This is a genomic window from Collinsella aerofaciens (assembly GCF_028207065.1).
Taxonomy (GTDB): domain Bacteria; phylum Actinomycetota; class Coriobacteriia; order Coriobacteriales; family Coriobacteriaceae; genus Collinsella; species Collinsella aerofaciens_AR.
On record NZ_JAQLFP010000006.1, the window covers coordinates 1 to 81710 of the forward strand.

66 protein-coding genes and 2 tRNA genes are annotated in these 81710 nt (G+C 60.6%); 49 read left to right on the forward strand and 19 right to left on the reverse strand.

The genetic code is table 11. The annotated features are described in order from the left end of the window. Positions 1 to 85 precede the first annotated feature (85 nt). The 6 genes from PMX72_RS02840 to PMX72_RS02865 all read right to left on the reverse strand — a co-directional run bounded on the left by PMX72_RS02840 (position 86) and on the right by PMX72_RS02865 (position 4696). Positions 86 to 928: a Cof-type HAD-IIB family hydrolase gene (locus PMX72_RS02840; protein WP_117773361.1), complete on the reverse strand. Its 843-nt coding sequence runs from the start codon at positions 926 to 928 to the stop codon at positions 86 to 88. 87 nt (positions 929 to 1015) lie between these two features. Further along, positions 1016 to 2434 (reverse strand): citrate synthase, encoded by a 1419-nt coding sequence (locus PMX72_RS02845; protein ID WP_271729000.1) that lies wholly within the window; start codon positions 2432 to 2434, stop codon positions 1016 to 1018. A gap of 77 nt (positions 2435 to 2511) precedes the next feature. Beyond that, positions 2512 to 2799, reverse strand: a complete 288-nt coding sequence (locus tag PMX72_RS02850) for an ACT domain-containing protein (protein WP_006235289.1) — start codon at positions 2797 to 2799, stop codon at positions 2512 to 2514. Between the two features lie 397 nt (positions 2800 to 3196). Beyond that, positions 3197 to 3904 (reverse strand): site-specific integrase, encoded by a 708-nt coding sequence (locus PMX72_RS02855; RefSeq protein WP_271729002.1) that lies wholly within the window; start codon positions 3902 to 3904, stop codon positions 3197 to 3199. An 18-nt stretch (positions 3905 to 3922) separates the two neighbouring features. After that, complete coding sequence (locus PMX72_RS02860) at positions 3923 to 4174, reverse strand: helix-turn-helix domain-containing protein (RefSeq protein WP_006235292.1); 252 nt, start codon at positions 4172 to 4174, stop codon at positions 3923 to 3925. A gap of 9 nt (positions 4175 to 4183) precedes the next feature. Next, complete coding sequence (locus PMX72_RS02865) at positions 4184 to 4696, reverse strand: DUF2975 domain-containing protein (RefSeq protein WP_006235293.1); 513 nt, start codon at positions 4694 to 4696, stop codon at positions 4184 to 4186. A gap of 552 nt (positions 4697 to 5248) precedes the next feature. Here PMX72_RS02865 and PMX72_RS02870 point away from each other — a divergent pair. The 20 genes from PMX72_RS02870 to PMX72_RS02965 all read left to right on the forward strand — a co-directional run bounded on the left by PMX72_RS02870 (position 5249) and on the right by PMX72_RS02965 (position 30065). Next, positions 5249 to 7471, forward strand: a complete 2223-nt coding sequence (locus tag PMX72_RS02870) for a hypothetical protein (RefSeq protein WP_118270221.1) — start codon at positions 5249 to 5251, stop codon at positions 7469 to 7471. Between the two features lie 5 nt (positions 7472 to 7476). Then, complete coding sequence (locus tag PMX72_RS02875) at positions 7477 to 8217, forward strand: ABC transporter ATP-binding protein (protein ID WP_117769450.1); 741 nt, start codon at positions 7477 to 7479, stop codon at positions 8215 to 8217. A gap of 279 nt (positions 8218 to 8496) precedes the next feature. Beyond that, positions 8497 to 10185 (forward strand): ABC transporter ATP-binding protein, encoded by a 1689-nt coding sequence (locus tag PMX72_RS02880; RefSeq protein WP_271728999.1) that lies wholly within the window; start codon positions 8497 to 8499, stop codon positions 10183 to 10185. Between the two features lies 1 nt (position 10186). Continuing rightward, positions 10187 to 10531, forward strand: coding sequence for a hypothetical protein (locus PMX72_RS02885; protein ID WP_006235302.1), 345 nt, complete (start codon positions 10187 to 10189; stop codon positions 10529 to 10531). Positions 10532 to 10898: 367 nt separating this feature from the next. Continuing rightward, positions 10899 to 11324, forward strand: coding sequence for a 50S ribosomal protein L31 (gene rpmE, locus PMX72_RS02890; protein WP_006235303.1), 426 nt, complete (start codon positions 10899 to 10901; stop codon positions 11322 to 11324). Positions 11325 to 11665: 341 nt separating this feature from the next. Continuing rightward, a complete protein-coding gene (gene secA, locus PMX72_RS02895; protein ID WP_089572242.1) occupies positions 11666 to 14473 on the forward strand; it encodes a preprotein translocase subunit SecA in 2808 nt (935 codons plus the stop codon). Next, a complete protein-coding gene (gene prfB / locus PMX72_RS02900) occupies positions 14473 to 15621 on the forward strand; it encodes a peptide chain release factor 2 (RefSeq protein ID WP_118206011.1) in 1149 nt (382 codons plus the stop codon). Before secA ends, prfB begins: the two co-directional genes overlap by 1 nt. A 167-nt stretch (positions 15622 to 15788) precedes the next feature. Continuing rightward, complete coding sequence (locus tag PMX72_RS02905) at positions 15789 to 16679, forward strand: YitT family protein (protein ID WP_035137417.1); 891 nt, start codon at positions 15789 to 15791, stop codon at positions 16677 to 16679. Positions 16680 to 16886: 207 nt separating this feature from the next. Next, positions 16887 to 17717: a transketolase gene (locus PMX72_RS02910; protein ID WP_195405094.1), complete on the forward strand. Its 831-nt coding sequence runs from the start codon at positions 16887 to 16889 to the stop codon at positions 17715 to 17717. A gap of 1 nt (position 17718) precedes the next feature. Further along, positions 17719 to 18660, forward strand: a complete 942-nt coding sequence (locus tag PMX72_RS02915) for a transketolase family protein (protein ID WP_117843070.1) — start codon at positions 17719 to 17721, stop codon at positions 18658 to 18660. Positions 18661 to 19111: 451 nt separating this feature from the next. Beyond that, positions 19112 to 20332 (forward strand): cell division ATP-binding protein FtsE, encoded by a 1221-nt coding sequence (gene ftsE / locus PMX72_RS02920; RefSeq protein WP_118384605.1) that lies wholly within the window; start codon positions 19112 to 19114, stop codon positions 20330 to 20332. Continuing rightward, entirely contained in the window at positions 20319 to 21239 is a 921-nt protein-coding gene (gene ftsX / locus PMX72_RS02925) for a permease-like cell division protein FtsX (RefSeq protein WP_271728998.1), read from the forward strand. The genes ftsE and ftsX overlap by 14 nt, the downstream gene beginning before the upstream one ends. 123 nt (positions 21240 to 21362) lie before the next feature. Beyond that, on the forward strand, positions 21363 to 23498 hold the full coding sequence (locus PMX72_RS02930; protein ID WP_271728997.1) for a ribonuclease R family protein: 2136 nt from the start codon (positions 21363 to 21365) through the stop codon (positions 23496 to 23498). Between the two features lie 174 nt (positions 23499 to 23672). Then, positions 23673 to 24278, forward strand: coding sequence for a recombinase family protein (locus tag PMX72_RS02935; RefSeq protein WP_271728996.1), 606 nt, complete (start codon positions 23673 to 23675; stop codon positions 24276 to 24278). Positions 24279 to 24398: 120 nt separating this feature from the next. Continuing rightward, complete coding sequence (locus tag PMX72_RS02940) at positions 24399 to 24965, forward strand: VanZ family protein (protein ID WP_271729001.1); 567 nt, start codon at positions 24399 to 24401, stop codon at positions 24963 to 24965. Between the two features lie 204 nt (positions 24966 to 25169). Next, positions 25170 to 26021 (forward strand): MurR/RpiR family transcriptional regulator, encoded by an 852-nt coding sequence (locus PMX72_RS02945; RefSeq protein WP_117655743.1) that lies wholly within the window; start codon positions 25170 to 25172, stop codon positions 26019 to 26021. 10 nt (positions 26022 to 26031) lie between these two features. Next, positions 26032 to 26955, forward strand: coding sequence for an N-acetylmuramic acid 6-phosphate etherase (gene murQ, locus PMX72_RS02950; protein ID WP_271728995.1), 924 nt, complete (start codon positions 26032 to 26034; stop codon positions 26953 to 26955). A gap of 57 nt (positions 26956 to 27012) precedes the next feature. Further along, complete coding sequence (locus PMX72_RS02955; protein ID WP_271728994.1) at positions 27013 to 28443, forward strand: PTS transporter subunit EIIC; 1431 nt, start codon at positions 27013 to 27015, stop codon at positions 28441 to 28443. 117 nt (positions 28444 to 28560) lie between these two features. Further along, positions 28561 to 29613 carry a MupG family TIM beta-alpha barrel fold protein gene (locus PMX72_RS02960; protein WP_271728993.1) on the forward strand — a complete coding sequence of 351 codons (1053 nt, stop codon included), beginning with the start codon at positions 28561 to 28563 and terminating at the stop codon, positions 29611 to 29613. A gap of 92 nt (positions 29614 to 29705) precedes the next feature. After that, the gene (locus PMX72_RS02965; protein ID WP_118270211.1) at positions 29706 to 30065 is read left to right on the forward strand and encodes an arsenate reductase family protein; all 360 of its coding nucleotides are present in this window, start codon (positions 29706 to 29708) and stop codon (positions 30063 to 30065) included. A 72-nt stretch (positions 30066 to 30137) separates the two neighbouring features. Here the strand turns inward: PMX72_RS02965 and PMX72_RS02970 are convergent, their stop codons facing one another. After that, complete coding sequence (locus PMX72_RS02970; RefSeq protein WP_117564211.1) at positions 30138 to 30548, reverse strand: hypothetical protein; 411 nt, start codon at positions 30546 to 30548, stop codon at positions 30138 to 30140. Between the two features lie 266 nt (positions 30549 to 30814). Here PMX72_RS02970 and PMX72_RS02975 point away from each other — a divergent pair. The 6 genes from PMX72_RS02975 (at position 30815) to PMX72_RS03000 (ending at position 33402) form a co-directional block, all read left to right on the forward strand. Then, positions 30815 to 30888: transfer RNA gene (locus PMX72_RS02975), tRNA-Gln, on the forward strand. 17 nt (positions 30889 to 30905) lie between these two features. Continuing rightward, positions 30906 to 30982 (forward strand) — tRNA-Glu (locus tag PMX72_RS02980). A gap of 97 nt (positions 30983 to 31079) precedes the next feature. Continuing rightward, complete coding sequence (locus PMX72_RS02985; RefSeq protein ID WP_117564212.1) at positions 31080 to 31997, forward strand: tetratricopeptide repeat protein; 918 nt, start codon at positions 31080 to 31082, stop codon at positions 31995 to 31997. Beyond that, positions 31987 to 32457: an SsrA-binding protein SmpB gene (gene smpB / locus PMX72_RS02990; RefSeq protein WP_006235325.1), complete on the forward strand. Its 471-nt coding sequence runs from the start codon at positions 31987 to 31989 to the stop codon at positions 32455 to 32457. Before PMX72_RS02985 ends, smpB begins: the two co-directional genes overlap by 11 nt. Positions 32458 to 32665: 208 nt before the next feature. Further along, a complete protein-coding gene (locus PMX72_RS02995; protein WP_055251877.1) occupies positions 32666 to 33169 on the forward strand; it encodes a flavin reductase family protein in 504 nt (167 codons plus the stop codon). 89 nt (positions 33170 to 33258) lie between these two features. Beyond that, entirely contained in the window at positions 33259 to 33402 is a 144-nt protein-coding gene (locus tag PMX72_RS03000; RefSeq protein WP_055251878.1) for a rubredoxin-like domain-containing protein, read from the forward strand. 307 nt (positions 33403 to 33709) lie between these two features. Here PMX72_RS03000 and PMX72_RS03005 read toward each other — a convergent pair whose 3' ends face one another. Next, positions 33710 to 34966: an Nramp family divalent metal transporter gene (locus tag PMX72_RS03005; protein ID WP_271728991.1), complete on the reverse strand. Its 1257-nt coding sequence runs from the start codon at positions 34964 to 34966 to the stop codon at positions 33710 to 33712. A gap of 202 nt (positions 34967 to 35168) precedes the next feature. On the opposite strand from PMX72_RS03005, the gene gltB reads away from it, so the two are divergent. The 5 genes from gltB to PMX72_RS03030 all read left to right on the forward strand — a co-directional run bounded on the left by gltB (position 35169) and on the right by PMX72_RS03030 (position 45430). After that, complete coding sequence (gene gltB, locus PMX72_RS03010; RefSeq protein ID WP_271728990.1) at positions 35169 to 39866, forward strand: glutamate synthase large subunit; 4698 nt, start codon at positions 35169 to 35171, stop codon at positions 39864 to 39866. A gap of 5 nt (positions 39867 to 39871) precedes the next feature. Beyond that, positions 39872 to 41353, forward strand: a complete 1482-nt coding sequence (locus tag PMX72_RS03015) for a glutamate synthase subunit beta (RefSeq protein WP_271728989.1) — start codon at positions 39872 to 39874, stop codon at positions 41351 to 41353. A 353-nt stretch (positions 41354 to 41706) separates the two neighbouring features. Beyond that, positions 41707 to 42414, forward strand: coding sequence for a hypothetical protein (locus PMX72_RS03020; protein WP_271728988.1), 708 nt, complete (start codon positions 41707 to 41709; stop codon positions 42412 to 42414). A gap of 272 nt (positions 42415 to 42686) precedes the next feature. After that, positions 42687 to 43763 carry a hypothetical protein gene (locus PMX72_RS03025; RefSeq protein ID WP_271728987.1) on the forward strand — a complete coding sequence of 359 codons (1077 nt, stop codon included), beginning with the start codon at positions 42687 to 42689 and terminating at the stop codon, positions 43761 to 43763. 296 nt (positions 43764 to 44059) lie between these two features. Next, positions 44060 to 45430 carry an amidohydrolase family protein gene (locus PMX72_RS03030; protein WP_271728986.1) on the forward strand — a complete coding sequence of 457 codons (1371 nt, stop codon included), beginning with the start codon at positions 44060 to 44062 and terminating at the stop codon, positions 45428 to 45430. A gap of 90 nt (positions 45431 to 45520) precedes the next feature. On the opposite strand, the gene PMX72_RS03035 is transcribed toward PMX72_RS03030, so the two are convergent. The 6 genes from PMX72_RS03035 to PMX72_RS03060 form a co-directional block, all read right to left on the reverse strand. Next, complete coding sequence (locus PMX72_RS03035; protein ID WP_118206024.1) at positions 45521 to 45994, reverse strand: hypothetical protein; 474 nt, start codon at positions 45992 to 45994, stop codon at positions 45521 to 45523. Positions 45995 to 46106: 112 nt separating this feature from the next. Next, on the reverse strand, positions 46107 to 46379 hold the full coding sequence (locus tag PMX72_RS03040; protein ID WP_117583949.1) for a metal-sensing transcriptional repressor: 273 nt from the start codon (positions 46377 to 46379) through the stop codon (positions 46107 to 46109). A gap of 48 nt (positions 46380 to 46427) precedes the next feature. After that, positions 46428 to 46649 carry a heavy-metal-associated domain-containing protein gene (locus tag PMX72_RS03045; protein ID WP_006235338.1) on the reverse strand — a complete coding sequence of 74 codons (222 nt, stop codon included), beginning with the start codon at positions 46647 to 46649 and terminating at the stop codon, positions 46428 to 46430. A gap of 147 nt (positions 46650 to 46796) precedes the next feature. Continuing rightward, positions 46797 to 49136 carry a heavy metal translocating P-type ATPase gene (locus PMX72_RS03050; protein WP_271728985.1) on the reverse strand — a complete coding sequence of 780 codons (2340 nt, stop codon included), beginning with the start codon at positions 49134 to 49136 and terminating at the stop codon, positions 46797 to 46799. Between the two features lie 331 nt (positions 49137 to 49467). After that, complete coding sequence (locus PMX72_RS03055; RefSeq protein ID WP_271728984.1) at positions 49468 to 51552, reverse strand: protein kinase domain-containing protein; 2085 nt, start codon at positions 51550 to 51552, stop codon at positions 49468 to 49470. Between the two features lie 171 nt (positions 51553 to 51723). Continuing rightward, the gene (locus PMX72_RS03060) at positions 51724 to 52686 is read right to left on the reverse strand and encodes an FHA domain-containing protein (RefSeq protein WP_271728983.1); all 963 of its coding nucleotides are present in this window, start codon (positions 52684 to 52686) and stop codon (positions 51724 to 51726) included. Positions 52687 to 53192: 506 nt separating this feature from the next. On the opposite strand from PMX72_RS03060, the gene PMX72_RS03065 reads away from it, so the two are divergent. The 12 genes from PMX72_RS03065 to PMX72_RS03120 all read left to right on the forward strand — a co-directional run bounded on the left by PMX72_RS03065 (position 53193) and on the right by PMX72_RS03120 (position 69405). After that, a complete protein-coding gene (locus PMX72_RS03065) occupies positions 53193 to 55442 on the forward strand; it encodes a DEAD/DEAH box helicase (protein WP_271728982.1) in 2250 nt (749 codons plus the stop codon). A 621-nt stretch (positions 55443 to 56063) separates the two neighbouring features. Next, a complete protein-coding gene (locus PMX72_RS03070; RefSeq protein ID WP_117786968.1) occupies positions 56064 to 56825 on the forward strand; it encodes a ferredoxin family protein in 762 nt (253 codons plus the stop codon). A gap of 343 nt (positions 56826 to 57168) precedes the next feature. Further along, entirely contained in the window at positions 57169 to 57681 is a 513-nt protein-coding gene (locus PMX72_RS03075) for a PTS sugar transporter subunit IIA (protein WP_158549283.1), read from the forward strand. Positions 57682 to 57699: 18 nt separating this feature from the next. Continuing rightward, on the forward strand, positions 57700 to 58554 hold the full coding sequence (locus PMX72_RS03080; RefSeq protein ID WP_117862088.1) for a PRD domain-containing protein: 855 nt from the start codon (positions 57700 to 57702) through the stop codon (positions 58552 to 58554). A gap of 99 nt (positions 58555 to 58653) precedes the next feature. Beyond that, complete coding sequence (locus PMX72_RS03085) at positions 58654 to 60270, forward strand: PTS transporter subunit EIIC (protein ID WP_271728980.1); 1617 nt, start codon at positions 58654 to 58656, stop codon at positions 60268 to 60270. Positions 60271 to 60273: 3 nt separating this feature from the next. Next, positions 60274 to 61656, forward strand: coding sequence for a 6-phospho-alpha-glucosidase (locus PMX72_RS03090; protein ID WP_271728979.1), 1383 nt, complete (start codon positions 60274 to 60276; stop codon positions 61654 to 61656). A gap of 257 nt (positions 61657 to 61913) precedes the next feature. After that, entirely contained in the window at positions 61914 to 63746 is a 1833-nt protein-coding gene (locus PMX72_RS03095; protein WP_271728978.1) for an NAD(P)-binding protein, read from the forward strand. Further along, positions 63740 to 65551 (forward strand): NADH-dependent [FeFe] hydrogenase, group A6, encoded by a 1812-nt coding sequence (locus tag PMX72_RS03100; RefSeq protein ID WP_271728977.1) that lies wholly within the window; start codon positions 63740 to 63742, stop codon positions 65549 to 65551. Before PMX72_RS03095 ends, PMX72_RS03100 begins: the two co-directional genes overlap by 7 nt. Positions 65552 to 65553: 2 nt before the next feature. Beyond that, on the forward strand, positions 65554 to 66597 hold the full coding sequence (locus PMX72_RS03105) for an ABC transporter substrate-binding protein (protein ID WP_271728976.1): 1044 nt from the start codon (positions 65554 to 65556) through the stop codon (positions 66595 to 66597). A 3-nt stretch (positions 66598 to 66600) separates the two neighbouring features. Continuing rightward, on the forward strand, positions 66601 to 67977 hold the full coding sequence (locus PMX72_RS03110) for an ATP-binding cassette domain-containing protein (protein WP_271728975.1): 1377 nt from the start codon (positions 66601 to 66603) through the stop codon (positions 67975 to 67977). Positions 67978 to 68192: 215 nt separating this feature from the next. Further along, positions 68193 to 68396, forward strand: coding sequence for a type II toxin-antitoxin system RelB/DinJ family antitoxin (locus PMX72_RS03115; protein ID WP_117637355.1), 204 nt, complete (start codon positions 68193 to 68195; stop codon positions 68394 to 68396). An 88-nt stretch (positions 68397 to 68484) separates the two neighbouring features. Continuing rightward, a complete protein-coding gene (locus PMX72_RS03120) occupies positions 68485 to 69405 on the forward strand; it encodes a CPBP family intramembrane glutamic endopeptidase (protein WP_271728974.1) in 921 nt (306 codons plus the stop codon). Here the strand turns inward: PMX72_RS03120 and PMX72_RS03125 are convergent. Continuing rightward, the gene (locus PMX72_RS03125; RefSeq protein WP_271728973.1) at positions 69402 to 71537 is read right to left on the reverse strand and encodes a YgiQ family radical SAM protein; all 2136 of its coding nucleotides are present in this window, start codon (positions 71535 to 71537) and stop codon (positions 69402 to 69404) included. The genes PMX72_RS03120 and PMX72_RS03125 overlap by 4 nt on opposite strands. A gap of 253 nt (positions 71538 to 71790) precedes the next feature. Between PMX72_RS03125 and PMX72_RS03130 the strand changes: the two genes are divergently transcribed. After that, the gene (locus tag PMX72_RS03130; RefSeq protein ID WP_117862013.1) at positions 71791 to 72507 is read left to right on the forward strand and encodes a YoaK family protein; all 717 of its coding nucleotides are present in this window, start codon (positions 71791 to 71793) and stop codon (positions 72505 to 72507) included. Between the two features lie 121 nt (positions 72508 to 72628). Here PMX72_RS03130 and PMX72_RS03135 read toward each other — a convergent pair whose 3' ends face one another. Beyond that, positions 72629 to 73165 carry an LURP-one-related/scramblase family protein gene (locus tag PMX72_RS03135; RefSeq protein WP_117639794.1) on the reverse strand — a complete coding sequence of 179 codons (537 nt, stop codon included), beginning with the start codon at positions 73163 to 73165 and terminating at the stop codon, positions 72629 to 72631. A gap of 415 nt (positions 73166 to 73580) precedes the next feature. On the opposite strand from PMX72_RS03135, the gene fucO reads away from it, so the two are divergent. The 3 genes from fucO (at position 73581) to PMX72_RS03150 (ending at position 77553) form a co-directional block, all read left to right on the forward strand. Further along, positions 73581 to 74747, forward strand: coding sequence for a lactaldehyde reductase (gene fucO / locus PMX72_RS03140; protein WP_022094861.1), 1167 nt, complete (start codon positions 73581 to 73583; stop codon positions 74745 to 74747). A 274-nt stretch (positions 74748 to 75021) separates the two neighbouring features. Then, positions 75022 to 76041, forward strand: coding sequence for a M42 family metallopeptidase (locus PMX72_RS03145; protein ID WP_271728972.1), 1020 nt, complete (start codon positions 75022 to 75024; stop codon positions 76039 to 76041). 138 nt (positions 76042 to 76179) lie between these two features. Then, positions 76180 to 77553: a hypothetical protein gene (locus tag PMX72_RS03150; protein WP_271728971.1), complete on the forward strand. Its 1374-nt coding sequence runs from the start codon at positions 76180 to 76182 to the stop codon at positions 77551 to 77553. A gap of 8 nt (positions 77554 to 77561) precedes the next feature. On the opposite strand, the gene mnmA is transcribed toward PMX72_RS03150, so the two are convergent. Then, positions 77562 to 78662, reverse strand: coding sequence for a tRNA 2-thiouridine(34) synthase MnmA (gene mnmA, locus PMX72_RS03155; protein WP_271728970.1), 1101 nt, complete (start codon positions 78660 to 78662; stop codon positions 77562 to 77564). A gap of 181 nt (positions 78663 to 78843) precedes the next feature. Further along, on the reverse strand, positions 78844 to 79782 hold the full coding sequence (gene cysK / locus PMX72_RS03160) for a cysteine synthase A (protein ID WP_271728969.1): 939 nt from the start codon (positions 79780 to 79782) through the stop codon (positions 78844 to 78846). Positions 79783 to 80035: 253 nt separating this feature from the next. On the opposite strand from cysK, the gene PMX72_RS03165 reads away from it, so the two are divergent. After that, positions 80036 to 80464 (forward strand): RrF2 family transcriptional regulator, encoded by a 429-nt coding sequence (locus PMX72_RS03165; RefSeq protein WP_055250949.1) that lies wholly within the window; start codon positions 80036 to 80038, stop codon positions 80462 to 80464. 136 nt (positions 80465 to 80600) lie between these two features. Here the strand turns inward: PMX72_RS03165 and PMX72_RS03170 are convergent, their stop codons facing one another. Continuing rightward, on the reverse strand, positions 80601 to 80966 hold the full coding sequence (locus PMX72_RS03170; RefSeq protein ID WP_118079521.1) for a phage holin family protein: 366 nt from the start codon (positions 80964 to 80966) through the stop codon (positions 80601 to 80603). Positions 80967 to 81289: 323 nt separating this feature from the next. Between PMX72_RS03170 and PMX72_RS03175 the strand changes: the two genes are divergently transcribed. After that, positions 81290 to 81589, forward strand: a complete 300-nt coding sequence (locus tag PMX72_RS03175; RefSeq protein WP_022094855.1) for a YerC/YecD family TrpR-related protein — start codon at positions 81290 to 81292, stop codon at positions 81587 to 81589. The last annotated feature ends 121 nt before the right edge of the window (positions 81590 to 81710 follow it).

The following is an 81710-nucleotide window of genomic DNA, read 5'->3' on the forward strand; positions in this document are numbered from 1 at the left end:
GGACGGGGCTATTTTAGCTACCCCACACAAGCGGGCAGCTAAAATAGCCCCGTCCCAAATTAGCTGCCCTGCCGGGTTGCTGCTGCTAGGCGAGGGCAGCCATGATGGTGCGGGCGACGCCGTCGTGGTCGTTGTCGAACTCGGTGATGGCGTCGGCGGCGTCGCGGTCCTCGGGCTCGGCGTTGATCATGGCCATGCCGTGGCCCGCTGCCTGCAGCATGGGGATGTCGTTGATGTTGTCGCCGAACGCCCAGGCGTCGACGAGACGCTCGCCCAGGTGCTCGCATAGCCACGTGAGGGCCGTTCCCTTGGTGGCGCCCTCACCCATGACCTCGATATTCATGGCGTAAGAACGCGTGACCTCAATGCCTCCGAGCGTGTCGAGCTCAGCCGCGATGGCGTCGCGATCGGCCGGGTCGTGCCAGTACATGGCGATGCGTTCGAGCGTCTCGACCCCGTCGATCTTACTGTCGATATCCATGTCGATCGGTGTTCGTGTGCGCTTGAGCGAAGCCGCGATGTGGGGGTCACCGCCGCAGAACTCATCCAGGCGCCCGTAAAGCGAGCGGGGGAGGAAGCACTGCCCATCCGCGAAGATATCGAAGGTCACATCGTGGCCGGCGGCGATGCGATGGACGCGATGGGCAATGCCGCGATCGAGCGGACGGCTCAAAATGCGCGTGGCGCGCGAGGCATCGTTGGGCACATCGTCGTCGAGCTGCCAGACGCTGGCGCCATTGGCGCAGACCGCGTAGTGCACGGCAGGATGGGCGAGGATGGGCTCAAAGACGCCCGACAGCGGACGCCCCGTGCACGGTACAAACTCAATGCTGCGACGTGCGAGCTCGTCGAGCATCGCCCAGGTGGCGTCGCCCATCTGCTTGTCGCTCGTCAACAGTGTTCCATCCATATCGGAAAAAACAATCATTCGATGCAGCCCTTTCTACTGGCATAAAAAGCGTGGCCGAGGGCGGTGATGCCCTGGCCACGCTCGAGTTCTATAACGGTCCGCGTCCTAGCGGTCGGCGATCGGCTTGTACTCCAGCGGCTCGATCACCGGACGATAGGCCGGGCGAATAATACGGTGCGCGCAGAAGAGCTCTTCCATGCGGTGTGCCGACCAGCCGGCCATGCGGGCGACGGCGAATAACGGCGTAAAAAGCGTCTCGGGCACGCCGAGCATCTTGTAGATAAAGCCTGTGTACAGGTCGATGTTGGCGCAGATGGGCTTGGTCATGCCGTGGTCGCGCATGACCTGGGGTGCCAGGCGCTCGATGCGCTCGATGAGTGCGAACTCTTCGCCCAAGTCCTTCTTGGCTGCCAGCGAGCGCGCGTAACGACGGCAGACCTCGGCGCGCGGGTCGCTGAGCGTATAGACGGCGTGGCCCATGCCGTAGATGAGGCCCATGCCGTCGAAGGCCTGCTTGTCGAGGATCTTGCCCAGGTAGGCCGCGACTTCGTCCTCGTCCTCCCAGTTGGAGACATGCGCGCGGATGTCCTCGTGCATAGACACGACCTTGGCATTGGCACCACCGTGGCGCGGGCCCTTGAGCGAGCCGATAGCCGCGGCGTAGGCGGAATACGGGTCGGTGGCCGAAGACGACAGCACGCGGCAAGCGAAGGTGGAGTTGTTGCCGCCGCCGTGCTCGGCATGCAGCATGAGCATAACGTCGAGCAGCATCGCCTCATCGCGGGTGAACGCCATGCCGCCGCGCAGGACCTGTAGGATGGTCTCGGCGGTGGAGAGACCGGGCGTAGGGTGCGGCACGTGAACCTCGGAGCCGCGAAGCTTGGCGACCGAGGCCATGTGTGCGAAGGCGGCGATGCGCGGGAGACGTGCGAGCATGGAAATGGCGACGTCGATTTCGTGCTCGGGCGTGATCACGTCTGGTTCGGCATCGAAGGCGTAGAGCAGCAGTACGGCGCGCTGGAGCACGTTCATGATGCTCGACGATACCGTGGTCATAGGGAACTCTTTAACGTACTCGTCGCTCAGATGTCTAAAGGCGCCCAGGCGCTCGCAAAAGCCGTCGAGCTCTTCCTTGTTGGGCAGCGAACCCGTGATAAGCAGATAGGCGACTTCCTCGTAGCCATAGCGATTCTCGGCCTGGGCATTGTTGACCAGATCCTCGATGCTGTAGCCGCGAAGCGTGAGCTTGCCCTGATCGGGCACGACCTTTCCGTCGACCTTGTTGTAGCCGTGCACATCCGAGATACGAGTGAGACCCGCGACCACGCCCGAGCCGTCGGCATTGCGTAGGCCGCGCTTGACATTGTGCTCGACAAACAGGCCCTCGTCATAAGGGTCGGTCGGCAGGCCGTGGTAGAGGCTTTCGCTCTCAGACGAAATCTGGCGGCTTGCTTCGTAATCCAGAACCAGTCGGCTCAAGTGGTCATCGAAGCGGTAATAGATTTTCTTGGCGTCGTAGGCCATGCGCGCTCCTCTCCGGGCCGCATCGGGGTGGCCTGCATGGGCATGCGCGTGTCAGGCTATCCCCAGCGGCCTGCTCGCTACAGGCGGTACATAAAGTTAAAGACGTCCTCGCGCTGGATGGACACGTTGACGCCCGAAAGCTCGCCGGCCTCGGCCAGGGCCTTCTGCAGCTCAGCGAAGTCGAGCTTGGACTCGGCGGTATCGGCCAGCATGGTCATGGTGAAGATGTCCTCGATAATGGACTGCGTGATGTCGCGGATGTCGACGTTGGCCTCGCCCAGGACACGGGTGACGCCGGCGACGATGCCGGGGCGGTTCTTGCCAAGGACGGTGATGACGATACGGGAGGACGAGATCTCGGCCATGGGAAACCCTTTCGCGTGGTTGCGGCGCGCGCGGGGCGCTCCGCTACGGTACAGTGTTCATCATTGTACCTGTCTGGCGCCAAAAGAGGTGCGCTCGCTGCGGCGTTACATGCCTGCAACATGAGCGTAAGGGGGAAGGCCGCACGGGGAAGAGCCGTCTGGCGCGTGTCCGGCTCGTGTTGGGTTGATTTCCGATCTCAGCCGAACACATTGAGCGGACAGGCCGTTCCCGCAGTCAGCCGAACGCCTCCGACGGCTGATTTCGAACTGGAAGCGGAGGGCATCCCCGCCCTTCGGTAGGGGATACCGCTCCGCGGCGCATGCCGCGGGCGGCGCCCCTATCGGACCACCGTGACCTCAGTTGGGATGGGCCCAGCACTGCCGCGTACTCGGTGAGCTAGAGCCAACTGTTCGTCTCCACGTCGCGTATGGCGATATTTCGGTCGTCCGGCTCGGTGATGCCGTAGCCGAACGCCTGGAGCGTCTCGATGGACTCCTGGATCCTCTGTTGGAACATGGGACCCGGATCGACCCTCGGCCCGAGGTGCCCGCGCCAAAGGCACGGCGTGGCGCGCAGCATGTTATGGATTTTGGAGATGGGCTCGATGTCGGCGTAGACGTTGAGCGTCGCCATGGCGTCCTTGTGGCCGAGGATCGATTGGAGCGCCTTGATATCGCCGCCTTGGCGGATCCACTGCGTTGCGAACGTGTGGCGAAGGCCGTGGAACGTGATCAGCTCGTCGTTGGTGCCCATGAGGCCGTTGGTCTCCGAGAACGTCTTGAACGCCCTGCGGATATAGCTTGTCGTCGCGAAGGTCGCGCCCGGCTCCGACAGGATGTAGCAGTCCCCGATCTCGACCGCCCCGGTAAGGCCGCGCAAGCGCAGCTTTCCGCAGTCGATCTCGTGGGTCTCCTTCAGGAAGGGGAGTAGGCCGACCGGGTCGATGGGGATACCCCTAGCGTCATGGGTCTTGGTGTCCTTGATGAACGAACCCATTCCCTTCGCGTACGCCACCGAGTGTCTGATCGAGATCAGGCCCGTCTCGAAATCCACATCGCACCACCGAAGGCCGCAGACCTCGCCGATTCGCATCCCCGTGTGCAGGGCGAGTACGACCGCCCTCTAATCCTCGGCGGACCAATCGAGTCCGAACTCCTTTCGGGCATCCTCTTCGCTCATGACTTCGAGAAGGTCTCCGGGTTGGCAACGAAGGGCGAGGCATAGCTGCTCGAGTGTGTTGAAGCGAATGCCGCGAATATGCCCTTTTTTAATACGGGACAGGTTCACGGGCGTGGTTCCAATCCTTTCGGCAAGTTCGTTCGAGGAAATCTTTCGCTCGGCCATGATCTTGTCGAGGCGAACAATTACGGGCATGGCGTTTCCTTACGCAATCTCGTCGGAGTCGAGGTACAGCTCTCGGGCGTACAAGAAGAGCTGGGAAAGCATGAACAGGACGATGCCGAGAACCAGAGAGGTCCAATCGAATGATGAAGCGATCTCTTGGGCGCCGACGGCCCCCTCGCCGCCAAACATCGAAACGGAGGTTTTGAGTGAGCCGGCGTAGAGGCTGGTGGCAGCTTGAACAACGAAGAGAATGCCGAGCACCTTCAAGCATGTCGCAGACCCTTTCTTGAAGGGGTCTCCGCTCTTGATCGTCCACACGAGAACGGCGCTGAGGATGGTCGTAGCGATACCGATGACGGCAGGGACCAATGTCGAGATCGCAAGGGCTGGATACGCGGGGGAGTCTGCAATTACAGGGTTGTCGAGCACTTCGATTGCTGGCTTTAAGGAGAACGCCACTTGTGCGATGGCGGTGGCGCAAAGGGTCGCAGAGGCTATCGCACATGCGATGCGGAAGGAATGAAGCCGGGGAGTACGATTGTCGGAACTCATAATAACCTCCGAGGAATTTAAAAGACTCAGGTTACTTTTTAACAGTTTATGTTAAATTGACTTTGCCGGCAAGTAATCACAGCATGCTGCAACCGAAACCCCTCTAGATTGGAGAGGATTATGTTCAGTACTGTTAAGTCGTGTAAGCTCTTGGTTTTCCTCGGCCTCGCTCTTTGTCTGTTGCTGCCGGGAGCCCCCGCTTTTGCGGATACCCCGATGCCTCCTTCCCAGGAGAGCAGCCAGTGTGCCCTCGTTGAGCCCCTCGGGTATACGGACGACGTCGTCGATACCTACTGGAGCTACAGCTGTCCTCGCGGCGTAAGCGGGCACAGCATCTCGATGTTCAACATCTCTTACAAGACGATCTCCTACCGAAATGGCTATCGCCGATCCGCGCATCATAGGGAATCCCGCCTCGCTGCAATGTGCTCCTGTGGTGTTCTTGGCACAACTGATAAATGGCAATTTGTCTATAGCACCTACTAGATGCGAGGAAGGGCCGAGCATTTTGTTCGGCCCCTCTGTTCCGACTGGATGAGGTTAAGGTTGGCGATGAATATGCTCAAAATCTCGAAGGCGATCTTTAGGTCGCTTCTCTCCTCCAGGTCGCTCTGTGTTGTCGTTGTTGCGTTGATGGTTCTTTGTGCTCTGCCCGTCTTCAGGAGCGCGGCTGGCATCGACGGACGGGTCGAATACCTCGAGTCGGGAATAACCCGTGTTGAGCAGGAATTGTCAGCATCCTATGCGGATGCGCTTGTGAATGCGGGGGAGGACGATGTCTATACCTCTTCATCAAGCATGCCCGCGCTTCTGTACCCTCTTGCCGCGGGACGTCTTATCTTGGCACCGCTCTCTCCCCTACTTCCGTTTCTGCAGATATCGGATGGAGAGTACACCTATTATGACGGATCGAAGGAGTACTTGCTATGGGTCGCAACGGCCGTTGCCGTCTCGTTCCTTGCCGCGCGTCTTAACAAACGTGAAAAGCTCATCATCCAGGCACCGATGGGCGAGCTGGGTAGACTTGTTGCATCGAGCGTATGGGCGAGTGTTTTTGCAATGCTTGCCGTCCTCGCCATCAATCTTCCAGGGATAATCGCCGCGCTTGTGAAGAATGGCCCGGGCTCGCCGTTCTATCCGATAGGCTACATTCAATATGCGACTCCGGTTATCAAACCGGCTTGGCTGGTGTTCGCGCAGACGGCCATCTTGCAATTCTTGGTGGCAGCGTTCATCTCGCTTGTCGTTCACCTTGCCGTGAAGATTGCCAATAACCCTACGCTTGGAATCGTGTTCGTATGTGCCCTGATGGGGGTGACGATGGTTCCCGGGTATTACGGAAGATCCATCGCTTTACGTGAGTTCGCCCTGTTGAATCCCCTTACGTATGCGAACACTGAGTTGACCGTCGGCGCCTATAGCCCGTACCCGACAACGCAGATAGTGAATCTGCCTGGACTTTGCTTCGAGCGTGGCGCGATTGCCCTCGTATGCGCAATCGGGATCGAGGTGCTGGCAATTAGCCTGCTTTGCGTTGCTGGAAAGAGCGGCTGCGCGCGCCCGATATCCCCGATTTGTCTTGAGAGAGGTTCCTTCGCTGCATCGAGAACGGCAACTCGTTCGAGCGCTTGTGCCTCCGCCGTTGCATACGTAAGAACGATGGGGAAACTGCTCCTGCGTTCTCCTACCCTCGCCGTATGCGCGATTGCAATGTCGGCGACGATGCTGGCCCCGGCTCTGGTCGAGATGTTTCCTGACGCTGATAACGTTTCCGCTGTTCGGTATAGGGATGGGGAGCTCCGTTCAATAGATCGGTATCTAGAGCAGAACGCTGCGAATATGGACGTCGAGGGCAAAGCGGCCCTGGAAGACATGCGGGATGCTCTTTCGGGTTTCGTGTACGCGCCTATGCCTGCGGAGGGGTTTCGAAGCCTTGCGACGTACGAGCGCGCTCGAGGTGAGCTGGGCGCGGCAGATGCGACTCTCCTGCAATCGATCGGAATCGAGCCGGAGACTCCTTCTCGTGCGGAGGCGCGCGCCCTTCTGCTTGAGTCGATCGCGAGCTTGCCGGACCCCAAGGTTTACGAGTTAAGTACGAAGATGCCCCCATTAATCCTCCTTTCGTATCTCCAGGCAGCGCTTCCCTCCTTATTTTTGCTGTTGCCCGTGGTTGTCACATCGCTCGCGTGCACCCACCTGCAGTGTCGTTCCCTTCTGGTTCTCCAGATCCCCGCAACAGCGCATGTGCGTTTTCTGACGGCTGTTGCGCTGGCTCTCCTGCTTGGCTTGGTGCTGCTTTTGGTGTCGATGGTTCCCGCTGTCGTTGTGTCCGTGATTAAGAACGGTGCGGGTGGATCGGAGTATCCCGTCGCTCTCATTCGGGCGGGAGCTTCGACAACGTCCATGGTGGGGGAGGCGGTGTTGTGCAGTATTCCGTTGCTGGTCATGGCATACGGCGTGATTTCCGTCGTCGCTGCGTTGACAGCAGCGATTAGCCGCAACCCCGTTGTCACCGGAATGGTTTGCGCGGTTCTCTTGGTGTTGGGTTCGTTGAGCGCTCATGTTGAAAGCGTGGGCATGGGCGTCGCGCTGCTGGCTCCATTCGCCTCGTTTGATCCCGCTTCCCAGGTGGGGACGATTGGGTTCCTTGGGCGAGGGACGAACGCGATGCCTTTTGGAGAGGTCGTCGGCGCATCGGGCGCTCTGCTGGTGGTCTTGGGCGCCGTATCTCCGTTGATGGTGCGCCTGAGTGTTCCAAAGATCGAAAGGGGATGATCTCGATGATTGACCTTCAAACGCTGACGATCTCTTATGGAAAGAAGGTGCTCGTAGATTCGGTGAACGCTGAGTTTGCCCCGGGTACGGTCTACGGTCTCGTCGCTCCGAACGGGCATGGAAAGACGACGTTGCTGCGTGCGATGGCAGGTTTGCCGGGTCCTCGCGTGGACGGGAGCATCGTTCTGGATGAGGTGCAGGGTACGGGTGCGAGAGAGGTCCGTTCTATGATCTTCTATGCACCTGGTGAGGGGACGCTGCTGTATCCCGGATTGCGTGCGGAAGATCACCTCAAGATGGTTTGCGATATGTGGCCGCATGCTCGCGATATCGAAGAGATAGTGGAACAAACGCAGATAGGCGAGTTCGCGAAGATGAGAATCCGCACTCTGAGCCAGGGCATGAAGCAGCAGCTTACCCTGGCGATTGCGTATGCGACGGGCGCGCGGTACCTTCTATTAGATGAGCCCATGAACGCGCTCGACCCCAGCAGGGTGGACTTGCATTCCGAGATTCTCAGGAAGCTGGCCGATTCTGGTACGTGCATCATCATGTCATCCCACATCTTGGATTCGGTCGATAGGCTGTGCGATGAGATTCTGTTTTTGAAGGATGGGAGGCTCATTAGAAGCATTCCGCAAGATGATGCTGCGCCGAAGTCTCCTGGATCCCATTTCGCAAAGCCTGCCGGACGCGCCGAGGGTGCGCTAAGCACGTATCGGCGACTCTACGAAAAGGGCGGGTAGAAATGCAAGTTAAAAATCTATGTGGCCAATGTGATACCGTTGAACCCGCATATCGATACCGCTCAGCCATTCGCCTCGCCCCCGTCGCACGTATCTTCATCCGGTCTGTTACTTTTAATCTAACAATTCTTTGAGGAACGTAGGTGCTTCTAAATGTACTGTCGACTTCTTCTCAAACTAATCCTAAGAGACAAGGCCGTATGGATTTGTACGCTCGTTCTCGCTGCAGCCTTTTCCGTCCCCATTGCGTTCAATTCACCCATCTACGGCCCCTTCTTTATGAAGCAGGGCATGCAGGGCTTTGTCGACGCATTCAATACGCGCGCGCCCCAGGCCAGCGGCACAGACCTATCTCCAGAGCAGCAAAATGACGCGGAGCTTGCAAGATACGCGAACGCCGCCCTCGCCGCTCAAACCGACGCCGCCTTTCTCGATTCTGCCGAGAGCTACTACGCGCTCATGGGCGAAGGCTTCCAATCCGGGTCCATCGTGGGAGACCAAGAGACCAATGACGCAGCGCTCGCATATTGCCGCGCTCTGAGCAGCTCCGGCATCGCGGATATCCCGGCCTCCGCAAACGACCTGCCGTTCCTCTCCTTCCTGCCCTACGCCATTGCCCAGGCGCCGTCCTTCCTTCCCTTCATCCCCTTCCTTCTCTCGTCGATACTCGTGCTCGGCGCCACAAGGCCCGGGACCCTGGCGGCAAAGGCGCCCGTGCCCAAATTCCGGCGCCTTATCCAAACCGTGTTTTCGATAATTGGCGCGGGGACCGCGATGCTCCTCGCCGGCCTTGCGCCCGGGAGTATTTACGCCTTGGCCCTAAACGGCTTCGGGCAGATCGGGTACCCGATCGCCTTCTTCCATAACGGCGCGCTCACTACCACGACCGCGGGAGACGTCTTCACGACCATACTTCTCGCGCTGCTCGCGGGTGGAACCTTGATATCCGTTTGTTCCGTCGTCCTATCGACCGCAACGAGGCGCGTCTTCGCGGGCCCCCTTACCTCCGCGTTGCTTGTCGCGGCCCCGGCATTCCCGTTATTGTCCGATTCGGCACTGGGGCATAATGCCGCGCTCGGGCTCCTGCCGCTGCCCGTATTCTCGCCTATCGAGGCAACGGGTTACGTAGGATGCTTCCCGACAGAATTCATTGGCTCCGGTTCGGGCGGCGCATCGATGCTTGCCGTGGCCCTGGCATACGTCGCGGTCTTTTTTACGGTCGGCGCCGTTGCGACACGTTCCCCCAAACAGCCTGGACCCGCGAAAAAGCACCATGGGCTCGAGCTCCTGGACGCGAGCGTGGGATACGGAAGCACGACGATACTTTCAATCGGGTCGCTTTTCCTGAGCCCAGGAACGGCGGCGGGCCTCGTTGCTCCCAACGGCTCGGGGAAAACCACCCTTCTTGAAGCGCTGTCGGGCCAATTTCCCACCCGCATCCGCTCGGGAAGCCTGGCGGCAGACGGAATCTGCCAACGTCGATCAGCCGAATTTGCAGAACTCGTCTACCTGAGCTCTTCGGGCAGCGCGGATCTCTATCCCACGCTATCGGCCATCGAGCACCTTGCTTTCGTTAGGGAGGCGTGGAAATCGGCCGCCGACATCGACTCGCTCTGCGACTCCCTCGGAATCTCCCCATATCTCGACAAGCCGACCAGTAAACTCTCGACAGGAATGAAGCAGCAGGTAAAGCTTGCCATGGCGATATCGACCGATTGCCCGTACCTCATCCTCGATGAACCGCTGAACGGCCTCGATCCGGGAAAGCGGAAAACCTCCTGCGACGCGATGCGCAGCGAGGTGGCGCGGGGACGAAGCGTGCTCATTTCAAGCCATCTGCTCGACGACCTGGCAGACCTCACCAACTCGTTCTACTTCATCGAGGCCGGCACGCTCGTGGAAAAGATCAAGTCGTCCTCGCAGACGCTCAAGCAGGAATACCTCGATACATACGAGCGAGGTGAATGACATGAAACTATTTGAACAGCTGAAGTCCAATGCGTCGCGCATGGCTGTCTACGCCATCCTCGTGGCAACGGCTTTATGCGGAATCGCGGCACCCGTCTATGCGCTCAACGGGGAGAAAGGCGATGTCGAACCCGCGTACATGGCTTCGACGGTTAAGGACCGGTACAAAGCCTTCTCTGGAGACACGTTTTACGTAGCAGAGTACGACACGACCTACCGTCAGCTTCGCTACAACAAGGGCTACGACTATCTAGGCGCAGAGGCAATCAGCTATACGTCGGGTTGGTACCGCTCCAACTATGGACACATAACCCAGTTCAAGTGTAACTACCGTGTGTACAACTAAAGCAACCGGCCGGGACGAGGGGTGACGCAAAAGCGTCGCCCCTCGTTTTTAACCATGTCAACTGAACCTAGTTCAGTTTGGTTGATTTCCGATCTCAGCCGAACACATTGAGCGGAAAGGCCGTTCCCGCAGTCAGTCGAACGTCCCCGGGGCCCTTCTCAGGCCCCGGGGACGGCATTTTCCCAGTTGAAGGAACGGTGGAGATGTGTTTCGATGGGTCAGATTCGTGTCGTTCCGAAAAGACCGTGAACCTTTTGTGGGACGCTCGGCGCCGTGGTACCATAGCCGAGTTTGTTGTCTTGGTCGGAAACCAAGACGCCTTATGCGCTGATCGGTAACCAGCGCCTGACTAATAAGGAGTCCTACCATGAAGCAGGGTATCCATCCCCAGTATGTCGAGTGCACGGTGACGTGCTCCTGCGGCAACACCTTCAAGACGCACGCTACCGTGTCCGAGATGAAGGTCGAGCTTTGCAACGAGTGCCACCCGTTCTACACCGGCCAGCAGAAGTTCGTCGACACCGGTGGACGCGTCCAGCGCTTCGCCGACAAGTTCGGTGGCGCCGCTGCCGCCCAGCTCAAGAAGGCCGAGGAGGCCAAGGCTGCCAAGGCCGCCAAGGCTGCTGAGGCCGAGGCCGCTCGTAAGGCCGCCGCTGAGGCTAAGGCTGCCGAGAAGGCCAAGCGTGCTGCTAAGTTTGCCGAGGAGGCTGCCAAGCAGGCCGCCGAGGCTCCTGCAGAGGCTCCCGTCGAGGAGGCCGCTGCCGAGGCCGAGACCACCGAGGCTGCTGAGTAAATAGCTCGCCGCGGAATCACTCGCATTCATGGCATGAGGGCCGTGCATCCATTTGGGTGCGCGGCCCTTTTCTTTTTATTGGTGCAAGCTAACCTGTCCCCATTGCACCAGATTGGTGCGAAGGGGACAGGTTAGTTTGCACCAAATGACAGAGAGGCGGCGTTTGCCCAGATAAAACCTGCCAAAATAAACCAGTCCCTTTTTGGCAGGTTGGTCGTAGTTATTACGTGGCGGTCGAGGTCGACCGTATGGGCCGCGCCTTGTTTGGCTAAAGTACAATTATCTGTGTTTAACTCGCCCGCAGCTGCACGGCGTGGGCGATGGCCAAAAAGGAAAACCACATGGGATTCATGTCAAAGCTGCTGTCCTTTGGATCCGATAAGGACCTTAAGCGCTACTACAAGATCGTCGACCAGATCAACGGTCTTGAGCCCCAGTTTGAGAAGATGACCGAGGAGGAACTCCGCGGCCAGACCGATAAGTTCCGCGAGCGTTACGCCAACGGCGAGTCGCTCGACGACATGCTCCCCGAGGCCTTTGCTACCGTGCGTGAGGCTTCCAAGCGCACCATGGGTATGCGCCACTTTGACGTGCAGCTCATTGGCGCCATGGCACTGCACGAGGGCCACATCGCCGAGATGAAGACCGGCGAAGGTAAGACCCTCGTCTCCACGTTGGCCGGCTATCTCAACGCTATTGCCGGCAAGGGCGTGCACGTCGTTACTGTCAACGATTACCTTGCCAAGCGCGACTCCGAGTGGATGGGCCGCATCTATAAGTACCTGGGCATGACCGTCGGTCTGCTCCAGAACAACATGCCGCTCGAGCTCAAGCGCCCGGCCTACCAGGCCGACGTCACCTACGGCACCAACTCCGAGTTCGGCTTTGATTACCTGCGCGACAACATGGTTACCCGTCCCGAGCAGCGCGTGCAGCGCGGCCACAACTACGCCATCGTCGACGAGGTTGACTCCATCCTGATCGATGAGGCCCGCACCCCGCTGATCATCTCGGGCGCTGGCACCAAGTCCGCCAGTACCTACAAGGACTTCGCGCGTGCCGTGCGTGGCCTTGAGCGCGGCGAGGACGTGTCGCACGACATGCTCACCGCCACCGAGGACGTCGAGCCCACGGGCGACTATGTCATGGACGAGGCCAAGCACACCATCGCCGCCACCGAGCGCGGTCTTAAGAAGATCGAGCGCCGCCTGGGTATCGATGACATCTATGCCGATCTCTCCGGCCAGCTGGTTAACCACCTGCAGCAGGCGCTGAAGGCCCAGTACATGTTCCACCGCGATAAGCAGTACGTGGTCACCAACGGCGAGGTCAAGATCGTCGACGAGTTCACCGGCCGCATTATGGAAGGCCGCCGCTATTCTGAGGGCCTGCACCAGGCCATCGAGGCCAAAGAGGGCGTGCTCGTACGCGAGGAGAACCAGACGCTGGCCACTATCACCTTGCAGAACTACTTCCGTCTGTATGACAAGCTCTCCGGCATGACCGGTACGGCACTCACCGAGGATGCCGAGTTCCGCGAGATCTACAAGCTGCCCGTCGAGGTCATCCCGTCCAACAAACCCGTTCAGCGTGTTGACCACGAGGACCTGGTGTACCGTACCATTCAGGCCAAGTACAACGCCGTCGCCGACGATGTCGAGCAGCGTCACGCCAAGGGCCAGCCGGTCCTGGTGGGCACCGTCTCCATCGAGAGCTCCGAGAAGCTGTCCGCCGCCCTAACCAAGCGCGGCATCGCACACGAGGTCCTCAACGCCAAGCACCATGAGCGCGAGGCTCATATCGTTGCCCAGGCCGGACGCTACGGCGCCGTGACCATCGCCACCAACATGGCCGGTCGTGGTACCGACATCCTGCTGGGCGGCAACCCCGACGAGTTGGTGCGCGAGCGCCTGGAGTACGAGGGCCTGACCATGGAGGACGTGACGCCCGAGCAGCTCGAGCAGTTTAACGCCGAGGCCAAGGAGACCTGCAAGGCCGAGCGCGAGCGCGTGCTTGCCGCCGGTGGCCTGACCGTTATCGGCACCGAGCGCCACGAGTCCCGCCGTATCGACAACCAGCTGCGCGGCCGCTCCGGCCGTCAGGGCGATCCGGGCGAGACCCAGTTCTACCTGTCGCTCGAGGACGACCTCATGCGCCTGTTCGGCGGCGACAAGATGGACCGCGTCTCCAAGATGATGGTCACGGCCGACATGGGCGACGACATGCCCATCCAGCACAAGATCATCTCCAAGGCCGTCGAGAGCGCCCAGCACAAGGTCGAGAGCATCAACTTCTCCATGCGCAAGAGCGTCCTTGAGTACGACGACGTCATGAACAAGCAGCGCCAGGTCATCTACGCTGAGCGCAATAAGATTCTGGACGGCAAGGACCTGACCGACCACATCACCGAGGTCATGCACGACACCGTGTACCGCTGCGTGCAGGAGTTCTGCACCAAGGACAGTCACGATGGCGAGCGCGACCTGGAGGGCCTGCGCAAGTGGGTTGTGGAACTCACCGGCCACATCGATACGCCGAAGTTCCCCGACGAGGATTATGAGGCTCTGGCTGCCGATGTCCTGGCTTACGTAGAGAAGTGCTACAACATGAAGGCCGAGCGCTTGGGCGAGGACCTGATGCGCGAGCTCAACACCCAGGTCATGTTGCGCGTCATCGATACCCGCTGGATGAACTACCTGCAGGAGATGGACTATCTCAAGACCGGCATCGGCCTGCGCGGCTTTGGCCAGCGCGACCCGCTGGTCGAGTACAAGACCGAGGCCTACGGCGCGTTCCAGATACTCGTCGATACCATGTATGAGGATTACCTGCGCACGGTTCTGCGCATCGAGATCAAGGCTGCCCCGCGTGCCGTGGAGCACAAGGAGGAGCCCGCGCTCGAGGGCGCGCGCTTCTCCGGTCCTGCCGAGGTCGATGGTGATAACGGCGACTCGGTGCTGCGCAAGCAGGCGCAGGTGCAGGCCCGCACGGCTGTCCAGGGTGGTCCGGCTGCCGTCAACAACGGTGGCAAGGTGACCACTTATCGCAAGTCCGAGAGCGACGATCCGTACGTCAACGTGGGCCGCAACGACCCGTGCCCCTGCGGTAGCGGCAAGAAGTTTAAGTACTGCCACGGCAGGAATCGTTAATGGCTGAGGCTTTAGAGATAACGCCCGCCGAGCTGGACGCGTTCGCGGACCGGCTCGGCGAGGTCGAGTCGTATCTCCACCTGGACGAGAAGCGTACCCGTGTGACCGAGCTCGAGGCCAAAAGTGTTGCCCCTGGCTTTTGGGATGACGCCGACGCCGCCCGTGCCACCATGGAGGAGATCGCGCGTACCAAGGAAGATATCGCTGCCGTGGACACCGCGCGCGGCGAGCTTTCCGATGCCCGCGCTGCGCTGGAGCTTGCCGAGGAGATGGGGGATGACCCCGACGCCGTCGCCCTTCGCGAGGAGGCTACAGCCACGGCTGAGCGCCTGGCCCGTGCCATCGATGAGCTTGAGCTTTCGAGCTGGTTTACCGGTGAGTTCGATCACGGCGATGCCATTGTGACCATCAAGCCCGGACAGGGTGGTCTGGAGGCCCAGGACTGGACCTTCATGCTCTTTAAGATGTACATGAAGTACTGCCAGCGTCGCGGCTGGAAGGTCACCATCAACGACTGTCCCGCAGCCGAGGTCATCGGCATCGACCGCGCGACCTTTACCGTCGAGGGCAAGGACGCATTTGGCATGCTGCGCGCCGAGGCCGGCGTCCACCGCTTGGTTCGCATCAGCCCCACCGACGACAAGAAGCGCCGCCAGACCACGTTTGCCGGCGTCGAGGTCATCCCCGTGCTACCCGATGATATCGACATCGAGATCAGTCCCGATGACATCCGCGTGGACGTGTACCACGCGAGCGGCCCGGGCGGCCAGGGCGTTAACACCACCGACTCCGCCGTGCGCGTGACGCATTTCCCCAGCGGCATTGTGGTCACCTGCCAAAACGAGCGCAGCCAGATCCAGAACAAGGCCGCGTGCATGCAGATCCTCAAGGCTCGCCTGTACGAGATTGAGCTCGAGAAGCGTGCCGAGGCGCTCGATGAGATTCGCGGACCCAAGACCACGATTGGTTTTGGCAACCAGATTCGCAGCTACGTGCTCTACCCGTACCAGATGGTCAAGGATCTGCGCTCGGGCGTGGAGACCAGCAATGTCGAGGCCGTTCTTGACGATGGCGACCTGGACCCGTTTGTTATTGGCTACCATCGCTGGGCCACTGGCAACGCTGATGCGGAGACCCCGTCTGCTTAAACCGCCCGGTTTATGTGGAAATGGATTAAAACCCTCCCAGCAGGGTGGTTTTGTATCCAGAGCAAACCCTGCGCAGGGGTGGTTTTTGTCCGGCGAATCGGTAGAATCGAATACAGCAAGAAGTTCGAAGCGCATCCGTTTGGGTGCGCTTTTTTGAGGGAGGCAGCATGGCATATCGTCTGGACATCAAGCGCATTCTTTCGATGAACTTCTTTCACGACCTGCCCCAGATTATGTTGGGGTGCGCTCTGGCCGCTATTGCGACCGACCTGTTTTTGATCCCCAACGGCCTTGCTGCCGGTGGCGTTACGGGCCTTGCCACCATTATCCAGGCGGTCGGTGCATCGCGCGGCCTATCGCTTCCCGTTGGTATTCAGACGATCGTGATGAACGCCTTGCTGTTGTTGGTCGTTATGCGCGAGGGCGGCATGTTCTACGTGGTGCAGACCGCGACGGGCTTTGTGCTGCTGGGCTTTTTTACCGATCTGTTCGCCCCGTTTGTAGCACCTCTGGCGGATGCGGACCTGATGCTTCCTGCCATGTGGGGCGGCATTATTACGGGCATCGGTTACGGCATGGTGTTGCGCGCCGGCGCCAACACCGGCGGCTCGGACACGATTGGCCAAATCATCTCGCGTAACACCTCGCTGCCGGTGGGCTCGACCGTCATGGCGATCGATGTTGCCGTATGCGCGCTGTCGGCTCCGGTCTTTTCAATCGAAAACGCTCTATATGCAGGCCTTTCGATGGTCATTAGCGGCTACGTGATCGATGCCGTGGTCGATGGTGGCAACAAGCGCCGTATGGTACTCATCATCTCGGACAAGTTCCCTGATATTGCTGCCGATATCATGTATGGCCTGGGTCGTGGTTGTACCAAGTTTAAGGCGACTGGCATGTATTCGGGTGCCGAGAAGCCGGTGATTATGGTCATCGTGAGCCGTCGAGAGCTCAATACCCTCAAGACGATCGTGCGCGAGCGCGATCCTCACGCCATTGTGACGGTCGCTGACGTTACGGAAGCCTTCGGCGAGGGATTCAAGGACATTAGCGCGTAGGGGCGACCGCGTTCCATCCAAAAGACGTTCACATTGATAAACCGTTTCATCAGCGGTTCTGCCTGCTAAATTGTTCAAATAATGATAAAAACTCTGGTAAAGCCATCAGTTTCCAGCATAATGAATGACGTACGTGCATTGCGGCTGTGTTGGGATTACCTTCGGTGCCGTGCGCATTTTGTCTAATGAGGATGAAAGGAAGGCACAATGAGCGACGAAGAGCTCAAAAAGGTTGCCAACGAGGTAAGGAAGGGCATCGTCACCGGCGTGCACGCTGCCAAGTCCGGCCATCCGGGCGGTTCGCTCGGCGCTGCCGACATCATGACCTATCTGTACTTTGAGGAAATGAACGTCGACCCGGCCGACCCCCGCAAGGCCGACCGCGATCGCTTCGTGCTTTCCAAGGGTCACTGCGCACCTGGCCTGTACGCCGTGCTTGCCGAGCGCGGGTTCTTCCCCAAGGAGGATCTCAAGACGCTGCGCCACATCGGCAGCCATCTGCAAGGTCACCCCAACATGAACGACACCCCGGGCGTTGACATGTCCACCGGTTCGCTCGGCCAGGGCATCTCCGCCGCCGTGGGCATGGCCGTTGCCGCCAAGCACTGGGGCGACGACTATCGCACCTACGCCCTGCTGGGCGACGGCGAGAGCGAGGAGGGCCAGGTTTGGGAGGCCGCCATGTTTGCCGGCAACCAGCAGCTTGACAACCTCTGCGTGATCGTCGACCACAACGGCCTGCAGATCGACGGCCCCGTCGAGGAAGTCAACGACCCCATGCCGCTCGCCGACAAGTTCCGCGCCTTCAAGTTCCACGTGGTGGAGCTTGCCGACGGCAACGATTTCGATCAGATCCGCGCCGCCTTTGCCGAGGCCCGCGCCACCAAGGGTCAGCCGACCGCCATTATCGCCGAGACCACCAAGGGCAAGGGCGTTTCCTTTATGGAGAACCAGGTAGGTTGGCACGGCAAGGCCCCCAACGATGAACAGTTTGAGCAGGCCATGGCAGAGCTCACGGCCGCCGGAGAGGAGCTCTAGGATGGCAGACGTCAAGAAAATCGCCACGCGCGTAAGCTACGGCGAGGCCCTCGTCGAGCTCGCCAACGAGCACGATGACTTTGTGGTCCTCGACGCCGACCTGGCCGCCGCCACGCAGACCGGCAAGTTTAAGGCCGCCTGCCCCGACCGCTTCTTCGATGTGGGCATTGCCGAGAGCAACCTGATGGGTGTTGCCGCCGGTATCGCAACCACCGGTCGCGTTGCCTTTGCGAGCACCTTTGCCATGTTCGCCGCCGGCCGCGCCTTTGAGCAGGTCCGTAACTCCATCGGCTATCCGCACCTTAACGTCAAGATCGGTGCCACGCACGCCGGTATCTCGGTAGGCGAGGATGGCGCCACGCACCAGTGCTGCGAGGATATCGCCCTCATGCGCGTTATCCCCGGCATGACCGTGATTGTTCCCGCCGATGACGTCGAGGCCCGCGCCGTGACGCGCGCCGCCTACGAGTGCGACGGCCCCGTGTACATGCGCTTTGCCCGTCTGGCCTCGCCGGTCATCAACGACCCCGAGACCTACAAGTTCGAGGTGGGCAAGGGCATCGTCATGCGCGAGGGCGCCGACGTCACCATCATCGCTTGCGGCCTGATGGTCGGCGAGGCTCTCGAGGCCGCTGAGCAGCTTGCTGCCGAGGGCATCGATGCCGAGGTCATCAACATGCACACCATCAAGCCCATCGATGCCGACCTGATCGTCAAGAGCGCCACCAAGACCGGCCACGTCGTGACCGTCGAGGAGCACTCCGTGATCGGTGGCCTGGGCAGCGCCGTTGCCGATGTTCTGTGCGAGCAGTGCCCGACGCCGCTCAAGAAGATTGGCGTCAACGACACCTTCGGCGAGTCCGGCCCGGGTGCCGAGCTCCTGCACAAGTACGGCCTGGACGCCGCCAACATCGTGGCGACCACCAAGGAGTTCTTGGCATAAGGCAAGACGAGGTAAAGTATCGTCTCAACAACCACATCCAAGCCAGAACAGGGGCATCCCCAAAGAGGGCGCCCCTGTTTTTGTTGAATTTAAATTAGAGTCCTGCCAAGCAAAGTTCCCATGGGGAAACGGGCCCATCCCAACAAAGTGCAATTCAGACCCTTCCAACTTTGTATGCGCAGCATCTCAAGTTGGTGCGTCGGCCCCATAGTAGCCGCAGGCCGGGCGCAGGGTTACCTCCCAAATCTTTCCGCAGCGCAGGCCGGCGTTTGTCCGCAGCTCCGCAGGAGCAGGACAAATGCCGGCCATGCGCGAGGACGATTTGGGAGGTAACCCTGCGCCCGGCCGGTGGGATCCCAAAGCCCGCCATGCTTCTTATGTGCAGCAAAGCTAATGCTGCTAAAATGTAAAGCGCTCATGTAGTTTAAACGCACGACGATAAGGAGCACCAGTGGGTAACCACTTCCGTACCTCCGGTGCGGGCGATGAAGCCCCCAAGACGCAGCCGAGCGTCGCGGGCAGTCGTTTCGCCACTCCGGATTCAGAGGATCAGCTGTTTAGCCCGATCCCCGCACAGCCGGCAGATCAGGCACAGCCGGCGGCAGATCCCTTTGCCTACAATCCCAACAACGATGTTGCGCTTTCCGGCACGGCTGGCTTTGAGCCCGTTCAGACGGTGACCGCCCGCGTGGCTCAGCCTCAGATGAGCGCCGCCACGCCGCAGCCTACCATGGCCGGCATCCCCGACCCCTTGGCCCCTGCGGCTCCCGCGCCGCAGCCCGCGCAGTCCGGTCTTTTTGCCGGCATTCCCGACCCCACGCAGCCTGCGGCTCCCGTGGTCGAGCGCGATCAGGCCGCCGAGGTTGCAAGCCTCGACAGCGCGCTCAACAACCCCGACTTCACGTCGGTGTTTGCGCCCATCGACCCGCAGGCCAGCCGCAAAAAGATGGCCAAGCAGGCCGGTGTCGAGCCCGTCATCCTTATGGAGCACGTCACCAAGATCTATCCGGCGCAGCCCAACAAGCCCGCACTCGACGACATCAACATCGAGATCTATCCGGGCGAGTTCGTCTTTTTGGTCGGTCACTCCGGCTCGGGTAAGACCACGCTGCTGTCGACGCTCAACCGCGACGTCAAGCCCACAAGCGGTCGCATTTTGGTCGCCGGCCAGGATCTCATGAAGATCAAGAACCGCAAGGTTCCGTTCCTGCGTCGTCAGATTGGCGCCGTGTTCCAGGACTTTAAGCTCCTGCCGCAAAAGACCGCCTACGAAAACGTGGCGTTTGCCCTGCAGTGCATCGGCAAGCCCAAGGGCGTCATTCGCAGCCAGGTGCCGGAGGTGCTGCGTCTGGTCGGTCTGGCCGATCAGATGGACTCGCTGCCCGACCAGCTTTCCGGTGGCGAGCAGCAGCGCGTCGCCGTCGCCCGCGCTATGGTCAACCGTCCGCCGCTGCTGATCTGCGACGAGCCCACGGGTAACCTCGACCCGGCGATCTCGCTGGGCATCATGAAGCTGCTTGAGCGTATTAACCGCACCGGCACCACCGTGATCGTCGCCACGCACGACCGCGAGATGGTCGATAGCATGCACCGTCGCGTGATCGCCCTCGAGGGCGGCCACGTTATCCGCGACCAGGAGAGGGGAGGTTACGGCAACTATGGCACCAACTAACGTGGGCTACTCCTTCAAAGAGGCAATCAGTCACTTCTTCCGTAACTGGACTACCTCGCTCGGCGCCGTCATCACGATCTTCCTTTCGCTGTTTATCATCGGCCTGTTCATCATGGGCTCCGCGATGCTGAACTCCGTGATCGGCACCGTCGAGGATCAGGTCGTCATCAACGCCTTTATTAGCGATGACGCCGACCAGGCAGATGTTCAGGCCTTTGAGGCCGAGCTCAAGACGTGGAGCAACGTCAAGTCCGTGACGTACAAGGATAAGGACGACGCGCTGGCCGAGTACACGAGCAAGATGTCGGGTAACGCCGACGCTACCATGAGCGCGCTCGACGGTCAGAACCCGCTGCCGGCTTCGTATGCCATCGAGATGGACGATCCGTCCATGGTCGAGAGCACGGCCCAGAAGCTCAAGAAGAACGCCGATTTTCAGAAGATCGCGGACGACGGCGACGTTAACGCGAGCGTTCTGTACGGCCAGGAGGAAGTGAGCCGCCTGTTCCAGGTGACGAACTACATCCGTATCGCCGCTGTAGTGCTCGTCGGTCTGCTGACCTTTATCGCGTTCATTTTCATTAACAACACGATTCGCCTGTCCATTACGGCGCGTCGTCGTGAGATCGCGATCATGCGTCTGGTGGGCGCAAGCAACGGCTTCATTCGCGGGCCGTTCATTACCGAGGGCGTGCTGCAGGCCATTTTGGGCTCGTTGCTTTCCATCGGCGTGCTGGAGCTGCTGCGTAACTTGATGGTTCCGCGTTTGCAGGAGAGCATCGGCTGGATGTCGTTTGCGCTGCCGATGCAGTACTACCTGGTGACCTATGCCGCGCTGATTTTGGTCGGCGTCATTATCGGTCTCTTTGGTTCCGCCATCGCCATGCGCCGCTATCTGCGCGTGTAGGCGTGCTTGGAATTCGTTCCTTCAACGGGTCGTCTCTTTTGGGGGCGGCCCGTTTTTTGTCCCCTAGGGATCATTTGGGTAGACTCTTGGGGTGTAAGCGGCCATCGATAGTAAGGAGGCGCCATGGGGCGCAATAACAAGCATAAGCGTGGAGCTCGCAATAAGCGCGGGCCGGTGCGCAGCGAGCGTCGCCCGAGTCTGACCGGACGCGTGCAGCTCCATGAGCATAGCGCCTACGTTGTAACCGAAAACGGCGACTACAAGGTCATGGGCCGCGGCAAGCGCGAGATTATGGACGGCGATACCGTTGCCGTAAGTATTAAGAACAGCCCGCATGGCGAGCGACGCGCCGTAATCGAGGGCGTCGTCGAGCGTGCGGCCATTAGTGTGGTGGGCACGTACCAGACCGCCGGCCCGCTCGGGGTGATCGAGCCGCTTGATTCTCGCCTTAAGGCCGATTTCTTTATTCTGCCGGAGGACACCTCGGCGGAGCGCTTGGGTGTTCATCCGGGCGATGCGGTCGTCGCGCGCATTCTGACATATCCGACGCGTCTGGAATCGGGCACCGTGACGATCGAGCGCCGTATTGGCGGCGATGATGCGCCCGATTTGGGCGTTCAGTATGTGATGGCGCGCTATGGCTATACCGATACGTATCCCGAGGCCGCGCTAGCCGAGGCCGAGGCACTTTCGCTCGATGTGGCCTCGGCGCTCAAGGACCCGCTCCGCCGCGACCTGCGCGACCGCTTTGTCATTACGATTGACCCGGTCGACGCGCGCGACTTTGACGACGCCATTTCGCTGGAGCGCACGCCCGAGGGTGGCTACAAGCTGGGTGTCCATATTGCCGACGTTTCGCACTATGTCGCCTGGGACGGACATATCGATCTGGAAGCTCGCCATCGCACGACGTCGGTGTATCTTGCCGATCGCGTGCTGCCCATGTTGCCCGAGCGCCTGTCGAACGATTTGTGCTCGCTGCGTCCCGACGAGGACCGCTTGGCGTTTACCGTCGACATTGAGCTCGACGCGCAGGGTCGCGTGCGCCATTACGATCCCTATCCCAGCGTGATCCGCTCGCGCGTGCGCATGGACTACGACGGCGCCGAGGCGCTGCTGGTACGTGCCGGTGCGGTGGAGTATTCGGTGCTGGAGGGCGCCGCCGAGGATGTTGCCGCGGTTGAAGCCTCGCGCGAGGAAGCGCTCGAGCGCGGGCTTGCGTGCGAGAAAACCGCCCGCGGCTATAACGTCGACTTGGGGGATTTCCTCGTAGCTGCCAACGAGCTCGCCGAGCTTCGCCGTCGTATTCGTCGCGCGCGCGGTTCGGTCGACTTTGATACGGCCGAGATCCGTGCGCTGTTGGATGGGGACGGTGTGCCCGTGCAGATCGTGGCCCGTGAGCGCTCGTGTGCCACGTCGCTGATTGAGGAAGCCATGCTGCTGGCCAACGAGTGCGTGGCGGAGTGGCTAGCCGACCGCGATATCGAGGCCTGCTATCGCGTGCACGACGATCCCAGCCCCGACAGCCTGCACGGTGCCGCCGTGGCGCTGGCACAGCTGGGTATCATCGATGACCGTCGCGCGGCAGGCATTGCTCTGGGAAGCCCCGACGAGCTGCAGGCGGCGGTTGATGCCGCAGCCGGTACGGCCAACGCGCCGCTCGTCAACACGTTGCTACTGCGCAGTATGCAGCGCGCACTGTACAAGCCGCGCAACGAGGGTCACTTTGCACTTGCCGCGCCGTGCTATTGCCACTTTACGAGTCCCATTCGCCGCTATCCCGACCTGGTGGTGCATCGCGTACTCAAGCTGCAGCTGGCATATGAGCAGCTGGGCGGCAAGGACGCCTTGGTGCGTACGCCGCGGCTGATCGGTAAGGGTCGCGAGTCCCTGCCGCGCATCCTGCCGCAAATCTGCCGCGCGTGCAGCGATGCCGAGCGTGCGGCCGACGCCGCCAGCCATGCGACGCAAAAGATCAAGATCGCCCAGTATTACGAGGATCGCCTGGGTGAGCGCTACGCCGGAACGATTTCGTGGGTCAGCAGCATGGGCCTCTTTGTGCGCCTTGATCTGACACAGGTTGAGGGTTTGGTTTCGATCAAGAGTCTGGGCAACGAGTGGTTTGAGTTTGATGAGGACGCGCTCACGCTCACGGGTGCCGACACGGGGACTCGCTACGAGCTGGGGCAGCGCGTGATCATCGAGGTCTCGCGCGTCAACACCACGCGCGGGCACTTGGATTTCAGGCTTATTCATTAGCCGGAATCTGGTGATTCATAGAGAACGGGGCGGTCTTTTGGGGCCGCCTTTTTTGTGCCGGCTCAGTCGTCTTTCCGCTCGCGCGCTTGCGTCTTCCGCCTGCTATAGGGGAGATAAAACCTACCAAAATAAACCTGTCCCTTTTTGGGAGGTTTACGAGAGAGCGGGGATGAGATGACAACGGTGTACGGGTATGCGCGGGTGAGCTCGCGTGATCAAAATCTGAATCGGCAGCTGGATGCGCTGGGCGCCTATGGCGTGGAACCGGCGAATATATTTGCCGACCATGCGAGTGGCAAGGACTTCGATCGACCGCGGTATCGCGAGCTGCTGTGCGCGTTGGATTCCGGTGATGTGCTGGTGGTACTTTCCATTGATCGGCTGGGCCGTAACTACAGCGAGATCCTCGAGGAATGGCGGTGCATAACCAAAGAGCTCGGCGCCGCCATCGTGGTGCTGGACATGCCATTGCTCGACACGCGTGCCAGAGACTGTGGTGGGTCGGACGTGACGAGTGCGTTGATTGCCGATATTGTTTTGCAGCTGCTGAGCTATGTGGCGCAGGTGGAGCGCGAGAACATTCACCGGCGCCAAGCCGAGGGCATTGCGGCGGCGCGAGCGCGCGGCGTGCGCTTTGGCCGGCCCCGCAAGCCCTGTCCCCCGCAATTCGAGCTGGTGCGCGATACCTACGAGGCGGGTGATATCACGCGGAGTCAGGCGGCAAAACGGCTAGGCGTGTGCGTGGGGACGTTCGATCGCTGGATGCGCGAGATGGAGTAGGGGCGCCACGGTCCTTTGGCGCCCCGATTCGAACATTTTGGATTTCGCTGCGGCGACAACTGCATTTGGGGGTACACTCGCTGCTGCTCAAAAAATGACGGAGGTTAGCCCTTGGCGCGTGTGAAGCACATAGTCGGATGGATTTCGGTTGTCCTGCTGGTCGTGACGCTGGCAAGTATTTGGATGCTGACGGAGCAAAACGTGGAGCAGACGTCGTCGCTCAGCGAGTCCACTGCGCGCGCGGTGGAAGGACGGGCCGCGGACGTGCGACCCGACGCCGCTCAGGAGTCCCAGGCAGGGGATGCCGTCGAGGGCGCGGATTCAACGACTGCCACCGTTCATCCCGACCCGCTTGCGCCCGTTCGGCTGTGGATGGGCGCCAACATTCGTCGCGTCGCACATACCGTTGAGTTCTTCTTTGTAGGACTGTTTGCTTCGACGACAGTGGCATGCCTGGGCGAATGCCTGCCATGCGCGCGATTCCGGTACGCACTCGCTGCGCTCTTTTGCGCCGTCTGCTCTGTCGGCGACCAAGTGCACAAGATCTTTGTTCCTGGTCGTCATTTCGACATGATCGACCTGGGCTTCGATGCCGCGGGCTATGTCACCGCCATGCTGTTGGTATTGCTGGTCTCCGCATGGGTGCACCACGCGACGCGCCCCATCGGCGCCCATGCGAGGCACTAGCCGGTAACAAACCCGTTTCTGATAATGCGACCTTGTTGAATTGTTTTGTGTCGCGCGTATTTCCGAGCGGTCGGATTTGAGGGGCGAGCGGTAGAACGCTCGCCCTTTGTGCGCCACGATGCGGCACAATGTACCGTAAAAGCTATTTGTATCCGGTACGAATCGTTCGTTGGTCTTTAATTCTTCTCAACGGAGGTGTTTGAGATGGCAAACGGATTGCTTTTGCGGCTTCGCGAGCGTGAGCTCAGCGCGAGCCCGGCGGAACGCAATGTCATCGCATATGTAAGCGCTCATCCGCACGAGGTGGTCGGGCTGTCCGTCCGCGGTCTTGCCGATGCCACGTTCTCCTCGCCCTCGAGCATTTTGCGCTTTTGCAAGCGCTTGGGTTTTGCGGGCTACAAGGAGTTCCAGCGCGAACTGATTGCCGAGCTGGCGCTCTTGGGTGACAAGAAAGACGTTGCCCTCGAGGACATCTCCATGGATGACAGCGTCGAACGTATCGTGGGGAAGGTGATGAAAAGCAACGTGCGCACGATCGAAGCGACGGCGCGAACGCTCGATTACACCGTCTTGGAGCGATGTGCGGCCTATCTTAAGCGGGCACGTGCGGTCAATCTGTTCGGTATCGGTGCCTCTCGTTTGGTCGCGCACGATCTGGCGCAAAAGCTCATGCGTGTCGACAAGGAGTGCCATCTGTACGACGACTGGCATGATCAGCTCTTGTGTGCCAAGAACATGCATGAGGGCGATATGGCAATCGCCTTTAGCTACTCGGGCTTGACGCAAGAGGTGCTGGACTGCACCGCCGAGGCTCAACGTCACAACTGTCCCGTTGTGGCCGTTACCAAAGTAGATGGATCATCCAAGCTTGCCACCGTGGCCGATGCCGTGCTCGGCGTCGCTGCGAGTGAACCCTTGGTCCGCAGCGGTGCCATGGCTTCGCGTATGGCCCAGCTTATGGTTGTCGATGCCCTGTACGCTGCTTACGTTGCCAGCGACTACGAACGGGCGACGCATGTCATTAAGCAAAACTACATCGAGAAACAGGAAAGATGAGGTGAATGAAATGCTCGATTTAACAAAATTCACGACCGAACAGCGTAATCAAAGTTCAATGGACCTCGATACGATGACATCGCTGCAAATCGTCACGACGATGAATGATGAGGATCTTCGTGCCGTCCAGTCGGTCACGAAGGTGTTGCCTCAGGTTGCCACAGCAATCGACTGGGCTGCTGAGGCACTCGAGCGCGGCGGGCGCGTCTTTTACATGGGCGCAGGCACCAGCGGTCGTCTGGGCGTACTCGACGCTTCGGAGTGTCCGCCCACGTTTGGCGTGTCACCCGATCTGATTGTCGGGCTCATTGCCGGAGGCGAGACGGCGTTTATCAAGGCTGTCGAAGGTGCCGAAGACAGCGAGGAACTTGGCGCGAGCGACCTGCGGGAGCGTGGACTCTCGGACAAGGATCTTGTCGTTGGCCTGGCGGCAAGCGGCCGTACTCCCTATGTGGTGGGCGGCCTTGTGTACGCCAAGGCAACTGGGTGCAAGACCATTGCAATTGCCTGCAACCAAGGGTCGAAGATCGGGGAGAGCGCAGATCTTGCCATTGAACCCGTGTCCGGTCCCGAGGTGCTGACCGGCTCAACGAGGCTCAAGGCGGGAACGGTTCAAAAGCTCATTCTCAACATGATTTCGACCGGTGCCATGGTCAAGATCGGCAAGGTATACCAAAACCTGATGGTCGATGTGCAGCAGACGAACGAGAAGTTGGTGGTGCGCGGCCAGAACATCGTGATGGAGGCGACCGGCTGCACGCGCGAGCGCGCTATTCAGGCGCTTGCAGATGCCGGCGGCCACGTAAAAACCGCTATTGTCTCGGTACTGCTGGACTGCGATGTCGAGCAGGCTGCGGTAGCTCTTGAGCGAGCGCGAGGCCATGTCCGTGCTGCGGTGAGTGGCCATGAGAAGAGCAATGCCGATGCCCAATAGGTGCGCGGCGTGAGCTGATATGACATCCAAACGAGATACCCAATACAAGGAGGAGTTATGACGAACAAAGAGCTGGCTCAAAAGCTGCTGGACCTTTTGGGCGGTAAAGACAACGTGCTCGCAAACGCGGCGTGCATGACGCGCCTGCGCATGACCGTCAAAGACACGGGCAGCGTCGACACGGAGGGTATTAAGGCACTCGACGGCGTGATGGGCTTGGTCGAGGACGACACGATGCAGATCGTGCTGGGGCCGGGCAAGGTGAATAAGGTGCTCGAGGAGTTCTCCAAGCTCACCGGCCTTGCGAAAGGCGTTGCCGACGAGAGCGTGGTTGACGCTGCGGCCACAAACAAGGCCGCGCAGAAGGCAAAGTACGAGTCCAAGCCGGTTCAGGCCTTCCTCAAGAAGATTTCCAATGTCTTCGTCGCCCTGCTTCCCGGCATCATTGCGGCTGGCCTCATCAACGGTATCTGCAACGTCATTAACGTCTCGACGGCAGGCGCGCTTGCAGGCGAGTGGTGGTACCAGGGCATTCGTTCCATGGGCTGGGCCCTGTTTGCCTATCTGCCCATCTTGGTGGGCTATAACGCGGCACGTGAGTTTGGCGGCTCCGCTGCGCTGGGCGGCATCGCCGGCATGATGTGTATCGCCAACAGTGCCATGCCCCTGCTTGCGCCTGGCGCGGCTGATCCTGCCACTGCCATTCTGCTGCCGCTCACCAATGCGCAGTACAACCCCGCAGCGGGCGGCATGATCGCGGCTCTTATCGCTGGCGCATTTTTTGCCTGGATGGAGCGTCAGATTCGCAAGGTTATGCCCAACGCACTCGACACGTTCTTGTCCCCGCTGCTGGTGCTCATCATCGGCGCCTTTGCTCTGATGCTCGTCATCCAGCCGGTTGGCGCATGGCTGACGACGGCGATCTTTAGCGTCCTTACCTTTATCTTCGAGAAGCTGGGCGTCCTGGGCGGCTATATCCTGTCGGCAGGCTTCTTGCCGCTGGTTTCCGTCGGCCTGCATCAGGCGCTCACGCCGATCCACGCTATGCTCAACGATCCCGACGGTGCTACCAAGGGCATCAATTACCTGCTTCCCATCCTTATGATGGCTGGCGGCGGCCAGGTCGGTGCCGGTCTGGCGCTGTACTTTAAGACCAAGAACGCCAAGCTCAAGAAGTACGTCGCAGAGTCCATTCCCGTTGGAATCCTCGGTGTGGGCGAGCCTCTGATGTATGCCGTTACGCTGCCGCTCGTTCGTCCGTTTGTGACGGCCTGCCTGGGTGCCGGATTTGGCGGCGCGCTCGCGGCGCTGCTTCACATCGGCACGGTTTCTCAGGGCGTTTCCGGTCTGTTTGGCCTGCTGATCGTCGTTCCAGGCCAGCAGCTCGGCTACGTTGCCGCTATGCTGCTTGCCTATGCCGCCGGCTTTGTCCTGACGTGGTTCTTTGGCGTCGACGAGCAGAAGATCAACGAGTTCTTTGGCGAATAGTTTGATATCGCGAGCCGTGTTGCTCAGGGCTCGCAGCGCGCGGCAGATTTCTTGATGCTATGGTTGTGCCGGCGGGGCTAACTGCTCCGCCGGCCTTTTTTAAAGGAGCGTTGTAGCGTGAAAACGGGTATTTCGATTTATCTTTCCAGCCCTCTGCAGGATATTGAGCGGACGATTGAGCGTGGTGCCGCGGCGGGTGCGCGCTACGCGTTCACCTCACTGCATATTCCCGAGGATGGGGGAGCGGCGTATGCCGATAAGGTCCGTCATGTGCTGTCGCTGCTCTCCGCCCGCGGCATTGCGCTCACTGCCGATGTGGGGCCTCGCACGTGTGATTTGCTCGGGCTTGAGCGCATCGAGGACCTGCGCGATCTGGGGTTGGAATACCTTCGTTTGGACTATGGCTTTAGCGCCCAGCGGGTCGCGGAGCTGTCCGGTGTATTTCGCATTGTGGTCAATGCATCGACGGTGAGTTCTGTTGAAATCGCATCGTGGCGTGAGGCCGGTGCCGATGTGACTCGTTTTGCCGCCTGCCACAATTTTTACCCCAAGCCTTATACCGGTTTAGCTCTGGAGGACATTGCTCGGGTGAATCTTCGTCTTGCGGCGCTTGGATTCGAAATCATGGCTTTTGTGCCGGGTGATGCCAACGTTCGCGGGCCGGTATTCGAGGGACTGCCGACGGTCGAGGCGCAGCGCGGTCGCGCGTCAAAGGTTGCTCTCAATATGCTTGAGCTTGCACATGGCGCCGATTGCGACATTGTGTTGGTCGGCGACCCCGATCTTTCCGATGCGGGCTGGACGCAGTTTGCTCATGTTTCCGCCGGATACGTGGACCTGCAATGCGAGCTTGAGCCCGGTTATGCCTATGTACGTGGGCAGATTCATCACGACCGACCCGATTCGAGCACCCTCATCTTTAGGTCTCAGGAGTCGCGTACGACGCTTAAGCCGGATTCCGTGCCGATGGATGCCGGTGCCGGCCTGCCGCGAAAGGCGGGGTCGATCGCTGTGAGCAATAGCGGCTATGGGCGCTACGAAGGCGAGCTTGAGATTGCGCGGGTCGATCTTCCCGGTGACGAGCGCATGAACGTTGCGGGTCATATCACGCCCGAGGCAATGGAGCTGCTGCCGTTCATCAAACGCGGATTCGGGGTACGGTTCGTTTAGCGTGTGACCCGTGGGCTACAATTGGCCCATCATGCGAAGGCGCCTCGTGTGGCGTGTGCCTGCGTTGGCCGATCTATATTCGGAGGATTTCCATGACCGTACTGTTTGTTGAATATCCCAAGTGCTCGACCTGTAAGAAGGCCAAGGCATGGCTGGACGAACACGGGGTAGAGTATATCGACCGCGATATCGTTTTGGACAATCCCGCGGCTGATGAGCTTGCGACCTGGATTGCTCGTTCGGGACTGCCGGTGCGGCGCTTCTTTAATTCGTCGGGCATGAAATATCGAGAGCTGGGCCTGAAGGCACGTCTAGATGCGGGCATGACGGATCGGGAGTGCTACGAGCTGCTGGCGACCGACGGCATGCTGGTCAAGCGCCCACTGCTGGTGGGCGACGACTTTGCGATTCCCGGCTTTAGGGAATCGGCTTGGGTCGAGGCGTTGCTGTAGCGGCTGCGGAAAGTGCGACCCGTTTTGAGTGCTCAGGGTGGGACGTGTTTTCCATCGGCGGGCTCGCTCGGCTCAATCCTCGAGCTGTGCCCATTCGTGCGGATCGTAGACCTTTACGTGCTTGTTGGGCTTGCCGCTCCAGTACTCCTCGTCCATAAAGGGCAGATATGCCTGAACACCGGGGCAGATAAAGGGAATCCGCTGCTGTTGCAGTCGCTCGCGCTGTCGCTGCTCCAGGTGCGCCTCGGATATGACAGTCGGCATACCGGACAGCTCGACGAGGCTTGCCTGGATTCGCTTAAGGTCGGGGAGTCCCGCGTGCCATGACATCCGCATGATCAAAAAGGATGCACGGCGGTATTTTGCCTGCATCACCGTGATGGCGGGGCGCAGAGTGGGATGGATTTTGTCCCGTTCGGGCCAAAGGTCAGCAGTGATCTCGAGGCCCAGGGTCTCCCATAGGTAATCAAGCTCTTCGTCCATGGCGCCTCGATATCTACGTGATCATTGATACTTCGATTGTGTTGCCTGGTGCTATCGTTTTCGCGGTAGAATCTGCCAACGGTTGACGGCTACCGCTCGCGGCGTTTTGCCCTTCGTGTGCAGCGGTCGACTTCACAGGTCCTTCACGTGTTGGCCGTATTTGACTGAATTTCAAAAAAGTCAAAATTGGGGCTTGCGTCACGGCCGGACTTCCCGTATATTTCTTTCTTGCGCAAAGGCACAGCCGAGCGCAGCGATGCAGTCATTGGGATGTCGTCTAATGGCAGGACAGCGGATTCTGGTTCCGTCAATGGGGGTTCGACTCCCTCCATCCCAGCCATTGCATTTGCTACATATGGCCCGTTCGTCTAGCGGTTTAGGACGCCGCCCTCTCAAGGCGGAGATCACCAGTTCGAATCTGGTACGGGCTACCAAAATTGAACGCCCGGGCCTCGTAAGAGACCCGGGTTTTGTGTATTGACCGATATTTAAGGCGCGCGTTGAGTCTGCCGCCCGGACCGAGGAGTTGTCATGGACCTGCCTATCAGCTTGGAAGACATCACGTATGCCGAGAACTATCTGGCGCAGGGCGACCTGGCTACGGCGACGCCGCTGCTTGAGCGTCTGGTGGAGCTCGCCGAGGAGTATATCGACGCTGAGTGCAAGACGGAGGAGAAGCGCCAGTACTTTAGCTTCGACAGCAAGTTTGAGCGCCTGGCCTATCGCCGCGTGGAGAAGGATCCGCGCGAGCTGGTGCAGGTCGAGGTTCCCTTTGACCGCCTGTACTCCGACATGGCGTTTGCCTACATTCGCCAGCAGGATTATGTGAGTGCTCGGAATGCCCTGATGCAGGCCGTGCGTTGGGATCCCATGAACTGCAACTATCGCTTGGACTTGGCCGAGCTGTTCCGCGCGCTCGAGGACAAGCAGGAGTGGGCATCGCTCTCGTTCTCGGTGCTGGAGCGCGCGAGCGACGGTAAGTGCGCCGCACGTGCCTACACCAACTTGGGTCAGTACTTCTTGGAGCCCGAGACCGAGAACATTTCGGCAGCCGTGGGCTGCGCGCGTCTGGCGCTGCGCCTGGCGCCCAATGATGCGCATACGACGCGCCTGCTCAACAAGATCCATACCACCTATCCGGATGCCGCGGACGAGAGTGACGACCATGTGATGGGTGAGCTCGCCCTGCAGGGCGTGCCGACCTCGCCTTCGGCCGAGATCGCCATCTGCCTGATCATGTGCGCGACCGATGCTGCAAGCGACGGCGACAAGCAGGAGGCTACGCGTCTGACGGTCCGTGCCCGCGACCTGGTGGGCGAGGAGGCATGCGCGGCGATTATCAAGCTGGTGCGCGAGAGCGATGCCGAGCTTAATGCCGAGCGCAGGGCAAAGCGCGAGGCTGCGGGCTCAAACGCCGATGGCGCCAAGGAGGCCGGCGATGCCCAGTAAGCGCGAGCGCAAGCTCATTTCCAAGAATCGCTCGGCACATCACGAGTACTTTATCGATGAGACGTTTGAGTGCGGTATTGAGCTGAGCGGCACCGAGGTCAAGTCGATTCGCGAGCGCGCCTGCCAGATCACCGATACCTTTGCATTGATTCGTGGCGGTGAGTGCTGGCTCGTCGGCCTGCATATCCACCCTTATAGCCATGGTGGCGTGTGGAATCGCGATCCCGACCGTCGGCGCCGTCTGCTGCTGCACCGCAAGGAGATCGACTTTCTTGACGGCAAACTTCGCAACCGTGGTTATGCGCTGGTTCCGTTGGAGCTCTACTTTAATACCGACGGTCGCGTAAAACTGCTGCTGGGCCTAGGCCGCGGCAAGAAGCTTTACGACAAGCGCGAGGATATGGCCAAGCGCGATGTCCAGCGCGAGATCGACCGCGCCCTCAAGGAGCGCAATCGCTAGGCGTTCTGTATAAGTTGCGGTGGAATACGGACTGTTTTGCCTGTTTGAGGGGCTATTCAGTCCTTATTTCACCGCAACTGCGGGCGTCTCATCTTGCTTATACTGTTTTGACACATATGTCTCAAAGGTGGTGTCCGTTGTGGGCGCCGCCTTTTTTGTGGGTACATACATCCATGAGGTTCCAACCCGGGTTAGGGGAGTGATTGTTATGGACAAAACTGCGTTCTTTACCATGCCGAGCGGTCTGTACGTGGTGAGCGCCGCGGCAGACGGGCTGCGCGCCGGCTGCGTCATCAACACTGCGGTGCAGGTGACGTCCATGCCGCCGCGCATTTCGGTTGCCGTGAACAAGGACAACGTCACCTCGGGCGTCATCGCTTCGGCCAAAGCGTTCGCGCTGACCGTGATCGATCAGACCGCCGATATGCTCTACATCGGTAACTTTGGGTTCCGCACTAGCAGCGATTATGACAAGTTTGCCAAATACGAGACCCGCGAGACGGCTCTGGGCATGCCCTATGTGCCCGAGCACGCGGCGGCCCTGTTTAGCTGCCATTTGATCGACACTGTGGATGTTGGCACGCATCTACTGTTTATCGGCGAGGTCGAGGATGCCGAGCGCTTGAGTGACGAGACGCCGCTCACCTACGATTACTACCATAAGGTCCTGAAGGGCAAGACGCCTCCGAAGGCGTCCTCGTATCAAGGCTAGAAATGTTTTAAAAATACTTGCATTATATTATTGAGAATCTATACTGATAAATGAAGTACATCACCAGTCGCGTTTGAGAGGAGAACATCATGGCTGAGGAGAAGAAGACGTATAAGTTCGTGTGCGTCGTTTGCGGTTACGAGGTTGAGGTCGATACGCCCGAGCTGCCCGAGGATTATGTGTGCCCGGTGTGCGGCGTCGGTCCCGATCAGTTTGAGCTCGTCGAGGAGTAGCTCGCAGACACACGGCGAAAGCCGAACATAGCTCTGTCCAAGGGCCTCGGTCGAATTCTCGGCCGGGGTCCTTTTCCTCCGCCCCCAAGGGATCACGGTTGCTGTTGACCGATCCTGTCTGTTGTGAGTCCGACCGACCTTTTGTCTCAATCTGTAACATCTAACGGTGGAAATTGGGCCCACTTGTTACATATCGAGACAAACCAAAACCGTCCGGCAGAAGATCTCAATCTGTAACATCTAGACATCGAAAGCGGGTCTAGATGTTACAGATCGAGACGTTTGCCTGAGTAGGTGCCCCGCCCCATTACATCCCTGTCAACAACACGACATCGAGAATCGTCACGACGACACCGATCCCTGCGAGCAACGCGTTGAGCGGGCGCGAATTGGCGTATTTGCCCATGACGCGGGGTGAACTGGTGAGCCGTATGAGCACAAAGACCGTAATCGGCAGTTGAAGCGACAGCAGTGCCTGACTCCAGATGAGACCTTCAAAAGGATTTGAGACGACCAGGCATGCCGTCACTGCGCCGACGAAACAGGCCGCCACCCCGATCGAGGAATGTCGGTCGTGGATGTCGTATTCCTCGTCGAACATGCCCGCAGTGATGGTGCCTGCCGCCATGCCCGCCGTCACGCTACTCGAGAGACCCGCGAACAGCAGCGCTACCGCAAAGATGGTCGAGCTCGCCGGGCCCAAGATGGGGGAGAGCGTGGCCGCTGCGACGGCGAGGTCGTCTACGACAATGCCGTGCGCAAAGAAGGTCGTTGCGGCCAGGATGACCATGGCCGAGTTGATTGCCCAGCCCACGCCCATCGAAAAGAGCGTGTCGAAGAGCTCATAGCGCAGACGTTCTTCGATAACCTGCTCGCCTTGGCCTTCGAAGTGCATGGATTGGATGACCTCGGAGTGCAGAAAAAGGTTGTGTGGCATAACGACCGCACCCAGAACGCTCACGATAATCGCGGCAGAGCCAGTGGGCATACTAGGCGTGATCCAGCTTGCGGCGGCTTGCGGCCAGTCGACCTTGACTAGTGCAAGCTCGGCCAAAAACGAGAGTCCTACCACGCCTACGAAGGCGATGATCCAGCGTTCGGCATGCTTGTAGGAGTTCGTCATGAGCATCGCCATCGATACTGCCGCCACGATGACGCAGCCCGCGCGCACGGGCAGCCCAAAGAGCATTTGAAGGGCAATCGCGCCACCCAGGACTTCGGCCATGGCGGTGGCGACAGTCGCGAGATAGGCGCTGCCGAGCACCGCGCGTCCCACGATGCGGGGGAGAAAGCGGGTCGTGGCCTCGGCAAGGCAGGCACCCGTGGCGATACCCAGGTGCGCCGCGTTGTGCTGCAGCGCAATGAGCATAATCGTGGACAGCGTGACGATCCACAACAGCGCGTAGCCAAACTGCGAGCCCGCGGCCATGTTGGAGGCCCAGTTGCCCGGGTCGATAAAGCCGACGGTCACGAGCAGCCCGGGGCCGATATGCCGCGCAATGTCTAGGCCTCCGTGACCACCGGTGCGTCGGGAGCCAAAGTGTTGTTTGAGATGGTTGAGCATGGTCGATTCCTGTGTATGGGCGACGTGCCGTTTGCTTGACGCCGCAAAGGATACCCGTTTTAGACTTTAAAGTTAACCACGACTAAAAAAATAATTGCGTGCGTTACGCGATTGTTTCGAAACGGGCGGGAAACACAGCGGGCCGGCGATGCTCCTAGTATGCCTATTCAACTGACTGACTAATATCTAGGGGAGGATCGCGATGCAGGCAGATTCCGCTCAGCAGCAGGGCCTTTATCGCCCCGAATTCGACCACGATGCATGTGGCATCGGCGCGCTTGCCGATATCAACGGTGAGCGCCATCACCAGATTCTGGACGACGCGCTGTCCATTCTGGTCAACTTGGAGCACCGCGGCGGCACGGGACTCGAGAAGAACACCGGCGACGGCGCTGGCATCCTGTTCCAGGTTCCGCATCACTTTTTCCGTAAAGAGGCCCAAAAGTGCGGCCAGATTCTGCCGGCAGAGGGCGACTATGGCGTGGCCATGCTGTTCTTCCCGCAGGACGACAAGGGCGTAGAGGATGCCCGTCGCGTGTTTGAGGAGGGCTGCGCCGAGGCCGGCGTGCCGCTGCTCTTTTGGCGCGAGGTGCCCGTCGACCCGCACGACCTGGGTGAGACGGCCCGTGCCTGCATGCCTACTATCCTGCAGGCCTTCCTGGGCCGCCCCGACGACACGCCGGCAGGTGACGCCTTCGAGCGCCGTCTGTACGTGTGCCGCCGCACCATCGAGAAAAAGGCCGACACCGAGTTCGCCCTGCGCGACAAGATCTTCTACGTGTGCTCCATGAGCTCGCGCACTATCGTGTACAAGGGCATGCTGGTCGCCACACAGATGCGCCGCTTCTTCATCGATCTCAACGACGCCGCCGTCAAGACGGCCGTGGCGCTCGTCCACTCGCGTTACTCCACCAACACCACGCCTAGCTGGGAGCGTGCGCACCCCAACCGCTTTATTATCCATAACGGCGAGATCAACACCCTCAAGGGTAACGTCAACTGGATTCGCGCCCGCGAACCCAACCTGTACAGCCCCGTGTTACAGCACGATCTTGAGCGCGTGATGCCCATCATCAACCGCGAGGGTTCCGACTCCGCGATTCTGGACAATGTGCTCGAGTTCCTGGTCATGAACGGTCGCCCGCTCACGCGCGCCGCGTCCATGTTGCTGCCCGAGCCGTGGGACCATAACGACAGCCTGAGCGAGGAGCGCCGCGCCTACGACGCTTACCAGTCCATGCTCATGGAGCCATGGGATGGCCCGGCGGCCATCGCCTTTACCGACGGTCGCACCCTGGGCGCTGCCCTCGACCGTAACGGCCTGCGTCCGGCTCGCTACTACGTGACGCGCGACGGTCGCTTTATGCTGGCAAGCGAGGTGGGCACCATCGAGGTGAGCCCCGAGAACATCCTGACGAGCGGCTGTCTGGGGCCGGGCCAGATGCTCGAGGTCGACTTTGCCCGCGGGCGCGTCATCTACAACGATGAGTTGCGCGCCCGCTATGCCAAGGAAACGCCCTACCGTGATTGGATTGCCGAGGAGACGCTGACCGTTGACGCGCTCGATGAGCCCGTTGCGGCAACGCCCGCCGAGGACGCCGAGGTGCCCGCTGCCGTGCGCATGGCCAAGCTCGGCTACCACTGGGATGACGTCGACGAGGTTGTGCGTCCCATGGCCCAGCAGGGTAAGGCGCCGCTCGCCTCGATGGGCATCGATGCGCCGCTGGCCTGCCTGTCCAAGAAGACGCGTTCGTTCTTTGACTACTTCTATCAGTTGTTCGCCCAGGTCACAAACCCGCCCATCGACGCCCTTCGCGAGCATATGGTCACCTCGACCACGCTCTACCTGGGCAACCACGGCAACCTGCTCGAGGACTCCCGTACGGCCTGCCAGCTGGTGCGCCTGGAGCGCCCACTGCTGAGCGAGGAGGAGTTTGACCGCATCTGCGCCATCGACCGCGTGGGCTTTAAGACCCGCCGTTTCCGTGCCGTCTACCGCCGCGATGCCGGCGAGGGCGCGCTGCAGGCTGCGCTCAAGCAGCTTGCAGAGGACGTTGAGGCTGCGGTCCGCGATGGCGTGAACATTGTGGTGTTGAGCGATCGTGCCGCTGCGGGTGAGGTGCCCGTGCCGTCGCTGCTCGCCGTGGGCTGCGTGCACAACCACCTGATCCGCGCCGGCGTGCGTACCTTTGCCGACATCGTGGTGGAGTGCGGCGACGCCGTGTCCCCGCACGACTTTGCGGCGCTGGTGGGCTACTCCGCGAGCGGTATCTATCCGTACAACGCACATGCGTGCATCCGCGATCTGGCGGCACGCGGCGACCTGGACGTGACGGCCGGGCAGGGCATCGACAACTACAACAAGGCTGCGACCGCCGGCATCGTTTCCATCATGTCCAAGATGGGCATCTCCACGGTGCAGAGCTACCATTCGGCGCAGATCTTCGAGGCCGTGGGCTTTACGCCGGAGTTCGTCAACGCGTACTTCGCCGGCACGGTGAGCCGTGTGGGCGGTATGGGTGTCGAGGACGTTGAGCGCGAGCAAAACGAGCGCTACGACGCCGCGCTCGCTATCCTTAAGAGCCCGGCTCCTGATCAGTTGCCCACGCTGGGTCTGACCAAGTGGCGCCCGCTCGGCGGCGAGGATCACCTCATCGATCCGCAGACTGTCTACCTGCTGCAGACCGCCTGCCGTGAGGACAGCTACGACACCTTTAAGGAGTACAGCGCCCGCCTGCACCGCACCGGCCGTGCCGTGCGCCTGCGCGACTTGCTCGACTTTAATGCCAGCGGCCGCACGCCGGTTTCGCTCGACGAGGTGGAGCCCGCGCTCAACATCGTCCGCCGCTTTAACACCGGCGCCATGTCGTATGGCTCCATCAGCAAAGAGGCGCATGAGTGCATGGCCATCGCCATGAACCGCCTGCATGGACGCTCCAACTCGGGCGAGGGCGGCGAGGACCCGCATCGCGAGACCCCGCTGGCCAACGGTGATCCCAAGAACTCCGCCATCAAGCAGGTGGCAAGTGCGCGCTTTGGCGTGACGAGCCGCTATCTTTGCAGCGCCTTCGAGATTCAGATCAAGATGGCCCAGGGCGCCAAGCCCGGCGAGGGCGGCCACCTGCCCGGCAAGAAGGTCTATCCCTGGATCGCCGAGGTCCGTCAGTCCACGCCCGGCATTGGCCTGATCTCGCCTCCGCCGCACCACGACATCTACTCCATCGAGGACCTGGCAGAGCTGATCTTTGACCTTAAGAACGCCAACCCCGGCGCGCGCGTGTCGGTCAAGCTGGTCAGCGAGGCCGGCGTCGGCACCATCGCCACCGGTGTGGCCAAGGGTGCTGCCGACAAGATCTTGATCAGCGGCCACAATGGCGGCTCGGGTGCCGCGGCGCGCGACTCCATCTGGCATGCGGGTCTGCCGCTGGAGCTTGGTCTTGCCGAGGCCCAGCAGACGCTGCTGCAAAACGGTCTGCGCTCACGCGTGGTGCTCGAGGCCGACGGCAAGCTCATGGACGGCACCGATGTTGCCGTCGCCTGCTTGCTGGGCGCCGAGGAGTTTGGCTTTGCGACCATGCCGCTCATCTCCATGGGCTGCCTCATGCAGCGCGACTGCCAGCAGGATACCTGCCCGGCCGGCATCGCCACGCAAAACTGCCGTCTGCGTCGCGGCTTCCGCGGTAAGCCCGAGCACGTTGAGCACTTTATGCTCTTTGTTGCCGAGCAGCTGCGCGAGGTCATGGCGAGCCTGGGCTTCCGCACCGTCGACGAGATGGTTGGCCATCCCGAGTGCCTGCGCCAGATCGAGATCCCGGGCAACCGCAAGGCCAACCTGCTCGATCTGTCGCCCGTGCTGGCGAGCGCGACCTGCGAGTTCGGTGCTCATATCCCGGGTGCCGACGGTCGCCACTTCCTGCCGCAGATGGCCGCGGACAGTGAGCTCGACAAGACGCTCGACTCCACGTTGTTTGTGCCCTATACGGCCGATGCCCGTGCGCACCTGCGTCCGATTCGCTTCCGCGCCGATATCGCCAACGTCAACCGCTGCGTGGGCACCATCCTGGGCAACGCGGTGACCAAGGCGCATCCCGAGGGCCTGCCCGCCGGCTCCATCACCATCGATTGCGATGGCTCGGCTGGTCAGAGCTTTGGCGCCTTCCTGCCGCGTGGCATTACGCTCAACGTGTGCGGCGACGCCAACGACTACTTTGGCAAGGGCCTTTCGGGCGGCGAGGTGTCGGTGCGCCCCAACCCGCATGCGACCTACAAGTTCGACGAGAACATCATCGTGGGCAACGTTGCGTTCTTTGGCGCCACGAGCGGCCGCGGCTTCATTAACGGTCTTGCCGGCCAGCGTTTTGCCGTGCGCAACTCCGGTGCCACCGTGGTGGTCGAGGGCTGCGGCAACCATGGCTGCGAGTACATGACGGGCGGTCTGGCGCTCATCCTGGGCGAGGTCGGGCAGAATTTTGCTGCCGGCATGACAGGCGGCGTGGCCTATGTCTTTGACCAGTACGGCACGCTCAGTGCCCGCGTGAACCACGAGAGCGTTGAGCTCAAGGCCCCGACGGCCGGCGAGCTGGCGCAGATTCGCGAGCTCATCCAGGAGCACGTGGACGCGACGCAGAGCCCGCGCGGCATTAAGCTGCTCTACAGCTTTGAGACGATGAGCAAGCACTTTGTGAAGGTCATTCCGACCGAGTACGAGCGCGTGCTGGCGATTGTCTCCGCGGGCGAGGCTGCCGGCAAGACGCATGCGCAGGCCGAGGAGCTGGCGTTTGACATCGTGACCGGTCGCGCGAGTGCCGCGGATGTCGCTCGCTTCGATGTTGCGGGCGGTGCTGCGGGTGCTGCGTCCGTGGCTGCCAGCTCTGTTGCTTCGACCAAGAAGGAGGCGTAAGTGCCATGGGTAAGCCCGGTGCTTTTCTTGATATCGATCGCGTGACCCACGAGCTTCGCCCCGTGGAGGAGCGCAGCCGCGATTTCGATCCGCTGTACGTGGAGATCGACGACGACGCGCGCCGTGCCCAGGCGAGCCGTTGCATGATGTGCGGCGTGGCGTTTTGTCAGATGGGCGCGAGCTTTGGCAAGGCACGTCCGAGCGGCTGTCCGCTGCACAACCTGATTCCCGAGTGGAACGAGCTGGTGTACCGCGGCCGTTGGGACGAGGCTGCCGAGCGCCTGTCACTTACCTCGCCCATGCCCGAGTTCACGAGTCGCGTGTGCCCGGCGCTGTGCGAGGCCGCGTGCAACCTGGGTTCGGTCGATGGCGAGCCCACGACGATCCATGACAACGAGCGTGCGATCAGCGACCATGAGTGGGCCAACGGCGGTCCGCGTCGCTTTGAGCCGGCAGGGGAGGGCGCACCCACGGTTGCCGTGGTGGGCTCCGGTCCTGCTGGTCTGGTGGCAGCATGGGAGCTTGCGCGTCGCGGTGCTCGCGTGACGGTGTTTGAGCGCGACGACCGCCCGGGCGGTCTGCTCATGTACGGCATTCCCAACATGAAGCTCGAGAAGTCCGTGGTCGAGCGTCGCGTGGCGCTCATGCGTGAGTTGGGCATTGTGTTTGAGCTGGGCGCCGACGTGACGGACCCTGCGGTGGCAGCCAAGCTCGATGGCTTTGACGCTGTCGTGGTGGCTGCTGGTGCCCGTGCCCCGCGCGGGCTTTCGGCTGCGAACGTGGATGCTCCGGGCGTGGTGTACGCGGTGGACTACCTGACGGCTTCGACCGTCTCGGTGCTCGATGGCGGCGAGCCCGCGGTGAACGGTCGCGGCCTGGACGTCGTGGTCATTGGCGGTGGCGATACGGGCAACGACTGCGTGGGTACCGCGGTGCGCCAGGGTGCGCGCAGCGTGCGCCAGTTTGAGTTCTTGCCGGCTGCGCCCGATAAGCGCGCGGCGAGCAACCCCTGGCCGCAGTGGCCCAATGTGAAGAAGACCGACTATGGCCAGCAGGAGGCCATTGCCGCCATGGGTGGCGAGATGCGTGCCTGGGGCGTGGACACCCTCGAGGTGCTGCTGGACAAGAAGGGCGCGGCTGCGGGTCTGCGCGTGGTCGATCTGGACTGGTCGGCGGGAAAGCCCGAGCGCATCGCGGGTTCCGAGCGCGAGGTGCCGGCGCAGCTGGTGCTCATCGCCTGTGGCTTTACGGGCCCGGAGCACAGCGTGTTCGACGCTGTCGGCGTGCCTGTTGCCACCGCTGGTCGTCCGCTGCCGGTGATGGCTGCCGAGGGCTCGCATCTTGCGGCGCGTGTCGACGGCGTCGCCGCGGATGCCGCACCGGTGTACGTGGCCGGTGACGCCCGCAACGGCAGCTCGCTCGTGGTGAGTGCTATGGCCGATGCCCTGGCCTGCGCAGCCGAGGTCGCCGAGGCGCTGGAGCTGTAAAGTAGTCATTTAAGAACGTCCTCAATGACTAGTCATTTTTTGTCTAGTCGTTGGGGACACTCTTTGCGAGCGATTTGCTCGTTTGTCGACGTACGGGTGTTCATTTGTCGACTTCTTGGGCTGTGGTCACCTGTTGTTTCTGTGGTGGCTGCGGGCATCTGGCTCAAAAGGGCGGGTTGGCTGTCTATGTCTACCTGCGGTTTTGTTGCGGTGGACTCATTCGGTCAAGTGTCCCGTCAAGTGTTTGGTTAGCATCTGGTTTGCAGTCGAAGGCCTATTTTGCCCGCGCTTGCCTCGGTTGCCCACCCTCCCCGTAAGCTCAAATTGAGGTCCATCAGTTTGAGGAGGATGCCATGACTGACCAAGTTTTTGACCGAGCAGAGCTGGCTGAAGCCGTCGGCAACGATATTGCCGACATGGCCCAATTTTGGATGCTGCGGAAGTTCCAGTTTTTGGAGCCGGCGCGCGAGCAGTTCGAAATTATTGTCGATCCGTGGCTCAGCTATTGCGAGGAACCTTCTCAAAACGAAATCATGGCCTACAACATGGCGTTTACCGATTGGTTGCTCTTTGAGCGCCCCTATTATCATGGCGCGACGCTGCTGGAGCTGTATGTTGACGAACCGCCGGCATCGCTTGCGCCCGCGGCGCTCAAGCGGCTTAAGCAAGTGCGCGGCACGCATTACTTTTCGCGTTTTGGCATTTTGGACAAGGATCCTGCAGCTGGTATGGTCGTGCTGCGTGACACGCGCACCGATCATCGCTTTGATGTCTACGACCCGCATATCGTGCAAAAGGAGCATTGGAGCGACGGTGCCATTGCGGTGCGCCTCGCCTGCGTCGACGATGTCTGGCTGACGGTGGGACAGCTCTATCTGTATGACATCGCGCGCCTGAGTGACACAGCGGTCGACGGGCCAGGTGCCGTGCATCCGGAGGACCTGGAGGACGGTTTCGACACCTCGTGCATCAGCTTCTTCTTACGGCTGGTCCGCGACATCATGGGCGCCCAGGGGCGCTACGTGAAGTCGCTCAATATTTACGAGCAGGAGTGGGAGTAGGGGATGTGACTGGTGTCGCCCTGCTGCCTTGACTTTGTCTCAATCTGTAACGTTTGGCGGCTGTTTGGGCCCGTAACTGTTACAGATTGAGATGTTCGGCAACGGGTTGGGAGAATGTCTCGATCTGTAACATCTACAGGCTAAAAGTCGACCTTGCTGTTACAGATCGAGACAAAGGTTGGCGGCTGCCGAAAGATCTTGTTCTGTAACAACTAGAGGCTCAAAGACTGTCTTCCTGTTACAGATCAAGACATTTATCAGCGGAGGCAACGGTGACGATGGTCCATTTGTCCGATGTGGTGGTGATGGAAGTGCCTAATACCGTTCTCAAACACAAGCATACGACTCGCAACACGTTGGCGCGGAATAGGATGCTTGCCAGGCTCACGGAGGCGGCTGAACAAGGCGTGCTGCTTGTGACACACGACAATGCCGAGCTCATGTGGCTGCGGCGTCATGTTGGAACCGACGATATCGCGGAACCCGAGCCGTATTTGTTCTGCTTTCAACATGATTGGGGTGTGCTGACGCCGGCGGAGCGAACGCTGCGTACCATCAAAGGGCTTGCAGAGTTTCATCCCGATTGGGCGTTTTGGGGCTATGACGCGGCGCTTTTGTGGGGTCTGGAGGTGCCGAATGATCTGCTTGGGTCGCGTTTTCTTGTTAAGACGGGTTGTTCGGTGACGTTGAGCGGCGGGTGCAGGTTGTTGCGTCCGCAGATGGCGGGCGCACTCGAGCATGTTGATGGCGTGCGGGTGACGTCGTTTTGGCGCACGGTGGAGGATTGCCTACTGCGTGCGCCGTTCTCCTACGGGTTGGCGATTGCCGATTCTGCACTGCGGGCGAAAGGCGTATCACGTGGGGATTTGTGCGAGCGCCTCCGCGCCGATTGCGAGGGCAGGCGAGGGTATCGCAGGGCACAGGTGATTGCGTCGTATGCGGACGGGCTGTCTGAAAACGGCGGCGAGTCTCGGTTCCGAGCATTCTTTATTGCGTACGGCTTTCCGGTTCCGGAGCTGCAGGTGGAGTTTCGCGACCCGCTCGATCCGAGCCAGGTGTTTCGCGTCGACTATTTTTGGCGGCTCGAGGACGGGACGTGTGTCATCGGCGAGCTCGACGGAAAGGGGAAGTACACCTTGCAGAGCGGCGAGGGTCGGGAGTCGGTTGACCCATTCGTGGCAGAGCGTCAGCGGGAATCTCATCTGACAATGCTCGGGCATAAGGTGCTTCGGTTTACGTTTAACGAACTCAAAGGCCCGGGGAAGCTAGTCGAGAAAATGAGGCTGGCGGGTATTCCTCGGCAGGTTGAATTGGCTGAGGAGTGGAGATGCCAGTGGTATGGGCGCTGAGAGGTTTTGTCTCGATCTGTAACGTTTAGAGGTTGTTTGAGCTCGTAATTGTTACAGATCGAGACAAGCCGGTGAAACGTCGACCGAATGTCTCGATCTGTAACATCAAGGGGCCCAATAACCCTGTACCTGTTACAGATTGAGACATTTCCCTGGTGTCGCTGGGGTGGGACTGCAACGTGTTCCGTCTCCCCACATCCCCTCTTCCTTCCGTTAACCGATGCGTCTGCAGCAATCCAGCGGGACTAGGTGATAATGGACAAATGTTCAAGTTAATCGTGAGGGAGGAGCTCGATATGGCATCTGCCGATCGTTCCACGTTGTTTATCAATGCGACCATTCTGGATGGTTCGGAGCATATGGAGCCGCAACCCGATATGGCCGTGACTGTTGAGCGCGGCGTCATCACCTGGATGGGGCCGAGTGCTGTGGCGCAGGCGCCTGCAGGTGCCGAGGTTATCGACCTGGGTGGTGCGTATCTCATGCCCGGTCTCATCAATATGCACGTGCACCTGTGCGGCTCGGGCAAGCCTGTCTCGGCCGGCGATGCGGGAGCGCTGATGAAGAAACTCGATAATCCCGTGGGGCGCGCCATCGTGCGCCGCATCCTCAAGGGCAGTGCCCAGCAGCAGCTGGCAAGCGGCGTGACCACGGTGCGCGGCGCGGGCGACCCGCTGTTTGCCGACATTGCCGTGCGCGACGCTATCGACGCCGGTAAGTATCAGGGTCCGCGCCTGGTAGCGCCGGGAACGGGCGTCACGGTGCCGGGCGGCCATGGTGCGGGCTTGTTCGCCCAGGTGGCCAACAGCCCCGTCGAGGCAGCCGAGCAGGTGCGAGACCTGTATGCGCGCGGTGCCGATGTCATCAAGTTGTTCGTGACGGGCGGCGTGTTCGACGCGACCGAGGTGGGCGAGCCGGGTGTGCTGCGCATGCCGCTCGATGTCGCCGCGGCGGCGTGCAAGGCGGCGCACGAGGTGGGCCTGCCGGTTATGGCCCATGTCGAGAGCACCGAGGGCGTACGCGCCGCGCTCCAGGCCGGCGTCGACACAATCGAGCACGGCGCTCCGATGACGCCTGAGATTCTGGAGCTGTACCGCGGCGCCGCGGGAACACAGCTCGAGGGACGTGCGCCGAGTGTGACCTGCACGATTAGTCCGGCGCTGCCGTTTGTGTTGCTCGATCCGGAAAAGACCCATTCGACCGACACCCAAAAGAAGAACGGCGACATCGTGTGCTCGGGCATCATCGAGAGCGCCCGTGCCGCACTGGAAGCTGGCATTAAGGTGGGCCTGGGCACGGACTCAAGCTGCCCGTTCGTGACGCAGTACGACATGTGGCGTGAGGTTGCCTATTTTGCCAAGTATGTCGGTGTGAGCAACGCCTTCGCGCTGCATACGGCTACGCAAGTCAACGCCGAGCTGCTGGGGCTGGGCGGCGAGACCGGTACGATCGAGTGCGGCAAGGCCGCCGATATCCTGGTGACGCGCAAGAATCCGCTCGATGACCTGTGCGCTCTGCGTGAGCCGACGCATGTGATGTGTCGCGGTGATCTGGTACGCAAGCTCAAGGTGAAGCGTATTCCCGAGGTGGACGCCGAGCTCGACGCGATTATGGCCATGCCTGCCGAGGCGCTGGCTGAGGAGCTGGCCCGCGACGGTGTGGCGTAGATGTGACAAAGGGGCAGCTCCGTTGCCGCATGCAAAAAGCCGAGGTCTCAACACGAGGCCTCGGCTTTTATTTTTCCTATGGTGTAGCTGCTAGGAGCGCGTTTCCATCTTGGCGTGGCACTTGGGGCAAGTGACGCGGATCTTGCCCTTGCCCTTGGGGACGGACAGCATCTGACCGCAGTTGGGACACTTGAGGTACGCCGTGGTCTTGCGGCCCTTCCACATCTTCTTGGCCGTTCGCTTGGCGCGCTCAAAGTCTTCCTTGCTGGTGCCGGCCGCGCGCGAGGCGTTGGCGGCCGCAGTCCCGCCGCCCAAGCTGGCGACGAACTTGCCTAGGCCGGGGACGTTTGCGGTCGCCGCGACAAAGGCATCGTTCTCCTTGCGGCGCGCGTCGATGTTTTTGGACAGGCCGCGCAGCACGCCCAACACGATCACGGCGATGGCGATCCAGCTGAGCCACTGGATACGGGCCATCGATCCGATCATCGCGATGACGATTCCGGCAAAGCCCATCACGATGGTGAGCTCATCGGCGCCGTTGCGACCCTTCATAAAGTCATTCATGCACATTGCCTTTCATTCGATATGCTGCACGCCTTTATACCCGATTTAGAGCAAGGGGGACAAGTTCATCTGCACCAATGTGGTGCAAACGTACCTGTCCCCATTGCACCAATTACTTGGCGAGTTTGTCGACGACGCGTTCGATCTCGGCGAGCTTGGCGGCTTTGAGCTCCTCGTCGCCCGATTCGATGGCCGAGGCGACGCAGCCCTCAATGTGGGCCTTGAGCACGTCGGCGTTAATGCGCGCGAGGAGCGCCTGCGTTGCCATGAGCTGCGTGGAAATATCGACGCAGTAGCGGTCCTCCTCGACCATCCGCAGGATGCCGTCGATTTGACCGCGTGCCGTCTTGAGCATGCGGGTCACCGATTTATGGTCTGCCATCATGGCGGGTCCTCGTTTCTGGTCGATGGGGTCGAATGTCTCTGGTAGCTGCTACGCGGCGGTTACGGACAGGGCGTGGAACTTCTCGCCGGCGCCCTCGACGGCGGCAGCAAGCTGCTCGGCGGTCACGGTGTCGGCGCACTCCACCTGTACGGTCTGAGTCTCGTGATCGGCATCGGCGTCGGTCACGCCGGCAACGTTGAGCAGTGCCGTCTCGACAGTAGCGTCGCAGTGGCCGCACATGAGGCCGGAAGTCTTGATTGTGTATCGCATCGGTATTCCTCTCTGTTGTGTCGGCTTTCCCAGGCACCCGACCTTGACCTTCAAGCCGTCGCTCGCGTACCAAAGTACGCGTCGCTCCTCTTTCAGGTCAATCTCTGGCACCTGGAAAACCCGTTCTAAATGGACGTAATAGTGAGCCTATTTTGCCACTTTAGGCTTAAAGGTTCGCAGGCGCAGCGCATTGCTTACGACGCACACGCTCGACAGGCTCATGGCCGCGGCGCCAAACATCGGCGAGAGTTGCCAGCCGGTGAGGGGGAAGAACACGCCTGCGGCGAGTGGGATGCCGATGCCGTTGTAGAACAGCGCCCAGAACAGGTCCTGCTTGATGTTGCGGATCGTGGCGCGCGAAAGCTCGATGGCACGCGCAACATCCATAAGGTCGCTGCGCATGAGCACCACGTCGGCGCCTTCCTTGGCGATGTCGGCGCCGGTGCCGATCGCAAGGCCCACGTCGGCGCGCGCCAGGGCGGGGGAGTCGTTGATGCCGTCGCCCACCATGGCGACCTTGCCGCCCGCATCCTGCAGTTCGCGCACGTGGCGTTCCTTGTCGGCGGGGAGGACGTCGGCGATGACCTGTTCGCTGGTGAGTCCCACGCGGCGGGCGATAGCCTTGGCCGTCACGCGGTTGTCGCCGGTGAGCATGCGCACGTCGACGCCGAGCTTGCGGAGCGCGGCGATGGCCCCGGCGCTCGTCTCTTTGACCTCGTCAGCCACGGCGATGGTGCCGACAAGCTCGCCGTTCTTGGCAAAGAACAGCGGTGTTTTGCCCTCGGCGGCAAATTGCTCGGTAAGACCCGCGGGCACGGTAACGCCCAACTCGTTCATCAGGCGTACGTTGCCGGCGGCGATGACATTCTGCCCCTCGCGCGCCGTTACGCCACGACCGGGCACGGCGGCAAAGTCCTCGACCATGCGCGCGACAATTCCGCGTGCCTCGCACTCGGCCATAATCGCCTCGGCCAGCGGGTGCTCGCTCGAGCGCTCCAACGCGGCGGCCAGCTTGAGCAGCGACTTTTCGCTCATGGCGGGCGAGCCGTCAGCACGCGTGGCTACTACGATATCGGTCACGGCAGGCTTGCCGCGGGTGACCGTGCCCGTCTTGTCGAGCACCACGGTGCCCACACTGCGCAGATTCTCCAGCGCCTCGGCACTCTTGAACAGAATGCCCATCTCGGCGCCCTTGCCGGTACCCACCATAATGGCGACGGGCGTGGCCAGACCCAGTGCGCAAGGGCAGCTGATCACCAGCACGGCCACGGCGGAGGTGAGCGCCTCGTTCATGCTGCCGGTCAGTGCCATCCACACTACAAAGGTCACGACCGAGATTACAAACACCACGGGCACGAACACGCCGGCGACCTTGTCGGCCATGCGGGCGATGGGCGCCTTGGTGGCGTTGGCGTCCTCGACGAGCTGGATAATCTTGGCGAGCGACGTGTCGGCGCCCACACGCGTGGCGCGGAAGGTAAACGAGCCCGTGCGGTTGACCGTGGCCGCGTTGACAGTGTCGCCGGCGGTCTTTTCCACGGGGATGGACTCGCCGGTGAGCGCGCTCTCGTCCACGGCCGAGCTGCCCTCGAGCACCACGCCATCGACGGGGATGGACTCTCCGGGGCGTACGCGCAGGACCTGGCCGGGAAGGATGCTGTCGACGTCGACGGTGGTCTCGGTGCCGTCCTCTGCCACGACGGTCGCGCTCTTGGGCGCCAGGTCGATGAGCGCCTCGATGGCGCCGCCGGTCTTGGATTTGCTGCGTGTCTCGAGGTATTTGCCCACGGTGACGAGCGACAGGATCGTGCCCGCACTCTCAAAATACAGGTTGCCCATGCTCGTCATCATGGCCTCGTGGATTTGCCCGGCGGCCAGCTGGTCGGCCATGATAAACATGGCATAGAACGACCAGGCGACGGAAGCGGTGGCGCCCACGGCAATAAGGGCGTCCATGGTGGGCGCGCCGTGCGCGAGCGATTTAAACCCGTTGATAAAGTACGCGTCGTTGACATAGACGATGGGGATAAGCAGGACGAGCTCGGTGAGGGCGAGCGTCATGCTGTGGGTATGGTCGGTGAAAATGCCGGGCAGCGGCCAGCCAAGCATGTGCCCCATGCCTATGTAGAACAGTGGGATGAGGAATACGATCGAGACGATGAGACGAGTGCGCATGGCAGAGGCGGCGGCCTCCAGTTTTTTGGTGGGCGACTCCATATGGGCGGCGCCGGACCTGGCTTGCGTACTGCCGCTTTGGGCGGCGTCGGTGCCCGTGCTGACGGGTGAGGCCGAGTAGCCAGCGCGATCGACGGCGGTGCAGATGTCGTCGGGGGTGACCTGCGCGGGGTCGTAGTCCACCAGCATAGAGCCGGCGAGCAGATTGACCGCGACGCTCTCGACGCCGTCGAGCTTGCTCACGGCACGATCCACGTGCGCCTGGCAGGCGGCGCATGTCATGCCACCCACGTCGAACTTATCTTGAGCCATGGCTTCTCCTTTCTGTGGTTCGCTGTTGGAATTGTTAACCTGCTGATACTATACACCCATACCCCCTGGGGGTGTCCAGTAATGGTTGGAATGTATGACTTTTCATTACAGATGAGGGCGGCTGCTCAATCGGTGGCCGTCCTAACCAATCATCTCAATCTGTAACATCTAGAGAGTTTTTTGACCCCTTACTGTTACAGATTGAGATGTTGTCTCGCGGGGTTGGGGTTTTGTCTCGTTCCGTAACATCTAGACCTGTATCTGCCGAGCTGGTGTTACAGATCTAGACAATTGCCGGGGAGGGGTCCCGTCACGGCAAGACGCCCGCTCCCTAGATGCAGAACCCGGGGATCACGCAGGTTCGCTTGCTTGGCTTTTCCGCAGGCGTTGCGTACGTAAAGACGTCGCCGTCGTAGCCCACACGGTTCATATAGAGCGTGCCTTCGCTCTCCGATGTGTCGGGGCTTGCCGTACGCTCCCACCAACAGACATCCTTGCCCTTCCACTGGCGAACCAACGTCTCGTTCGTGGTGTACGGACTTACCTTGAGCTCGCGGAAGAGTTGGTACTCCTTGCCCTCGCCGTTATAGATGTCGGCCAGGTAGTGAAAGCCCTCGGCAAATGACTCGGGCGGCTGCACTCCGCACAGCTCGACCATGGCGGGCAGCCAAAGGGTTGCGGGCAGCTCGCTCAGACACGATGCGCTTCTAGCGGCGCCAACGTTATTCGAGATCTTTTTGACAGATTTGATGAGTGCGCGCAACTCGTTGGGCAGCAGCTTAAGGCCGTCGTTATCGAGCCATTCCCGCAGCTCGCAATCTGCCCAGCCGGCGCTCAACGGTTGGGCCGCGGCATCGCGTTCGGCAATGCCGGCATCGAACATAAACGTCAGTCTGGCCTTGCCCGTACCGTCTAGAAGCTCGTCGTGGCGGATGCCCACAAGCTGCGCGCCGACCTGCAGCCCGTTGGTGAGCGTGACACGCTTGGTACACGGATAGGGGATATGCCCATCGGCATCAAGCAGGTGATAGCGCTTGGCAATCTCGCGTGCCTCGCTACGGGTCTCGGCGGCCTTAATCTTGAGCGAAATCTCCTGCAGCTGATCCCAAGTGTAGTCGTCAAGTGAACTGCGGATGCCATCCAGGTAGTCGGGGATGCCAAAGCCATGGGTTGCCGCCCCGATAACGCCGAGCCCCGCAACGGCTGCGACAACGCCACCGATAATAAAGCGGCGGTGGGTCATGGCATCGTGCCGGGCCTGCGCCAGGATCTCTCGCGCGCGCTCGCCGGCGACGTCGACCTTAAGGTGTGTACCGGAGTCGATGTCGATTGCGGCCTCATCTCCTGCGCCTTCGCGGCCTTCGGATTCGGAATCGGTGAGGTATGCCGAGAGCACCTCGAGCATCTGCTGCTCGGTGGGACGATCGCACCGCTCGACTGAGATGCCTTTCATGATGATCTGGACAAGCGCTTTGTCGCCCTCACATCGCGGCTCGAGCGGTGCCGGCTTGGTCTTGGTCTTTACGAGATAGAACGAGCCGGTTGCAGCGGCGTCCGTCGACTCAAAGTCAAACGGTTTGCGACCGCTGTAGAGCTGGTACAGAATGCTCGAAAGCGCATAGACGTCGATTGCCGGCGAACGGCGAAGGGCCGCGATGCCTTCGATATCCTGCGTGAGCATCTCGGGCGCGGCGTATGCGGGCGTGGCAAAGCGCCAGATGTCGGCGCGCCGGGTGATCGTATCGTCACCGAGGGCCATGGTCGCGGAGCCCATGTCGATGAGACAGGGGTCAAAGGAGCAATCGGCAATCTGCTGCTCGAGCGTTCGGCTGGTGGTGCGGAACATGATATTGGCAGGCGACAGGTCGCGATGGACGACCGGATTCACAAGGCCTTGGGTCATCAAGAGTGCGCGAAGCACGGCGCTTCCAACGGCGGCCACCATCTGGGTGGTTAGCCCGCCCGAGGCATCGTGCGGAAGCAAGGGCAGCGCCTGCTTGAGCGATGTTCCCTCGACCCACTCCATGAGGATGAGCGGGTCATCCTCGCACGATCCGTAGCCATAGACGCGCGGAAATCCGCGCAGGTGCGAGACGGTACACAGATGACGGTACTCCTCGAACAGCGCGGCGGTGTTAGCCAGGTGCGCAGCCGCTTGCTCGGCGGAGCGATCGGGCGTCTGGTCGGAAAGAATGGCGTTGTCCTTGAGTAGCTTGACGGCAAAGACCTCGCCGCTCGTGTTGGTCGCGCGCAGCACGTGCCCGATGTTGCCGTTGTCGCGGTGGGCCGTCTGGAGAATAAGCGTCATAAACCGACGCTTGGCATCATCCTCGGCGCTGGGGTCTACCGCCACGGCGGTGTCGAACGTGTCAAGACGGATGAGTTTGTCGCCATAGGCGCTATCGGTAGTATCCATGGCGTTCCTTTGTCTGGCATGGGTTGCCGCGCGTATACGTGGGCAGTGCGGATATCGGCAAAATACCATGATAGCCGCACTACCCACGTATACCGTTGAGTATTGTCGTTTACGATGCAGAAGGTAGAAGACGAAAGACGGACGGCGACCGTCTTTTGATCGCCGTCCGCGCTAGTCCACAATGACAAGGAATGTCGTGTAGAGACCCAGATGGAGCCTGTCGCTGTTTTCGATTTTCACCGGGGGATAGATCTTGCCAGGCTCGCGTTGGTCGCGCGGCGGCTCAATCACAATATCGCCGTCACCCGCGCCCGATTCGAGCACTGTGCCGTTGGTCGATCCAAGGCCCTGGGCGTACCAGTGCCCACCCTCGAGCCAAATACGAAGATGCTCGCGCGAGGCGTCGGCGCCTACATCGGTGATGCTGGGCGAGGTTTTGGGCAAAGAACCAATCACGGTGCCGCGCGGATCGCGTGTGAGGGGATGGATTTGCATGTCGACGCAGTCGTCGGCATGTGTCCTGAGCAGACCGAGGTTGGGGGCGACGGCGCGCGGCTGCTCCAGGCTGCCCATAAAGCCACGTCCGACGGTGGTCTCGGTGGTGCCAAAATGCCCGCCAGTTTTACTATCGCAAAAGCGCTCAACGGTCGCCACGCCCTGGGCGGGATCGGCGAGTGCGCCCGTTGCCACAAAGAGCATCAGGAAGAGCGTGCTCTTTTCGCGCACGGTATTGCCATCAAAGTTGTCGATGTGATTGAGGGCATTTGCATATAGGCGGCTGTCCAGCTTGTAGCTGGCGAGAGCTGACATCATTTCGTTGGCTGCCGGACCGCAATAGTGCTCGGCGATTGCCTGATAGGCGGACTCGCCGCCGCCGAGCTTGCTACAGATTGCCGCGGAAAGGTTGAGCGTGGTGACGGTAAAGTCGCTGTAGATGGCGGGTGCGCACTGGTCGGGCTCGCGATGGACGATGTAGCGGGTGAGATACGAGCGGTTGGAAGAACATTTCTCGAGCAGGGTGCTGCCGAGATAAGAGTTTCCATTGATGAGCATTCGGGCGATTTCGAGATGCTTGAGACCGCCGAACGAGCGAATATCGTTATAGAGGACCGAGCAAGGCGTCTCTGCTGCCACGGATACCTCCTTTGATTGCTTCCTAGCCAATATGACGATAGGAATTAATGCCCCCCGGTGGGCGACGTATTAAATGGCTGCGCAATATATAGCGTAACCAAAGCAACATTATAGGCCACATGTTCGAAATTGCAGGAAGCCTGAGAGATTTGGTTATGACTGGACGGTAATCCCTCTCTGTCTTATTCTGAAAAATTAGGGGCCGGTTTTGCTTCGCAGCCGTTACAGATTGAGACAATCAGCCGGGCCCGCCCCGTCCGCCTCGTCATCTGTGGTTTACGTGGGGGCATACGGAGTGCGGGTATACTAACCGGCGGCGAATCTGCTCCATCGCTTAGAGCTGCTGCGTCTGGACGGCGCGTGATAGGGCTGCCAAAGCGATCGCCAGCGTGCTGAGCAACGTCCTCTCTGTGCGCACCTGTTTTGTATGTATTAGCGCACTACCAAGCACGCCCGCGCGGCCGCATGCCGTGTCCATTGCGCGTGCAGATAAGGAACAACAACATATGCGTAATTCTGTATCCGACGTCACCGACGCCGAGATTCTGGACGAGACCCGCGAGGCCATGACTCAGGCTGCCTTCGACGCGGCCGACGAGGCCAATGCCGCCGAGGCCGTTGAGTCCGCTACCGAGAGCCTGCCCGCCTTTGACGAGCTGGGCCTTTCCGACGAGATGCTTCGTGCCATCGAGAACCTGGGTTACACGGCGCCCACGCCCGTGCAGGCCGGTTCGATTCCCGTGGTGCTCGAGGGTCGCGACCTGCTTGCCGCCGCTCAGACCGGCACCGGCAAGACGGCTGCCTTTTTGCTGCCGACCATGAACAACCTGGAGCACATCGCTCCTCCCAAACCCGTACGCGAGCGCGGCGGCCGCAACCGTCGTCGCGGTGCTAAAAAGCCCGAGGGCAACGGCCGCGGTCCCGTGATGCTCGTCATCACCCCCACGCGCGAGCTCGCACAGCAGATCGACGAGGTCGCCGGCAAGATTGCCGACGTCACCGGCCATGTCGCCGTGACCGTCGTGGGCGGCGTGAGCTACAAGCCCCAGACCGCGGCCCTCAAGTACGGCTGCGACATCCTTGTCGCCACGCCGGGCCGTCTGGTCGATCTGATTGAGCAGGGCGCTTGCCACCTGAACGAGGTCAAGGTGCTGGTGCTCGACGAGGCCGACCGCATGCTCGACATGGGCTTTTTGCCCGCCGTTCGCCGTATTGTGCGCGAGACGCCGGTCGAGCGCCAGACGCTGCTGTTCTCGGCGACGCTCGACGAGGAGGCCGTGGGCGAGATCACCGACCTGGTGAGCGATCCGGCCCGCGTGGAGATCGCACCGGCCACGTCGACCGCCGACACCGTCGACCAGTTTGTGTTCCCGGTGTCCATCGAGGCCAAGAACAACCTGCTGCCCGAGTTCCTCAAAAAGGAGGGCCCGGAGCGCACTATCGTCTTTATGCGCACCAAGCACCGCGCCGACAGCTGCTGCCGTCGTCTGGAGCGCAAAGGCATCAAGGCCGCTGCGATTCACGGTAACCGCAGCCAGGCCCAGCGCGAGCGTGCCCTTTCGGCCTTCCGCGACGGTACCGTCGACGTGTTGGTGGCAACCGACGTGCTCGCCCGCGGCATCGACATTAGCGATGTGCGCTACGTCGTGAACTTTGACGTGCCGGCCGAGCCGACCGACTACATCCACCGCATTGGCCGCACGGGCCGCGCCGGCGAGCTGGGCTGGGCCATCACGTTTGTGACCGAGCAGGACGTGGACGAGTTCTACGAGATTGAGAAGCTCATGGACAAGACCGCCGACATCTACGAGGCCGGCGACCTGCACGTGGGTCCCAATCCGCCTGCGGTTGATCCCGAGCGCGACCCTGCGGCCTTTAAGGTGAAGAAGAAGACCAAGCGCGGCAAGTCCAAGAGCAAGAAGAAGCTTGAGCAGGCACGTCGCGACGGCAAACGCAACGGCGACGATTACGGCGATGTGGCCGGTCGTTCTAACCGCGGCCGAGACGAGCGTCGCGGCGACGGCGAGCGTCCGAGCCGTCCCAAGCGCGGCGGCAAGACCCGCGTGCGCGAGGGCGTTCAGGCTCGCGTAGACGAGGCTGTGGAGAGCGTGGCCCGCGAGGTGGCTGCCGAGGAGCGCGGCGGTGCTGCTGTCGTCGAGCAGGCCCCGTGCGGCAACCGTGCCGAGCGCCGTGCCAAACAGTTCCAGGGCGAGGCTCATCGCCGTCGCCGCGAGGACGAGGACCGCGGCGGTCGTCGCCGTGTTGAGCGCGAGGGCGAGGGCCGTGGCTCGCGTGGCGGCAAGCGTGGCTCGGGCGACCGTCGTCGTTTCGGTCGCGATGATGAGCGCGGTGGCCGTGATGAGCGTCGCGGCGGCGAGGGTCGCGGTGAGCGAGGTGCCCGTGGCGGTGAGTCCCGTGGCGGCAAGCGCTTTGAAGAGCGCGGTAGCCGCGGCGGCGAGCGTCGCGAGGGTGCTCGCAGCAATGGCGGCCGCGGCGGCGCTGGTCGTTCTAACGAGTCGCGCGATCGTCGTGACCCGCGTGCCAGCCGCGATCGTCGCGATGACTGGCGCAACTACGACGACACCCGCGAGGAGCGCCGTGGCGGCTATCGTGGCGGGCGTGGCGGCAACCAGACCGGCTCCCGTGGCGGCCGTGCCGGCGGTCGCGATAACCGTGGCAGCTATGGCAACAGCCGTGGTGGCAAGCGCGGCGGTAGCTCCCGTCGCCCCGGTGACGGCGGCGGCAAGCGCAAGTAACACACCCGTCGCGCGGTGAGGCGAGATGAGTTTGGGCCCCGAGCAGATTATGCTCGGGGCCCTTTTTGTTTGCCGTATCCGATCGCTAGTTCAAATGTGATTTCCTCGGGAATGCATCTAGAAGATGCCGTGGGCCTGTTTCCTGCCATGCGGCAATGGGTCCCATGGGGTGTGCCGTGCATTTTTTGGAGTATTCAGCAGCTCTAGCTGGCTGCATACGATTCGGTATTGCCAACGGTGGCCTTCAGATACCCCCTATGAGCGTTTTGAGTTAGATTTCGCCGTTTTTCGAAGCAAAGGTACGTCATTCTCGCTATGTCGGAACCCTAAATGACGCAGCGCCCTACAGTTTTGCCCGCCCGCGGCGGTGCTGGCGCGGTCACGTTGCAGAATACTCCGTTTTTTGCACGGGCTAGGATAGGGTACCTCAGGAGAACACGGCGGTATCCCGTAAATATATACAATCTGTACCGTAATTTATACAAAACGAAGAGGCAGACAGCGTAGGGTGGGTGCATTGGGGTGCTTGGTGCATTAAAACGGGGACCCTACGTGCCGTATACTCTGGCTGGATGTGAAAACGGCTTGACGCGTTGCCAGGCGTAGGGGGAGGGTGTCTAGATGAGCGTATTCGAAATTGTGTTTAGTCCGACGGGTGGAACGCAGAAGGTGTCTGGCCTTGTGGCTGGAGCGCTGGACAAAAAGACCGTTACCGTCGATCTGACCGATAGCGGGTTGGATTTCCACGAGGTCTCGATGACGAAGGACGACGTGGCTGTTATCTCCGTGCCAGCGTATGCCGGCAGAGTCCCTGCCGTGGCGGTCGACCGACTGAACATGGTTCACGGCAACGGAGCGCGGGCCGTTCTGGTGTGCGTCTACGGAAACCGCGCGTTTGAGGACACGCTCGTAGAGCTGGAGGACGTTGCGAAGCATGCGGGATTCCGGGTAATCGCGGCAGTTGCAGCCATTGCAGAACATTCCATTGCGCGACAGTTTGCTGCCGGTCGTCCGGATGCGCAGGATGCGGCGCAGCTCGCAGAGTTTGCGCAGCAAATTCAGCAAAAGCTGTTGGCTGAGGATACATCCGAGCCCTCTATTCCCGGCAATCGTCCTTATAAACAAGCCAGAGGTCACCGCATGGCACCTGAGGCAACAGAGGATTGCGTCTCCTGCGGTGCATGCGCCGCGGCGTGCCCCGTTTGTGCTATCGACAAGGGTGACCCCAAACGAGCAGCTGGCGAGGCGTGCATCTCCTGCATGCGCTGCATTGCCGTATGCCCGCGAGGCGCTCGTAAGCTTGATCCCAACAAGCTATCCGCTGTTTCTCAGATGCTGAGCAAGGTTTGCGTCGTGCGGAAGGAATGCGAGCTCTTTGTCTAGCGCATACGAAATTGGTGCAATGGGGCCAGGTTAATCTGCACCAACCTGGTGCAAACAAACCTGTCCCCAATGCACCAGAGTGAGGAGCGCCCCTGGGTGCCGGCAGAAAAGGAACGTCCCTAAGTGCCGCTTAAATACCGTTTATCGAAGAAAAAATACCGCTCACCGGTCATAATGATTGTTCTGGCTTTGGGCTTGTCTACAATAGCTCCCGTAAAAAGAAATGCGGAAGGTTACCGAGTCCCTCGGACGTGGGCCTAACCAAAGTCTTTGAACGGGTGTGTCTCTATGGATGCATTCGCTTGATTTTGGTTGGGCTATATTTATGAAGGGACATGCCACCATGGGTTTCTTTTCTCGCCTGATGGGCGGTTCGGATGAGCAGAAGACTGCAACTTCCGAGTTCGAAATCCTCGCTCCTGTTTCCGGCGAGCTTGTTCATCTAGAAAATACCAATGACCCCGCTTTTAGCAGCCGTGCCGTGGGCGATGGCGTTGCCGTGGTTCCCCAAGAGGGAACGGTGTGCGCTCCTGTTTCCGGTACCGTCGCGGCGCTGTTCCCGACCGAGCATGCACTGGGCATCATGTCCGACGACAGCTCTGCTCAGGTGATGCTGCATATCGGAATCGACACTGTTAAACTTGAGGGCAAGGGCTTCCATGCGCTTGTTGCCCAGGGTGACCATGTCGACGCGGGCCAGCCCCTCGTTGAGGTCGATTTTGACGCGGTCCGCGCCGCCGGCTTCGATCCCACGGTCTTCGTTATTGTATGCGAGCGTTCGGAGAACTCGACTCTTCGTGAGCATGCTTCCGGCCCTGTTGCTGTTAAAGAGCCTGTCGTCTGGCTTTCCGAGTAAATTCTTGTGGTGGGTACCGTGGTTATCAAGCGAGTTTTCAACAATAACGTCGCAATGGTCACTTCGGACGATGGCTCCGAGCTCATTGTCATCGGTCGAGGCCTCTGCTTTGGCCGTCATGCCGGCGACGCTATCGATGAAGCATCGGTCGAAAAGACCTATGCGCTGCAGGAGGGCACTTCTCAGGATTCGCGTACGATTGACCGCTTGGCACATCTTTTGGAGTCCATTCCCACCGTCAACCTCGTGATTTCCGAGGACATTGTTCAGATGCTCCGTCGAGAGCTCAATGTTGATATCAACGACAAGATTCTCATTGCTCTCGCAGACCATATCAGTCTTGCTTTGGAGCGCGAGCGTAAGGGCGTCCCCTGCGAGAATCCGTTGCTGCTCGAGATCCAGCAGTTCTATCGCAAGGAGTATGCGCTTGCGGGCCGTGCGCTGCAGATTATCAAGGAGTATATGGGCATCCAGATGAGCGAAGAAGAGCAGGGTTTTATTACGCTGCATATCGTCAACGCCACCATGCCGCAGCGCTCTGACCGTCTGATTGTTTCGGTCCAGCTTGTTCGCGACGTGCTCGCGATTGTTTCCGAGCACTATGCCACGACCCTTGACGTCACCTCGTTGCCGTACGAGCGTTTCGTTCGCCATCTGCAGTTTTTTGCGCAGCGGGCGCTCGATCCCGCGGCGGGGCAGGTCAATGGCGACGCGCTGTTCCGTATCGATGAAACGGCGTATCCGAGGGCGTTCTCGTGTGCGGAGTCAATTGCCGACCACTTAGCGTCTACCTATAACGTTGTCGTTACCGATGCCGAGAAGAGTTATCTCGCATATCACATTGTTAACCTGCTTGGAGAACCTGGTCTCTAGGCATAACGTGCCCACACATCGATTGATATAAGGCAAGGCTCACGGTCTTGTCCAGGGCACATCTGTCTTAATTTGCGGAAAAGGAAGGGGAGTACCGCTATGACCGCAAAAAAGAAGTTCAATTTCAAAGCGCCGTTGGAGGTGTTCGCGAAGTCAATCGTTCAGCCGATGATGTATCTCTCGGTTGCCGGCATTCTGCTCATCGTGGGCATTATTCTGACCAACAAGACCATTTGCGCCTTGATCCCCGTACTGGGCTCCGGTCCGTTCCAGCTTGTGGGCGCCGTTGTCTATCAGTCGCTGATGTTTATCATCAACAACCTCTCGATTCTGTTCTGCGTGGGCATCGCCGGCGCCATGGCAAAGAAGAACAAGGGCCATGCTTCGCTGATCGCCCTGATGTCGTTCTTCCTGTTCCTGCAGGCTAACAACATCGTGCTCAACGCCACCGGCTCTCTTGCCGAAGCGAGCGGCATGCTCGGTCTTACCGGAACCGGCCAGAGCACCGTTATGGGCATTCAGGTGCTCGATACCGGCGTGTTTGGCGGCATCATTCTTGGTTGCATCACCGGTGCCGTGTTCAACAAGTACTCGAACAAGCAGTTCCCCATTGCCCTTTCGATGTTCTCGGGCGTTCGCTTCCCGTTCCTGATCATGATCATCATTTCCTGGATCATGGGTGCTGGCTTCTGCATCGTTTGGCCTCCGGTTCAGGGTGCCATCTCCTCCGTTGCCGGCATCATTAAGGAGTCGGGCAACATCGGTCTGTTTATCTACGGCATGCTCAACAAGCTGCTCTTTCCTACCGGTCTGCATCACCTCATCTACACCCCGTTCCAGTTCTCCGATGTGGGCGGCACCCTGACGCTGGGTGATCAGGTTATCGCCGGCGCCTATCCCATCCGTGTTGCCGAGATGGCAATGACGGGCCAGCCCTTCTCCGATAGCACCTACTTCAACAGCTACACCTTCAACAACCTGTGGCCCTACATCGGTATCGGTCTCGCCTTTATCTTCACCGCTTACAAGGGGAACAAGGATAAGACCAAGGCCGTTATCATCCCGCTGATCATCACCGCCGTGCTCTCCTGTGTCACCGAGCCCATGGACTTCCTCTTTGTCTTTGCCGCTCCCGTGCTCTTTGTTGTTCACTCGGTTCTTTCCGGTATCTTCCTGGTCCTGCTCAAGGTCCTCTCCGTGCCCGCTTCGACTGCAGGCGGCATCATCAACATCGTGGTTTCCAACCTGGTCCTTGGTGTCGATAAGACCAACTGGCCGATGATGCTCGTGCTCGGAGTCGTCAACGCCGCTCTGTACTTCTTCCTCTTCACCTTCCTGATTAAGAAGCTCAACCTCCACACGCCTGGCCGCGAGGAGGAGTCCGAGCTCGTCGAGTCCGTTGCCGAGGGCGAGGCCGCCGCGTCTGTCGCGGTGAAGCAGGGCGCTGTTGCCGCGGCCCCCGCAGAGGGCGTCGATGCAGGTATTGCCGACCTGGTCGCAGGTCTTGGTGGCAAGGACAACATCGAGGAGCTCGAGAACTGCTTTACGCGTCTCCGCGTGAACGTTAAGAACCCGGACCTCATCAATGAGGACCTCATCAACCACGTGCCCAACAGCGGCATCAACCGCAACGGCAATAATATCCAGATCATCTTTGGCATGAAGGTCGCCGAGATGCGCGACAAGGTCGAAAACGCAATTGAGAAGGAGCAGTAAACAATGATCATTACTCTGTGTGGTGGCGGATCCACCTTTACCCCCGGCATCGTCAAGTCCATCGCCCTGCGCAAGGACGAGCTCGACGTTGACGAGATTCGTCTGTACGACATCAACGAGGAGCGTCAGCGCAAGATCGGCGTGCTCGTGGACTGGATTTTGCACGAGGACCTTGGCCTGGACATCAAGCTTACGGTGACCACCGACAAAAAGACGGCTTTTACCGACGCGAGCTTCGTGTTTGCCCAGATGCGCGTGGGCGGCTACGCCATGCGCGAGCAGGACGAGAAGATTCCGCTGCGCCACGGTTGCGTGGGCCAGGAGACCTGCGGCTGCGGCGGCCTTGCCTACGGCATGCGCACCATCTTCCCCATGGTCGAGCTGATCGATGACGTTGAGAAGTACGCCAAGAAGGACTACTGGATTCTCAACTACTCCAACCCTGCTGCCATCGTGTCCGAGGGCTGCCGCGTGCTGCGTCCCAACGCTCGCATCATCAACATCTGCGACATGCCGATCGCGATCATCGACGTGGTTTGCGCCGCACTCGATATCGACAAGAAGGATGTCGAGTACGATTACTTTGGCCTCAACCACTTTGGTTGGTTCACCTCGATCCGCCACAAGGGCGAGGAGGTGCTCCCGCAGCTGCGCGAGTACATCAAGGAGCATGAGATTCTGCTGCCCGACTCCTACCTCAAGGGCATGGGCTCGCTCATGGCAAAGAAGCCCGAGGAGGCCACTGACGAGCACCCCGAGCAGAACCGCCACACCAAGGGCAGCTGGTACTACGTCTGGAAGGGCGAGTACGAGATCATAGAGTGCTTCCCGGAGTACCTGCCCAACACGTATCTGAACTACTACCTGCAGCAGAAGGAGTTCGTCGAGCATTCCAACCCCGAGCGCACCCGTGCTAACGAGGTTGAGGAGACGCGTGAGAAGAACCTCTTCGACGGCATCGACCACTACGAGAAGACGGGCGAGATCGACGAGAGCACGTTCTATGCGGGCAGCCACGGCGACTGGATTGCCGATCTGGCTATCGCTCTGAAGAACGACACCAAGCAGCGCTTCCTGGTCATTTGCGAGAACAAGGGCGCTATCCCCAACATGCCCTACGACGCTATGGTCGAGCTGCCTGCCTACATTGGCAAGAATGGCCCCGAGGTCATCAGCCGCGACAACATTCCTCTGTTCCAACAGGGCCTCATGATGCAGCAGCTGAACTCCGAGAAGCTCGTGGTCGAGGCTACGATCGAGGGTTCTTACGAGAAGGCGCTCAAGGCCTTTACGCTGAACAAGACCGTGCCTTCGATGAAGGTCGCCAAGGAGGTTCTCGACGACATGATCGAGGCCAACAAGGGTTACTGGCCCGAGCTTAAGTAAAAGCAACAGGGTCGCTGGCCGCATACCTGGAGCAATGCCCCGTCCACGTGATTGCGTGGGCGGGGCATTGTCATTTGGTAACGCGTTTTACCAAATATGGCATTTATCTGCGGTAATGTTCTATTTCACCGCCGAGGGTGACATTTCATACCGCCTGCCGAACTGCGTGGAGACCTAACAACTTTTTAGGTCAGTGTTGTGCGTGTAGCAACTTCGCCCGGTCTCGCCTCCGGGCTGCCATGTGAGAGGGGATCTTTATGGCACGACTGCACGTAATGGAACGCAGCCACGCTCAGGCCGTCATGGACGATCTGCACGATGCGCTCGGACGTCGTCTGGCGGTGAGTTCGCTCGCCCCGTGTCCCGTTGAGTTTACGGCAGCGCTCGTCAACCTGTGCTCCACCCAGAGCTGCGGCAAGTGCACACCTTGCCGTGTGGGCCTGAGCGCGCTGAGCGACCTGCTCGCCGATGTGCTCGAAGGGCGCGCCGATGAGTCCACGCTCAACCTGATTGAGCGCACGGCCCGCACCATCTACCTTTCGAGCGACTGCGCCATCGGCTACGAAGCCGGCGCCATGGCACTCACGGCCATTCGCGGCTTCCGTGACGATTTTGAGCATCACATCCGCGAGCACTCCTGCGGCTTTGACCGCGAGGCCCGCGTCCCGTGCGTCTCGGGCTGCCCGGCGCACGTCGACATTCCCGGGTACATCTCGCTGGTCGAGGCCGGCCGCTATGCCGACGCCGTCAAGGTCATCCGCAAGAACAATCCGCTGCCGCTCGTCTGCGGCTTGGTGTGCGAGCATCCCTGCGAGATGCACTGCCGCCGTGGTATGGTCGACGACCCCATGAACATCCTCGCCCTCAAGCGTTTTGCCGTCGAGCACAGTGACCTCAACGATCACAAGCCGCATGTGGTGGACAACACCGGTAAGCGCGTCGCCGTGATCGGCGGCGGCCCGGCCGGCCTTTCCTGCGCCTATTATTTGGCCGTGATGGGCCACAAGGTGACGATTTTTGAGCAGCGTCACCACCTGGGCGGCATGCTGCGCTACGGCATTCCCAGCTACCGTCTGCCGCGCGAGCGCCTACAGGCCGAGATCGACTGGATCCTGAGCTCCGGCATCGACGTGGAGCTCGACCACTCCGTCAACGGCGAGGAGCTTGCCCGTCTGCGCGACGAGTTCGACGCCGTCTACCTGGCCATCGGTGCCCACAGCGACAAAAAGCTCGGCCTTCCGGGCGAAGAGGCGCTCGGCGTGGAGTCGGCCGTCAAGATGCTGCGTGCCATCGGCGACGACGAGCTGCCCAACCTGGGCGGCCGGCGTGTGTGCGTCATCGGCGGCGGCAACGTTGCCATGGACGTGGCTCGCTCTGCCGTGCGCTGCGGTGCCGAAAAGGTAAGCATCGTCTACCGCCGTCGCATCTGCGACATGACGGCCCAGGACGCCGAGATCGCCGGCGCCCAGGCCGAGGGCTGCGAGGTGCTGGAGCTGACGGCCCCGCTCGCCATCGAGACCGGCGAGGACGGTCGCGTGTGCGGCCTGCGCGTGCAACCGCAGATTATCGGCGAGCCCCGCCGTGGTCGCCCGGCCCCGCGTGCCGCCGCTACGCCCGAGCGTGTCATCCCCTGCGAGCGCGTGTTTGTGGCCATTGGCCAGGACATCGATTCCAAGCCGTTTGAGGAGATGGGCATTGCCTGCAAGTGGGGCTGCGTCGTCACCGACTCGGACGGCGCCGTGCCCAACTTCGACGGCCTCTTTAGCGGCGGCGACTGCCAGACCGGCCCCGCCACCGTCATCCGCGCCATCAACGCTGGCCGTGTGGCCTCGGCAAACATTGACCGCTACCTGGGCTTTGATCACAAGATTAAACTCGAGGTCGAGCTGCCGACCGTCCAGTTTAAGGGCAAGCACGAGTGCGGTCGCTGCGAGCTGGGCGAGCGCGAGGCCGGCGAGCGTATTCACGATTGGAATCTGGTCGAGCAAGGTCTTACCGAGCAGGAGGCGCGCCAGGAGGCGAGCCGCTGCCTGCGCTGCGACCACTTTGGCTTTGGTGCGTTCCGCGGAGGGAGGAACCTGGAATGGTAGAGCTCAACAACCCCACCGTCAGCGACAACACCGAAAACGGAGCGCATAACATGGTCAAGCTCACGATCGATAATTGCGAGGTCGTGGTGTCCGAGCACACCACGATCCTGGATGCAGCCAAGTCCGTCGGCATCCAGATTCCCACCCTGTGCTATCTGCGCGATCTAAACGAGATCGGCGGCTGCCGCGTGTGCGTGGTCGAGGTCGAGGGCTGCGACCAGCTGGTTGCCGCCTGCAACAACTACGTGCTCGACGGCATGGTGGTCCACACCAACAGCCCCAAGGCTCGCGAGGCTCGTCGCACCAACGTGCAGCTGCTGCTGTCGCAGCACGATGCGCAGTGCGCGAGCTGCGTGCGCAGCGGTAACTGCAACCTGCAGACCATCGCCAACGACCTGGGCATTTTCTACCTGCCGTATCAAAAGCACTTGGCGCGCGAGGGCTGGGACTTCGATTTTCCCATCATTCGCGACAACGACAAGTGCATCAAGTGCATGCGTTGCATCAAGGTGTGCGAAAACGTGCAGGGGCTGGGGATTTGGGACCTGACCAATCGCGCCACGCACACCGCCGTGGGTACCCGCGGGCGCGCGCCGATTGGCAAGACCGATTGCGTCGCATGCGGCCAGTGCATCACGCATTGCCCGACGGGCGCGCTGCGCGAGCGTGACGACACCGAGACCGTGTTCGACGCTCTCGCCGATCCCGACAAGATCGTGCTGGTGCAGATCGCGCCGGCTGTGCGTAGCGCTTGGGGCGAGGAGCTCGGCATCCCGCGCGAGGAGGCCACCGTCGAGCGCCTGGCGTGCGCGCTGCGCCGCGTGGGCTTTGAGTACGTGTTCGATACCGATTTCTCGGCCGACCTCACCATTATGGAGGAGGGCTCCGAGTTGCTCGAGCGCCTGGGTAAGGCCGCCAAGGGCGAGGGCGACAGCCGCGGCTGGCCCATGTTCACGAGCTGCTGCCCGGGCTGGGTGCGCTTTGTGAAGGCGCGCTATCCGGAGTTTGTCGACAGCCTGTCCACGTCCAAGTCGCCGCAGCAGATGTTCGGCGCCATTGCCAAGACGTACTACGCCAAGGTGTTGGGCGTGGAGCCCGAGCGCCTGTTCGTGGTGTCCGTGATGCCGTGCACGGCCAAGAAGGCCGAGTGTGCGCTGCCGAGCATGGTGGGCGAGGGCGGCGTGCCCGATGTGGACGTTGCGCTGACGGTGCGCGAGATGGTACGCATGATTCGCGCGAGCCACGTGAGCGTCGACACGCTTACCGAGGAGCCGCTCGATACGCCGCTGGGCTTCGGCACGGGCGCGGGCGTGATCTTTGGCGCCACAGGAGGCGTGATGGAGGCTGCCGTGCGCTCGGCCTATTACCTGGTGACGGGCAAGAACCCCGATGCGGATTTCTTTACCGACGTGCGTGGCCTGAATGGCTGGAAGGAGGCCGTGGCCGATATCGATGGCACCAAGGTGCGCGTCGCCGTGGCGCACGGGCTGGGCAACGCTGCCCGCCTGCTCGATGCGATTCGCGACGGCCGTGCGAGCTATGACTTCGTCGAGGTCATGGCGTGCCCGGGCGGCTGCGTCGGTGGCGGCGGTCAGCCCATTCACGACGGCTGCGAGCTGGCAGCCGAGCGCGGTCAGGTGCTGTGGGGCCTGGATGCCGCTGCGGACATTCGCTTCTCGCACGAGAATCCCGATGTTCAGGCATGCTATCGCGAGTTCTTGGGTGCGCCGCTCTCGCCGCTGGCCGAGGAGTTGCTGCATACCGATCATCACGCGTGGACGATGCCCAACGAAGGGATGTGCTAACGATGCGCGCGTTTGAATTTGAGCTTTCGCGCCGAGGGTTTGCCTCGGCGCTTGCCGCGGGCGCGCTGTCGCTTGCGTTGGCTGGCTGCAGCGGCGGGGCTGCGGGGGCGGGCTCTGCCGGGTCTGCGCCGAGCGGCGCTGCCGCCGAGTCGGTCGAGGTGCACGTCGCCTCGCTCAAGGGGCCGACGTCAATCGGTCTGGTGCAGTTTATGGACCAGGCGGTGAGCGGCGAGACAGATAACGAGTTCGACTTTGCGATCAGCGCCGCTGCCGACGAGATCGTGCCCAAGGTCATTCAGGGCGATGTCGATATTGCCCTGGTGCCCGCCAACGTGGCGAGCGTGCTCTACAACAAGACCGAGGGCGCGGTGCAGGTCATCGACATCAATACGCTCGGCGTGCTGAGCGTGGTGACGGGCGACGCGGGCGTGATCTCGTTTGGCGACCTGGCGGGCCGCACCGTCTATATGACGGGCAAGGGCACCACGCCGGAGTACGTCATGAACTACCTGCTGGAGCGCGCAGGTCTGACTGGCCAGGTGACGCTCGAGTTTAAGAGCGAACCCACCGAGGTGCTGTCGGCCCTGCTTGCCGACCCGTCCGCCGTGGGCGTGCTGCCGGAGCCGTTCAAGACAGCTGCCATCGCAAAGAGCGAGGGCAAGCTGTCGGCTCCGGTAAGCCTGACCGATGTGTGGGACGAGCTGGTAGGAGACACGGGCTCGCGCTTGCTGACGGGTGTGACCGTGGTGCGCCGCGCGTTTGCCGAGGAACATCCCGAGGCCGTGGCGGAGTTCTTGAGCTGCCATGCGGCGAGCGTTAAGGCTGTCAATGCGGCGCCAGCAGACTGGGCGCAGGCCGTGGTCGATGCCGGCATCGTGGATAACGCCAAGATCGCCGAGAAGGCGATTCCCGGGTGCATGCTCGTGTGCCAGACGGGGAAAGATATGAAGGCGGCGCTCGGTGGGTACCTGCAGGTGCTGGCCGATGCGGACGCGAGTGCCGTGGGCGGTAAGCTCCCGGCTGACGATTTTTACTACATGGAGTAGCCCGTGCGTGCGTTTGCTCGACACATGACTGAGCGTGCGAAGGCGGTGGCGGCAGTGGGTGCCGTCGCCGCCTTTTGGCTTGCCGTGTGGATCTTTGCGGCGTCGCTGGTGGCGCAGCCGCTGATCTTGCCGGGGCCGGGTGCTGTTGCCTTGGCGCTTCTGCGCCTGGTGTGCGATGGCGGTACCTGGGCGATTTTGGCGGGCTCGGGCGCGCGGATACTGGGCGGGCTGGCGCTTGCCGCGGTGTGTGGTGGCGTGCTTGCCGGGATTTCGTCACGTTCGCGTGCGTTTGCGCGCCTGGTGGCTCCGGCGCTGTCGTTTGTGAAGGCGACACCGGTTGCCTGCGTGGTGGTCCTGTTGCTCATTTGGTTGGGGTCGGCGCGCGTGAGCATTGCAGCGGTCTTTTTGATGGCACTGCCGGGCGTGTATTTCTCGCTGGTCGAGGGTTTGACGCAAACGGATGAGCCACAGGAGCAGATGTTTCGCCTGCATGGCGTGCGGGGCTGGCGACTGTTTTGCGCCCATACCTGGCGCGAAGTCCTGCCGTTTGTGCTTTCGTGTGCGCGTGCCGTGATTGGCATGAGCTGGAAGGCCGGCGTGGCAGCCGAGCTCATCGGCATGGCGGTGGGCACCGTGGGTGAGCGCATCTATCAGGCGAAGCTTTTGATCGAGACGGCTGATCTGCTGGCGTGGACCGTGCTGGTCGTTGCCGCCTCGTGGGCGTGTGAGCGCGTGCTGGTGTGGCTGCTGCGGGTTTCGGGACCCGTGGCGTGGCGCGTGGCCGTGCGGGCGCATGGGCGCGGCGCTCGCGGGCGTGCGGGGGCTGCCGGGGGCGGCGCTGCGGCGGAGCTTGCGCTCGCCGTGGGCGAGCGGGCGCCCTGGGCTCCGGCGCTCGACGGACTGACACTCCGTGTGCCCGCCGGTGGGCGCGCCTGCGTGATGGGCGCCTCGGGTGTGGGCAAGTCGACGTTGCTTGCGCTGGCTGCGGGGGAGTGCGCGCCGTGCTCCATGGTGTTTCAGGACGTGCGCTTGGTTGAGGACGTTTCGGCTTTGGAAAACGTGCTGGTGTGCGCCGACGCGCGCGTGGACGCCTCGGGTGCCGCGGCCCTGCTGCGCCTGTTGGTGCCGGGGGTCGATTTGCATGCTCGCGTGGCCGAGCTCTCGGGTGGGCAGCGTCGTCGCGTCGAGATTGCCCGAGCACTGCTGTGCCCGGGCGGCGCGGTGATTCTGGACGAGCCCTTTACCGGCCTGGATGTCGTCGCGCGCGATGCGACGGCCGAGGTCGTGCTCGATCTGCTCGACGGTCGCATGCTCCTACTCGCCACACACGATGCCGCTGACGCTCGGGCCCTCAATATCTCGGACATCATCACGCTCTAAATACTAACTCAGCAACAAAATGATTCGTTTTCCTCCGCCCCCATGGGGTCGGGTGTGCTATTCTATCTGCGGGGTAATACTTAGGAATACCAAGTAATACCAGCGCAGCAGAAACAAACTCCGGATGCGGGCCAATCGGGTTGCCTTCACAGCCCGTCGCCCAGCCGCGTGGCCCGCATCTATCCGCACCACCGTCGTTTCAAAAAGGAAGCGCCATGGCAGAACACATGACCCCGGTTGTCGCGAAGGTCTTGCCCGAGGAAAAGGCGGCCTTCGCGGCGGCAACCCAGCTCGTGGGCACCACGCCGTCCAACGCCATCCGCATGTTTATCGCCGCGTTCAATCGCTGCGGCACCTTCCCGTTCGACATCTCGCCCAACGGGGCCTTTGGCATTTCGCCCGATTCTCATCAACAATGACTGTCCCAAACTGCCGGCACTTAGGGACGTTCCTTTTCTGCCGGCAGTTAAGGAACGTCCCTAAGTGCCGGGTTTTGAGGAGGTTGGCATGCTCAATGCGCTGGTTTGGGCGCTTGCCTGTTTTGGCGTCGTCGCTGCCGATATTGCCCTGAGCGTCGTTTTGTTCTCCGCCCTTGGCGTCGCATCGGTGTTCATGGGTTTTTCGATCGATGACCTCGACATTCAATTGCTTCAGGCCGTCGCGCAGACGGCATCGTTTTTAATGGCGCTGCTGTGGTGGCGTTATCTGTGGCCGCGTTCGTTTATGGCGCGCTGGCAGGGCGAGCGTCCGCTTGGCGGGGGAGCGCGTGGGGCGTGGAAACGCATCGCATGCGTTATCGTGATTGGCCTGGCCCTGCAGGTGGTCATTGGCTACGTGACCGACGCCGTGCTGTCGCTGTTGCCCGAGGCGGCGGCCGATTACAGTGAACTTGTCGAGGAAACGGGCATGGGCGACACGAGCTACTTGGCTGTCCTGACCACGGTGCTTGGCGCTCCGTTTTGCGAGGAACTGCTGGTGCGCGGCATCATTTTTGAGTTTTCGCTCCGAGCGTTTAACCCGCAGTGCCGTCCGCTTTGGAAACGCCGGCGTCGCGCGCGGGCGCAGGACGGCGCCATGGTACCTTGGGCGGCCCCAAACACGTGGGGTATCGCCGCGGCGATTGTGCTGCAGGCGGCTATCTTTGGCTTTATGCATATGAACTGGGTGCAGGGCTGCTACGCGGGTGCCGCCGGTCTGGTCTTTGGCTGGGTGCTCGTGACGACCGGAAAGCTCCGCTACACGATTCTGCTGCACTTTGCCTTTAACGCCGGGTCATACCTCATGGCCCTGCTGTGGTTTGTGAACACGCCGCTCGACGTGACAATTACGGTCGCTATCGCCGGCGTCATCCTCGTTGAGGCGATGCGCTCACTGCGCCAAGCGTGCCAACAGAGCGCTGCGACCACATCTACCGCATTCCCGCACTAATTGCGGCGTCCGCCTCCGTTGGCGCCCTGACGCCCCTGGGCCGCGCGATTGCGGCCTGCGGTGTTCTGTGCGCGCGACATGCCGCCATGGCCCTTGCTGCCCTTAGGCCCCTTGCCGGCGGCGCCACCGTGGGCCTTGCCACCCTTCTTGCCGGTGCCATGCCCGCCGCTGGCCGATGTCTCGCCCGGGCGCGGGGGCACGGGGCGAATCAGGCAATGCTTGGTGTAGCCAATCAGATCGCGGCGGCCGGCTTTTTCCAACGCCTCGCGCACGAGCTTGTAGTTCTCGGGTTTGCGATACTGGATGAGCGCACGCTGCATGGCCTTCTCGTGCGGGTCGCGCGCCACATAGATCGGCTGCATGGTACGCGGATCTACGCCGGTGTAGTACATGCACGTCGACATGGTGGACGGGGTGGGGTAGAAGTCCTGCACCTGCTCGGGCATATAGCCCATGTCGCGTACGGCCTCGGCAAGGTCCACGGCTTCCTTCATCGTCGAGCCAGGGTGGCTCGAGATCAGGTACGGCACCACGTACTGCTTGAGTCCGTATTCACGGTTCAAGCGTTCAAATTTATGGCAGAACGCGTCGTAGACGGCTCGGCTCGGCTTGCCCATCACGGAGAGCACCGCATCGCTCACGTGCTCGGGTGCCACGCGTAGCTGGCCCGAGACATGGTGCTCTAACAGCTCGCGCAAAAACTCGTCCGAGGCATCGGCCATGGTGTAGTCAAAGCGGATGCCACTGCGGACAAAGACCTTCTTGACGCCCGGCAGCTGGCGGAGGTCGCGCAGCAGCTGCGTGTAGCCGCTCTCGTCGACCACCATGTTCTTGCACACGCTTGGCCACAGGCAGCGCTTGTTCTTGCACACGCCGTGCTTGAGCTGCTTGTCGCAGGCGGGACGGCTAAAGTTGGCTGTCGGTCCTCCCACGTCGTTGATATAGCCCTTAAACTCGGGATCGTGCGTGAGCAGCTTGGCCTCGCGCATGATCGAGTCGTGGCTGCGCATCTGCAGCACGCGGCCCTGGTGGAAGGTGAGGGCGCAAAACGAGCACTCGCCAAAACAGCCGCGGTTGGAGCTAATGGAAAACTTGATCTCGGCAAAGGCCGGTACGCCGCCCGCCGCGTCGTAGTCGGGATGCCAATCGCGTGCGTAGGGGAGCTCGGCCACCTCGTCCATCTCATCGGTCGTTAACGTCGCCGACGGCGGGTTCTGCACCACATAGACGCTGTTGGGGTAGGGTTCTACCAGGCGATGTCCGGTGATGGGGTCCATATTCTGCTGCTGCACGTTAAAGCTGCGCGCGTAGTTGAGCTTGTCGGCGGCAAGGTCGTCCCAGCTGGGCAGCAGGTCGTAGTCGTAGACCTCGTCGAGCGAACCCGTGCGGTAGACGGTGCCGTTGATATAGGTGATCTGGTCGACGGGCAGTCCCGCGTCGAGCGCGTCGGCGATCTCGACAATCGCGTGCTCGCCCATGCCGTAGATGAGGATGTCGGCGCCCGAGTCGAGCAACACCGAACGCTTGAGCTTGTCCTGCCAGTAGTCGTAGTGGGCCAGACGGCGCAGGCTTGCCTCGATGCCGCCGATGATGATGGGAACGTCCTTGAACGTCTGGCGGATGAGGTTGCCGTAGACCGTGACGGCACGATTGGGGCGGTGCCCCTCCTCGCCACCGGGAGTATAGGCGTCGGTGTGGCGGCGGTGCTTGGTCACCGAATAGTGGTTGACCATGGAGTCCATGTTGCCGGCGCTGACCAAAAAGCCCAGGCGCGGCTCGCCGAGCACCGTGATGCTGGCGGGATCGGTCCAGTCGGGCTGGCAGATGATTCCTACCTTGTAGCCGTGCGCGTCGAGCACGCGGCTGATGATGGCCATGCCAAAGCTCGGATGGTCCACGTAGGCATCGCCGCAGATGTAGACAAAGTCGCACTGGTCCCAGCCGCGCGCATCCATGTCGGCGCGGCTGACGGGGAGGAACTTATCGCGGCCCGGGCGCCAGGGGCGGGCGGGCGCTGCTGGAGTATGAGTGGTGTGCCCACCCTGCGCCTTGCCGCCGCGCTTTTGCTGCTGGCCCTGTTTGCCCTGCTGACTGCGCTGGTTGTTCTGAGCGTGCTGAGGCTTTTTTGCCACGATCCCTCCCGGTGTTTGTATGCTGCACGTAATTGTAACCAGTCTTTTTGGGACGGGGCTAAAAAGACTGGTGGAGAACATGAGCTGGCGGATTGGCGCGTCGGTGCGGGTGTCGTTTGTTTCCAGGCTGTGTATCTGCGCGTTGGAGAACCCGTCTCGCGCGCACGCCATGTTGTCAATGGGTTACAGTATGAACGGCGGCTATGTTTCCGCCAACGCACGAGAGAGTCGTCAACAAGGAGGATGCACGACGATGCAGCGTGCCAAACAGATATCGGAATCTATTGAGCTGGGCATCATCTTGGCGCTCGCCGGTGGCTTTATGGACGTTTATTCGTACATTGGGCGCGACCACGTTTTCGCCAACGCGCAGACGGGCAACATCCTGCTGGTGGGCGTGAGCATCTCGGAGGGCAACTGGGCGCTGGCGGGACGCTATTTCTTTCCCGTGGTGTCGTTTGCCGTGGGCATTATGCTTGCTGACCTGGTTCACGAGCGGTTTGGCAGTGTGATTCACTGGCGCCAGGTGACGGTGTTCTTTGAAGCCGTCATCTTGCTGGGCGTGAGTTTTATTCCCGGTGGCGATTTCAACCTGCTCGCCAACTGCCTCACTTCGTTTGCCTGCGGCATGCAGGTCGAGAGCTTCCGCAAGATCCACGGTCACGGCATCGCCACGACCATGTGCATCGGCAACTTGCGCAACGCGCTGCAAAACGTGGATGATTACATCATCACCCACAAGCGCGGCTTTTTGGAAAACGGCCTGCTGTACTTTGGCGTGATCTTTACCTTTGTGTTTGGCGCTGTGCTGGGCAACTGGTGTATTGAGCGCATAGGCCTGCACGCCATCGTCGTGGCGAGCGTGCTGCTGTTTGTCGCGTTTGCCATCATGTTCATCGACCGCGAGCGCGACTTGCGTTTTCGCTGGAAGGTTGCGGCCGAGGCTTGGAAAGAGGGCTGCCGAAAGTAACCGAATGCGGCAAAGGGACAGCCCCTTTGCCGCATTATTTTTCATCTCTATGTAGTACAGCTTCAGGAGCCAGAAAAAACTATCTAGCTCCTGAATGTTGTTACGAACTGCTTTTTGCAATTTATTCGAGATGCTCTTCAATCCGAGCCCTCAGAAGGGCAATGGCTGTGGGTATTCCAATTGCGGCGGCTAATTCGGCTTTATCCAAAACCTGTATGTTAAAGCACGATTGTTTATCACATTGAAGGACGTTAACTGAAGATAGTTTCACTTCCCGTTGACTGAATATATCGTAATCTCCAAATAGGAAGTTACCTTTTATTGTGTAATTCGGTATGTTCGTTACGCACTTCATCTCAAGTCTGTTTAGGCCATAATCGAACACCGCAACTTCCTTGTGTTCGATGATGAGCGCAACCCTGGGCATGTTACTAAAACCACCGTCGACGACAGTAAAGAGCTTTTCATTTGCATCGTCATAAACGGTGTATTTAAGACTCAATAGCTGTCCTAGTGGACCCGTGAACCCATGTCTTTTGATGTTGAGGTTGTCTCCCGCTGGGTTGACGAGAGCCAGAGCATGCGGATAAGGGTTACCTTCAATTGAGATTCGATATTCGTTTGTAGCCGTCTTGCTCGATTTAGGACCAGTAGCCATCACGCGTCATCGCCTCGATCGAATTGGAACCGTCTTCTGCTTCGTGCGGAGAATTACGCTGTATGTTGCAGTACATGCAGCTGCAATAACCGCATGGGCAATTTCTAACAAAATGAATGACACTATTTGCTGCATGCATATTAATTACTATAAAGTATCCTTTTATAAACGTATTGTCAAACATATATTGCTAAAACAGAAACAATTTATAGACTGAGTTGGTCGTATTCTTTGGGCAATTGCTCCTATAATCTAGCCTTCGCTGCAGTCGGGAGGGAAGGACTGGGGCTCCGTTATTATGTTGAAACGCTTTAACACTTTTGACGTTCTCATGCATTTTTTGTTCCAAAAGCGTTAGGATGGGACACATAGCGTGGGGCGTAATGGGCGCCCCGCACACGATGGGAGGCTATCAATGGCTAATCGTTTCGTTCTCAACACCATTTCTTATCATGGTTCTGGCGCCATCAAGGAGATCCCCGGCGAGCTCCAGCGTCGTGGCTACAAGAAGATCTTCGTCTGCTCCGACCCCGACCTGGTCAAGTTTGGCGTTACCGCCAAGGTAACCGACGAGCTCGACGCCGCCGGTATTGCTTGGAGCCTCTACTCCGAGATTAAGCCCAACCCCACCATCCAGAACGTCAAGGACGGCGTCGAGGCCTTTAAGGCCGCCGAGGCTGACGCTATCGTGACCATCGGTGGTGGCTCCTCCATGGACACCGCCAAGGCTATCGGCATCATCATCAACAACCCCGAGTTCGCCGATGTCCGCAGCCTCGAGGGCGTTGCTCCGACTAAGAACCACGCTGTGTTCACCATCGCCGTGCCGACGACCGCCGGTACCGCTGCCGAGGTAACCATCAACTACGTCATCACCGACCCCGAGAAGGTCCGCAAGTTCGTGTGCGTCGACACCAACGACGCCCCTGAGGTCGCCGTCGTCGACCCCGACATGATGGCTTCCATGCCCGCCGGCCTGACCGCTTCCACTGGCATGGACGCTCTGACCCACGCCATCGAGGGCTACACCACCAAGGGCGCTTGGGAGCTCTCCGACATGTTCCACTTTGAGGCTATTAAGCTGATCAGCGAGAACCTGCGCGACTCCGTTGCCGAGGCCAAGTCCGGCCAGCCCGGCTCCGGCCGCGAGGGCATGGCTCTTGGTCAGTATGTCGCCGGCATGGGCTTCTCCAACGTTGGCCTGGGCATCGACCACGCCATGGCTCACACCCTGTCCGCTCACTACGACACTCCGCACGGCGTCGCTTGCGCCATGCTGCTGCCGATCGCCATGGAGTTCAACAAGCCGGTTTGCGCCGAGCGCCTGGCCAAGGTCGCCGTCGCCATGGGCGTTGACACCACGGGCATGAGCACCGACGAGGCCGCCGACGCCGCCATCGCCGCCGTTAAGCAGCTCTCTGCCGACGTGAACATCCCGCACGTCTGCGAGGCCATGAAGGCCGACGAGATCGAGGTCCTGGCCAAGGACGCCATGGCTGACGCCTGCTTCCCGGGCAACCCGCGCGAGGCGACGCTCGACGACGTCATCGAGCTCTTCAAGAAGATCTGCCCGGCTGCCTAACCTGGTTCGGCGGGCCCCGCCCGTTAGCCCCAGAATCGTCCTCGGACATGTCGGAGGCCCCGCTGCGCACTACGTGCGGCGGGGCCTCCTTCTGTCCTGCGGAAAGATTCTGGGGCTAACGGGCGGGGCCCGCCGGCTCGTTGTCGTGGCGGGCGCTGTTCGGAAGAGCTCGATGGGTCATCTCGCTGGGTAAATATTTGTGCGTGATGGTATCGTTGTTGGGGCTTTTACTGATTACGGGATGTTGACTTTGGAGTTGTGGATGGTGTCCCAAATGGATTCTACGCTTGGTTTTATTACTGACCAGCTTAAGGCGCTGACTTCTATTGCCTCGCCTACGGGCTTTACTCGTGCGGCGACTGATTATCTGATGGAAACCCTGCGCGATATGGGCTTTGAGCCCGAGCGCTCCAATAAGGGCAATGTGCTGGTTGAGCTCGGCGGCGAGGGGGAGCCGCTCGTGTTGGCGAGCCATGTCGACACGCTTGGCGCCATGGTGCGATCCATTAAGGACAATGGTCGCCTGCGTCCCACGACGCTCGGCGGGCATCAGTGGTCTACGGCCGATGGCGAGAACTGTACCGTTTACACGCGCGATGGCAATGTCTACACGGGTGTGGTTCTCAACACCGAGCCTTCGGCGCATGTGGCCGATGAGCCGGTCAAGACCATCGAGAAGAACATGGAGATCTTGCTCGACGAGAACGTCGATAGCAAGGACGATGTGCTCGAGCTGGGTATTCAGACGGGCGATATCATCGCTATGGATCCGCGTACCACGGTGACGGAGAGCGGCTACATCAAGAGTCGCTTCCTGGATGACAAGCTGTCGGCGTCGATTCTGCTGGGTTTGGCTCGCGCCGTTGCCGACGGCGAGGTGACCCTTTCGCGCAAGGTATCGCTGCTCTTTACCGTGTACGAAGAGGTCGGCCACGGCGGTGCCTTCGTGCCGGCCGACACGCGCGAGATGATCAGCGTTGACATGGGCTGCGTGGGCGACGACCTGGGCTGCACCGAGCGCATGGTGTCGATTTGCGCCAAGGATTCGGGCGGTCCGTACAACTACGACCTGGTAACCACGCTGTCCAACATCGCGCGCGAGCTGGAGCTCGATTACGCCATCGACGTGTACCCGCATTACGGCTCCGACGTCGAGGCCACGCTTTCGGCCGGCTACGACATTCGCCATGGTCTGATCGGCCCCGGCGTGTACGCGAGCCACAACTACGAGCGCAGCCACATCGACGGTGTGCGCAATACCTACGAGCTCGTCCGCGCCTACGTGCAGCGCTAGGGGAGCAGTTTGCGACTCGGCTGACCAATCGCTAAGGCCCGATTTTTCGGGCCTTTTTTCAATTCAGTCCGTTTAGTATTATCTTGTATAAGATAAGTTATCTTAACGCGTGAAATACTTAACGAGGTGATGCGGCGCATGGATACATCGGAATACTTATCTATGGGTGATGCCGCCCGTCTACTAGGCGTCACAAAGGCTCGCATATCGCAACTGGCGGCATCCGGAACGCTTGTGTGCGATATTGTGGGCGGCCGTAAGATGGTCGAGTACAATTCTGCGATCGCCTACCAAAAGGTCCGCAAGCGAGGACGCCGTCCTGCGGCCGATGTTGGACGCAAGTTTACGCTGATGTCGGCCGACCATGAGGTCGCGTATGTCTCATTTGATCCGACGCGCGAGTTCCCCTTCGAAATCGCCGAGGTCCTCGATGCGCAACGAATGCCGTTTGGCACATGCTCGAGCTCTTCTCCAACGGTGAATAAGCGGGAGCTCAATGTGTGGTGGAGCCATCGGTCGGTGCCCGATGTTCGTCCTGGGCTTATCTCGCGCTACCGCGAGCTGGGAATTGCCAGTGGCATTGAGGTGCCGGTTCAGTGCCTGGGTCTCTCGCTTTCGGATTGTTATTGGCTGCGGCCGGCCGATTGCGCCGAACTAAAATGGCAAAACATCAATTATTTTGAGAACGAATTTGAGCGATCGGCGCCCGAAGAGCGTTCGGGTTGGCTGGAAGGCATCGGTCTTAAAAATCCGGATAACACGTCCGAGGGCGAGCTTCCTAAATCGTGGATGATCCGAAACGGCATTCGCATTTTGGCTAAAGGATGCGGCATGGACGATCAGCGTCCCTTTAACGAGGCGGTTGCAACGGCTCTGCATCGTCGCTTGCTGTCGGAGGGCGAGTTTGTTCCTTATACAGTTGAGCGGATGTTCGATGGCCCTGTGTGTCTGTGCGACGACTTTCTTGACGGCCGCGAGGAATACGTTCCGGCTGTTTACGTTAAGGGCGCACTTGGTAGCCAGCGGGGAGACTCGACATACGATCGATACTGTCGCTACCTTGGCAAGCATGGTGCCGATGAGGCCGCTGTGAGAAGGTCTATGTCGCAGATGATTGTCTGCGATGCCCTTTTGGCCAACAGCGACCGCCATTGGCGAAACTTCGGCATCATCCGTAATGTCGACACCCTGGAGATAAAACCTGCACCGCTGTTCGATAGCGGCAACTGTCTGTGGTATAACGTGCCAACCGTCTTGCTCGCGGCTGGGGAGTTTGGGTTTTCCGCTAAGCCGTTTGGGCCCGACCCTTCCGCTCAGCTGGCGCTTGCGGACTCGCTCGATTGGTTCGATTCATCTCGGCTCAACGGATTTGTTGATGAGGCGATCGAGATTCTTTCGCAGAGCGAATGGGCGACGGCGGAGGGTCGACTCGAGGCCATTTGCCGCGGCCTCGAGCGTCGCGTAATCGAGGTTGGTGCCGCTGTTGAGGTACTTCGACACGTGCAGCGATAAACCCACGGCTACTTAAGTGCGCCGGTCACGGTACCGCCGCCCAGGACGATGTCGCCGTGGTAGACGACGACGGCCTGGCCGGGGGCGAGGGCTCGTTGCGGCTCGTCAAAAGTTAGCAGCATTTGTCCGCCGGCGCCACGTGTAAGGGTCGCTGCCTGGTCTTTCTGACGGTAGCGGTATTTGGCGCCCACGCGAATGCCGCCGGCATCCAGCTCGGCCTCCATGCGGTCGGCAGGGGCGCTCCAGATCCACTCATCGGCCGTGAGGGCAGCGGCGGTCAGATCTTCGGCCTCGCCCAGATGCACGGTGTTGTTGGCGGCGTCGACGCCCGTCACATACACGGGATGCGCCATCGCGACGCCCAGACCCTTGCGCTGGCCGATGGTGTAGCGCAGCGCGCCGTTGTGGCGCCCGACCACGTTGCCGTCGCGCCACACAATGTCGCCCGGTGCAGCGGCATGTCCGCAGCGGCGCTCGATATAGCCCGCGTAGTCACCGTCTGGAATAAAGCAGATGTCCTCGCTTTCGGCCTTCTGAGCGTTGGTAAAGCCCTGCTCGGCGGCTATGCGGCGCACGTCGCGCTCTTTGTCTAGGCCTGCCAGCGGAAAGATCGTGTGTGCCAGGCGTTCCTGCGTAAGCGAATACAAAAAGTAGCTCTGGTCCTTTTTGGGATCTTCGCCGCGATGTAGCTGCCAGGTGCCGTCTGCCGCCTGGCTTGTTTTGGCGTAATGTCCCGTTGCGATGTAGTCGCAGCCCATATCTAGCGCCGCATCGAGCAGCGCGCCAAACTTAATGTGGCGGTTGCAGATGATGCACGGGTTGGGCGTCAGTCCTTCCTGGTAGGCGTTCACAAAGCGCTCGATCACGTTGCGGTCGAAGGTCTGCTGCAAGTCGAGCACATGGTGCGGAATGCCTAGGCGCTCGGCGACGGCCTTCGCGTCGGCGATGTCGCGATCGACTTTGCTCATACCTGTTGCGGGGTCGGGCGCGGGGCAGGTGAGACGCATGGTGGCGCCGACGCATTCGTAGCCCTGGCTTTTGAGCAGATATGCGGTCACGCTGGAATCGACGCCGCCGCTCATGGCGACGAGCACGCGCTTGTTGTGCATGAGGAGGTTCTCCTTGGTGGCATGTGGCCAAAAAAGAAAAGCGGCGCGGGAGGCTGGTTCCGCGCCGCAGACATTGTAGCAAGTTCGGACGTCTCGTGGGACATCCTAACGAGATGGGCTCAGGCTGCCAGAAGAGAGGGAAGACCGGCGTGCCTTGGGCCTATCGACAAGTGACGGGCCCTTAGTCCTGGAAGAGCGCCGTGGACAGGTAGCGCTCGCCGGTGTCGGCAAGCAGGGCTACGATGGTCTTGCCTTCGTTCTCGGGGCGCTTGGCCAGCTGCAGCGCGGCCCACACGGCAGCACCGGACGAAATGCCCACGAGCACGCCCTCCTTGTGGCCCACGGCGCGGCCGGTGGCAAAGGCGTCCTCGTTCTCGACGGGGATGATCTCGTCGTAGACCTGGGTGTCGAGGACGTCGGGCACAAAGCCGGCGCCGATACCCTGGATCTTGTGCGGGCCTGCCTGGCCCTTGGAGAGCACCGGGGAGGTGGCGGGCTCGACGGCGACGACCTTAATCTCGGGGTTCTGCTCCTTGAGGAACTCGCCCACGCCGGTCACGGTGCCGCCGGTGCCGACGCCGGCGACGAAGATGTCGACCTGGCCGTCGGTGTCATCCCAGATCTCGGGGCCGGTCGTGGCCTTGTGGATGGCCGGGTTCGCGGGGTTCACAAACTGGCCGGCGAGTATGCTGTTGGGGGTCTCCTTCTGCAGCTCCTCGGCCTTGGCGATAGCGCCCTTCATGCCCTTGGAGCCGTCGGTGAGCACGAGCTGCGCACCGTATGCCTGCATCAGCTTGCGGCGCTCGACGGACATGGTCTCGGGCATGGTGATGATCACCTTGTAGCCGCGAGCCGCCGCCACCGAGGCGATGCCGACGCCGGTGTTGCCGCTCGTGGGCTCGATGATGGTGTAGTCACCGCCGCGCACGAGCTTGCCTGCCTTCTCGGCCTCGTCAATCATGTTCTTGGCGACGCGGTCTTTAACGGACCCGGCGGGGTTGAAGTATTCCAGCTTGACGAGCACGCGGGCCTTGAGGTCCTCATCGGCCTCGAAGTGGGTGAGCTCCAGGAGCGGGGTGTGGCCGATAAGCTGATCGATGGACGTGTAAACCTTGCTCATGATGAACCTCCAAAGTGTTCAAATGACTGGATCCCGTGTGGTTTTACGGTGCGTCTAGCAGCTAAACCCATAAACCTTATAGGTTGTTCGTTTAGCTGTTGGGAAGCATAGTAGACACCAAAGCCTAGTAATGCAATAGGAAATAGGAGATTATTGCAAGTTGATTAACCATCTTGACCGGAACGGGTATTTTCAAAGCCAATTTTTCGGCTAGAATTTCAACGGACTAAAAGACCGAAAGGCAGCACTATATATGTTGGTTTCTACTAAGGGCAGGTACGCCCTGCGCGTTATGGTCGACTTGGCCGAGCACCAGGCGGCAGGCCGCATTCCCCTCAAAGAGATCGCGGCGCGTCAGGGGATTTCTGAGAAATATCTGGAGAACATTTTGGCTACGCTCGTCCGCGCCAATATGCTCTCGGGCATGCGCGGCAAGGGTGGCGGCTACGTGCTCACGCGCCCGCCCGAGCAGTACACGGTGGGCGAGATCTTGCGCCTGACCGAGGGCAGCCTGGCACCGGTCGCATGCCTGGACGGCGACTGCAAGGGCTGCTCGCGTTCGGACGAGTGCCCCACGCTCGACGTGTGGAAGAACCTGGACAAGCTCATCAACGACTACCTCGACGGTGTGACGCTCGATGCGCTCGTTGCCCCCAACGAGGGCTACGACTACGTCATCTAGCCCCACCTGTCATTTGGGGACGGGGCAGAAATGCTGGATTTTCTTGCCCTCTGAGGCTCGACAAATGATAAGGCCGCCCATCGTTGCGATGGACGGCCTTCTTTAGGTGTGTTGTGGCGGTCCGAATCCGGTCGCTTTAGTTCCTGGCGACGCTGTCGAGAATGCTGCGCATGATGGATACCAGGATGCTGCCCATAAAGGCCGATCCAAAGCTGGCAATGGAGATACCCGCGCCCAGCAGATTGACCGACAGGTAGCTGGCCAGCTCGAGCATAAAGCTGTTGACCACAAGCTGAAAAATACCAAGCGTGATAATAGTGAGCGGCAGCGAGATGACCGTCAGGAACGGCTTTACGAGCGAGTCGACTATGTTGAGGAACAGTCCCACGAAGGCAAAACACACCCAGGCGTCGGCCATGCCGAAGGGCTGAATGCCGGGGACGAGAAACGTTGCGATCGCGATGGCGATTGAGGTAAAGAGCCAGTTAAGCATAAAGCGCATGGTGTGAATCCTTTCTTGCGCAAGACGTGGCAAAGAGGCGTGAGAGGCACATGCCTTTGCAACTCGGGTAGATGCGCGGGCACGGCCCTGTTTGGGCACCCATTGTTCCAGATATTCGTGGAGCTTGCGTGCGCATTCGGTTTCAAAACGGCGTTCGTCCTAAAAAACGTGCCGCTGGCAGAGAGTCTTGTCGCTTTAGTTTGGTGGTGTGCTAAACTGCTACGGGCAAAAGCCACAGGCGTTGCCCTATTGCATATTACGGGTGAACGATGCCCGATGTCAGTATCAACTTCGATGCCTTTTGGCGGGTTTGGCGGTGATCGATGAATATCGAGAACATGTTTGACAAGCCTGATGTCAAGCAGCTGGTCCACGCATTTAGCCTTTTGGACGACGAGAAAGATATCCAAGCGTTTTTGACCGATATCTGCACGCCGCGTGAGATTTGCGATCTATCGCAGCGTCTGCAAGTCGCGCGTTACCTGGACGAGGGCGAGCCCTATGTCGAGGTTCAGGCGCGTACCGGCGCTTCGTCCACCACGGTGAGCCGTGTATCCAAGGCGCTCAACGGCGAGTACGGTGGCTACCGCAAGATCCTCATTAAACTGGAGGATGGCGAGTAGGCCAGCGACAACATTGAATTACGAAGAGCCGTCCCTCCGGGGGCGGTTTTTTGATCCCCTGGGGACGGAGGAAAACGGATCACCGGGTTAGACTGACCCCCTCGATGATCCGTTTTCCTCC

Excerpts from the sequence above, each read along its gene's own strand:
- PMX72_RS02970 (WP_117564211.1), bottom strand. The coding sequence starts at position 30,548 with ATGGACGAAGAGCTTGATTACCTATGGGAGACCCTGGGCCTCGAGATC.
- ftsX (WP_271728998.1), top strand. The coding sequence starts at position 20,319 with ATGGCACCAACTAACGTGGGCTACTCCTTCAAAGAGGCAATCAGTCAC.
- prfB (WP_118206011.1), top strand. The coding sequence starts at position 14,473 with ATGGCTGAGGCTTTAGAGATAACGCCCGCCGAGCTGGACGCGTTCGCG.
- PMX72_RS03045 (WP_006235338.1), bottom strand. The coding sequence starts at position 46,649 with ATGCGATACACAATCAAGACTTCCGGCCTCATGTGCGGCCACTGCGAC.
- mnmA (WP_271728970.1), bottom strand. The coding sequence starts at position 78,662 with ATGCACAACAAGCGCGTGCTCGTCGCCATGAGCGGCGGCGTCGATTCC.
- PMX72_RS02885 (WP_006235302.1), top strand. The coding sequence starts at position 10,187 with ATGAAACTATTTGAACAGCTGAAGTCCAATGCGTCGCGCATGGCTGTC.
- PMX72_RS03015 (WP_271728989.1), top strand. The coding sequence starts at position 39,872 with ATGGGTAAGCCCGGTGCTTTTCTTGATATCGATCGCGTGACCCACGAG.
- secA (WP_089572242.1), top strand. The coding sequence starts at position 11,666 with ATGGGATTCATGTCAAAGCTGCTGTCCTTTGGATCCGATAAGGACCTT.
- PMX72_RS02880 (WP_271728999.1), top strand. The coding sequence starts at position 8,497 with ATGAAGCAGGGCATGCAGGGCTTTGTCGACGCATTCAATACGCGCGCG.
- PMX72_RS03090 (WP_271728979.1), top strand. The coding sequence starts at position 60,274 with ATGATCATTACTCTGTGTGGTGGCGGATCCACCTTTACCCCCGGCATC.
- PMX72_RS02870 (WP_118270221.1), top strand. The coding sequence starts at position 5,249 with ATGAATATGCTCAAAATCTCGAAGGCGATCTTTAGGTCGCTTCTCTCC.
- PMX72_RS02955 (WP_271728994.1), top strand. The coding sequence starts at position 27,013 with ATGACGAACAAAGAGCTGGCTCAAAAGCTGCTGGACCTTTTGGGCGGT.
- PMX72_RS02995 (WP_055251877.1), top strand. The coding sequence starts at position 32,666 with ATGGACAAAACTGCGTTCTTTACCATGCCGAGCGGTCTGTACGTGGTG.
- PMX72_RS02850 (WP_006235289.1), bottom strand. The coding sequence starts at position 2,799 with ATGGCCGAGATCTCGTCCTCCCGTATCGTCATCACCGTCCTTGGCAAG.
- PMX72_RS03175 (WP_022094855.1), top strand. The coding sequence starts at position 81,290 with ATGAATATCGAGAACATGTTTGACAAGCCTGATGTCAAGCAGCTGGTC.
- PMX72_RS03020 (WP_271728988.1), top strand. The coding sequence starts at position 41,707 with ATGACTGACCAAGTTTTTGACCGAGCAGAGCTGGCTGAAGCCGTCGGC.
- PMX72_RS02965 (WP_118270211.1), top strand. The coding sequence starts at position 29,706 with ATGACCGTACTGTTTGTTGAATATCCCAAGTGCTCGACCTGTAAGAAG.
- PMX72_RS02845 (WP_271729000.1), bottom strand. The coding sequence starts at position 2,434 with ATGGCCTACGACGCCAAGAAAATCTATTACCGCTTCGATGACCACTTG.
- murQ (WP_271728995.1), top strand. The coding sequence starts at position 26,032 with ATGCTCGATTTAACAAAATTCACGACCGAACAGCGTAATCAAAGTTCA.
- gltB (WP_271728990.1), top strand. The coding sequence starts at position 35,169 with ATGCAGGCAGATTCCGCTCAGCAGCAGGGCCTTTATCGCCCCGAATTC.
- PMX72_RS03065 (WP_271728982.1), top strand. The coding sequence starts at position 53,193 with ATGCGTAATTCTGTATCCGACGTCACCGACGCCGAGATTCTGGACGAG.
- PMX72_RS03040 (WP_117583949.1), bottom strand. The coding sequence starts at position 46,379 with ATGATGGCAGACCATAAATCGGTGACCCGCATGCTCAAGACGGCACGC.
- cysK (WP_271728969.1), bottom strand. The coding sequence starts at position 79,782 with ATGAGCAAGGTTTACACGTCCATCGATCAGCTTATCGGCCACACCCCG.
- PMX72_RS02910 (WP_195405094.1), top strand. The coding sequence starts at position 16,887 with ATGAGCGACGAAGAGCTCAAAAAGGTTGCCAACGAGGTAAGGAAGGGC.
- PMX72_RS03120 (WP_271728974.1), top strand. The coding sequence starts at position 68,485 with ATGCTCAATGCGCTGGTTTGGGCGCTTGCCTGTTTTGGCGTCGTCGCT.
- PMX72_RS03085 (WP_271728980.1), top strand. The coding sequence starts at position 58,654 with ATGACCGCAAAAAAGAAGTTCAATTTCAAAGCGCCGTTGGAGGTGTTC.
- PMX72_RS02875 (WP_117769450.1), top strand. The coding sequence starts at position 7,477 with ATGATTGACCTTCAAACGCTGACGATCTCTTATGGAAAGAAGGTGCTC.
- fucO (WP_022094861.1), top strand. The coding sequence starts at position 73,581 with ATGGCTAATCGTTTCGTTCTCAACACCATTTCTTATCATGGTTCTGGC.
- PMX72_RS03100 (WP_271728977.1), top strand. The coding sequence starts at position 63,740 with ATGGTAGAGCTCAACAACCCCACCGTCAGCGACAACACCGAAAACGGA.
- PMX72_RS02935 (WP_271728996.1), top strand. The coding sequence starts at position 23,673 with ATGACAACGGTGTACGGGTATGCGCGGGTGAGCTCGCGTGATCAAAAT.
- rpmE (WP_006235303.1), top strand. The coding sequence starts at position 10,899 with ATGAAGCAGGGTATCCATCCCCAGTATGTCGAGTGCACGGTGACGTGC.
- PMX72_RS02930 (WP_271728997.1), top strand. The coding sequence starts at position 21,363 with ATGGGGCGCAATAACAAGCATAAGCGTGGAGCTCGCAATAAGCGCGGG.
- PMX72_RS03075 (WP_158549283.1), top strand. The coding sequence starts at position 57,169 with ATGGGTTTCTTTTCTCGCCTGATGGGCGGTTCGGATGAGCAGAAGACT.
- PMX72_RS03035 (WP_118206024.1), bottom strand. The coding sequence starts at position 45,994 with ATGAATGACTTTATGAAGGGTCGCAACGGCGCCGATGAGCTCACCATC.
- PMX72_RS03115 (WP_117637355.1), top strand. The coding sequence starts at position 68,193 with ATGGCAGAACACATGACCCCGGTTGTCGCGAAGGTCTTGCCCGAGGAA.
- smpB (WP_006235325.1), top strand. The coding sequence starts at position 31,987 with ATGCCCAGTAAGCGCGAGCGCAAGCTCATTTCCAAGAATCGCTCGGCA.
- PMX72_RS02905 (WP_035137417.1), top strand. The coding sequence starts at position 15,789 with ATGGCATATCGTCTGGACATCAAGCGCATTCTTTCGATGAACTTCTTT.
- PMX72_RS03095 (WP_271728978.1), top strand. The coding sequence starts at position 61,914 with ATGGCACGACTGCACGTAATGGAACGCAGCCACGCTCAGGCCGTCATG.
- PMX72_RS03105 (WP_271728976.1), top strand. The coding sequence starts at position 65,554 with ATGCGCGCGTTTGAATTTGAGCTTTCGCGCCGAGGGTTTGCCTCGGCG.
- PMX72_RS03055 (WP_271728984.1), bottom strand. The coding sequence starts at position 51,552 with ATGGATACTACCGATAGCGCCTATGGCGACAAACTCATCCGTCTTGAC.
- PMX72_RS03030 (WP_271728986.1), top strand. The coding sequence starts at position 44,060 with ATGGCATCTGCCGATCGTTCCACGTTGTTTATCAATGCGACCATTCTG.
- PMX72_RS03165 (WP_055250949.1), top strand. The coding sequence starts at position 80,036 with ATGTTGGTTTCTACTAAGGGCAGGTACGCCCTGCGCGTTATGGTCGAC.
- PMX72_RS02985 (WP_117564212.1), top strand. The coding sequence starts at position 31,080 with ATGGACCTGCCTATCAGCTTGGAAGACATCACGTATGCCGAGAACTAT.
- PMX72_RS02945 (WP_117655743.1), top strand. The coding sequence starts at position 25,170 with ATGGCAAACGGATTGCTTTTGCGGCTTCGCGAGCGTGAGCTCAGCGCG.
- PMX72_RS03170 (WP_118079521.1), bottom strand. The coding sequence starts at position 80,966 with ATGCGCTTTATGCTTAACTGGCTCTTTACCTCAATCGCCATCGCGATC.
- PMX72_RS02865 (WP_006235293.1), bottom strand. The coding sequence starts at position 4,696 with ATGAGTTCCGACAATCGTACTCCCCGGCTTCATTCCTTCCGCATCGCA.
- PMX72_RS03130 (WP_117862013.1), top strand. The coding sequence starts at position 71,791 with ATGCAGCGTGCCAAACAGATATCGGAATCTATTGAGCTGGGCATCATC.
- PMX72_RS03050 (WP_271728985.1), bottom strand. The coding sequence starts at position 49,136 with ATGGCTCAAGATAAGTTCGACGTGGGTGGCATGACATGCGCCGCCTGC.
- PMX72_RS03145 (WP_271728972.1), top strand. The coding sequence starts at position 75,022 with ATGGATTCTACGCTTGGTTTTATTACTGACCAGCTTAAGGCGCTGACT.
- PMX72_RS02840 (WP_117773361.1), bottom strand. The coding sequence starts at position 928 with ATGATTGTTTTTTCCGATATGGATGGAACACTGTTGACGAGCGACAAG.
- PMX72_RS03135 (WP_117639794.1), bottom strand. The coding sequence starts at position 73,165 with ATGGCTACTGGTCCTAAATCGAGCAAGACGGCTACAAACGAATATCGA.
- PMX72_RS03000 (WP_055251878.1), top strand. The coding sequence starts at position 33,259 with ATGGCTGAGGAGAAGAAGACGTATAAGTTCGTGTGCGTCGTTTGCGGT.
- PMX72_RS03005 (WP_271728991.1), bottom strand. The coding sequence starts at position 34,966 with ATGCTCAACCATCTCAAACAACACTTTGGCTCCCGACGCACCGGTGGT.
- PMX72_RS03070 (WP_117786968.1), top strand. The coding sequence starts at position 56,064 with ATGAGCGTATTCGAAATTGTGTTTAGTCCGACGGGTGGAACGCAGAAG.
- PMX72_RS03150 (WP_271728971.1), top strand. The coding sequence starts at position 76,180 with ATGGATACATCGGAATACTTATCTATGGGTGATGCCGCCCGTCTACTA.
- PMX72_RS02915 (WP_117843070.1), top strand. The coding sequence starts at position 17,719 with ATGGCAGACGTCAAGAAAATCGCCACGCGCGTAAGCTACGGCGAGGCC.
- PMX72_RS02860 (WP_006235292.1), bottom strand. The coding sequence starts at position 4,174 with ATGCCCGTAATTGTTCGCCTCGACAAGATCATGGCCGAGCGAAAGATT.